The following is a 113521-nucleotide window of genomic DNA, read 5'->3' as shown; positions in this document are numbered from 1 at the left end:
GGGTGAGGAAAGAGCCGAGCAGGTACATCCCGGACTTCTTGTCGCCGAGGTTTTTGGCGGAGTCCTGCCAGGTCATGCCAAGGGCATTCGGGTTCTGGAAGGGCAGGAGCGCCTTCCAGGTATCGAAGACATCGCTGACCTTCTTTTGGTCCCAGGCTTCTTTGTGTGCCGTGAGATCCATGTGGAACTGGTAGCCGTTCAGGCGCATGTTCAGGTAGTCGAAGGTGCCCATCGCCGGCCAGCCGTCCTTGTCGGCGAACTCGATCGGGATGAGGCCGTCGGCCTGCATTTTTTTGGCCAGGGCGGTCAGCGCGTCAAAGGTGCTGGGGACCTCGTAGCCCTTCTCCGCCCAGAGGCTCTTCCGGTAGAAGAATCCCCAGGGATAGTTGTAGTTCGGGACGAAGTACATCTTGCCGTCCGCACCGGTGGACGCCTTCTTCATTGCCTCGGAATAATTGCCGCCGATTTTCTGCCAGACGTCGTCGATCGGCGCCAAGAGGCCTTTGCCGGCGTAGTACTGCATCCGGTAGCCGGCAAACCAGGTGAAGGTGTCGTCCGGGCTGCCCTGGAGGTAGGTGTTGATTTTGTTCTGGAAGTCGTTGTGCGGAACTACGTTGGTGTTGACCGTGATTCCGGACTTCTTCATGAAGGCATCCGTGACGGCCTTGTAGGCGGCCTTGGGTACTTCATCCGATGAGCCCGACCCGAAAGAAACCGTCTTGCTGCCGCCGCTGGCAGCGGGGCCGCTGCCCCCGGTGCACGCAGCCAGCAATGGAGCGCCGGCTATGGCGAGGGCGCCTGCACCAAACGTCTTCAGCAGCGTCCTCCTGTCCCACCCGCCCTGACTGGAAGCCCGGCGCAACGCGTCTTCGTGCATGGTCATGATTTCTCCTTTGAAACAGTGCGGGTGGTGTGAAGCATCTCACGGTGATAACTATCATAAACGCACAATAAAGAACGTCAAGAGGCAAAGACGAACATTGTGGAAAGGTGGCGCACGCCGTCGAGTCGTGGATGTTACACGGATGCAACCAGCGGGACATTCGGGGGAAACCGCCCGGCCGCACTATGAAAGGTGTGGCTGCATTCCCCGGCCGCGTTCTGCTCGAAGGGTCAAGAAAATGCCTACTCCGTTGAACCAGACCGTTGCGGATTCCGCCCTCCTAACGAAATCCCTGCCTCTGGGCCTGCTCCGCGCCTTCATGCAGACGAATGCCGCAGACGACGGCCTGACGCCACAGTTGCTGGCAGAACTCAAGGTGCTGGCCCAGGTCCCCGGGCTGCTCGTGGCTTGCAACTACGGCGGAACACTGTGCGACGCCGAAGGTATTTCCACCGAGACGTTACCGCTGGGCAGCGCCGCGATCGCCCTCCGCGCCTTGGCTGCGCTGCCCAACACTCACGCGGCCGTCATCTCGGGGCGCTCGCTGCGCGATCTGGCCGCGGTGTCCCGTCTGCCCGCGGAGGTACATCTGATCGGATCACACGGCGCCGAGGTCAACATGGGTTTCGCCCACGCCCAGCCGCTGGCAACCGAAGCCGCGCTCCAGCAAGTCAGCATGGCGCTGTCCGAGGCCGTGGGGTTCCAGAAAGGCGTCTGGATTGAGCGCAAGCCCGTCGCGGTGTCTGTGCATACCAGGCCAGCCACGGCTGACGTCGCGGCGGCCGTGACTGAAACGGCGCGGGAGATTGCCAGGGACCACGGCCTGTTCTTCCTCGTGGACGGTTCCGTGCTGGACCTCTCTATGGTGGAACCTTCCAAAGCGGACGCCTTGGAAGGTCTCCGGTCCCGCCTCGGGGCCAGCGCGGCTCTGTACGCCGGCGATGCTTACAGCGATGAACTGGCTATCGCCACCCTTCGCGGCCCGGACATGGGCCTGCACGTTGGGCCGGGGGATACGGGTGCCGCCCACCGGCTGCGGGACCCTGAATCGTTTGCCCGCGTCCTGGCCGTCCTCTTCGAATTCAGGCGCGCCTGGCTGTTCGGCGAAGACGCCGTGGGGCTCGAACGGCACACCATGATCGGCAACGGCTCCTCCACCGCCCTGATCACGCCGGATGCCAAGGTCTGCTGGATGAGCCACCCACTGCCGGATTCCGGCTCGCTGTTCGCGCACATCCTGGGTGGGGACGCCGCCGGACATTTCTCCGTGGAACCGGTCAAGCCGTCGCAGGTCCTCGGCCAGCGCTACGTGGACAGCACCATGATTGTGGAGACACGGTGGGCGGACGTGACCGTAACGGACTACCTGGAGCCGGCGCCGGAAGGTATCACCAGCCTGGTCCGGGTGCTCTCCGGCACCGGCGCCGCCAGAATCGTCTTTGCTCCCCGGCCGGACTACGCCAACGCCCCGTTCAGCATGGCGGCCCGCGGCGACGAACTGCACGTGGTGGGCACATCCGATCCCATCATCCTCTTCGCCCCGGGCGCCAGCTTTCACATCACGTCGGACGGCCGCCATGCGACGGCAACCGCCACTGTGAACCTGCAGGACGGGCCCATGGTCCTCAACCTTCGCTGCGGGGACACCGAACCGCAGGCGGCGGACCCGGAGGGCGAGGTGCACCGGCGTGCCGGCGTTGCCCTGGACTCGCGCCGCTGGGTGCAGGAACTGCGCCTGCCCTCCGTGAAGCCGTCGCTGGTCCGCCGCTCCGCGCTGGTGCTCCGCGCCCTGGTGCATGAGCCCACCGGGGCCGTACTGGCAGCGCCCACCACGTCCTTGCCCGAGGGAATCGGCGGGACGAGGAACTGGGACTACCGGTACTGCTGGCTGCGGGACGGGTCCATGACGGTGAACGCACTGGCGGACCTGGGCTCCACGGTGGAGGCTTTTGGCTTCCTGGCGTGGCTTGGCCGGATCCTGGAGCATGCACCGGGCCCGGAATGGCTGCATCCGCTGTACTCCGTGACAGGGTCGCCGCTCACTACGGAGGCGGTCATCGACAGCCTGCCCGGGTATGCGGGCTCCCGCCCGGTCCGGATCGGAAATGCCGCTGACCACCAGGTCCAGCTCGACGTGTTCGGGCCCATCGCCGAACTCATCCACACGCTCAGCGAACGGGGCGGCACACTGGCCGATGACCACTGGGAACTTATGGTGAAGATGGCATCCGCCGTGCTGGCCCGCTGGCACGAGCCGGACCACGGCATCTGGGAAGCCCGGCGCCCGGCCCGGCACCATGTGTACAGCAAGGTTATGTGCTGGGTGACGCTGGACCGGGCGCTCCGGACGGCCGCCCGGTATGGCAGGACGCCGGAGCCCGCCTGGGAACCAACGGCACACGCCATCCGCGAGGAGGTCCTGCGGGAGGGCTGGGACGACTCAGCGCGCTCCTACACAGTTGCGTACGACAGTCCCGACCTGGACGCCGCCGTCCTGCACATCGGGCTGTCCGGTCTCCTGGACGTCGCCGATCAGCGATTCCTGGACACCGTCACGGCCGTGGAACGTGAACTGCGGGTGGGACCCACGGTGTTCCGGTACAGGTACGACGACGGCCTGCCGGGTCTGGAGGGCGGCTTCCACATCTGCACCACCTGGCTGATTGAGGCGTACGTTGCGGTGGGCAGGATTGAGGAGGCGTGGGACCTGTTCGACCAGTTGGTGAACCTGTTCGGGCCCACCGGGCTGCTTCCTGAAGAATACGATCCCGGCACCGAAACCCACCTTGGGAACCATCCGCAGGCGTACTCCCACTTGGGCTTCATCCGCTGCGCCCGGCTCCTGGACCGACATCAGAGCAGAAGGTAGTCGGCATTCCGCTTGGTCCCTAGAGTGGAGGTAGACAAGGACCCTGCAAAAGGACTCCGCGACCAAGACGGGACCGAGCGATGACAACCCAAGCCCAAGGAGTGGGGTTCCGTTCTGAGCGGGGCCCCATTCTCATTGCCCTGATGCTGGCTACCGGACTTGTTGCCATTGATGCCACGATCGTGGCCACCGCGGTCCCCTCCATCGTGGCCGACGTTGGCGGGTTCTCGTCATTTCCTTGGCTCTTCTCCGCGTACCTGCTGGCCCAGGCCGTCTCGGTGCCCATTTACGGGAAGCTGTCCGACATGGTGGGCCGCAAACCGATCATCCTGGCCGGCATCAGCCTCTTCCTGCTCGGTTCCGTGCTCTGCGGAATCGCTTGGAGCATGCCCGCGCTGATCGCTTTCCGTGCTCTGCAGGGCCTGGGTGCAGGAGCAGTCCTCCCGGTTTCCATCACGATCGCCGGCGACATCTACTCCCTGGAGGAACGCGCGAAGGTTCAGGGTTACCTGGCAAGCGTCTGGGCGGTTTCCTCTGTGGTGGGGCCAACCCTGGGCGGGATGTTCTCGTCCCTGGGCCTCTGGCGGGGGATCTTCCTGGTCAATGTTCCGCTATGCGTCCTGGCGGGCTGGATGCTGCTCCGGACCCTGCACGAGAACGTGGAGCGGGCCCGGCATCGCGTGGATTACCCCGGTGCAGCCCTCCTGGCGGGTTCGCTGAGCCTGCTCATCCTCGGAGCCCTGGAGGGCGGCCAGGCGTGGGCCTGGAATTCGCCGCCCAGCATTGGCGCCTTCGGCGTCGGTGGAATGCTCCTTGTCGTCTTCCTCCTGGTTGAGCGGCGTGCCGCAGAGCCGGTCCTGCCGCCATGGGTAGTGTCCCGGCGCCTCCTTGCCACCACTGCACTGGTGTCTTTCGGCGTCGGAACGATCATGATCGGGCTGACTTCCTACGTGCCCACCTACCTGGATGGGGCGCTGTCCACATCACCCATGGTGGCCGGCCTGGCGCTCGCAGCGCTGACGGTAGGCTGGCCGATCAGTGCGTCACAGGCGGGCCGCTTCTACCTGCGGATCGGATTCAAAGCGACAGCCTTGATCGGCATCGCTGTCACCGTCGTGGGACTGGCTGTCCTGACGTTCACCTCCGCCACGCCCAACGTGGCGCTGATCGCCGTCAGTTGCTTCATGGTGGGACTTGGCCTTGGGCTGGTGGCCACACCCACCCTGATCGCTGCCCAATCAAGTGTTCTGTGGAACGAGCGTGGGGTGGTTACCAGCACCAACCTCTTTGCACGGTCCATCGGCAGCGCGCTTGGGGTGGCCTTGTTCGGCGCCGTGGCCAACGCCATCTATGCCGGCAGTGCAGACGGGCCCGGCAACGAGCACACCGTGGTGGTGGCGTCCGGGGCCGTCTTCCTCACGGTGCTGGCCGGTGCGGTGCTCACTGTCGCCGCCGTGATCGCGATGCCGGCCGCGTCAGCCACAGGAACTGCCGCCCCGCAAACCGGGGCACAAGGGAACGATGTTCCGGCCCGCGCCGAAGCGGATGGCTTCCAGCGCCGCTCGCCCTGACCGCTACCGTAACGCGGAGAAGATGCCGGGTGCGGGCCGGGTGCCGGTGCCAGGTCCGCGAGGATCCGCCCCACCCCAGGGGTGAACTTGAAGCCGTGCCCGGAGAAACCGGCGCCGATGACCACGGGACCCGCCCGGTCAAGGACGAAGTCGTTGTCCAGCGTGCTGGTATAGGTGCAGTTGAGGGTCTCCAACGGTGAGCCGGACGCCGTCGTCCAATACCTGCGGGTCCACCACTTTGGTGTGGCTCATCGGGTCTCGGTCAGTTCAGCAGCAGGGCCACGCCGATCATGTCGGGTACCGCCACCACCGTGGTGATCAGGACGGTGTCTTTGGCCACCGTGAGCCCCGTTTTATAGCGGCTGGCGGCAACAAAGACATTCTGCGCTGTGGGGAGGGAGGAAACCACCACCACCGCGAACAGCGTGTGGCCTTCCATTCCCAGCACGAACCGCGCGAAAAGATAGGCGATTGCCGGCTGGACCACCAGTTTGAACGAACTGGCCAGGATGGTGTCCGGGCGTCTTGCGCTGGCGGCCTGCAGCGGCCTGCTGCCATTGAGGCTCATGCCGAAGGCGATCAGCATGGCCGGGATCGCCGCGCCGCCGATCAGGTGGATCGGTTCCAGGACCAGGGCCGGTACCTGCCAGTCCAGCCCGGCCACCAGGAGGCCCAGCGCGGAACCGACAATCATCGGGTTCCGGAGGATCACGAGGATGAATCCCGCTGGCGTGGTGCGGTGGGTGCTTGTACTGGCGTCCAGGATCATCAGGAAAACCGGCGTAAAGAAGGCCAGCTGGAAAATGAGCAGCGGTGCCACGTAGCTGGCGTCGCCCAAAACGTAGACCGCGATGGGGATGCCCAGGTTCGCGGAGTTGGCCAGGGATGCGGCCATCGACGACATCAGCGCCTCGGGCAACGCGCGCTTGAGGGCGAATTTCACGATGCTGAAGAACATCAGGGCGCAGGCAATGGCTGCCACCGCGGTAACCAGCAAGGGCTCAGCGAAGACTTCCCGCAGCGCTGCCTTGCTCAGGGTCTCAAACAGGAGGGCCGGGCTGGCCACAAAGAACGTCAGGGCGCTGAGACCCTGGCGGGCGTTATCGCCCAGGATCCGCTGCCGGCCCACAAACCAGCCCACCAGGATGATGAACCACACGACAAAAAATCCCTGCAGCACTCCTACCAAGACAACATTCCGAGGGTGCGGCGGGTGGGTTTGCCTGGATTCACGCTCCGGCTACAGGCCGGCGTTATTAAGTGCGAACGGCGGGCGCATCAGACCCGGAGTGTGGCCCTCCGCGGGATCGTTGCCGATCTGGACGATCCGGTTGTCCTTATCTACGTGGACAACTTTGGGGTCGTAGGCGGCGGCCTCTTCCGTGGTCATCTGGGCATAGGTGATCAGGATGACGATGTCGTTCTCGTGCATCAGGTGCGCAGCGGCCCCATTGATGCCAATCACGCCAGAGCCGCGCTCGCCGGCGATGGTGTAGGTTTCCAGGCGCGCACCGTTGGTCACATCCACAATGGCCACAAGCTCGCCGGGAAGGATATCGGCAGCATCAAGGAGGTCCAGGTCAACAGTGACCGAACCTACGTAGTGGAGGTCAGCGTGCGTGACGGTGGCCCGGTGGATTTTGGACTTGAATATTGTGCGATTCATAACGTCGCTATTCTAGCCCTGACCCCCGGATCGCGCTGTGACGCACCAAACGCGCGGTGATAACTACACGCTACGGCGACGGCGACGGCGGCCGGCCGCCCGGACCGCCTCCGTCCCTCCCTGCCGCATCGGTCCGCGCTACCGAAGCGGCGGTGGCGGCGAGCGTCTCGCGCGCGGCCATGATGGCGGGCCGCTGTGCACTGGAGCGGCGGACCGACGTGAACACGGTGCGGTACGGATTGCCGGGCAGGTCCAGCAACTGGGCGGAGGTGCCGCGGCCGGTCCACACGAGGTCCGGCATCAGTGCCACGGCATTCCCGGACTCGATCAGCCGGATCTGAGCCTGGAGATCAGCTGTTTCGAAGCGCACATCGGGCTCGAAACCAGCCCCTCGGCAGGCCTGTTCCGCCCAGTGCCGGGAGGCCGCGCCGCGGGGCTCCATGACCCACGGCAGCGTCGCAGTGTCTTCCAGCGAACGGATGGCGGGCCCGCCGTCGGAGGCTGGCGGAACGGCAAGCCGGATGGCGTCGGTGGTCAGTTTGACGCGGTCCAGCTCGGCATAACGGGGCGCGGCATGGCCCGGATACTGCTCGGCGATCACCAGGTCGAAGTCGCGCGCCCAGGTTTCGTGCAGGGCGGTTTCCGGCTCACGCTGGGTCATCTCGATCCGCACCTCGGGGTAGGTGTTCGTCATGCGCGTGAGGGTTTCCGGCATCAATGCCAGCGCTGCGGACTGGAAGACGGCGATCCGCACGGTTCCGGTGACTGTGGTCAGCGACGTTGCCAGGTCCGCTTCAGCATGTTCAAGGGTTTCGAGCAGCTGGGCGGTATGTGCCACCAGGACTTCAGCCTGCGGTGTCAGCTGGACCCGGCGGCCGGTTTTGCGGAGCAGTTCCACCCCCACTTCTTTTTCGAGCAGGGCGAGTTGCTGCGATACCGACGACGGGCTGTACTGCAACGCCTCTGCCACCTCGGCCAGCGTCCCCCGGATCTTCAACTCGCGGAGCAGCCTCAGGCGCCGGACATCGAGCATGGCCACATTCCTTGCAGAATCTAAATGAGTGACGAATCTAATGAATATTGGTTAGCAGTATTCACTTTATCTAACGCAATCACGCTTGCATACTGTTGTTGCAGAGTTACCCCCGTCACAGCCCGCCGCCGCGCGGGGGCCGCACCCCACGCAGGAGATTGCTGATGAGTACTAGAGACATGACCCAGTCGATCATGCGGCGCAAGCCCATCGATGACATCGAAGAAGAAAACAAGCACAGCGGGCTGTTCAAGTCCCTCGGACTGTGGCAGCTGACGGCCATTGGCGTCGGCGGCATCATCGGCGTCGGCATCTTTTCCCTCGCCGGGCTGGTGGCCGCAGGCAGCGGGGACAACCCGGGAGTGGGGCCCGCGGTGCTGATTTCATTCCTTATTGCCGGGCTGGCCTCGGCCGCAGCCGCCCTCTCTTACGCGGAGTTTGCCGGCATGATCCCCCGGGCCGGTTCGGCCTACACCTATGGTTATGTCGCTCTCGGTGAGGTGATCGGCTGGTTCATTGGCTGGGATCTGCTGCTGGAATACATTGCGATAGTTGCCGTGGTGGCCATCGGTATCTCCGGTTACCTCGAGGCGTTCCTGTCCGGCATCGGCGTTCACATGCCTGTTTGGATGACCTCGACGCCGGATGAGGGCAAGGGCGGGCTGCTCAACATTCCGGCCATCCTGGTCTGCCTGCTGGTGACCTGGATTCTCTCGCGGGGAACCAAGGCCTTCGGCCGGTTTGAACTGGTGGCCGTGGCCATCAAGGTTCTCCTGATCCTGTTCATCATCGGCCTCGGCGTCTTCTATATCGACACGAACAATTACAACCCGTTCATGCCCAGCGGCTTCGGCCCAGTCCTGGCGGGCTCGGCCACAGTGTTCTTCGCCGTGTTTGGCTACGACGCCATGAGCACCGCCGCGGAAGAGGCAAAGGACGGGAAGAAACATATGCCCAAGGCCATCGTCCTGTCCCTGGTCGTGGCCATGCTGCTCTATGTTGCGGCAACTCTGGTCCTGACCGGCATGCAGAACTACAAGGACATCGATCCAAAGGCGGGCTTCGCGTCCGCGTTCACCGGCGTGGGCCTGCCTGTAATCGCCACCATCATCTCGGTCTTCGCCGTCCTGTCCATCCTCACCGTGATGCTCACCTTCCTCCTCGGCGTCACCCGCGTGTGGTTCTCCATGAGCCGCGACGGCCTGCTCCCTGGCTGGTTCGCCAAGACGGACCGCAATGGCACTCCGCAGCGAGTCACCTGGATCGCCGGCGTCGCCTCGGCTTTGCTGGCCGGCGTGTTCCCCATCAAGGCGGTCGCGGATCTGACCAACATCGGCATCCTGGCCGCGTTCGTCGTCGTCTGTTTCTCGGTGATTGTCTTCCGCTACAAGAGGCCGGATGCCCCCCGTACGTTCCGCCTGCCGCTGATGCCGGTCATCCCCGCCTTCGGTGTGCTGGCGTCGGGGTTCCTGATGCTGCAGCTGCACTGGGAGACATGGTTGCGGTTCGGTGTGTGGCTTGTGGTGGGGTTGGCAATCTACTTCTCCTACGGCCGCAAGCACTCGCTGATGAACCCCAACAGCCCGCGGCACGACGAAGCCGTGGAGATGCACCGGCCCCTCGCCTGACCCACACCACACCCCGCCCCAATAGGCTCTCTCACTCACTGCAATAAATAACCGGGGGATGTGCAGGGAGTGAGAGAGGGTCTGGGGGCCGGCCGCAATAGTTTGGTTTCCTAACCTGTATTGCTTAGAAAACATCGCTTTATCTTATGTGATTTTAAGCTCATACTGATGGATAAGCCCCCTCCATCCCTAGGAAAGAACGAGCAAATCATGACTCACACTGCAACGGAAACCTCCGGGCGAACTGATGTCCCGCAGGCCCGTGCCCTGGCGGCGGAAACCGTCACCCTGGTGCGTCGCTGGCTGACCGAGGCGTCGAAAGTTCCTGTTGATGCTTCAGCGGAGCAGCTTGCCGGTGTGCTGAAGGACCCGAACGGGCTGGAGTTCACCGTTGGATTTGTGGACGGCGTGGTCCGCCCCGAAGATCTGAACGTCGCCGCCCGCAACCTCGCCGCCCTCGCGCCAAAGGTCCCGGCGTTCCTGCCCTGGTACATGCGCAGCGCAGTCCAGCTCGGCGGCACCATGGCCCCCCTCCTGCCCCAGGTGGTTATCCCGATCGCCCGCCGCGTGCTCCGCGAGATGGTGGGCCACCTGATCGTGGACGCCACCGATGCCAAGCTGGGGCCCGCCATTGCGAAGATCCGCAAGGACGGCATCAAGCTCAACGTCAATCTTCTCGGCGAAGCGGTCCTGGGTGAGCACGAGGCCTCCCGACGGCTCGAAGGCACCCATATGCTCCTTGCCCGGCCGGACGTGGACTATGTCTCCATCAAGGTTTCCTCCACCGTTGCCCCCCACTCCGCGTGGGCCTTCGATGAAGCCGTTGAGCACGTCGTCGAAAAGCTCACCCCGCTGTTCGCCAGCGCCGCCTCCTTCGCCGGCGCCGGCCAGAAAGCCAAGTTCATCAACCTGGACATGGAGGAATACAAGGACCTGGACATGACCATCGAGGTCTTCACCAGGATCCTGGACAAGCCAGAGTTCAAGGACCTCGAAGCCGGCATTGTGCTCCAGGCCTACCTGCCGGACGCCCTCTCCGCCATGATCCGCCTCCATGGCTGGGCCGCGGAACGCCGCACCAACGGCGGTGCCGCCATCAAGGTCCGCGTAGTCAAGGGCGCCAACCTGCCGATGGAACAGGTGGAAGCCTCACTCCACGACTGGCCGCTGGCCACCTGGCACACCAAGCAGGACTCGGACACCAACTACAAGCGTGTCATCAACTACGCCCTGCACCCGGACCGGATCAAGAACGTCCGCATCGGTGTGGCCGGGCACAACCTGTTCGACATTGCCTTCGCCTGGCTCCTGGCCAAGCAGCGCGGTGTGGAGTCCGGCATCGAGTTCGAGATGCTGCTCGGTATGGCGCAGGGCCAGGCCGAGGCGGTCAAGAAGGACGTCGGCTCGCTCCTGCTCTACACGCCCGTGGTGCACCCGGCCGAGTTCGACGTCGCCATCGCCTACCTGATCCGCCGCCTCGAGGAGGGTGCCAGCCAGGACAACTTCATGTCCGCAGTGTTTGAGCTGAGTGAGAACGAATCCCTGTTTGAGCGCGAGAAGCGGCGCTTCCTCGCCTCCCTGGACAAGCTCGACGACGAGATCCCGCCGGCCAACCGGCAGCAGAACCGCAGCCTCCCGCCGCAGCCGACCGCCGATGAGGCAGAACGCGGCTTCGGCAACACCCCTGACACGGACCCGTCCCTGCCCGCCAACCGCATCTGGGGCCGCGCTATCCTGGACCGCGTCGTGGCGTCCACCCTGGGGACCGCCGCCGTCGACGCCGCCACCATCACCGACGAGGCCGCCCTCAACACCGTGATTGAGACGGCCGTCGAGAAGGGCAAAGCCTGGGGCGCCCTGACCGGCGACGAGCGCGCCGAGATCCTGCACCGCGCCGGCGACGTCCTCGAGGCCCGCCGCGCCGACCTCTTGGAGGTCATGGCCAGCGAAACCGGCAAAACCATCGACCAGGGCGACCCCGAAGTCAGCGAAGCCATCGACTTCGCCCACTACTACGCCGAGTCGGCGCGGAAGCTGGAAAAGGTCGACGGCGCAACGTTCGTTCCGGCCAAGCTCACCGTGGTGACCCCGCCATGGAACTTCCCGGTGGCCATCCCGGCCGGATCCACCCTCGCGGCACTCGCCGCGGGCTCCGCCGTCGTGATCAAGCCTGCCAAGCAGGCCCGACGCAGCGGCGCCGTGATGATCGAGGCATTCTGGGAAGCCGGTGTGCCGAAGGACGTGCTGACCATGGTGCAACTGGGCGAGCGGGAGCTGGGCCAGCAGCTGATCGCCCACCCTGCGGTGGACCGGGTGATCCTCACGGGCGGCTACGAGACCGCCGAGCTGTTCCGTTCCTTCCGCAAAGACCTGCCGCTCCTAGCAGAGACGAGCGGCAAAAACGCCCTCATCGTGACCCCGAGCGCGGATCTGGACCTGGCCGCGAAGGACGTGGCGTACTCGGCGTTCGGGCACGCAGGCCAGAAGTGCTCTGCCGCCTCGCTGGTGATCCTGGTGGGCTCCGTTGCCAAATCCAGGCGGTTCCACAACCAGTTGATCGATGCCGTCACGTCCCTGAAGGTGGGCTACCCGCAGGATCCCACCAGCCAGATGGGCCCCATCATCGAGCCCGCCGACGGCAAGCTCCTGCACGCCCTCACCACCCTGGGCGAAAGCGAAACCTGGGCGGTGGAACCTCAGAAACTGGATGAAACCGGCCGGCTCTGGAGCCCGGGCGTGCGCTACGGCGTCCGCCGCGGGTCCTACTTCCACCTCACTGAATTCTTTGGCCCGGTCCTCGGTGTGATGACGGCCGACACGCTTGAAGAGGCCATCGCCATCCAAAACCAGATCGAGTACGGGCTCACCGCTGGCCTGCACTCCCTGAATCCTGATGAGGTGGGTCTCTGGCTGGACACCATCGAGGCCGGCAACCTGTACGTCAACCGCGGCATCACCGGCGCCATTGTGCAGCGCCAGCCGTTCGGCGGCTGGAAGAAGTCGGCCGTGGGCGCCGGTACCAAAGCGGGCGGACCCAACTACCTCGCCGGCCTGGGCGACTGGGTCTCCTCCCCGAGCGCGGCCACCGCCGCCATCACCAACTCGGGCGTGCGGCGCATCCTGAACGCAACCGCCGGCATCCTCCAGTCGGCAGAAACCGAGTCGCTGCAGCGGTCCCTGGCCTCCGACGCCCAGGCCTGGGCCGACGAGTTCGGTACGGCCAAGGACGTGTCCGGCCTGAGCGCGGAGCGGAACATCTTCCGCTACCGGGCGCTGCCGGTCACCGTCCGGCTCTCCGAAGGCGCCCCGCTGGCGCACCTGGCCCGGACCGTGGCCGCGGGCGTGCAGGCCGGTTCGGCGCTCACGGTGTCCACCGCCGTCAAACTTCCCGCCCAGCTGCGTGCGGTGTTCACCGGCCTGGACATCAGTGTGACGGTGGAGTCCGACGCCGGCTGGCTGGCTTCAGTGGCACGCCTCGCCACCTCAGGCAAATTGTCCGGCGCACGGATCCGCCTGATCGGCGGCAACGCCACCGCCCTCGCGGGAGCCACCGACGGTCGCCCGGATGTAGCGGTCTACGCGCACCCGGTGACCGAAGCCGGCCGGGTGGAGATGTTGCCGTTCCTGCACGAGCAGGCCATCAGCATCACGGCCCACCGGTTCGGGACCCCGAACCACCTCTCAGATGCACTGATTTAATCCAGGGAGCCTCAGGGCAGGCGTCCCCAAACGAAAGTCCCGACGGCCACTTGGTGGCCGCCGGGACTTTCTGTTGTTAAGTGGGCCCACGCAATATGCGGCGGGCGGAGACCAATAAAATCACCCCAGATACCAGCCCGGGGGAGTCCACGACGTGGGAACGCTGTGGGCCGAGAAATCTTCGCAACGGGTGCAGGTGTAGGCGACTTCGCCCAGTGTCCTGACCGCCCCGTCACGCCGGTAAACCGGGGGAACATATGACTCAAGGTAGATAAATTCGTCCGTGCCGCACTTTTCGCAGGTTGGCTTACCTACGTATTCGGCGGCGTGGGTGATGCCGGAGCCAAAGCTGGCATGATGCGTAACCAGCGGGCGCACGGTGTTATGTCGGGGAGCAAATGCTGTGTGGTGATGGGTGTTCCCGGCTGTCGTCATTGGCTGCCTATCCCGAGCGCTGCCCTCCATGGGCTGCGGGGCGCACTCGTAGTGTTGAACCGGCCTCTGCTTGACCCCATGGAAAAACCAGCATAAAGGAGGCTGGGTTTTTCTTCAATGGTTTTGAGTAAATATGGTGTGGTCAGGTGGTTTTCTTGAGTGTCCGCCAGGTCCGTCAATGGCCCGGCGGCGTGAAAGCCTAGGCGGGCAGGTGCGGGTACTCCGGCTGCCTGTGCTGGAACTCCAGCACATCCTTGTTGAGGACCAGTCCGCCGCGGATCTCGATGGCCCGGGCGATGGTTTCGTTCGCGTCCCAGGCTTCCGGCCCGCCCGTGACCGTCTCGAGGAACGGCAGCAGGGCCTGGCTGATTTCCCACGTGGACGAATTCCAGAGATAGGACGGGCTGTGGTCCACCGCGTAGTAGTTAATATGGTCGCCAATGGCGAATATCGGCTCGGCGAACGTGGTGGAACGCGCCCAGCTGAAGCCCATGCCCTCATCGCACGAAACGTCGACGATCAGGCTCCCGGGGTTGAACGCTGCCAGGTCCTCGGCCCACAGGTACGTCAGCGGATTGTTCGGATCCTGCAGGGTGCAGTTGACCACAATGTCGCTTTCGGCCAGGAACGGCGCCAACGGAACCCGGCCCCGCTCGGTGATGACCTGGCTCAGGAAGGGGGCCTCGTCGTCGTGATCAAACTGCACGATGTTGACCGAATGGATCGGGGCGCCCACCGCGGCGACTCCGCGGTTGGTCAGCACCTGGACGTCATGGATGCCGTGCGCGTTCAGAGCCGTCACGGCGCCGCGGGCAGTAGCCCCGAAACCGATCACCACGGCGCTGAGGCGACGCCCGTAGTCACCGGTTGAACCTGTCAGCGAGAGGGCGTGCAGCACCGAACAGTACCCGGCCAGCTCATTGTTCTTGTGGAATACGTGCAAGCCAAAACCGCCGTCGCTGGCCCAGTGGTTCATGGCCTCGAAGGCAATAAGCGTGAGCTTTTTGTCGATGGCGAGCTGGGTGATGGCGCGGTCCTGGACGCAGTGCGGCCAGCCCCAGAGGACCTGGCCGTCGCGCAGTTCGGCAAGGTCTTCCGGCTGCGGTTTCGGCAGGAGCACGACGTCGGCCTCCGCCAGCAGCGCTTCCTTGGTTGCTATAGTGCCGACGAGGGTGGAGAGGTGCTCGTCCGAGACGCCGAAGCGCTCGCCGTAGCCCTGCTCAAGGATGATGCTCTGGCGCAGTTCAGGGGCGATGCGTTCGAAGTGCAGGGGGTGGATGGGGAGGCGGCGTTCGTCCGGCTTGCGGGTTGATGCCAGTACGCCCAGAGTCAGCTGGCTCTGTTGGCCACTCACTTCTTTTTAGCGGTTTTGGACGTGCTGTCCAGGGAGGAGGCGGGCGCTGCGGCTGCGCGCTTCTCGGCGCGCTTTTCCTTGATGGATTTGCCGGCTTTTTTGGATGCTGCTTGACGCGGGGACTTGTCAGCCATGATTGCTCCTGTAGCGGAACCGAAGAGGTTCCTGACTGCTGACGATACACGTGGGCACCTAACGGGCGAGGTGGGTGTATGGATGCGGAGGCACGCGCTGCTGTTCCCGGGCAGGACGGCGCGCAGGTGACTTTCAAAGATCAAGTACCGGACCGCGCCTGGACCGAAACACACGACAGCCGCACGGAAACCATCACCTGCACCTGCGTGGTGTACCCGTGGCGGACAGCACGCGGCTGAGTCTAAGCGCGCAGTACGTTCCCAAGGGGCTCGGCCGGACGTTTCTGCGGGCAGGGAGGGCGCCTACCGGAAGCAGGAAGCGGCCCGGCTGGCGGCGCTGAAGAAGGCCGTGGAGCGAGGGGTGAGGAAGGCCAAGAGCGGCTGGGAAACGCCGGGCGGCGGTTCAGGAAAGTGGAGCGGCTGACGGGAATCGAACCCGCGTATCAAGCTTGGGAAGCTAGCGCTCTACCATTGAGCTACAGCCGCGTGGCCCCCATCTGCGCGGGGCAAAACTTAGCTTAGCGCAGATGCGCGCCCGCGCTGGCAACAGTGCCCACGGTGCGGGCCGTGTCTGCTCAAATCCCGCCGCGCGGCGTCATCCAGTAACTCTTCAATAACGGCCCCGTCCGTGGCTAGGCGCGGGACAAAACCACTGGCTACGGTGAACGCGTTAGCTGCGGTGTCATGGGGGTGAGGCGGGCTACCACCGCTCGCCTGACGCTAACCGAAGGATTCCCCATGGCATTTGCAGAACACGAGGTACTCATTCCGAGTGATGCCATGGACGTGTACACCTTTTTAGCGGACGGCATGAACCTGCCGCAGTGGCGCCCGGGCATCCGCACCATCAGCCTGGCATCGGGCACCGCCGGGACCAAGGGCGCAGTGTACCGGCAGACGGTGGTGGGCCGGGCCGGCCTCACAGTCGCAGCCGACTTCGAAATCACCGAGGCCAGGCCCGGTGCAGAACTCGGGTTCCAGGTTATTGCCGGCCAGACACGGCCCTCCGGCGGGTATTACCTCAGCACGGAACCGGCGGGAACCCGCGTCCGGTTCGCCCTCGACTATCAGCCCAAGGGCCTTCTCGGACTCATGAATACCGGCGTCCAGCGCGGCATGAAGGCCGAAGTGGCCCAGCTGGAGCGACTTAAGGACGTGCTGGCCATTCGCTCGGCCGCGTAGGTTTTCCGGGTTCAATGCCCCGGCGCCGCTATTGCGCCAGCCGCTGGCCCGCCCAGCTTCCAGTGACGTTCGACGCCGCCGCAAGGGTTCCGCCGCTCAGGTCCCAGTACTGCACCACGTCATTGGCGCGGCGCAATGCCACTCCAGTCGAGTTAAGGGCCGTGACATCGCGCAGGGGGCTGATCCCGGTCACGTCCGTCCAGCCGATGGCTACGGTGGGCCGGGCTTCGGCGCGGGGCGCCAGGGTGCCTGCTCCCCGGTAAAGCAGCACGCCGCCGTCGGACTTTATGGCCAGGAGGTCCTGGAACCCGTCGGCGTCGTAGTCCACCATGCTCAGACGGCTGGCGGAAACACCGGTGGCCACGGTCTCGCGGGCCGCCAAATCCCCGGCGCCCTTGTTCGGGTAAAGGTAGAGGTTGCCGGCGGTGTCCAGGGCGACCAGCTGCGGGAGCCGGTTGTTGGCGCACCAGCCGCCGACGGCGAGTGTCATGCTGGCCCAGCCGGACTGGCCGAGAGTCACTGCGGTGCCAAAACCTCCACCAACCAGCCCCGGATGGAGCGTCAGGCGGCCGTCATTCCACTGGGTCAGAAGGTCATAGACGCCGTCGCGGTCCCAGTCCGGGGTAAAGACTTCCTTGGCCGATCCGAAGCCGGAACCGATGACCTTGGCTGCCCCAAAGGTTCTGTTCCCGGCGGAGGGGCGGTTGAGGAGTTGGCCTGAGGAATTGATGGTCACCAGGTCGGCAGCGCTGGTGATCGCGGCGCTGGCCAGGTTCTGTGTGGGCGGCATGTGTTTGACCGCGGGATCGCACACGGTGGGGGCTTTAGCTGGGAAGGCATTGCCGTTGGAGGCGCTGCCCCCGGGGGAATTCACGGTGCCGGCCGGGAGGGTGGTGTAGCCGAAGAAGTTTACGACTCCCCAAATGGTGTACAGACTGTTCGTATAGGAGATTCCGGCGCCCATGACGTTGAAGCGCGGGTCGAGCAACATGGCGTTGTGGCCGGGGGAGCTCTTCCACCACTCCACCAACAGCGCGGCGTTGCGGTCCGTGCGGATGGCGATGACCTCGCCTGCGCTGCTTGGGCTCATGGCTCGGGGGTCGGTCCAGAAACTGGCACGGTGCTCAATGACTTCGCGGGAGGCGATGTTGTCGGACCAATCCTGGGCCAGGCCCGCCACTGTGGGGTTGTACTTGACTGGCGCCAGGCCATTGGCCACCCGGTATTCGTTTATTTTGGTGAACACGGTCAGGATGGCGGCGGCGTTGTTGTCCGGGACCAGCGCTTCGGTGCGAAGTGATTCGGCGGCGAGGGATTCCGTTGCGAGTGTAGGCGGGGCGGAAACCGTGGATTTGTGCTGCGCCAGCTCGTCCTCGGGCGCCCACAGCGGCGGCACGGAAGGGACTTCGGGTGCGAGTGGTCCGGAGGAGACTGTGGCAGGTAGAGCCTCGGTTGCCGCCTGTGGCACTGCTGCTGTGGCTGGCGAATTTTGTCCCCCGGCGGGCGATGCCGGGGTAATCGCCGGTTCCACCGCCGGGGCGAGTGGAGACCTGGTGCCGGTGTCCGCTTTGCGTGCGCCGTCGGTGTCCGCGGTTCCTGCGGGGCCGAGGGTCACGTTTCGTGGGCCTGTGGCGCTCGCTGCCTCGACTGACGGCTCGTGCCCAGGCGGGCTGGAATACAGGCCGGCGGCCGGGGAGACAAGGGCGAGAGCGCACAACATTGCCACAACGGCAGGCGCCGCAAAGTTTTTCAAACCAACCCCAGATCAGTTCAGTTCAGTTGTACCAACCGGGAGACCTCCGGCGGCTGACATCCTGAGGCAACATTAGCCCCAGTAGGTGACAGCAACAACGCAAAATGTGCGCTATGGACAACGCATAGTAATTTGGGAGGCGTGCTGATCAGTGACCGCGATATTCGTGCCGAAATAGACTCCCAACGGATCGTCCTTGAACCCTACGATTCCGCGATGGTCCAACCGTCGTCGGTGGACGTGCGGATCGACCGGTTTTTCCGGCTTTTCGACAACCACAAGTACGCCCACATCGACCCCGCCGAAGAGCAGCCCGAGCTGACCCGCCTGGTGGAGGTGGAGCGCGGCGAGCCTTTCATCCTGCACCCCGGCGAGTTTGTACTCGGCTCCACCTACGAGAGCGTCACCCTGCCGGACGACATCGCTGCCCGTCTGGAGGGCAAGTCATCGCTGGGGCGGCTGGGCCTGCTGACGCACTCCACAGCCGGGTTCATCGATCCAGGCTTTTCCGGGCACGTCACGCTGGAACTCTCGAACATGGCCACCCTGCCCATCAAGCTCTGGCCGGGCATGAAGATTGGCCAGCTGTGCTTCTTCCGGCTGACCTCGGCCGCCGAACACCCCTACGGCTCGGGCGACTACGGCAACCGCTACCAGGGCCAGCGTGGCCCCACCGCCAGCCGCAGCCATCTGAACTTCCACCGCACGGAGATTTAGGCGAAGTTTCGGGGCGGGCTGTTCGAGCTCTCACCCTCGATGAGGTGTTCTAGGCGCGGGCCGGTTCCTGGGCGCGCGGCCGGAACGCTTTGAGCACGGGCTCCACGTACCGGGCGGCCAGCGGACCGATGATGGCCATGAGCAGGACGTAGGCGGTAGCCAGGGCAGCGAGTTCGTACGGGACCACGCCGGAGGCCACTGCCAGGCCAGCGATGACGATGGAGAACTCGCCGCGGGCAATAAGCGCCGCACCGGCACGGAAACGTCCAGGACGCGCGATCCCTGCCCGCTTGGCGGCCCAGATGCCAGTGACCATTTTGGTGGCGGCGGTGATGACCGCCAGCACCAGCGCCCAGCCGAGCACGGGCGGGATGGACGACGGGTCCATGTTGAGTCCGAAGGCCACAAAGAAGATGGCAGCAAACAGATCCCGCAGCGGCTCCAGGATCCGGGTGGCGTTGTGGGCTGTGGCGCCTGAGATGGCGATGCCAAGCATAAACGCGCCTACCGCCGCCGAAACCTGCATGGCCGACGCCACGCCGGCAACCAACAGGGCGGCACCGAGCAGGTTGAGTAGGAACACTTCGGAGTTTTCGCTGTGCACCGCCCTGGACACATGGTGGCCGTGCCGGAGCGCAACAATGAGGACCAGCGTGACCACCGCCAGGGATATGCCCACGGTGCTCAGCCCGCCCAGGAAGCTCACGCCGGCCAGGGTGGCTGTGAGGATCGGCAGGTACACGGCCATGGCCAGGTCCTCGAACACCAGAATGGACAGCACGGCGGGGGTCTCGCGGTTACCGATCCGGCCAAGGTCCCTGATGACCTTGGCGGCGATCCCCGAGGACGAAATATAGGTGACGCCGCCCATGACCATGGCGCCCACCCCACCCCAGCCAAGCAGGAGCGCCAGCCCGGCCCCTGGGATAAAGTTCAGCACCAGATCAAGAACACCGGCCTGCCAGGACCTGCGCAGACCGGTGAAAAGCTCGGCAGCCGTATATTCCAACCCGAGCATAAGCAGCAGCAGGATCACGCCGATCTCCCCGGAGAGATGTGCGAATTCCTGCATACCTTCGAGCTTGACCATACCGCCCGCACGGAAGGCGAGACCGCCCACGAGGTACAGCGGGATGGGTGACATTCCGATCCGTCCGGCCAGCCTGGCCAACAGGCCAAGGCAGAACACAACGGCCCCCAGTTCGATGAGGGTCAGGGCCAGCGGGTCCATGGCGCTCAGCCGTTGCGGAGGATATCGGCCGCCGAATCGAGGCCTTCTTGCGTTCCCACTGCAACGAGCAGGTCACCTGAATGAAGTACGACGTCGGGTCCCGGCGACGGGAGCACCTCGCCTTCCCGCATGATCGCCACAATCGAGACACCGCAGCGGGTGCGGATGCACGCCTTCCCCATGGGCTGGTTCTGGAACGGGGAATCCGGGGCAATGGAGAACTGCCGGGTCACGATGCCGGGCACATCCCGGTGCTCCTCCGTCAGTTTCATGGCCAGATGCCGCCCGCCGAGGAGGTTGCCCAAGGTTGCTGCTTCGTCCGCCGTCAGGGGAATGGAAGCCTGGCAGGTATCGGGATCGTCCCAAGTGGAAACGATAAGTTCCGTCTGGCCTTCCCGCAGCTCCACAACGCCAATGCGGCGGCCGGAAGCTGTCATGAAATCCTTCCGGCGGCCCAGGCCGGGGAGGTCCGTCTCGTCCACGTTCATACGTCCAGCCTAGTCTCCGCAGGCCGGTTTCGGGCTGCCGCACGCCGGTCGAGGACTCGGGCCGGATGCAGCGCGGACTCGTGCCGAATGCAGGCGACCGTGGGGGTGCCAGGACGCAGTGTTAGTGGCCGGTTGCCCGGTCACGTCTACGATGCGGGGACCAGGGCGATGGAGGTCTTGTTCGGCGGCTTCACCGGCAGCAGGACCAACAGCCCGGCCAGGAGGACCACCATGATGCCCAGAATTCCCCAGCGCTGGGCCTCGCCGGGTGCAACCAGGGGAGTGGCCAGCGTGATGCACAGCGTAAACAGGGCAGGGGCCAGGAAACTGACGGCGCGGCCGGTGGTGGCGTACAGTCCAAAGAGTTCGCCGGTCTCGCCGCTGGGTGCCAGCCGGGCCAGATAGGCCCGGGACGAGGACTGGGCCGGGCCCACGAAGAGGCAGAGGAACAGGCCGAACACCCAGAAGGTGGTGCTGCCGGCCCATGCTGTTCCGAAGAAGACGTAATTGCCGTTTCCGAGGACCAGGATCATGGTGCCGGCGATCAACAGCCCCACGAGGGAGCCCATGATGACCGCCTTGGGGCCCACCCGGTCATCCAGGAAGCCGCCGATGATGGCGCCCACGGCCGCCACCACGTTACCGAAGATGGCGAAGAAAATGACCTGGGACAGCTCGAAGCCGAACGTGCCGGCGGCGATGATCCCGCCGAACGTAAAGACTGCCGCGAGGCCGTCGCGGAAAACGGCACTGGCGACGAGGAAGTAGATGGTGTGCGGGCTGGTGGCGTAGATGGCCTTGATCCGGCGGAAAAGCAGGCCGTAGGAGGCCAGGAATCCCAGCGGCCTGGCCCGCGCCGGCCGCGGAAGTTCCGGAACCGCGAACAGGACGGGCAGGGCGAAGACGAAGAACCACAGCGCGGAGAACACCGCAACGAGCCGGATGTTGAGGCTGTCCTCGGTGGACGCCCCGAACCAGTCAAAGCTTGGCTGCACAAAGAGCTGCAACACAATCAGCAGGGCCACGATGCCGCCGAGGTAGCCCATGCCCCAGCCAAGTCCACTGACCTTGCCGATGTTTCCCGGCGTGGAGATCTGGGTGAGCATGGCGTTGTAGTTGACGCCCGCGAACTCGAAGAACACGTTCCCCAGCGCAATCAAGGAGACGCCCAGGAGCAGGAACTCAGGGCGGGGGAACACAAAGAAACACAGCCCGGTCAGGACGGCGACCGCGGCCGTGTTGACCCCCAGCCACAGCTTGCGGCGCCCGCCGTTGTCCGAGCGCTGACCCGTCACGGGAGCCAGCAGCGCGATGGCGAGACCGGCGATGGCCAGGGCACCGCCGAGGATGGCCGACGCCTGGTCTTCGCCGCCGAAGGCGTTGGAGGTGAGGTAGACGGTAAACACGAACGTGGTCATGACCGCGTTGAAGGCCGCAGATCCCCAATCCCAGGCGGCCCAGGCGAGCACGCGGCCCCTCCCGGTGGCCTGGTTTCCGGACGCGAGTTCCGATGACGGCTGCGTGGCCCCAGGAGGAGCGCTGGCGGTGTTCATAGCCTGAATGGTATCCGCCCGTGGCGAACAGGGCGGGCATAGTACGCCGGACACTCGGCAAAATCGAGCCGCCTGCGCTCCTGCGCGGGGAAAATGGCCGAAGCGACTTGATAAACTGGCCACCACCGAACCTAACCACTGACCGCCTGCCCTAACTTTTGACAATCGAATCCCTGACGTTGCGGAGATAACAGTGATCACAGTCCTTGCCGTGCACTTTACGGTGGCTGCTGTGGCGCCCTTCCTGTTCAGAGCCTGGGGCCGCAACGCGTTCTACGCACTGGCGGCGGTGCCGGCTGCGTCTTTTGTCTGGCTGCTGTTCCAGTACAGCGCTGTGTACTCAGATTCCGGGGCCGTTTCGGAAGTCGTCCCGTGGATTCCCGGGCTGGAACTGGAATTTGCGTTCCGGCTGGATCCCCTGGCTTGGGTGATGTCCTTACTGGTTCTCGGCGTGGGCGCGCTGGTGCTGGTCTACTGTGCGCGGTACTTCAGCAAGAACGATCAGGATCTTGGCGGCTTCGGGGCCCAGTTGTTGGCCTTCGCCGGGGCAATGTTCGGACTGGTGGTGGCGGATGACCTTCTTCTGCTGTTCATCTTCTGGGAACTCACCACCGTCCTGTCCTACCTGCTGATCGGCTTTGCCCGCACCAGGCTGGCGGCCAGGCGCTCCGCGCTGCAGGCCCTGATGGTCACTACCGCCGGCGGGCTGGCCATGCTGGTAGGCCTGATCATGCTGGGCCACAGCGCCGGAACGTACCGTATCTCGGCAATCCTGGCTCAGGCTCCCACCCTCATCACCGGATCCACCAGCGGGATTGTCGCCGCCGCCGTCGTACTGATCCTCGTGGGTGCCATCAGCAAGTCCGCGCTGGTTCCCTTCCACTTCTGGCTGCCGGGCGCCATGGCGGCGCCCACCCCGGTCAGCGCCTACCTGCACGCCGCGGCGATGGTGAAGGCCGGGATCTATCTGGTCGCCAGGCTTGCGCCGGGATTTTCCCACACCGCGTATTGGCAGTCCATTGTGCTGGGGCTGGGCCTTGCCACCATGCTGGTGGGCGGCTACCGGGCGCTCCGCCAGACGGACATCAAACTCATCCTGGCCTACGGAACGGTCAGCCAGTTGGGCTTCCTGACCATGGTGGTGGGGCTCGGAACGTCGGAGGCGGCCCTCGCCGGCCTGGCGATGCTCCTGGCCCACGGGCTGTTCAAGGCCACCCTCTTCCTGGTGGTGGGCATCATTGACCACCAGTCCGGAACCCGTGACGTCCGGCAGCTGTCCGGCGTCTTCCGCTCGTCGCGTGGGCTCGGCGTCGTGGCCGGCATCGGTGCCGCGTCGATGGCCGGTGTCCCGCTGCTGGCAGGTTTTGTGGCCAAGGAATCCGTCCTGGAGGCCTTTGTCCACCATGGCTCGGAAGGGGATTCCTGGAGCATGGTGGTGCTCGTAGGCATCGTTCTGGGCTCCATCCTGACCTTCGCCTACAGCGCTCGCTTTATGTGGGGGGCGTTCGCCGTCAAACCCGGCGTCGAGCCCACACCGTTCAAGGCAGTCAAGCCCTCCTTCCTGGCGGCACCGGCGCTGCTGAGCCTCCTCAGTATTGTTTACGGCCTGTGGCCGGCGCCCGTGGACACGTGGATCCAGCCCTACGCGGCGCTCTTTGCCTCTACCTCGGCCGACGCCGGCACACCGGCCGAGCAGGCTGGGCACCTCGCGCTGTGGCATGGATTCACCCCGGCCCTTGCGCTAACGGCCCTCACATTCGCGCTGGGGCTGGCCATGCACTTCGGCCGAACCCTCGTGGCGCGCGCGCAGTCCCGGGTTCCCGGCTGGATCGACGGCGACCGCATCTATCAGCTCAGCATCGGCGCCCTGGACGACGCCGCGGTCTGGATCACCGGCCGCACCCAGCGCGGCTCCCTGTACTTCTACCTCGCCGTCATCCTCAGCATGGCGTTCGCCCTGCCGCTGACCGCCATGCTGGTGGCGGGAAAGCCGCTCCCGACTGACCTGTACTTCACTGACCCCTTCTCACCGCTCCAGCCGGTAGTAGGCGCGGCAATTGTGATCGGGGCGCTTGCCGCGGTCAAGGCCAACAGGCGGTTCCTCGCCGTGCTGATGGTGTCCGTGACCGGCTACGGGATCGCCCTGATGTTCGCGCTCCAGGGCGCTCCGGACCTGGCTCTGACGCAGATGCTGGTGGAGACCATCATCCTGGTGGCCTTTGTCCTGGCCATGCGCAGCCTCCCGGCCGAACTCCGCGACCGGACCGGGGGCAGGTACCGCGTGATCATCGGAGCGGCTTTCGGCGTCACCATGGTTTTTGCCGCCATCTACTCCCTGGGGGCCAGGGTGGCCGTCCCGGTGTCCCTGGAGTTCCCGCGCCTCGCGTATGAAGGCGGCGGCGGACTCAACATCGTCAACGTGACCCTGGTGGACATCCGGGCATGGGATACCTTCGGGGAAATTTCCGTCCTCGCCCTCGCCGCCACCGGTGTGGCCAGCCTCATCTTCGTCCGCGGCCGCGGCGACCGGCTCAGGGTGTCATCCACCGTTGCCGAGGGCAGCGTAGGACGGCAGGCAGCAGTGGCTCCAGGGTCGCGGGAAGCCGCTGCGCTGACCATCAGCCGGAAGTTCGCTTCCTCGGCCCGGGACGCCTGGATCGTCGCAGGCCGGACCCTGGCCCCTGAGCGGCGTTCCATCATCTTTGAAGTGGTGACGCGGCTGATTTTCCACTCCCTGATCATCTTCTCCCTCTACCTCCTCCTGGCCGGGCACAACCTGCCCGGCGGCGGATTCGCCGGCGGCCTGACAGCAGGCCTTGCCCTTGCCATCCGGTACCTCGCGGGCGGCCGCTTTGAACTGCGGGAGGCCACTCCCGTGGGCGCCGGTACCCTGCTGGGCATCGGGCTCGCGACGGCGGCAGCGTCGGGTGTGGTGCCGCTGCTGCTGGGCGGGCAGGTGTTCCAGACCGCCATCATTGAAATCTGGCTGCCGGTCTTCGGCGACATCAAGTTCGTCACCTCGACCATCTTCGATATCGGCGTCTACATCGTGGTGGTGGGCCTGGTCCTGGACGTACTGCGCAGCCTGGGCTCCGAGATCGACGAACATTTTGAAGAACTGGCAGCGGCGCCGGCCGAAGAAGGCTCGGCCGACGAAGCCGCCCTTGCCCAAGGCGTTCTGACCGGCGCCGGTCCCGGCACCAGTCCCGGCGAGGGGCACGAGCCCGAGGTCATGTCCAGCGAAACCACAGCGAAGGGCCAAGGATGAGCGTCAACCTGACCCTGCTGATTGTGATGGGTGCCCTGTATGCGTGCGGCATCTACCTGATCCTCGAACGCAGCCTCACCCGCGTGCTGCTGGGGCTGATGCTCCTGGCGAACGCCACCAACCTGCTGATCCTGGCCACCGGCGGCTATGCCGGGCTGGCGCCGTTCTATGACAAGGACACCGGAGACAGCGAATACGCCGACCCCCTGCCGCAGGCCCTGATCCTGACCTCGATTGTGATCTCGTTTGCGGTGACCGCATTTATGCTCAGCATCATTTACCGCACCTGGGTCCTGGCCCGCCAGGACGAGATCCAGGACGACATCGAGGACCGCCGCGTCGCCGCGACGCCCAGGTTCGATGCCGAGGACGACGCCGCGATCCCGGCCGAGACGTCCGAGTTTCCCCTGACCATGCTTGGCGGCGACGGCAGCACCATCTCCGACCACGCCGAAACCGGGGACCACGTCATGGTTGGCTCCCGGACGATCCCGGCCGTGGATGCCGCCGCCGAAGAGCAACCCGGGTCGCGGAACGTGCCCCCTGGCCCCGAAGGAGGTGTGAAGTGAACATCGCAAGCTTTGCACCGCTCGCCGTCGTACTTCCCATCCTCGGCGCCGCCCTGGCGTTCCTGCTGATCCGGCATTCCCGCGCCCAGCGCGCGGTGAGCATCACTGTGCTGTCCCTGACGCTCCTGCTGGAGTGTTTCCTGCTGGCGTCGGTGTGGGACGGCGGAACCGCCGCTGTGGACATCGGCGGCTGGCTGCCGCCGTGGGGCATCGTGATGGTGGTGGACCAGTTCTCGTCGCTGATGCTCGTGGTGTCATCCGCCGTGAGCCTCGCGGTGCTGATTTACGCCACTGGGCAAGGCATGGCCGACGGTGACGAGGACGCCCCGGTGTCCATCTTCCACCCCACGTTCCTGATTCTCGTGGCCGGGGTGTCCAACGCGTTCCTTTCCGGGGATCTTTTCAACCTCTATGTCGGTTTTGAGATCCTCCTGACGGCAAGCTACGTCCTGATGACACTGGGCGGGACCGGCCCCCGCATCCGCGCCGGCGTCACCTACGTGGTGGTCTCCGTGGTGTCCTCGGTGCTGTTCCTGATTTCCATCGCCATGGTTTACGGCGCCACCGGAACAGTGAACATGGCCGACCTCGCCATCAAACTCGCGGACCTGGACGAGGGTACCCAGACCCTGCTGCACGTGATGCTCCTGGTGGCTTTTGGCATCAAGGCGGCCGTGTTCCCGTTGTCGTTCTGGCTGCCTGACTCCTATCCCACCGCGCCGGCGCCGGTCACGGCCGTGTTCGCCGGGCTGCTGACCAAGGTGGGTGTCTATGCGATGGTGCGTACCGAAACCCTGCTGTTCCCCGGCGACAGCCTCAACACTCCACTGATGGTGGCGGCGTTGCTGACCATGGTGGTGGGCATCCTTGGTGCCCTGGCCCAGAGCGACATCAAACGTCTGCTGTCCTTCACCCTGGTCAGCCACATCGGCTACATGGTGTTCGGCCTGGCGATGTCTTCGGTGGCCGGGCTGGGCGCCGCCGTGTTCTACGTGGCCCACCACATCACCGTCCAGACCAGCCTCTTCCTGGTCACCGGACTGATCGAACGCCGCGGCGGCAGTTCCTCGATGGACAGGGTGGCCGGCCTGGCCAAGTTGTCGCCGGTGCTGGCCCTGCTGTTCTTTGTGCCCGCCATGAACCTGGCCGGCATCCCGCCGTTCTCCGGGTTCCTGGGGAAGGTGGGGCTGATCCAGGCCGGCATCGAGCTGGGCACACCCCTGGCCTACGCCCTGGTGATCGGCGGGGTACTCACCAGCCTGCTGACGCTCCTGGCCGTCGCAAGGGTCTGGAACCGTGCTTTCTGGCGCAAGCCGTCCGACGCCGAACACCCTGACCCCGTCCTGCTGGCTTCGCCGGAAAATTCGGACACCGGCCAGCGGGCAGGGCGCACCAACGTCACGCTGCTGCCCCGGACGATGGTGGGCTCAACCCTCGGCCTGGTGGTCCTTGGCGTGGCCCTCACAGTCTTCGCCGGGCCGCTGTTCCGGGTCTCGGGCCAGGCAGCCCAGGAAATGCTGGAAAGGTCCTCCTACATCCAGGCCGTGCTGGGTGAGGACACCGAAGTTCCCCAGCTGGCGCTGAAGTCCGGAGGCGGCAAATGAGCCGCCGGCGGATTTCCCTGCGCCAGGAGCTCCCGCTGCTGGTCTGGCTGGTGCTCGTATGGGGAGCGCTGTGGCAGGACTTCAGCCCCGGTAACCTGCTCTTCGGCGCCCTGCTGTCCGTGCTGGTGGCCCGCATGTTCTACCTGCCGCCGGTGGAACTAAGCGGCCGCTTCAACATCCTGCACGCGGTACCGTTTGCCCTGCTGTTCCTGTGGCGGGTGGCGGCAGCGAGCATCGAGGTGATGTACCTGGCGGCCATTCGCGGCCCCCAGGTGATCAACGCCGTCGTCGCTGTCCCGCTGCGGAGCCACCAGGACCTGATGGTAACAATCGTGGGGCACGTGATATCGCTGATCCCGGGCTCCCTGGTGGTGGAGGTGGACCGTTCAACGTCCACCCTCTACCTGCACGCGCTGAACATCAGCGCCCCGGAGGACGTGGCGGACCTGCGGAGGGAAGTCCGCTCCATTGAAGCGCGCCTGATCAAAATCATGGGGACCACGGAAGAACTTGAAATCGTCCGGCAGGAGGCCGCAGCATGATGCAGACCGTCCTGGCCGTCACGGCAGTCATTCTTTCGCTGGCAGCGGCCGGCGCCATCATCCGGATTGCCCGCGGCCCTTCGCTGCTGGACCGGGTGCTGGCCTCAGACGTCCTGCTCGCCATCCTCGGCGCCGCGCTGTGCATCGACATGGCCGTCAACAAGCACCTGAACAACCTGATGCTGCTGGTGGCGCTTTCCGTTGTCGGCTTCATCGGCTCGGTGACTGTTGCCCGTTTCGTGGCCGACCGGCGGGAGCAAACCCATGAGTCCTGAAGCGAGCGTGGTGGATAACGTCATCGATGCCGTGACGGCGGTGTTCCTGGTGGTGGGCGCCCTGATGTCCCTCGCCGCCGCCATCGGCCTGCTGCGCTTCCCCGACCTGCTGAGCCGGATGCACGCGGCCACCAAGCCGCAGGTGCTCGGGCTCTTCCTGCTGCTGGCGGCCATCGGCCTGCAGATGCGGACGTGGTGGGTGTGGCCGGTGCTGCTGGTGGCGTGGATCTTCCAGCTGCTGACCGTGCCGGTGTCCGCGCACATGGTGGGCCGATCCGGCTACCGCACCAAACACCTGCACCGAGAACTGCTCAGCTCTGATGACCTCGACGCCGTGGTGCAGAAGGCGGCGCAGTCCTCCCGTGAGCAGTCAGCACGTGAAGAAGCGTCCGGCGGCGGCTGAGAGTTTTTGTCCAGATAATTTGGCTTCAGGACTGCCCAGGGGCCATTAGCTGGACAAAACTCGCTAGACGACGTCCTGGCTCTTAGCGAACCTGGTGATGGCCCGCTGCGTGCCGCGGTTGGCGAGCACCTGGATGATGGTGCTGACCGAGGCTGAAATAAGCGCGAACGTCAGCGCCGAGCGCAGGCTCGTGGGGGTGTCTTCGTCCTTGCCGGTGGGGACCTTGCGGCCGGTGGACTTTTCCCACACGGTGTTGACTAGCTTGGTACCGACAAACCCGGCGCCGAGGCTGATTGCGGTGCCGAGCAGCTTGATGAGCAGGTTCATTCGTTGAACTCCTTATGGGCTATCGGGGATTGTCATTAGCCTAACGTCATCGGACCGGGGGCCGGCACTTGAGCCGCCCGGCTCTTGCCCAGGCCCACCAGCATTGAGGGCATTTCAGCAGCAGCCCCAGGTGGAGGGATTCGTCCTTCGTGAAATGCGGGAACTGCAGCTCGCTGACCTCGGCGTCGGTCCTTGCTATCAGCGCTTCGAGCGAGCACTGCGGCTGGCTGTCGCTGGAGTCGGGATCGAATACGGTCACATGTGGGAAGTCGGCAGCCGTGGCCCACAATCTACCGCGCCTGCGGTGTAAACTGGATCACGCCCATCAGGGCAGATTTATTTACGACAGGGGAGCGCCGCCGTCGGGCACTGCAGCAATGCAACCGATGGATAGGCGCTGAGAGTGCGGACAGCCGCAGACCCTCGAACCTGATCCGGTTAGTACCGGCGCAAGGGAGTCGAGCTTCTCAGAGTGTCCGGATCCGGGCGGCGCAGTCCGTGCCGAAACCGCGAACTCTCCCCTCCTGTACCTCAGGAGGCAGAAATGACAACAGTAGGCATGAAGAAAGCCAGCTATAGCTGGCGGGTTGTGGACATCGTGGTGGCAGCTTTGATCGCCATCGCCGGCGGTGTCATTTTCTGGGCCTGGTCCCAGGGTGCGGCGCTGGTGTCCGCGCCGATGAACGCCACGTACCCGCCCCTCACCGGCCTGATCGCCGGCGGCTGGATGATTCCGGCCGTCCTGGGCATGCTCATCGTCCGCAAACCGGGCGCAGCGCTCTTCTGCGAGGCCGTTGCCGCCACCGGTGAGCTCATGATGGGTTCCCAGTACGGCACCACCGTGCTGATCTCCGGCATCCTCCAGGGCCTCGGCGCGGAGCTCGTTTTCGCCGCGTTCGGCTACAAGAAGTTCAACCTGCCGGCAGCCGTGCTCGCCGGTGCCGGTGCCGGCCTGTTCTGCGGCCTGAACGATTCCTTCCTCCCGTGGGGCTGGAACATCGCCTATGAAGCCGGCGACAAGGCCACCTACATTCTGTTCTGCGCGATCTCGGGTGCCGTCATTGCCGGCGCCGTGTCCTGGATTGCCACCCGCGGCCTGGCCAAAACCGGGGTGCTGGGCTCCTTCGCTTCCCGGAAGGCCGGTTCGGAGCCCGTTTTCCACTGATGGCCGTTTCCGACGCCGGTGCTTCCGGAGTGCGCCCGGCCGCGGTATCCGCCCGTGGCTGGGGCTGGCGGCACGCCGGCCGCATGGCGCCGGCCGTCCGCGGGCTCGATCTGGACATCGCGCCGGGCGAGCGGGTGCTGCTGCTGGGCCCTTCCGGTGCGGGCAAATCAACGCTGCTGCACGCCCTCGCCGGAGTGCTCGGGGATGAAGGGGACGATGCCGACGAGACCGGTTCGCTGCTAATCGACGGCGCGGTGCCGCGCAGCCAGCGCGGCCGCGCCGGGCTCATGCAGCAGGACCCGGAAACGCAGGTGGTCCTCTCGAGGCTGGGTGACGACGTCGCCTTTGGTGCCGAAAACCTGGCCGTTCCCCGGGACGAGATCTGGAAGAGGGTCCATGAGGCGCTCTATGACGTGGGGCTGCGCAGGGCCGGACGCCCGCAGGGCGGAGCTGGCGGTGCCGGCGGCTTCGGCGGCGGACTCCCGCTGGACCGCCCGACGTCGGCTCTGTCCGGCGGCCAGAAGCAGCGGCTGGCCCTGGCCGGCATCCTCGCGATGCGGCCGGGGCTGATCCTGCTGGACGAACCGACAGCCAACCTCGATCCCGCCGGTGTCCTGGAAGTCCGCGACGCCGTGGGCCGCTGCCTCGACAAAACCGGCGCCACCCTGGTGGTGGTGGAACACCGGGTGTCCGTCTGGAAGGACCTGGTGGGCCGGATTGTGGTGCTGCAGCCGGGCTCGGGCGTGCTGCTGGATGGCCCGCCGGACCGGGTGCTCGCCGAGGCGCGGGACATGCTGATCGGGGCCGGTGTCTGGGTGCCGGGCCATGTTCCGGCCACCCGCCCCCGTGCGCGTGCTTCGGCTGACGGCGGCCAGCTGCTGCTGGCGGCCGAGGACGTTGCCGTGTCGCGCGAGCGGCCCCGGCGCCGCGGCTTCCGCACCATTCCGCCGGTGCCGGTGCAAGCGGGGATCACCGCCCAGGTCCGCGCCGGCCAGGCACTCACCGTCACCGGCCCCAACGGCGCCGGCAAGTCCACGTTTGCGCTCACCCTCGCCGGACTCCTGGCGCCGGTGAGGGGGAAGATGTCTGCAGCCGTCGAGCTTTCCGATGGTGCCGGAATCGATCCCTTCACGTGGAGCGCCAAGCAATTGATTTCCCGCATCGGCACGGTCTTCCAGGAGCCCGAGCACCAGTTCGTCACGGGTCGTGTGCTGGATGAGCTGATGTTCGGTCCGCGCCACCTGGGTTTTGGCGAAGAGCGTGTGGAGGAACTCCTGGCACGGCTGCGGCTGACGCACCTGGTGGACGCCAACCCGTACACGCTGTCCGGCGGTGAAAAGCGGCGGCTGTCCGTGGCCACGGTCCTTGCGGCCCACCCGCGGGTGCTAGTGCTCGACGAACCCACGTTCGGCCAGGATGCCAACACATGGTCCGAACTCGCGTCCTTCCTGTCCGAGCTGCTCGACGCCGGAACGTCAGTGGTTTCGGTGACCCACGACGAAGAGTTCAGTGCCGTCCTGGGCGGCACCGAACTGCGCCTTGGCCCGGCGTCGCGGGGCGGCGCCCGCCAGGAAGCAGGTGCGGCATGAGGGATGCCCTCACACTCCGAGGCAACCACGCCCTGTTGACGCACGCCAACCCGCTGGCCAAGTTCGGAGCCGTCTTCCTCATCACCCTGGTGCTGGCGCTGTCCATCGACTGGGTGTCAGCCTCCGTAGCGCTCGCGGCCGAGTTGGCGGTCTTCCCGCTCGCCGGACTTACCCTGCGCCTGCTGTGGCAGCGCGGCTGGCCGCTCATCATCGCGGCTGCCGTGGGCGGCTGGAGCACGGCGATCGTCGCGGCGGACAGCGGCGCTGTACTGCTCGACGTCGGGATCTGGTCCATCAGCGAAGGTTCCCTCCAGCTGGGGCTCGGTTTTATGCTGCGCGGACTTGCGATTGCGTTGCCGGCCATCCTGCTGATGACGTGTACGGACCCCACCGACCTCGCCGACGCGCTGGCGCAGAAGGCCCGGCTGCCGCACCGGTTTGTGCTTGGCACCCTGGCCGCGATGCGGCTGGTGGGACTTCTGGCCGAGGAGTGGCAGACCATTGGGATGGCCCGGCGGGCGCGCGGTGTGGGTTCCCACGGCAGTCCGCTGCAACGGTTGCGGGCCACTCTCGGGCAAAGCTTCGGGTTGCTGGTCCAGGCGATCCGCCGTGCGTCCCGGCTGGCCGTCACCATGGAAGCGCGCGGATTTGGCACCGCCCGGCGCACCTGGGCCCGGGAATCCACCTATTCGCTGCTGGACGTTTGGGTGGTGCTCGGCGGTGTGCTGATTGCGGCTGCTGCTGTGGCTGCCGCTGCCGGGATGGGGACCTGGAACTTCGTCTGGCGGTAGGGATGGCGCACCGCCACCGCCGCGGTTCTGCCAAAAGCGGCGTGAGTAATATCGCATGAATCGGGTATTTGGGTCCATCCCCTCGCCTTTCGCGGGTTCGGTATGCCTCGAATAACTCATCTGTGATATTTTTTGTCTATGATTCAGGAAACTGCCGAGCACATTGCCGCTGCGCTCAAAGACGCCCGAATGGAAAAGAACTGGACCCAAGGCCAGCTCGCCAGCGCACTGGGAACCAGCCAGAGCGCCGTCGCCCGGATGGAACAGGGCAAGCAGAACCTCAGCCTCAAGATGATCCAGCGGCTCGAGGCGATCTTCGAGCGCAGCATCGTCAAGGTGGGCAAACCGCAGATGACGCACTTGCGGATCGAAGGCGGCCGCACGCTTTCCGGGACGGTGGATGTCAACAGCAGCAAAAACGCGGGTGTGGCCCTGCTCTGCGCCAGCCTGATCAACCGTGGCACCACAGTGCTGCGCCGTCTGGCCCGCATCGAAGAGGTCAACAGGATCGTTGAGGTCCTGACCAGCATCGGTGTGGAATGTACCTGGCTCAACGACACCGACCTCCAGCTCCGCCGCCCCGCCGTCCTGGACCTTGCCGCCATGGATGTGGACGCCGCGCGCCGCACCCGCAGTGTAATCATGCTGCTTGGCCCGCTTCTGGATGAGTCCTCCGAGTACCGCCTCCCGTATGCCGGTGGCTGCGACCTGGGCACCCGCACCGTTGAGCCGCACATGCAGGCCCTGCGCCAGTTCGGGCTCGCGGTGGAAGCCACTACCGGTTTCTACACGGTGCAGGCTCCGCCGCCGGATAACCAGCACCGCTCCTTTGTGTTGACCGAGCGCGGGGATACGGTCACCGAGAACGCGATCATGGCTGCGGCCCACCACCGCGGCACCACCGTGATCCGCAATGCCAGCCCCAACTATATGGTCCAGGACCTCTGCTTCTACCTGGAGATGCTCGGCGTGCAGATCGACGGCGTTGGCACCACCACACTGAAGATCACCGGGCAGCCGCTGGTCGACGTCGACATTGAGTATTTCCCGTCCGAGGATCCTATTGAGGCGATGAGCCTGATCACCGCGGGCATTGTCACCAATTCGGAGGTGACCATCCGGCGCGTCCCCATCGAGTTTATGGAGATCGAACTGGCCACGCTGGAGCAGATGGGCCAGCAGTTGGAGATCTCCGGGGAGTACATGGCGTGCAACGGCCGCACCCGCCTGGTGGATGTGACCACCAAGCCGTCCGAGCTGCGGGCTCCGGAGGACAAAATCCACCCCATGCCGTTCCCCGGGCTGAACATCGATAACCTGCCGTTCTTCGCAGTCATCGCGGCCAACGCCCACGGCCAGACCATGATCCACGACTGGGTCTATGAGAACCGCGCCATCTACCTCACGGAGCTCAACAGGCTCGGCGCCCAGGTGCAGCTGCTGGACCCGCACCGGATCTACGTCAACGGCCCCACCAAGTGGCGCGCGGCCGAGATAGGCTGCCCGCCGGCCCTCCGCCCGGCCGCCTGCCTGCTGCTGGCCATGCTCGCCGCACGGGGTGTGTCGGAGCTGCGCAATATCTACGTGATCGAGCGAGGCTACGAGGACCTGGCCGAGCGGCTGAACACCATCGGCGCCAGGGTGGAGTACTTCCAGGACTAAGGCTGGGGCCGGGCCGGCGGATTCTGCACCATCATTCGGGCCGGCCCGGGTTCGGACCGTGGCAGCCCCGTCACGCGGGTTGGTCTTGGCCGAATGACTGAGCGGAATCCGTCACCCGCAGAATCCGTCACCCGCGCGGCCGGCCACGTTGCAGCATGGCGAGGATCTGCTGCAAAACCCTGTCCGGACTGTTCCAAATCCGTTCAGGGGCGTAGCTCAGCACGGCGTACCCCGGGTCTGTGCGACATTGGCACGGGTCATCTCCTTCCGCCAGGTCGCGCGGGAACTGTGGAATTCGAAGCTGTTGACCAGGCACGTCAAACCGTGGATGACGGTGTCTTCAGGCTGGCTATCGGCAGGCTAGTGGGATGCGCTGGATGCCAGGTCACGAGCGAATCGCTGACGATGGCCTGGAGGAACTCGTGGTCCGCGTCGGGCAAGGCCCACACGCCCTTTCGAGGCTGGCTGGCCCCGCCGTTGCGAGTTTCCGGACGGCGCGTTCGGTGTAGCCTTCCCCGCGCAGCGTGCCAACCCGGGCTGCCACGGGCTTGCCGGGTTGGCGCACAATATAAGCATGCGAACTTTCGGCGTCGAGGAAGAGCTCCTGATCGTGGATCCGGACACAGGGCAGCCGCTGGCCTTGGCGGATGCCCTGCTTTCAGGGCACCGTCTGGCGGCCGACGACGCCCCGGCAAACCAGTACGCGCCGGAGACCCGGGACAAAACCGCGCACGACGCCGAGGAAATGGGCCTCAGCGCCGAGCTGAAACTTGAGCAGATCGAGACCCAGACCCGGCCGTGCCTTGAGTACGCAGAGCTGCTACCGCAGATCCGGGCCGGCCGTATGCTCGCGGACCGGGCGGCCCGCAAGAACGGGGCCCGGGTGGCGGCGCTGGCCACATCCCCGTTCGGTTCCGCGAGCCACACCACCCCTGACCCACGTTATGCGCGGATGCTGGAGCGATTTGGCCTGACCGCGCAGGAACAATTGACATGCGGCTTCCACGTCCACACGAAAATCGAATCCAAGGACGAGGGCGTGGCCGTGTTGGACAGGATCCGCGACAAGCTTGCTGTCCTGACTGCGATGAGCGCCAACTCACCGTTCTGGAACGGGATGCCCTCAGGATTCGAGAGTTACCGCACGCAGGCATGGAACCGCTGGCCTACGTCCGGTCCCAGCCCGATTTTCGGCACCTATTCCGCATACCGGCGGGTGGTGACGCGGCTGCTGGACAGCGGTGTGATGCTTGACGAAGGCATGATCTACTTCGACGCCCGCCTGTCCCGGAACCACCCCACCGTTGAGGTCCGCGTGGCCGATGTGTGCCTCCGTGCGGAGGATGCGGCCCTGATCGCAGTGCTGGTCCGGGCCCTCGTCGAGTCGGCGAGCAGGGAGTGGCAGCAGGGTGTAGAGCCGGCCCCGGTCCCCACCGTGCTGCTGCGGATGGCGGCCTGGCAGGCGAGCAGCAGCGGCCTCAGCGGCGAGTTGCTGGACTTCGGCACGTTCCGGCCTGCGCACGCCGTCGACGTCGTTCGTTCCCTCGTGGACTACCTCGCTCCGGTGCTCGCTGAACAGGACGAGCTGTCCCTGGCCCGGGAGGGTGTGGAAGACATCATTGCCCGTGGCACCGGCTCCATCGAACAGCGCCGGGTCCGGGACTCCGCGATGGAAAATGAAGAAGGGCCCGACGACGGCGGGCTGGGGGCCGTGGTGTCGCACGCCGTGGGTGTCACGATGCGCGGGACTTCGGGGCTGCCGGAGGTTGAATACGCCCCCGATTTGCTGCGGGTTCGACAGGCCTGACTTGATCAGACGGCCCTTTCCTGTGCCACGTCGGGCCCTCCTTTTGATCCTTCGGCTGGTTACTATTGGCCAACGGCGTCTTTGTGCGCACGGAACATCATTGTGCGCACAAAGATAAAGGGGACCCATGGAACACCTCACGCGGCGCAGCGCCATGCTGGGATTCGGACTTGCCGCCGTAGGCGCCGGACTCAGTGCGACGGCCGCCTCCGCCGCCCCCGCTCCTGCCGTCACCCTCCTGCCGGCTTCCGGTCCTGCGGGGACCAGTGTGGCTCTGAGCGGATCCGGGTTTCCCAAGTCATCGGCCGGAAGCGTCACCGGCGGCTCCATGACCGTGACCTTTCAAACCACGAAATCCGGGGCGTTCAGCGCACAGGCCACCATAGCCCCAACGGCGCAGGGGCCGGCACCACTGACAGTGACTGTAGGTGGGAGTTCGCTCACCGCGATTTTCACAGTCCTCGCCGTCGTCCCCAAAGTCAGCACGGCCTTCCTCCGCTTTGGCGTCGCCACCCCTGGTGGCGCGGGGGCAGGGGCGGAGCTTGATGCCGTCGCGGCCCTCGTTGGTGAAAGTCCTGGCATTGTCCTGTCCTACAAGGACTTTGGCCAGGCCCCGCCGGTTGGGGAACTGGATGCCGTGGTGAACCGCGGCGCGGTTCCGCTCGTGACGTGGGAGCCCTGGATCGCCGGCAACGGGGTGACCCAGCCGGCCTACGCGCTGGCCCGCGTCGCCGCGGGGGATTTCGACCCCTACATCAGCCAGTGGGGAGCAGCCCTGGCCGCCTGGGGCAAGCCCCTGATGCTCCGGTTCGCCCACGAAATGAACGGCAACTGGTACCCGTGGTGCGAAGCCGTCAACGGAAACCAGCCCGGCGACTACGCCCGGGCATGGCGTCATGTGCACGATCTGGTGAGTGCGGCCGGCGCCAACAACGTGAACTGGGTGTGGGCACCCAATGGCGGCGGATCCGTGGATCCGGCCCTGCTGTACCCGGGAGATCCCTACGTGGATACGCTGGGACTGGATGCGTACAACTGGGGCGCCACCCAGGCCTGGAGTTCCTGGCAGATGCCGGCTGCGCTGTTCGGGCCCCACTTGGCACAGCTCCGGACCATCGCCCCCGGCAAACAAATCGTCATGACCGAAACGGCCAGCACGGAGACCGGCGGGAGCAAGCCGGACTGGAACACGGCGTTGGTTTCCTACCTGCAGACTCAGCCGGACGTCAGCGGGTTCGTCTGGTTCAACTTCAACAAGGAGACTGACTGGCGGATCAACAGCAGCACCGCCTCAGCGTCCGCGCTCGAGGCCGCTCTGGCTGCGCGCCGGTAGCTCGGCTTCCTCATGCCGCATCAGCTGGGCTCCCACCGCGGCCTCCACCAGATAAAAAACAAACGGCGGGATGTCCTTGGTGCCCGCCAGGATGGCGCCGAAGACGGGAACACTGGCCGCCGCAATGATGCCGGTCCAGGGTTTCACCGGCGACAGCAGGAGCCCGGGCGCCAAAGCCGCGAGGGCGCCGATATGGAGACCGGCGTAAGTTAGGAACGGCCAGCTCGGCCCCCGGCGGTAGGCGAACTTTTCCAGATCCGAGGCACGCTCGGCAAGGGCAACAACGAACAGCGGTGCGCCTGCGAGCAGGGCGGCTGCGGCTCCGGAGGCGAGGTTCTTGGCGGGACCGGACCTGATCGCCTGGGCGAACCGGACGAAGCCGACGGGTACCGCAGCAGTGCCGGCCGCTGCCAGGAACTGCCCGGCCACCCAAAGTCCGCGGCTGCGCTGCAGCATCGCCAGCCGCAATGCCGGGTCCTTCGTGGCGTGCACCATGCCCACAAAAGAGATCCCCACCCCCCAGCAGCAACTCGCGGCAACGATGACCGTGCCGGCCCGCCTGTAGGGTTTGTTCGCTGTCTGGGCGTTGGATGAGTGCATGGCTTGCTCCCGGTCCGGCGGATGCGGTGGCCCAGCAACATCGCGGAGATGACCATGAAAATACCCCGCGGCACCGCCCCGGTCAACGGGCGAACAGGTTCGACCGTCCAACCCGCCTGGGTTCCACAGGCGCAGCGGCACCACCAGGCGCAACAGGCGCAGCGCCGCTCAGGCGCCCACGGCCAGCCGGATCCCCAGCGTGAGCAGCACGGCTGCCGCCCCGAAGCCGTCAACGCCCCCGGACGGACCGCGGGGCGCGCCGCCATCACGCCGTACTCCACCAGGAAGGCGGCCCCGGCAAAACGGACCACGTCCACGATCACGGGATTGGACTGCAACAGCGCCCCCACACACGCGATGCAGGCCGCAATGAGGACCGTATCGGAGACGCTGCAGACCAGCACGACGGCGCCACATGCTCGCCGCGGATGCCCTGCCGCAGCACGAACGCGTTCTGGCTGCCAATGGCCACGATGAGGGCAGCTGGAATGGGATGGCCTGCAGGAGCTCGGCGGCAGCGGGTCCACACCGGGCGCCCCATCCCGCTGGTGGTGAATGCCGACTCGCTGTCCATCTGGTTCCTGCCGGCGCCGTCAAGCCTTCCGGCGGACCTCGGCGCCTGCTTTGGAATCCACCGCGAGGATGAACAGCATTCCACCCGTTTGCTCCGGACAGGAGCGGTGATGGCCGCAGTGACCGCAACGCCCGGGCCGGTCCAGGGATGCAGCTCCTCCGGAGCAGCATTGCCTCGCAGCCCCGGTGCTCAACCAGCTGACCGAGTCGGTCCGCCAGACTGCGGCCCGGGAACTCCGCCAGCCCCAGGCCGCAGCCTGACCGCCGTCAGACCTGCTTCAGGGCCTGCTCGAGATCGCCGATGAGATCGTCCACGTCCTCCAGCCCCACGGACAGGCGCACCACGCCGTCGCTGAGCCCGATCGCGGCGCGGCCCTCCGGGCCCATGGCACGGTGGGTGGTGGTGGCCGGATGGGTGATCAGGGACTTCGCGTCGCCCAGGTTGTTGGAGATGTCGATGATCCGTAAGGCGTCCAGCAGCGCAAAGGCGGCGTCCTTGCCCGAGCGGCCACCCGCCGTCGCAAGTTCCAGGGTGAGGACGGTGCCGCCGGCCTTCATCTGCTTCGCCGACAAAGCGTACTGCGGGTGCGACTTCAGTAGCGGGTATTTGACCCAGCTGACGGCCGGCTGCTGCTCGAGCCATTCGGCGAGCCGCAGCGCGGACGCAGAGGAATGGTTCACGCGCAGGGCCATGGTCTCCAGGCCCTTGGTGAGCACCCAGGCGTTGAACGCGGAGAGGGACGGGCCGGTGTGCCGCATGAGCTGCTTGACCGGGCCGTCAATGAATTCCTTCGTCCCCAGGATCGCCCCGCCCAGCACCCGTCCCTGGCCGTCCATGTGCTTGGTGCCCGAATACACAATCACGTCCGCGCCGAACTGCCCGCAGCGCTGGAGCAGGGGAGTGGCAAAGACATTGTCGACGACGACGGTGGCCCCGGCGGCGTGCGCCAGTTCGCTGACCGCGGCGATATCCACGATCTCCTGCATCGGGTTTGACGGCGACTCGAAGAACACCGCAGTGGTGGGCTCGGACAGCGCGGCGCGCCACTGGTCCAGGTCCGGGCCATCCACAAACACCGTCTCCACGCCCCAGCGCGGCAGGATCTCGTTCAGGATCACAAAGCAGGAGCCGAACAGCGACCGCGCGGCCACCACCCGGTCGCCGGCAGCCAGCAGGGCACCCAGGGCGGTGAACACTGCTGACATGCCCGACGCCGTCGCGAAGCACGCTTCGGTGCCTTCGAGCAGGCGGAGGCGCTCCTGGAAGGTGGCCACGGACGGGTTGCCATAGCGGGAGTAGACGAACCGCTGATCCTCGCCGGTGAACGCGCGCTCGGCCGCGGCCGCCGACTCGTACACAAAGCCGGAGTTCAGGAAAATGGGCTCGGTGGTCTCCTGGAAGTGGGTGCGGTCCAGCCCGCCGCGGACAGCCTGCGTGTCTGCGCTCCAGCCCTCGGCGTCTTCGTTGAATGTCATTTAGCGGCTTCCCGGGTTGGTGGGCAGTCCGCTGTTTTTCCAGCCGTTGACGGTGCGGTCGCCGTAACGGTCCGGCTCGCCTTCGAAGCCCTCGAGGACGTTGTAGGAGGTGAACCCGGCCTGCGTCGCGGCGATCGCGGCGGCGACGGAGCGCTGGCCGGAACGGCAGATGAACACCAGTTCCGTGCCGTCGTCCGCCGGGGCCTGTTGCCTGAGGTCGGCGATAAAAGCAGCGTTGGGAATGCCGCCGGGGAACGTCCACTGGATGAACAGGGGATCGTTGTGCTTGTCGTTCGCGAACGCGGTGTCCGGGATGCCGATGTGGGCCCACTCGCCCTCTGTGCGCACGTCCACCAGGATGGCGCCCTGTTCCAGCTTGGCCCAGGCTTCCTGCGGGGTCAGGTCTCCGGCGTAGCTCACGCGTGGCCCTCGCCGTCGAACTCGAGGTCTTCCACTGCCGTGGCGACGGCGGCATCCGCACTGGCGATCGCGGCCGGGAGGATGAGCGCCTGGGCAACAATCACGGCGTTGCCGTTGAACGTGGCGGCGGGGCTGCCGTGCAGCACATACCCCTCGGCCAGGGCGGCGGATATCCGTTCACAAAAGGCCCGGTCATCCGGGCCTGTGATAAGCCGGTAGGACAGTTTTTCTTCAGGGGCAGGTGCGTCAGACACGACGGATCTCCTTCTCTCACGCTTGCAGCTCGAATGGGTCGATATGCCGAGTATTCACCTGAGGCACCCCGCCGCGAAAGGGAGGGTTGCCGACCGGCCAGTCAGGGCTTGGCACCGGTTCTCATTACTCACCAAAAACGTAACATCCGCCGTGCCCGTCTACACTGCCGCCATTGTCATGTTCCGTAACCATCGCGTGCTTCCGTGACCTGCGGGCTGGCGGCACAATCGAATCCTGGGGGGCTGTGTGCCGCACTCGCGACGGTGGGGCTGGGCAGTTGCCGTAACGTTTTCGGGCCGCCGCCGCCGTGCATGCCGCCTGCGATCACCGTGACGCCGGCGGAGGCAAAACCCGGTGACCGGGTAGCGGTCAGCGCCCCGGTCGCGGCCTGCGATGCGGGCTACGGCCCTTGTGCGCAGGTCTCCGTGGAACTGCTGGATGCCCATGGCACCACGGTGCTGGAGGAGTTCGCACCCATGACCGACGACGGCGGCTTCACTTTCGTGTTCACCGTCCCGGCAGGCATGGCCCGGGGGAAGCCGGGGTCACCGCGCAGCCGTTCAACCTGGACTGGTGCGACGACACCGGGGTGAATCCTGGGCGGCTGACCCGGAGGTCGCCGGGCCAGCCGGACGGCGCCGGGTTGAAACCGAATGGCCCCGGGTCGAAACCGACCGGCCAGCGAAGACCGATAGAGTTTGGCGGGGGCACCGGCCACCATCACTGAAGCAGCTGCACTGGGGGAGGGTCCACACCAGCATGCCAACAGCAACCGCACTAAGGCGCGTACCGCCGTCGGCCGTACCCAGACTGCGGAGCCCGCTACCGGCCGCACTTCTGGCGGCCCTGCTCGTCCTGTTCAGCCTGCTCACCGCGGGCTCCGTCCACGCGGCCGAGCCTGAGCCGGCGGAAGGCAAACCCCTGCTTGGAGCTGTCCTGGAGTGGGGCGACGATTCGGCGCAGGGTTTTGCCGAGCGGCTGGGATCTTCGCCGGCGCTGCTGTGCCACGAAATCTCGCTGCCCGTGCGCTCCGGCGAGGAGCAGGACATCCGGGAATTCCTCGGCCAAGCCGCTGGCCAAGGCGCCCAGGCCATGCTCACCGTGCGGCCCACGGCGGCGCTGGACCAGGTGGACGCCGCTGCCGCTGGAGCCTTTGCAGCCAAGGTTGAGGACCTGGCGTCAGCTTTCCGCGGTACGCTCCTGGTCCGGTTCGCCCCGGACATGAACTCAAGCTGGGTGGATTGGGGCCAGCAGCCGGTCGCCTACAAGTCGGCGTTCCGGAACGTTGCCGCAGAGTTCAAAACTGCGGACGACGCCGGCACGGTAATGGTGTGGCAACCGTACCTTGGGCGGGACTACCCTTTTGAACGGCACCGGAACGCCCCGGCCCCCGGGTCCGAAGGCTTCGCCCTGCTGGACACCAACGGCGACGGAAGCTGGAACAGTGCAGATGCCGCCTACGCTCCGTACTACCCGGGCGATGACGCCGTGGATTGGGTGGGGCTGACGGCTTACCACGATGACACCGGCGGCAACTCCGCCGTCAACACCGTTCCCGCGGACGGCGAGCTGTCCGCCATGCTGACGCAGTCCGGCAGCGAAGACTTCTACGCCACGTATGCCGCTGCCCGGAACAAACCGCTGGTCCTCCAGACCGCAGCCTTCTACAGCCCTGCCTCCGGCGGCGCCGCAGAGGCCGACATTAAAACGTCCTGGTGGGACCAAACCCTCAAATCGGCCACGTCCGCAGAATTCGCCAGGATCGCTGCCGTCGTCTGGGACGAGCGGACCAGCACCGGGGATACCGGGGTGGTCAGTATCGACTGGCGGCTCACCGGCAACTCCGGCATTGCCGGAGCTGCGGGGGAGAGCCTGGTTCGGTCCGGACTGACTACCGGCCCGGTGACGGCTATCAGCGGGGGCCAGCAGGCCACGCGGGCCAACTCCCTGTCCGGGGCCGCAGCCTGGAGTGTCGCCGCGGCCATGGTGATCCTGCTGGTTGCCTTGTGGCAGTTGCCGCGGCGCGTCGGCGCGGTTGGCGCCTGGGCTTATGGCGATCCGTCCAAACGCGATTCCCGCGTGGACTTCCTGCGGGGACTGGCCATTGTTTTTGTGGTGGTCAACCACCTGGGCATGACGTCGCTGTTCCAACTGCTGACCCAGGAAGCGGTGGGATTTGTTTCCGGGGCAGAGCTGTTCGTCCTGTTCTCCGGCCTGGTGGTGGGCATGGTTTACGGCCCGCGGGTGAAGAACGACTTCGGCAACGTGGTGGACCTGACGTCCCGGCGCGCGGGCAAGCTGTACGTGACGGCGCTCGCGGTCCTTGTTGGGGTCTTCCTGCTCTCGCTGCTGCCCTTCTTCCAAACCGACGCGCTGACCACCTACGCGGACCAGGGAACCGGGGGTGCGGGACACAACGCAGTGGGCCGGACCTACGACCTGTACGCAGGGATGGAAACGCTCCTGCAATTCCCGGTGCCCGCCCAGGTGCTGCCCGCCATCGTCCTCCTGCAGTTCGGTCCGTGGCAGTTCAACGTGATGGGCCTCTACGTGGTGCTGCTGCTGGCCAGCCCCCTGATCCTGGCCGCCCTCAACCGCGGCAAGGCGCTGTGGGTCCTCGCCGCGACGCTGGGCCTCTACGCAGTGGGTGCGGCCACCCGTTTCAGGCTGCTGCCCTCCCAGTTCGAGGATTCTTTCCCGCTGCTCGTATGGCAGGTGCTGTTTGTCATCGGCCTGGTGGCGGGTTTCCACCGAAACCGTATCGTCGCCTGGCTGTCGTCGCACCACTGGGTGGTAGTGGCATCCACGGTGTTGGCGTTCGCTTCCGCGTTCCTGTCCTGGTGCAACCCGTACCTGGCTAACGGGTTCGACCTGCGCCTGGCCATCATCCCGGACACCGCCTACCGGGCCATGTACGACGCCTTCTTTGCCCGCACTTACCTGGATCCGGGCAGGCTGCTCAACGTCCTGGTCCTGGTGGTGGCCGCCTACGCGTTCCTGACCGCCTACTGGAAGCCGGTACAGCGGGCCCTGGGCTGGTTCCTGATCCCGCTGGGGCAGGCCACGCTGTACGTCTTTATCCTGCACGTGGTGCTAATCGCCGTGATCGCCAACATCCCGGCCCTGCGGCAGGGCGACATCCTGATCAATACGGCCGCGTATGCGGCTATCCTGGGTCTCCTGTGGCTGATGGTGAAAAAGCGCGTCCTGTTCGGGATCATCCCAACTTAAGGATCAGGGCCTCGCCCTGGCCACCCCCACCGCACAAGGCCACCACGCCCGTGCCGCCGCCGCGGCGTTTCAAAGCCAGCGCCTGGTGCAGCACGAGCCGGGCCCCGGAGGCGCCCACCGGATGCCCTAAAGCGATGGCGCCGCCGTCGGCATTGATCCTTTCGGCATCGATCCCCAGGTCCCTGGCGGACTGCAGCACCACCGAAGCGAAGGCTTCGTTGACCTCAATGAGGTCCAGGTCAGCTACCGTCAGCCCCTCGAGTTTCAGGGCCCGTTCAATGGCGCGGGACGGCTGGGAGTGCAGGGAGCCGTCCGGTCCGGCGGTCTGGCCGTGGCTGCCGATCTCCGCAATCCAGCTGAGCCCGGCCGCCTCCGCCGCGGCTTTGCTGGCCACCACCACGGCGGCCGCGCCGTCGGACAGCGGCGAGGAGGACCCTGCGGTGATGGTGGCTGAGTCCGCCGTGGAAAAGGCGGGCTTCAGCGCGGCAAGGGCCTCCGGCGTCGTACTTGCCCGGATCCCCTCGTCAGCATCAATCACGACGGCGGGGCCGCGGCGTTGCGGGACTTCCACCGGAGCGATTTCCTCGGCCAGGATCCCGGCGGCCCGGGCAGCTTCCGCACGTTGATGGGAACGGGCGGCGACGGCGTCCTGGTCCGTCCGGCTGATGCCGAGGCGGGCGTTCCCGGCATCGGTGGCGGAACCCATCAGCTCGCCGGAGCGGGGGTCCTGCAGGCCGTCAAAGTTCAGCGAATCCAGTAACGGCGCATCGCCGATGGCAACGCCGCCGCGGAGCCGGGGCAACAGGTGCGGGGCGTTGGTCATGGACTCCTGGCCAGCCGCCACAATGAAATCTGCCTCGCCCGCCCGGATCATCCGGGCGGCATCAATCACGGCGGTCAGGCCGGAAAGACACAGTTTGTTGATGGTCACGGTGGGCACGGCCCAGCCGATCCCGGCGGCGAGGCTGGCCTGCCGGGCGGGTCCCTGACCGGCGCCCGCCTGGATAACCTGGCCCACGATCACGGCCTGGATCTGCTCCGGTGCCACTCCCGTGCGCTCCAGCGCATTTCGGATGGCATGGGCACCAAGTTCGCTGGATGAAAGCCCTGCCAGTCCGCCGCGGAACCTGCCGAAAGGGGTGCGGGCGCCGCCCAGGATGACGGGGGTGTGAGCGTCGTTGCCCATGGTGGGGTGCCTTTCGATTACTCGAACGACGTCCGACGGCGGTCCGAGAGCCTGGTATTCCAGACGTCCGGTTTGTTGACCTTGAACCGGCGGCCCGTCAGGGCGCTGGCAGTGAGGCGGATGTAGTGCTCCTTGGGGCCTGGCTGCCAGGGCTCCAGGCTCAGTTCATCAACGGCGTCCTTGTCAGCCTGGTCCTGGATCACCTCTGTGTCTCCGCGCACCACCACGCTCCACGCCTCCTCCGTGTGGGGATCATAGCCATCAATCTCGAGGGCCGCGGGCCGCCCCGTTGCCGCGTTCCAGAGTTTTGTGCCACCGGCTGTGCGGAAGGAAATGCTTCTGCGATTCAGGACGAAGTTGATGGGAAAGATCTCCGGATGGCCGTCCACCACGAGGGCCAGCCGCCCCACGGCCTCATCGGCGAGCAATTCCCAGCATTCGTCAAACGTCAAATTGGTAATGGGCTCACTGTGCGGGTTCATGAACCAAACCTTACGGCCCCGGCGTACGGATCAACAGGGCATTTCGGCCCGGGCGTTGAACCGCATCCTCAGGTTCCGTGGCGCTATTCAAGACGCCCGGCCAGGGCGTCAAGGATCGGGAGCTGGCCCTTGACCAGCTTGTTGCGGGCATCGGTCGCGGTGACCCACCGCGCGTCGTCGATTTCCGGAAAGTCCCGGATTGTGCCTGACCCCTTGGGCCACTCCAGCGCAAACGTGTTGCTCACGATCTCCCCTGGCTCGAAGCCGGACTCCTCCGCACTGAATACGGTGATGACCTTCCCGGATGGCTGCCGGAATGCGCCCAGCAGAAAGTAGTCGACGTCCGGTGGCGGCGTGCCGATCTCCTCGGTAAACTCGCGCCGGGCTGCCGCCAGGGGATCTTCATCGTCCTGGTATTCGCCTTTGGGAAGGGACCAGGAGTGGGCCTGTCTGCCGGCCCAGAAAGGTCCGCCCATATGCGCTATCCAGATTTCCAGCCCGCCCTCCACAGCGTGCCGGTAGAGCAGGATCCCAGCGCTGGGAACGGTCATTGGCTGCCTACTGGATCCCTGCGTACAGTGCGTTGAGTTCGGCGGTCAACTGCTTCTGCAAGGCCGGGGTGCCGATTTCCTTGCCGTCGATGTGGTTCACGGGCGCCAGCAGCCGGATGCTGGAAATCAGCCACACAGCGTCGGCGTCCAGCAGGTCCTGCGGCTCCAGCGGACCGTAGCCCAGTTCCCAGCCCGCCGCTTTGGCGGCACCAAAGAGCGCGCTCTGGGACGTGCCGGCGAGGATCCCGGTGTCCAGCTGGGGCGTGATGAGCCGGCGGACCGTGCGGGTGGCGCCTGCGCCGTCGTCGGATGTTTCCACGTGCGCCAGCAGTACCGTGGACGTGGGGCCCTCCAGGACCCGGCCGTCGGCGGAAAGGAAGATGACGTCGTCGGCGCCCTGCTTGTGTGCGTGCCGGAGGGCGGCCATGTTCACCGCGTAGGAGAGGGTTTTGGCGCCGAGGAGCAGCCACGGCGCGCGTTCCGCGACGTCGCTGTTGTAACCGCGGTCCAGCAGGATGATATCGATGCCGGCCTCGCGCTGGCGTCGGCCCAGGGCGCCGACCGGCGATACCTGGACCCAGCAGGTGGTGGAGTCCGCGCCTTCCGGGCCGCGCGTGGCCACAAGCTTGACCACCACCTCGTCCTCGGCGGCAGAATGCGCCGGGTGCTGGCGGCGGTATTGTTCCACGCCCGTTGCGATGGCCGCACGCCATGGTTCCTGAGCCGGGATGACCAGGTCCAGGGCCGCCGCCGAGCCGCCGAGCCGGTCCAGGTGGGCCTGCAGCTTCCTCACACCGCCGGCTACCGCGAGCATGGATTCGAATACCCCGTCACCGCGTGTGGCACCCTGGTCCGTAACCAGCAGCTGTGGCTGCGAGGCGTCCGCCAGCCGGCCGGCCGGGAACGCGGGGTCAAGGAAAACAAGCACCACGGGCGCACGAGAAGTCATGGCTCCAGCTTAGTCGGGCCGCGCGCGGCTAAGCTGTGGTCATTGCCCGGCCGGAACCCGTCCGCCGGTGCGCACACCCCGGGGGTTTCCAGTGTTGTGGCCGATTTCGCTTGTGGGTACCGCTCCGACGTGGATTGTGGTGGTTCTGAGCATTGCAGACCTGGTGATCCGGGTCCTGGCCTTGGGCATTATCCCTGGCAACAGGCGTCCCACCACGGCCATGGCCTGGCTGCTGGGGATCTTCTTCGTGCCGTTCCTGGGCCTGGCACTCTTCCTGCTCTTCGGCAACTTCAAGCTGTCCAGCCGCCGCCGGCAGCAACAGGAGATTGTCAACACCCGGGTTCGGGCCAACATCTCTGCGCTGGCCGATGTCCAAAGTGACTACCCCGGCCCCGAGTGGGTCAAATCCGCCGGCGAACTGAACCGCCGGCTGGGCTCCCTGCCGATGGTGGACGGCAACGCCGTTGACCTTATCCCCGGCTACCCGGACTCGATCCTCTGCATGACCGAGGCCGTGCGCGAGGCCAAGATATTCGTCAACGCCGAGTTCTACATCATGAGCACGGACCACGTCACGGACGACCTGCTGACAGCGCTGGAAGAAGCAGCCGAGCGGGGCGTGGAAGTGCGCGTGCTGTTCGACCACATCGGCACGCTGCGGGTCAAGGGGTACCGCAACCTCTTGACCCGGCTCAAGGCAAGCAAGATCCAGTGGAAACGCATGCTGCCGTTGCTGCCCATCCACGGTCAGTGGCGCCGTCCTGACCTCCGTAACCACCGCAAGATCATGGTGGTGGACGGCGAAGTCGCCTTCACGGGCTCACAGAACCTGATCGAGCCGTCCTACAACAGCCCCAAGCACCGCAAGGCCGGCCGCGAATGGGTGGAGCTGATGGCGCGCCTGCGCGGACCGATCGTCACCACCCTGAACGTGGTCTTCGCCACCGACTGGCTGAGCGAGACCGAAGAGAACCTCGAACACCAGCTGCAGCTCCCGGCCAACCCGGAGCCGGGCAACGTCACAGCCCAGGTGGTACCGAGCGGGCCCGGGTTCATTACGGAAAACAACCTGCGCCTCTTCAACACGCTGATCTACTCCGCCCAGCAGCGGATCTCCATCTGCAGCCCATACTTCGTCCCCGACGACTCGCTGCTCTACGCCATCACCACCGCGGCCCAGCGGGGCGTGGACGTGGAACTGTTCGTCTCCGAAAAGGGCGACCAGTTCCTCGTCCACCACGCCCAGCGCTCCTACTACGAGGCACTGCTGGAGGCCGGCGTCCGGATCTACCTCTACAAGGCGCCGTTTGTCCTGCACGCCAAGCACTTCACCATCGACGACGAAGTGGCCGTCCTGGGCTCCAGCAACATGGACATGCGGTCTTTCTCGTTGAACATGGAGGTTTCGGTCATGCTGATGGGCTCGGACATCGTGGACAAGATGCGCGCGGTGGAAAATACCTACCGCGGGATTTCCCATGAGCTCAAGCTTGAGGACTGGCTGCAGCGCCCCCTCGCAGCCCGCTACATCGATAACGTGGCACGGCTGACGGCGACCGTCCAGTAGCTCTCGGAGTTTTTGTCCAGATAATGCGGCTTTTGAGGCGTTTATCCCGCATTATCTGGACAAAAACTCTGGGGATGGGGCGGGTGGGGCAGCCGGGTTCAGGTGGTGGGGAACTCCGCGCCGAGTGCGGAAAGCACACCGTGCGCCTTCACACGGATCTCCTCGTACTCCTCGTCCGGCACCGAGTCGGCCGTGATGGCGCCGCCGACGCCGAGGGTGAGTTCCGCCGTCGCCGCCGCTTCGCTGTCGTCCCCGGACTTGCCTACCCCGCCAGAACCAGTTCCGGAGTCGGTGACCAGGGTGCGGATCGCCACGGCAAGATCCGTTGCTCCGTTTAGGGAAAAATAGCCGATCGCGCCGGAATACAGGCCGCGCGGACCCTCTTCCAGCCGGTCCAGAATGGCCATGGTGCTGATTTTCGGGGCGCCGGTCATGGAGCCGGGCGGGAAACAGGCGGCGACGGCCTCGGCCCGCGGCGAACCGGGCAGCAACTGTGCGTCGATGGTGCTCACCATCTGGTGCACGGTGGCGTAGCTTTCGATTTCGCACAGCCTGCTGACCGTGACGGATCCGGGTTCCGCGAAGTGGCTGAGGTCGTTCCGCAACAGGTCCACGATCATGATGTTCTCGGCGCGGTCCTTGAGAGATGCCGCCAACTCGTCCCGCAGTTCCCTGTCCTGCGTGGGATCGGCGCCCCGGCGGCGGGTGCCCTTGATCGGTTCGGCGCGCATGCCGCCGTCGGACGTGATCCGCAGGAACCGTTCCGGCGACGTGCTGGCCACCGTCAGCCCGCCAAACCGCAGGTAGCTTGCGAACGGCGCCGGGTTCTTCCACCGGAGGGCCAGGTAAGTAGGCCAGGGGGCCGTCGCGCCGGCCGGCAGCGTGGCCGTGAGCGTGGTGGTGAGGCACACTTCGTACGAGTTTCCCTCGTAAATTTCGTGCTGGGCGGCGGCGATTTTCTGCTTGTAGGACAACGCGTTGTCCCGGCTGCTGAACGCGGGCCCGCCGGGAAGTACGACGCCGTTGCTGCCGCTGCTCCCGGCGGCGGCCAGGCCGACGGCGGTTCGGGCAGCGGCCAGCCAGCTGTCGGCGTCGGGAGCCTCCAACGCAAGGAGCCAGGCCGTTCCTTCGATATGGTCCAGAACGACAGCCCGGCCCGCAAAGATCAGCGCCGCGTCGGGGGTCTGCGCAACAACGTCCGAACCGCCGGTTTCGCGCTTCAGCTCATAGCCCAGGCAGCCCAGCCACCCGAGCGTGAAGTCGCCGGGGTAACCGTCCGGGGTGCGGACATCCCGGCGCCCCCAGACAGTGTCCAGCCAGCGGAAGAACGGGCCCGGCACGCGTGCTGTTGCGAAACCGGTAGTAACTACGCTTTCGCCGGACTGGTGGGTGACGGACTGGCCGTAGGTCCCGCCGTCGTCCGTGAGGATGCTGAAGCGGCTGCGTTCGGCAGGTGCTGACTGCCCTGGCAGGGGACCGGTGGTTGCGGCGGGGCCGGCGTTGGAGGAGTCCAGCCAGACGGCGTTTGTCGAGCCGCCGTACAGCGTCGCGAAGAGGGTGGAGGCGTCCGGCCGGCAGTCCAGCCGCTCGGCCCGCAGCCTCAGGCCCCGGCGGGCGGCAAGTTCCGGAACCAGGACCGGTCCGAGTGCCGGCAGGTAGGAGAGTGCCTGCAGCACGTCAGCGGGGGCCGACCCGTCCGCGTGATTGAGCACGCGGATCTCGGCCTGGCCGGGGACGTCGTCGTCGGCGAGCCACTCATTTTCCTGCGCCGCCCACTGCTCCCAGAACGGCTCATAGGTACCGCCGTCGCGGTCCAGCGCCCGCTGCCGGCGCACATCGTCGGGTGAATCGGCCCAGATGACGGCGCTGAGCAGCGGCCGGGCGCCCCCGGCGGCCGCACCCACTCCCTCGATGATCACGATCTCAGCGGGCAGGGTGACCCGGAGGTCGCCGTCGTAATGGTTGGCCCAGTCCCAACTGGTCCAGGTGGCCGCTTCGCCGCGGCTCAAGGGGGTGAGCACAGTGGACACGTAGCGTTCAATCCCCGCGGTGAGGCCGTTCCAGCCCGGGTAAATGTCCTCGAGATGGAAGAGTGACACCTTGTGATGGTTCCGCAGCCGTGCGGCCAGTTCGATGGCCAGGGTGGTTTTTCCTGCGCCTGATCGCCCGTCGACGGCGATGATCACAGGTGTGGGGGTCATGAAATAGAGCGTACCTGCTGCTGGATCGGTTGCCGGGGCGGGGCTGCACGGCGGCCGCTCCCCATATGCCCGCCCAGGAAGCCACTCACAAGAAGGAAGAGCGCTCCCGCCCTGCCCAGCAGGACGCCTACGTCTTGCCGGCCCCTGACCCGGGCCGCCCAGGCCGTCGGCCCGAAACGCTGCGGCCAGCATCAACTCGGTCATCGGGGGACCGGCAGATGTTGCCTGTGCAGACGGTGATGACGCGGTATGGGCTCGACAATGAGTTCAGGATGCTAAGCATGCTTTATAGAGGCTTTCCTGGCCAACAACACCTCACGGATCTTTACGGATCTGTGAAGTAAGTTTCTGTTCCAGTCAATCAATCCGATTGGACGACCCGGGACTGGGGCCTCACCTGGCTAGTGGATCAGCGCAAGCAGAACACCCACGGCCACAAAAAGGACGCCGAAGATCCGGCTCAGGATCTTCTGGCCGTGGGCGTTGCGGGTGAAGCGCTGGAAGGACTTGGCGGCCAGCGCGAAAAAGAACCACATGACCAGGATGTCGATCATCACGACGGTGGCCGTGAGCATCAGGTACTGCGGCAGGAGCGGCTGTTCCGGACGGATGAACTGCGGCATGAAGGCGAGGAAAAAGACGATGGCCTTGGGGTTCAGGAGGTTGACCCAGAGTCCGCGGCGGAACATCGACCCGGCAGGTTCGTTCCGGAGTGCGGCAGCCTGTTCCTGATCGAGGCCCGGCTTGCTGAGGAACTGCCTGATGCCCAGATATACCAGGTAAGCGGCACCGGCGTAGCGGATCACGTTGAAGGCCACGGGCGAACTGGCCACCAGGACGCCCACCCCCAGCGCCACGATCACTACATGGATCACCAGGGCCGCCTGCTGGCCCAGGATGCCCCAGATGGAGCGGCGGAAACCTGATGTCAGGGAGTTGCTCATGGTGTTGATCGCGCCGGCCCCTGGTGTGAAGCTGATCAGGACGCCGGCGCCCGCGAGGGCGAGCCAGAGGGAGAATTGCACCTCCCAAGTTTAGGGGCGCTTCACCATAGGGTGGTCAGCGGCTCGAAAGCCTGAAGATCCTCATCGGCCGTCACCAGCGTCATCCCTCCACCATGGCCTGGGTGGCGAGAATCCGGCCAAAAGGATCCTTGTGCGTCCAGTCCAGCTGGCGCGCCGCCAGCGTGTGCGGGTCGGAGACCGGGAGTTCGGGCGCATAAAGGTGGGCTACCTGCCGCGCGAAGCTCGTCACGATTCCGGCGCCGGACGGCAGCTGTTCAGCATTTGGGAAACCGGGTTTTGCTTCCTCGACGTTGTATTTGCCCCATGGTGACCGCGTTTAGTTGGTCGACCTCGTCCGTGTCAGCGGGATGGCCACGAGTTCCGCATCGCTGAGGGCTCCACTTCCCAGGTGGAGCAGTCTTTCCCGAGGACGTTCGCTCTCAGGGAGATCTGTCATCCGGATTGGGTCAGCCACAGTTGCCGTATCTTGAATTCACCCAGTGGGACATAGTGGATGGGAGATCCTCGCTGAGTCCCGTATTGGTCGAAGTACGAGTGTGGCCCGTCAGACATGTAGCCGGTTTCGTCGAGGCCAAAATGCCCGATCATTCGGAGGCCGGGCTGAGCTGCAGCCTCTTTCAATGTTTTGGCCGCTCGCAGGATCGGAGACTCGGAGTAGTAGTCGTTGTCAGGCCAGATTTTGCATGGGCAATAGCAAAATATCTGGTCCAGTCTAGATCCATCCAGTCCAGACTCGCGTCGTAATGCGGTTCCAATGATCCTGCAAACTCGTCGCTGGCGACCTTGATGCCGTCCAGCTGCATGTCGGCATCGAGTGCAATCACCACAAGTTTGGGGAGGACCCTTCCCTCCTGAACAACGAGCGGGCGGACAAGAATCTGGAGGTCGAAGCCTGCTTGAATAATCATGGTTTGAGGCTATTTGCGGCTAGCAGCCGCCGGAACAGGTTTACGCCCGTGCGATGACCTCGCCGTTCGGGATCAGGAACCAGCCGTCCTCCGTGGACCCCCAACGGTGCCAGCCTGCGGAAATCCTTGCCAGGTCAGCGGCGTTCGCGAAACCGTACTCCAAGGCCTGGTCCGCAAAAGCTGAATGCAGCACCCGCTCGCCCCAGACGCGCGCCTGCCATCTTCGTTGCTGCCCGGTGGCGTAAAGCCAGTTGCTGCTGGAGGGTGCGACGTCGGTGAAACCTGCGGACTGGGCCCACGAGACCAGGCGGCGGCCGGCGTCGGGCTCGGCCCCGTTGCGACGGGCGATCCGCTGGTAGAGGTCCATCCATTCGTCCAGTTCAGGAAAGGACGGGTACCAGCTCATGCCATGGAAATCGGCGTCGCGCACGGCCACAATCCCCCCGGGTTTGGCCACCCTACGCATCTCCCGCAGCGCCTCCACCGGGTCGGTCAGGTGCTGCAGCACCTGGTGGGCGTGGACGACGTCGAACGTTCCGTCCTCGAAGTCGAGATCGTAGATGTTGCCGGCCACAAATTCCGCGTTGGCCACCCCGCGCTCAGCGGCGAGCGCCGTGGCCTGGGCGATGATGTCCGGCGACCGGTCCAGGCCGGTGACCGTTCCTGGTGCCACCAGCCCAGCGAAATCGCACGTGATGCTCCCCGGCCCACAGCCGACGTCGAGCACGGAGGTTCCCGGCGTCAGGTGCGGGATGACAAAGGCCGCGGAATTTTCCGCGGTCCTGGACGCGTGGGCGCGGACTACCGACTCGTGGTGGCCATGCGTGTACACATCATCGTCTTCTGGCTGCTGCGCACTCATAAGCAAACGCTACCCCTAAGTGGCCCGCATTTAGCGTGGTTATTGGCGGAGTTCGCGACGTTATCTGCCAGTCCGACGGCGGGCGTGGCGGGCGGCAGTGGATCAGGCGGGAGGAGCGGCGGGGGAGTTAGGGCCGCCGTCGGACGCTTCCTGGCGGGCCGCCATGGTGGCCTCCACCATGGCGGTCATGAACCGCGTTACCAAGTCCAGTTCCTCAGGGGAGAAGGCGGCCATGGCATTGCCCATGTGACGCGAGAGCGGCATGAACATGGCCCCGCCGTCCTGGAAAGCTTTGGGTGTCATGCGGAGCTGGACCTGCCGCCGGTCCGAAAGATGGCGTTCCCGCACCACATGGCCGGAGGTGTCCAGCCGGTCGATGAGGGCAGTGGTGGCCGGCGAGCTGAGGTGCAGTTCCTTCCGCAGGACGCCGGGCGTGACAACCAGGCCCTTGGCGGTGTGGCGCATGATGACGGCGAGCGCGTTCAGGTCGGTCCGGTGCATGTCGTTCCGGCCGCCTGCGGTATCCACAAAGCGGTTGGCCTCAAGAGTGAAGTCCTGCAGCAGGCGGACCAGTGATAGGGGTGCGGAGTCGGGCGGGGTCTGGAACGCTTCGTCCGTCATGTTTCTCCTCCTCCGCTCTGCTGTGGTGGTTCCGTCATCGGGCTGGTGCCCGGTGGTGACTTGACGGATATTACTTCACCGGAACCCCCGGGCGCGGCCCCGGATAAATTTAGTCTGGCACTTATCTCTACTATGGAGATACTCTATGATGGAATAAATTGTACTGCTCTTATCCCGAATCTGGCAGGAATCATGAAACCCAGTCCCCAACACAGCGCACGGGTCCCGTTCTGGCTGCGCTGGCTCATTCCTGCGCTTCTGGTGCTGACGTGGCTTGCGATCGCCGGTATCGGTGGACCCACCTTTGGCCGGCTGAAAGAGGTCTCGTCGAACGACCAGGCCTCCTTCCTTCCCGCCAGTGCCGAAGCCACAGCCGCGCAGGACTGGCAAGCGAAATTCCGTGATTCCAACGAAGTGCCGGCCGTCATTGTCATCGAAAACAGCTCCGCTTTTACCCCGGCCCAGCTGGGCGAGGCAGCCGCGCTGAAAGCAAACCTTGAAGCACTGAAGCTCGGCAGTGCCGTGGTCGGGCCCATTCCGTCCGAAGACGGCAAGGCCGTCCAGTTCATCACTCCGATCGATTCGTCGGGCGAGGTGAAGGAGGCGGTGAAAGAACTGCGCGAGGCCGTCGCTGAGGCCGCTCCGGAAGGCATGCAGACCTTCGTCACCGGGCCGGCCGGCCTGGCTGCGGACCTGGTCAGCGCCTTCGCGGGCATCGACGGCATTCTGCTGCTCGTGGCTATGACTGCGGTCTTTGTGATTCTCCTGATCGTGTACCGCTCCCTGCTCCTGCCGATCGCGGTGCTGCTCACGTCGGTGTTTGCGCTGTGTGCAGCCATCCTGCTCGTGTTCGGCATGGCCAAGCTCGGCTGGATCCAGCTGAACGGCCAAAGCCAGGGCATCCTGTCCATCCTGGTGATCGGCGCGGCCACGGACTATGCCCTGCTGTATGTGGCGCGCTTCCGGGAAGCCCTGACCCACACCCGCAACCGGACCGCCGCCGTGCTGACGGCCTGGAAGACGTCCGTCGAGCCGATCGTTGCCTCCGGTGCCACGGTGATTATCGCCTTGCTCTGCCTGCTTTTCTCGGATCTGAACTCCAACAAGGGCCTGGGCCCGGTGGCGGCCGCCGGCATCCTCTGCGCTCTTTTCGCCGCCCTCACCCTGCTGCCCGCCCTGATGGCGCTCCTGGGCCGCGCAGCCTTCTGGCCGTTCCGTCCCAAGCTGGTCCCGAAGGATCAGCGGGAACCCGAACTCGTCACCGGGCTGGAAGGGCAGAAGGGCATCTGGCGTGCTACCGCTTCGCTCGTTTCCCGCCGTCCGCGCACCGTCTGGATCGCTTCGGTCCTCTTGTTGCTGATGGCGTCGGCAGGCATCCTCCAGCTCAAGGCAAACGGCGTCCCGCAGACGGATGTCATCCTCACCGCATCCAACGCCGTTGACGGGCAGGACGCGCTGGCTCGGCATTTCGACGCCGGCAGCGGCAGCCCCGCCGTCGTGGTTGCGGACGAAAGCAAAGCTGCAGAAGTGCTCGCAAAGGTCAAAGCGGCCGACGGCGTGGGGGACGCGTATCTGTTGGCGGCGGGAAGTGTGCCCATCACCGGAGCCCCCGGCGCTCCCACCGACCCCGATGTCCGCGAGGGCAAGGTGCTGATCAATGCCACCCTCAACTACGCCGCTGATTCCATCGAGGCCGAGGGCATAGTCAAAGCTTTGCGTGAGGATGTGAAGGCTGTTGACGCCAGGGCGCTGGTGGGTGGCGTCACGGCAACGGCCCTGGATACCAACACCACGGCTCAGCGCGACCTGGTGATCATCATCCCGGTGGTGCTGGTGGTCATCCTCTTTATCCTGATGCTGCTGCTGCGTTCCGTGGTGGCGCCGGTCCTGCTGGTGCTCTCCGTGGTGCTGTCCTACGGCGCGGCGATGGGCGTCTCGGCGCTGGTCTTCAATAACATGCTGGGCTTCCCGGGCGCCGATGCCACCGTCCCGCTGTTCGGGTTTGTCTTCCTGGTTGCCCTGGGCGTGGACTACAACATCTTCCTGATGAGCCGGGTGCGGGAGGAGTCGATAAAGCACGGGACCAGGCCGGGCATCCTGCGGGGGCTGGGTGTCACCGGCGGAGTGATCACCTCCGCCGGGGTGGTGTTGGCCGCCACCTTCGCGGCCCTCAGCATCATCCCCATCATGTTCCTGGTGCAGCTGGCCTTCATTGTGGCCTTCGGCGTGCTGCTGGATACCATCCTGGTGCGCTCGCTGCTGGTCCCCGCATTGGCGTACGATATCGGCCCGCGCATCTGGTGGCCGAGCAAGCTGGGCCGGCCGGAGCTGGACGCGGCCGTGCCGGCGGGCACGCGTGATGCCGAGCTTGAAGCGGAGGGCGCCGGCCGCCGGTAACGGGGTGGGTTAGCCCTGCGCCTGCCACCAAGCCACCGTGGCTGCGGCTGCTTCCGGGAGGGGCGTGGGGCGGAGGCCCAGGGCGGACTGGCTGGCCGCGGAGTCCATTACGTACGGCTGCTCTAACTGGTACATCGTTTCCGCGAGTTCCCGGAGGTCCTTCGAAAAGACGCCCATGGTTCGGAATGCCCAGCCGGGCATGGTGCCCAGCTTCGGTTTGCCCGCCCCGCCGGCTTCCGTGAACGCCGTGGCCAGTTGCCGCTGCGTTACTGCCGGAGCGGTGGGCGTGTGCCACACCTTGTTCCAGAGCGACGGCGACTGCGCGGCGTGTATCATCGCCGCCGCCAGATCGGGGACGTAGGTGAACGAGTGGGGCTGGTCCGCGCTGCCGATGACCCACACCTTCTTTCCGGCCAGGACGGCGGGAACCATGCGCTCGCCGGCGTGTGAGTTCCGGACGCGCGGACCGAAGAAATCGCCGGCCACCACGCTGACGGTATTGGTGGGCGACGCGTCCCGGGCCCGGAGGAGCTCTGTTCGCACGCCACGCTTTCCGCCGCCGGCTGTCCGCGGCCCGGTCTCGGTCATCGGGCGGTCCGGCTCGCTGTAGGAATAGAGACTTTCGGGGAAGACGACGACGGCGCCTGCCTCGCCCGCCGCAGCCAGCACCGTTTGCTCGGCCCGGGGAAGTTCCGCCCGCCATGCGTCCGCCGTGTAGGAGGTGCCATGGATGCAGTGGAAAACGGCTGCGGCGCCTGCGAAAGCCGCCCGCACCTGAGGGGCGTCCTGGACGTCCACGGCCAGCCGTTCCACCAAAGGATGCACAGGTCCACTCCCGGAACGGGTGAGGATCCTGACGCGCTTGCCCTGCCCGGCCAACTGCTCCGCCACAGTCCAGCCGACGGGACCTGCGCCGGTGACAATGAATACTTCATTCATGATTTCCCCTTCAGGACTTTTCGTTTCCGAGAGCATCGCTCTCATCCAATAGTGCACCCTGCTGGATCCATGAAAATTGCTGCCACGGACGCGGAAACCACCCTGCGCACGCCCCGGGAGCGAGCCCGCGCCCAGACCATTGCGGACACTGTCCGGCCGGACCACCGCGCCCGGCACGGGTGATCTGCAGCCTGATCGCTATCCTCGATGCCGCCTACCGCGCAGGTGAACTCTCGACGCCAATGGGTGCGTCGCCGTCGTGCATCCCGCCTTGGCCCCCGACCTCGTGACGATCCGCGCCGGACTCGGTCTCGCGGTTCCTGACGAAATCCTGGCGAACGGCGCCCTGCCCGACGCCGCCAGGAAGATGCCCCCGGCCTTCGAGCACTACACGCCGGAACCCGTCCGGGGCGAGGGCACGGAACTGCGGGTCTTCCTTGGTTCCCTGGCCGGTTCGTCCTCGCCTGTGCCCACTTACACCCCGCCGCTGCTGGGCGCCGAGGCTGTCTTGAGAGCCGGTGCGCGGCTCGACCTGGAGCTGGACCCGGCCTTTGAGCACGGAATCCTGCTCGACACCGGCAACATCTCCCTGGGCGGCACCCCCCTCGCCGTTGACCACCTCCACTACCTGCGTCCGGGGCGGGGCAGGATCGTCCTGGAGGCCGGACAGACCCCTGCGCGGCTGGTGCTTCTCGGTGGCGAGCCGCTGGGCGAGCGGATCGTGATGTGGTGGCACCTACCCCGACGGCACCCCTACCCGCCCTTCGGACCGTTCCCGGACGGGTACCCGGCCCCGCTCCCGGCCCAACGCTTAGCTGCGCGCCCGCGGCGGAACCATCACCCGAATCCAGGAGGCCATTTTGAAGACTGAAACAACAATCACGGTGCGGACAGCCCGGACCTGCCGACGCTATGAAGTCCTCGACGGGGATGCGGTGATCGGAAAGCCCACTATCTGCCCCACGAGGGCAACAAGGGGCCCGAGCGGATTTTTGACCACACCATAGTCAGCGAGGACTATGCCGGGCAGGGTCTCGCCGCCCGGTTGGTACAGGATGCGCTGGACGACACCCTCGCTGCCGGCATCGGCGTCGTCCCCTTCTGCCCCTACGTGAAGGTGTGGCTGCGCAAGCACCCGGACTACCAGCCACGGATGACCGACGTTCATCCCGAGCACCTGGCCGCCGTCGAAAGCGCCGGCCGGTAGCAACAGCATCAACGGCGTGTGCTGCTCCCGCCGGCCTCTGTTTCCCCCGGCGCAGGCTCGGTAGACTCCAACTGCGCCCAGCTGGACGCGGAACCTCAAAGGAGAGATCAGTCATGACTGAGAACACCGCACGTGACGAAGAGCCCCGCAAAGCCAGCAGTGCGCCTGGCCTGGAGGGCGAGGGCGGCCAGTATGTGGACGGCGACTACGGCGATGCCGGGGTGGTGGGCGACGCCGACGATCAGCCCGAAGACGGGGACTATCCGGAAGGTGACTACGGCGATGCCGGCACCGTGGGAACGGCCCGCGAAGCTCAGGAGGACGAGGACAGGAAGCCGTAGGCGCTGTCCCTGACGCCTTCACGCAGCCGGTTGGCAACCCGTTCACGCACAGCGAACGGGCTGCCTGCTGGCGGGATTTTCTTCCTCATAGCCCCGCAAGTCCGGGAAATCTGCTGGGGCGTGCCTTAGCGCCATAGTCAAAGTTGAGCCTACCGCGCTCAACTTTGGATTGACATCTAAGCCGCCCTGGGTAAAGTTGAGTGCAGAACGCTCAATGAGGGCGCCAGAGAGTTTCCACGGAAAGAAGGACGCAACACATGTCACGTGCAGTAGGTATCGACCTCGGAACCACCAACTCCGTCGTCTCCGTTCTCGAAGGTGGCGAGCCCACCGTTATTGCCAACGCCGAGGGTGGCCGCACCACGCCGTCCGTCGTTGCATTCTCTAAGACCGGCGAAGTTCTGGTGGGCGAGATCGCCAAGCGCCAGGCAGTCAACAACATCGACCGCACCATTGCCTCGGTCAAGCGCCACATGGGCACCGACTGGTCTGTCCCGATTGATGACAAGAAGTACACCGCGCAGGAAATCTCCGCCCGTGTGCTGATGAAGCTGAAGAACGACGCCGAGTCCTACCTCGGTGAAAAGGTCACCGACGCCGTGATCACCGTTCCGGCCTACTTCAACGACGCCGAGCGCCAGGCTACCAAGGAAGCCGGCGAAATCGCGGGCCTGAACGTCCTGCGCATTGTCAACGAGCCCACCGCCGCAGCACTGGCCTACGGCCTGGACAAGGGCAAGGAGGACGAACTCATCCTGGTCTTCGACCTCGGCGGCGGCACGTTCGACGTCTCCCTGCTTGAGGTGGGCAAGGACGAAGACAACTTCTCCACCATCCAGGTCCGCTCCACCGCCGGTGACAACCGCCTCGGCGGCGACGACTGGGACCAGCGCGTAGTCGACTATCTGCTGAACCAGCTCAAGGTCAAGGGCATCGACCTCTCCAAGGACAAGATCGCCCTCCAGCGCCTCCGCGAAGCTGCCGAGCAGGCGAAGAAGGAACTGTCCTCCTCCACCAGCACCAACGTGTCCCTCCAGTACCTCTCCGTCACCCCGGACGGCCCGGTCCACCTGGACGAGCAGCTGACCCGCGCCAAGTTCCAGGACCTCACCAAGGACCTCCTCGAGCGCACCAAGAAGCCGTTCCACGACGTCATCAAGGAAGCCGGCATCAAGCTCTCCGAGATCGACCACATCGTCCTCGTCGGCGGCTCCACCCGTATGCCCGCCGTCTACGACCTGGTCAAGGAACTTGCCGGCGGCAAAGAGCCCAACAAGGGCGTCAACCCGGATGAGGTCGTCGCAGTGGGCGCCGCACTCCAGGCCGGTGTCCTGAAGGGCGAGCGCAAGGACGTCCTGCTGATCGACGTCACCCCGCTGTCCCTCGGCATCGAAACCAAGGGCGGTGTCATGACGCACCTGATCGAGCGCAACACCGCCATCCCCACCAAGCGTTCCGAGACCTTCACCACGGCTGACGACAACCAGCCGTCCGTGGCCATCCAGGTGTTCCAGGGCGAGCGCGAGTTCACCCGCGACAACAAGCCGCTGGGCACGTTCGAGCTGACCGGCATCGCGCCGGCCCCGCGCGGCGTCCCGCAGGTTGAGGTCACCTTCGACATCGACGCCAACGGCATCGTCCACGTCTCCGCGAAGGACAAGGGCACCGGCAAGGAACAGTCCATGACCATCACCGGCGGCACCGCGCTCTCCAAGGAAGACATTGACCGCATGGTCAAGGACGCCGAAGAGCACGCATCCGAGGACAAGGCCCGCCGCGAGGCCACCGACACCCGCAACACCGCCGAACAGCTCGCCTACTCCGTGGACAAACTGATCGCCGACAACGCCGACAAGCTGCCCGAAGAGGTCAAGACCGAGGTCCAGGCTGACGTCGACGAACTCAAGAAGGCCCTCGAAGGCACGGATGACGCCGCTGTGAAGACTGCTTTCGAGAAGCTGCAGGCTTCCCAGGGCAAGCTCGGCGAGGCCATCTACGCCCAGGCCGGTTCCCCGGACGGCGCCACCGGCGCTGCAGGTGCTGAGGGTGCCGCTGGTGCCGCAGGCGGGGACAAGACGGGCTCAGCTTCCAGCGCTGAAGACATCGTTGACGCCGAGATCATCGACGAAGACGAAGCGAAGAAGTAGCCATGCCGCACCACGGTAACGAGGACGAGCACGACTCATCCGCTAGCCAGGAAAACCAGGAGCGGCAGGCCGGCGGCCGCCAGGAGCCGGTCATCCGGGACAACCGCAAGGTTGACCCGGTGACCGGGCAGGCCCGCCACCCCGAGGGTGAGCAACACGCTGCGGATGCGTCCCCGGGCGCCGGATCCGAAGAGTCCGACGGCGACGCCCTGGCCCAGGCCGAGGAAATCCTCAACGGCATCGAGGTGCCGGCCGAGGAATCCGTGGTCCAGGGGGTTGCGACGGACTCAACCACCACGGCTGAGGCCGCCGAACTGAAGAACGACCTTCTCCGGCTCCAGGCTGAGTACGTCAACTACCGCAAGCGCGTTGAACGCGACCGTGCCGTGGCAGGGGAGATGGCCGTCATCGGCGTCCTGAACTCCCTGCTTCCGGTGCTGGACGATGTCGACGCCGCCCGCCAGCACGGTGACCTGACCGATGGACCGTTCGCGGCCATCGCCACCAAGCTGGAGAATGCGCTGAAGACGTATGGACTGGTCCGCATCGCCGACACCGGCGTGGAGTTCGATCCCACGATCCACGAGGCCCTCATCCAGCAGCCGGGCGAGGACATTGAGGTTGACACCGTCAGCCAGGTGCTCCGCTCCGGCTACCGGTCAGGTGAGCGCGTCCTCCGCGCAGCACAGGTGATTGTCGCCGTCCCGGCCTAGCATTTCTCCGGTGGTTGAGCTTGCCGAAACCCGGGTTTCGACAAGCTCAACCACCGACCCATAACTTTTGAAAGGAAACGCCATTGGCTAGCCAGGATTGGGTGGACAAGGACTTTTACGCGATCCTTGGTATCGCCAAGGACGCTTCCGACGCCGACATCAAAAAGGCGTACCGGAAACTTGCCCGCCAGCACCACCCGGACACCAATTCGGGAAACGCTGCGTCGGAGAAGAAGTTCAAGGACATCTCCGAGGCCTATTCCGTACTTTCTGATCCGGACGAGCGTCAGCAGTACGACGCCATCCGGGCCATGGGCGGCGGGGCAAGGTTCGCACCGGGCGGCGCCGGCGGCGGCAACGGCGGGTTCGAGGACATGTTCGGCGGGCTGTTCACCGGAAACGCCGGCCGCCACGCCGGCGGCTTCAGCACCTCGGGCGGCATTCCGCCCGAGTTCGCCGACCTGTTCGGCGGCGGCTTCGGCGGCCAGCCCGGCTTCCAGCGGGCCCCCCAGAAGGGCGCCGACCGCACCGCGACCACCAGCATTTCCTTCGCCGGCTCCATCCGCGGCACCACCATTGGCCTGCGTGAACCCAGTGGCGACGTCATCGACGTCCGGGTTCCGGCCGGCATCAAGGACGGCCAGAAAGTGCGCGTCCGCGGCAAGGGCCAGCCATCGCCGGCAGGCAACGGCGACCTGATGGTGGCCGTGTCGGTCAAGACCCACGATTTCTACACGCGCGACGGCGACAACCTCCGCATCCACGTTCCGGTGACCTTCCCGGAAGCTGCTTTGGGCGCGGACATCGAGGTTCCCACCATCGACGGCGAAAGGGTCAAAGTACGCGTTCCGGCCGGCACGCCGTCCGGCCGCACACTCCGGGTCAAGGGCCATGGCGTGAAGACCTCCAAGGTAACCGGCGATCTGCTGGTGACCATCGACGTCGCGGTTCCCAAGAACCTGAACAAGGAGGCCGAGGCAGCTGTGAAGGCTTTCGCCGAAGCGACTTCCGACGCCGATGTCCGCGAGGGCCTGGCCGCCAAGGCCCGGCTGTAGGCAGCGGAGCAGACCGTGAATATCAATGCTGACCAGCCGATCTTTGTGATCTCGGTGGCGGCTGAACTGGCGGATATGCATCCGCAGACGCTCCGGCAGTATGACCGGCTGGGCATTGTTTCGCCCAGCCGGGCGCCCGGGAAGTCCCGCCGATACTCACAGCGCGACGTCAACATGCTGCGCCAGGTCCAGCGGCTCTCCCAGGAAGGTGTCTCGCTCGAGGGCATCAAACGGATCCTTGAGCTCGAGAACCAGGTTGCCGCGCTCCAGCGCAGGGTGGGCGAGCTGACCGAGGAGCTGGGCCGCCGTCGTGATCCCCTGGACTCCAGAATCTTCGCCGCCGGTGCTGCCGGCGACGTAGTGAGCCTGGCACGCGGACAGCGCCCCCGCGCCCGCTCCCAGGCCGTGGTGGTCTGGCGGCCCCGGGCGCTGGGAACCTAAGCACCGGAAAAATAGAGTACTCACTACTCGTGACCGGTCCGCCCTCACTGTCTTGAATGGAACTATTGATGGTCTCACAGCACGGTTCAAGACTCTGGGGGTTTTCGCGTGTTTGGTTCTTCAGTCGTTATGTTTGCGGGGTCCAGCGCTGGGCTGATCCTGCTCGCCATCGGGCAGGCCATGGTGGTGGTGTGCGCGTGCTTTGACATGGTGCGGGCGCTGTCCGTGCCGAGATCACACCGGCGCTACGTGGCCAGCACAGTGTTCCGGACCCTCGCCATCCCGTCCATCATCGCCACCGGCATGAGCGTCCTGATCGACGCGCTGCAGTGGTCCTGGATGGACGTCTGCATGTCCATGTTCGTGATGGTGGCCATCATCTTCCGGCTGCACCACGACAAGGACGAAGACAGCTGGTGGAAGGGTAAAGGCAAGAGACTCGCCCGCTGGGCCCGCCGCCAGTTCAGTTCCGGGACGAGGACGGCGCCGGCGGTGGGATAGCCCGGGCGGTGGTCGAGCCTGCCGATATCCGATATCGGCAGGCTCGACCAGCGGTGTCCCGGGATCAGACCTTCGCGTTGACGTCCGCGCTGACGGCGGTCCTGTGGTCGAAGACCGTGGCGCCCACTTCCTGCTCGGCCTGGTTGTTAATGCCCAGGTCGATTCCCTTCCGGTCCCTAATGACCAGCACCGCGCCTGTTGATACGAGAGCCATGATCAGCAGGTACACCGAGACGGACGAGGTTGTTCCGGTGGCCTGGACCAGGGCCGTGGCAATCATGGGCGCGAACGCACCGCCGATGATGGCACCAAGCGCGTAGGAGATCGCGACGCCGGAGAACCGGATGGACGCCGGAAACAGTTCGCTGTAGACGGCGGCCTGCGGACCGTACGTCAAGCCGAGTCCCACCGTGAACAGTGCCAGGCCCAGGAACAGCACCCAGATATTTCCGGTGTTCACCAGCCAGAACAGCGGAAATACCGTGAGTATCAGGCACCCATAGCCGATGAGGTAGGTCTTCTTTCGTCCGATGCTGTCAGCGAGGATGCCGGCAATCAGTGTGAAAATGAACCAGAGGGCTGCGGATGCGGTGACGGCCAGGAGCACCTCGGTGCGGTCCATGGCCAGCCCCTTGGGATTGGTGGCGTAGCTGACGATATAGCCGCCGGTGGTCATGTAGCCGGCGGCGTTGTTGCCCGCAAAGATCAGGGCGGCGATGACGACCAGTAGCCAGTGCTTCTTGAACAGTTCAACAATGGGAACACGGGTCTGCTGCTTCTTTTGAGCGATCTCTTCAAAGACCGGGCTTTCCTCCACGCTGCGCCGGACGATGAAGCCCACCACAATCAGAAGGAAGCTGAGCAGGAACGGAACCCGCCAGCCCCACTCGATGAACGCTGCGCCCGGGGAGACGACGCCTGACATCAGGGCCAGGATCCCGGAGGCCAGGAGCATGCCCAGCGGGACGCCGAGCTGGGGGAAGGAGCCGAACAGTCCGCGCTTGGACCGTGGTGCGTGCTCGACGGCCATCAGGACGGCCCCGCCCCATTCCCCGCCGGCTGAAATTCCCTGCAGAATACGCAGGAGCAGCAACAGGATGGGCGCGACGATGCCCGCCGTTTCGAACGTAGGCAGCACACCGATGAGTGTGGTGGCCACGCCCATCAGGATCAGCGTGAGGACCAGCATTGCACGGCGTCCCAGTCGGTCGCCGAAGTGCCCGGCCAGGAAGGCTCCCAGCGGACGGAACAGGAAGCTCAGGCCCACCGAAGCGAACGAAATCAGGATACCGATGTCATTGCCGGCTGGTTCGAAGAAGAGCTTCGCGAAAACCAGGCCTGCGGCGTTGGCGTAGATGAAGAAGTCATACCACTCAACGGTTGTGCCGATGATCGTGGCGAACGCCACGCGGCGGCGGTCTTTGGCCGAGCTGCGCTGCTCATGCGGAATAGCACTCATATTTATTCCTTATTGTGGGGACACATCGGTGTGTCAGTTGGCGTACGGATCGGCGATGCCGATGTATTGGGTGGTGGTGTATTCGGCGATGCCTTCGGAGCCGCCTTCGCGGCCGAGCCCGGACTGCTTGACGCCGCCGAAGGGTGCGGCGGCGTTGGAGATGACGCCGGCGTTGAAGCCCACCATGCCGAATTCGATCTGCTCGGCCACGCGCAACAGCCGGTTGAAGTCGCGGCTGTAGACGTAGGAGGCCAGGCCGTATTCGCTGGCGTTGGCCAGCCGGATGGCGTCGTCCTCGGTCGCGAAGGTGGTCACCGGGGCGACGGGGCCGAAGATTTCCTGGCCGAGGATCGCGGCGTCGTTGGGCACGTTGGCCAGGACGGTGGGCGGGTAGAAGTGCCCGGGACCGGCAACGGGTGACCCGCCGGTGAGTACTGTTGCTCCGGCGTCGACGGCGGCTGCCACCAGGGCGTGGATGTCGTCGCGGGCTCGTGCGTCGATCAGCGGGCCCACCTGGGTGGCGGGGTCGGTGCCGCGGCCGGTGGCCAGGGCAGCCATGGCGGCGGCGAACTTCCTTGTGAATTCCTGGGCGACGGATTCCTGGACCAGGAACCGGTTCGCAGCGGTGCAGGCTTCGCCCATGTTCCGCATTTTGGCGGCCATGGCCCCTTCGACGGCTTTGTCCAGGTCGGCGTCCTCGAACACGATGAACGGGGCGTTACCGCCGAGTTCCAGGGAGGTGCGAAGGACGTTCTGGGCGGCGTCGGCCATGAGGCGTTTGCCGACGGGGGTGGAGCCGGTGAAGGAGACCTTCCGCAGGCGCGGGTCGGCCAGCAGCGGACCCGAGATCCCGGAGGCAGAGGAGGATGAGACGACGTTGAGGACGCCGGCGGGCAGGCCGGCGTCGAGCATGGTCTGGGCGAACAGCTGGGCCGTGAGGGGGGTGAGCTTCGCTGGCTTGAGGACCATGGTGCAGCCGGCGGCGACGGCGGGGGCTACCTTGCGGGTGGCCATGGCCAGCGGGAAGTTCCAGGGCGTGATGAGCAGGCACGGGCCGACGGGCTTGTGCTGGACCAGGATCTTGTTCTTGCCCTCCGGGGAGGTGAGGTAGCGGCCGTAGTCACGGACCGTCTCTTCGGCGAACCAGCGCAGGAACTCGGCCCCGTAGGTCACTTCGCCGCGGGCTTCGGCCAGCGGCTTGCCCATTTCCAGGGTCATCAGCAGCGCGAAGTCCTCGGCGCGTTCGGTGACCAGGTCAAAAGCCCGGCGCAGGATCTCGGCCCGCACCCGTGGCGCGGTCCGTGCCCACGAGGACTGCACGGCGTCGGCCGCGTCTAGCGCGGACACCGCGTCCTCGCTGGTAGCCGAGGCGAGGGTGGCGAGTACCTCCCCAGTGGAGGGATCGTGGACGTCGAACGTGCCGCCGTCGGACGCCTCCCGCCACTGCCCGCCGATGAGCAGACCAGTGGGTACGGACGCAAGGAGCGCAGCCTCGCGCTCCGGCGAGATGACTTGCGGGAGGGCAGGGGGCATCGGAGTAGTAACTGTCATGGGAAAGTCCTTAGGAAGGAAAGGTCAGTAGCTGGCGGGGGTTTCGGCAGGCTCAACCGCCGGGAGGGCACGGTCAACCGACGGGGGCTTGGGGATGAACTGCGCAGCGAGGGCTTCGGAACCGCGCGCCAGGAGGGCGACGTCGGCCCCCACCAGGATGAAACCGGCGCCGATGGCAAGGTAGTGCTCCGCCGTGGCGGGGTTGAAAGCGTTCACCCCCGCAGGCTTGCCGGCCGCCCTCGCGGCAGACAGGCAATGCTCGACGGCGGCACGCACCTCGGGGTGCTCCTGCTGGCCCAGGAGTCCCATCGACGCGGCGAGGTCGGACGGCCCCAGGAAGATGGCATCCACCCCCTTAACCGCCAGGATGTCCGCTACGGCCTCCACTGCGGAAGTGGATTCGATTTGCACGGTGACGCTGATGGTCTCCCCGGCCCGTACCAGGTAGTCCGGGACCCGGTTCCAGCGTGCGGCGCGGGCCAGGGCCGAACCCACCCCTCGGACGCCCTGCGGCGGATACCGGGTGGCGGCCACGGCAGCTTCCGCATCCGCTGCCGAGTTGACCATGGGGATAAGTAGATTCTGGACCCCCAGGTCCAGGAACTGCTTAATCACCACGGTATCGTTCACTGGTGGCCGGACCAGGGCGTGGACCGGGTAACCGTGAATGGCCTGGAGCTGGGCAAGGATGGATTCGAGGCCGTTGGGGCTGTGTTCGGCGTCCACCAGCAACCAGTCCAGGCCCGATCCTGCGCAGAGTTCTGCCACCAGCGGGCTGCCGGAGCACACCCACATGCCGGCCAGCGGGCGGTTCGCCGCCGCGAGGGCGTCCCGGAACGTGTCTTCTATTCGAAGCGGCATGTGACAACTCCCAAGGGTCCGTAGTCGGCGTGGACGGTATCGCCCTTGTAGACCCAGAGCGGACGGGTGAACGATCCGGCGAGGATGATGTCGCCAGCCCTCAGCGAATCGCCGTGGGCGGCGATTTTGTTGGCCAGCCAGTGGACGCCGTTGGCCGGGTGGTCCAGGACCCCGGCGGCCACGCCGGTTTCCTCCACTGTCTGGTTCTTATACAGGATGGCGGAGACCCAGCGGAGGTCCACGGCGTCGGGCTTGACCGGGTTTCCGCCGATGACCATGGCGCCCATTGCGGCGTTATCGGCGATGGTGTCCACGATGGTCCGGCCCTCCATCTCAATCCTGGAGTCCAGGATTTCGAGGGCCGGGACCACGTAGTCGGAGGCCTTCAGGACATCGAAGATGGTGCAACCGGGTCCTTTGAGCGCGTCCTTGAGGACGAACGCGAGCTCCACCTCCACCCGCGGGTGGGTGTACTTGTCCCACTCCACCGAGCAGCCGGTCTCCAAGACCATGTCATCGAAGATGGCGCCGTAATCCGGTTCGGTGATGCCCGTGGCGGCCTGCATTGCCTTGGACGTGAGGCCAATCTTGCGCCCCACCAGGGTCCGCCCGGCTTCCTCGTTGCGGCGGCGCCACAACTGCTGGACAGCGTAGGAATCCTCCACGGTCATGTCCGGATAACGGGCAGTCAGGCGCGGAACAGGGGTGCGGGTGCGGCCAGCTTCCACCAGCTCGTCCGCGATGGCCTCAATCGTCTTGGCGTCCAGCATGGCTACAGCTGCGCTCCCAGCTTGAAGCCCTCAGCCGCAGCTCCGGCGTCGGTGGGCCGGGTGTAGGAGAAGCCGTCGGCGCCGACGGTGACTGCCATCTCGGACTTTTCCTCGCGGATGATGACGGGCTGGGGGTTGCCGTCCAGGTCCAGGACCAGGGAGGCTTCGGTGTACCAGGACGGGACCACGGGGTTGCCCCACCAGTCGCGGCGCTGGTTATCGTGGACGTCCCAGGTGATGGTGGGGTTGTCTGGGTCACCGGTGTAGTAGTCCTGGGTGTAGATCTCGATGCGGTGGCCGTCCGGGTCCAGGATGTAGAGGTAGAACGCGTTGGAGACGCCGTGCCGGCCGGGGCCGCGTTCGATCCGGTCGCTGATGCGCAGGGCGCCCATCTTGTCGCAGATCTGGATGATGTTGTGCTTCTCGTGGGTGGCGAAGGCGACGTGGTGCATGCGCGGGCCGTTGCCGCCGGTCAGGGCCGTGTCGTGGACCGTCTGCTTGCGGTGCATCCACGCGGCGTACGTGACGCCGTCGGAGTCCTTGATGTCCTCGGATACGCGGAAGCCGAGGTCCTCCAGGTAGGCGCGGCCGCGGGGGACGTCCGGGGTGACCTGGTTGAAGTGGTCGAGGCGGACCAGTTCACCGGCGGAGTAGAGGTCGTAGCGCTGGGTGAGGCGTTCCACGTGCTCCACGTCGTAGAAAAACTCGTAGGGGAACCCCAGCGGGTCCTCGACGCGGACGGAGTCACCGATGCCCTTGGTGAAGCCTTCCTTGCGGCGTTCGGTGCGGCAGCCCATTTCCTTGTAGTAGGCCTCGGCTGCGTCCACCTCGGCGGGGGACTTCACCCGGTAGGCAAAGGCTGCGACGGCGGCGATGGGTCCCTTGCGGAGCACAAGGTTGTGGTGGATGAACTCTTCAAGGGAGCGCAGGTAGATGTTGTTTTCGTCTTCCTCGGTGACGTGCAGGCCGAGGAGGTCAACGTAGAACTCGCGGGACTTGGCGAGGTCGGTGACCACGATTTCCATGTAGGCGCAGCGGACGATGTCCGGGGCGGGCACGGTGGGGGTGGGGACAAAGTTGGTCATGGTGCTCTCTCTTCTTTGAGTGGCGGGGCGCTGGCTGGGCAGCTCAGGCGCCGAATTTGGGGGTGTGGACGGTGCCGAGCGTGATGTGGACGGCCTGCTGGTCGGTGTAGAAATCGATGGATCGGTAGCCGCCCTCGTGGCCCAGGCCCGAGGCTTTGACGCCGCCGAAAGGAGTGCGGAGGTCGCGGACGTTGTGGCTGTTGAGCCACACCATGCCGGCTTCCACGTTCTGGGCGAAGTTGTGTGCCCGGGTCAGGTTCTGGGTCCAGATGTAGGCGGCCAGGCCGTACTTGGTGTTGTTCGCCAAAGCCAGCGCCTCGTCGTCGTTCTCGAACGGGGTGATGGCGACGACCGGACCGAAGATCTCCTCCTGGAAGATCCGGGCGTCAGGGGCGACGTCGGCGAAGACAGTGGGAGCGATGTAGTTCCCTTCCGAGAGGCCTTCCGGCCGTCCGCCGCCAGCCAGGAGCCGGCCCTCGGACTTGCCGATCTCCACATAGGAGGCCACCTTCGCGAAGTGCTCGGGGTGGACCAAGGCGCCCACCTCGGTCCTGGGGTCGTGGGGATCCCCGACGACGATGTTCTTGGCCCGGGCGGCGTACTTGTCGCAGAATTCCTCGTACACGGCACGTTCCACCAGGATGCGGGACCCGGCGGTGCAGCGTTCGCCGTTGAGCGAGAAGACCCCGAACAGGGCGGAGTCGATCGCGGCGTCGAGGTCCGCGTCGGCGAACACGACGCACGGTGACTTGCCGCCGAGCTCCATGGAGAGACCCTTGAGGTTGGCCGCGGCGTTGCGGAAAATGGTCTGGCCCGTGGTGGTCTCGCCGGTGAAGGAGATCAGCGGAACGTCCGGGTGCTTCACCAGGGCGTCGCCGGCTTCCTCGCCCAGCCCGTTGACCAGGTTGAACACCCCGTTCGGCAGTCCGGCGTCCTTGAAGATGGTGGCCCACAGGGATGCGGACAGCGGGGTGAACTCGGCGGGCTTGAGGACCACGGTGTTGCCGGTGGCCAGTGCAGGGGCGAGCTTCCAGGACTCCAGCATGAACGGGGTGTTCCACGGCGTGATCAGGCCGGCGACGCCGATCGGCTTGCGGTTCACGTAGTTGATCTGCGCGCCGGGGACCTTCATGGCGTCGTCGAACTGGGCCACGATCAGGTCCGCGAAGAAGCGGAAGTTCTCCGCTGCCCGCAGGGCCTGGCCCTTGGCCTGGGTGATGGGCAGGCCGGTGTCGAAGGTTTCGAGTTCGGCGAGTCGGGCTTCCTGGGCTTCGACGGCGTCGGCGATTTTGTTCAGGACGCGGGCGCGTTCGCGGGGCTTCATCCTGGGCCAGGGGCCGTTGACGAACGCTTCACGGGCGGCGGCCACGGCGAGGTCGATGTCCTCTTTCTGGCCGGCCGCGGCGGTGGCGTAATTTTGGTTGGAGACCGGGTCCAGGACATCAAACGTCTTGCCGCCCACGGAATCAACGAACTCGCCGTTGATGTAGTGCTGGATGTGGGTGGGCAGGTCCTGGGGTACGTAATGCGTGGCGGTCTGTTCTGCAGTGAACGTCATTGTTGTTTCCTTACTGCTGGGGTGGGTCTGGGGGAGTGTGTCAGAGGTTTTTTGCCTGGCTCAGGTAGGCGTCCAGGGTGGCGGAGCGGTGGAGGCGTGCGGCTTTCTCGATGATGTCGGCCTCGGCCGCTGACTCGATGAGCTGCAACAGCGCTTCGTGCTCGTCCACGGATTCGTGGGCCCGGCCGGGGACAAACCGGAACGTGGAGGACCGCAGCGAGGCCAGGCGGTTCCATCCCCGGTGTACCAGGTCCAGGATGTGCGGGTTGGGGCAGTGTTCGAACAGGACGCTGTGGAAGTCCTGGTTGAGGCGCGTGAACCGGACGGGATCAAAGTGCTGCAGGCATTCGCGCATCTCCTCGTTCACCGCGCGGGCCCGGGCTATCGCCAGTGAGTCGATGAGCGGAGCGGACATCGCAGTTGCTGCGCCCTCCACGATGCTCAGGGTCTGCATGGTGTAGAGGTACTCGGTGGGATCAATCCCGGCCACCGTGGCGCCGACGTTGCGTTCGAACTTCACCAGGCCCTCGGCCTCGAGCCGGCGGATAGCCTCACGGACCGGCACCACGCTGACGCGGAGGTCCTTGGCGATGGCCGCCAGGACCAGGCGGTACCCGGGGGAGTAGGTGCCTTCCACGATCCGCGCCTTGACGGCATGGTAGGCCTGTTCGGACTTGCTGCCTGCAACCAGAACTGTTTCAGTCATCAGAGTCGCCTGCTTCTGGATTCAAATTTCCGGCTTCCCATTCCTTATACCGGGCCTGCCACTGTGCGTTCATGGGGTAGAGGCCGTCGACGCCGTTGCCCTGCTTGACCATCTCGAAGATGAAGACTTCTTCCTTTTCCTGCTGGATGCAGTCATCCACCAGGTCCTCGGCGATGGCCGGCGGGATCACCAGGATGCCGTCGGAGTCCGCCACGATGATGTCGCCGGGCTGCACGGTGGCGCCGCCGCACGCGATGGTGATGTCCGTGTCCCACGGGATGTGGCGCCGGCCCAGCACGGCGGGGTGCGGGTTGGCGAAGTAGGTGGGCATCTCGAGACCGGCTACGGCCGTGTAGTCGCGGACGCCGCCGTCGGTGATGATGGCCGCGGCGCCGCGGACCTGGGCCCGCAGCGCAAGGATGTCGCCGACGGTGCCGGTGCCCTTCTCACCGCGGGCCTCCATGACAAGGATTTCGCCCTCATTCACGGAGTCGATGGCGCGTTTCTGGGCATTGAACCCGCCGCCATGTGTGTTGAAAAGGTCCTCCCGGTTGGGCACATAGCGCAAGGTCCGGGCCAGTCCCACCACGCGGCGATCCGGGCGGGTAGCCTGCAGGCCGTCAATGCTCACGTTGTTCAGCCCGCGCTTGCGCAACTGGGAGGACAGGGTGGCCGTGGCAACGCTTTCGAGCTTGGCCTTCAGCTCCGGGGACAGGGAAGGCCCGACGGTGGGAAGCCCGGCGGCCTCGCGGGAACCGTATGCCTCTTCGCGCTGGAGGTCATCAGCCTTGGGGCCGGCACCAAAGTCAGCGAACGGCGTGGTGCCCTCCTCCACGGTGGTGCTGAGGCGCCCAGTGGTGAGTCCGACGCCGGCCCCGCCCGTCGTCGTCGTGCTTACTTCAACCTCCAGGACGTCGCCGGGCTTGGCCACCGAAGCGCCGGCCGGCGTGCCGGTCAGGATGATGTCGCCCTCCTCGAGGGTGAGCAACTGCGAGAGGTCCGCGACGAGCCGGGCGAACGGGAAGAGGAGGCTTTCGGTGGTGTCGTCCTGGACCAGTCCGCCGTTGTGCCAGGTGCGGATCCGCAGGCATGCAGGGTCGACGGCGTCAGCTGCGATTAGTCCCGGGCCGATCGGTGTGAAGCCGTCGCCTCCCTTGGAGCGGAGGTTGGAGCCCTTGTCCGCGTAGCGCAGGTCGTAGACGCCGAGGTCGTTGCTGGCCGTGACCCATTCGACGTGGCTCCAGGCGTCCTCGACGCCTACGCGGCGTGCGGGCTTGCCGATGATCAGGGCGATCTCACCCTCGTAGCCGAGCAGCTCGCAGCCGGCCGGGCGTTCAACTGGATTGCCGGTCAGTGCCAGCGAGCTCGAGGGCTTGAGGAAGTAGGACGGCTGCGCGGGTGTCCGGCCGCGCTGGGCTGCGCGGCTCGGATAATTGATGTGCACCGCGATCACCTTGCGTGCTGCCGCCAGGGTGTCCTCGTTGACGTGCTCCAAAGCTGTCTCCTCATCAAGTACGAAATCGTATACGATGACTATGCATGCTCTCAGGGGATCCGTCAAGGATTTTTTTCGTGCGTTATGCAAGCTAGTTGAGTTGCTCGCTGATCCGCTGCCCGGCTTCCATGAGTGAGGTTGCGACCTGGTCGGGGGAAAGCTGGGCGCTGGGGTAAACCACTGCGATGGCGGCGGGCTGCAGTCCCTGGCGCAGCTTCAGGGGGACGGCCACGCCGGTTACGCCTGGCAGGACTTCATGGTGGCTGACAGCGAATCCCAGTTCGCGTACTGAGGCCACTTCCGGCCGCCGTGGGCGTTCCGGGGAGATCGACTCCCATTGGGAATCTTCCAAAATGGCTTGGATGGCAAGTCCCGGCGCCCCGGCGTGGAGGGGATGCCTGGTGCCTGGCCGTTGCACGACGGCAGCCCGGCTATGGCGCGGTTCCACGCTGGTGAGTGTGGTGCAGTCCCCGCGGTCCATGACCACCAGGAACGCGGTGGCGCCGAGTTCATTGGCGAGGGATGTCAGCTCTGGCAGCGCAGCCGTCTGCAGGTCGCGGGCAACGCCGCGGGCCAGGGTGGCCAAGCCGGTTCCGAGAACCAGGCCTCCTTTACTGTCCCTGGCGACGAGGCCGTGGTCTTCAAGTGTGCGGAGGATCCTGTAGGCGACTGAGCGGTGTACTCCCAGAAGGTCGGAGACTTCCCCAATACTGAGCGCTGCTGTTTGCTCGCTCAGGATTTCCAGCATCCTGATTCCGCGCGAGAGCGTCTGGGAGTGGGCTCCTGCTGTCTTCCCGCCCAAAGGTGCTGCGCTTGCCATGATGATTTTTCCGCTCCGTCGTTCCATCGTGCCTGAATGAGCCTATCTGTGGGTGGGGTCACAAAAAACTTGCGTTTAGACGGCCCTGGCATCTATAGTCGGTGCAGCAATTCTATATTAGAACGAGCAGTTCTATTATAGAACACCACGCAACGGCACTCAGCCCTACAACGAAGTGAGGAAAGCCCGTGCAGTTCCACCACCACGGTTACGTATCGGGGGACCCGAGGGTCCAGCCAGCAGCTGGCGTCGGCCTTGACCGCCCCGAGGCACTCCCTGACGAAGTCGATGTGCTCATCGTGGGCACTGGCCCGGCGGGCATGCTCACCGCGGCCCAGCTCTCCCAGTTTCCCGGCATCACCACCCGCATCGTCGAGCGCCGGCCCGGCCGGCTGGCCATCGGCCAGGCGGACGGCATCCAGGCCCGCAGCGTCGAGACGTTCCAGGCCTTTGGCTTCGCCGAGCGAATCATTGCCGAGGCGTACAAGATCACCGAGATGGCGTTCTGGCGGCCCGACCCCGAGGATCCCACGCGCATCGTCCGAGGCGGTCGCGCTCTCGACGACGAGGCCGGAATCAGCGAATTTCCCCACCTGATCGTCAACCAGGCCCGCGTTCTGGACTACTTCGGTGAGGTCATGGCGAACGCGCCCACCCGCATGTCACCCGATTACGGTTTTGAGTTCCAAAGTCTTGAGGTGACCGGCGAGGGTGAATACCCGGTGACCGTGTCGCTCCTTCACACGGCTGGCCCCCGCGAGGGCCAGGAGCGCGTCGTCAAGGCCAAGTATGTCGTCGGTGCGGACGGCGCGCGCAGCAAAGTACGGCGCGCGATCGGCTGCAGCATGGCCGGCGACCAGGCCAACCACGCGTGGGGCGTCATGGACGTGCTCGCGTCCACCGATTTCCCGGACATTCGCCTCAAGTGCGCCATCCAGTCCCACGACGGCGGCAGCATCCTGCTGATCCCGCGCGAGGGTGGCCATCTCTTCCGCATGTACGTTGACCTCGGCGAGGTCGCTGCGGACGACGACGGCGCCGTGCGCAAGACCACCATTGAGCAGATCATTGCCAAGGCCAACGCCATCATCCACCCCTACACGCTGGATGTCCGCAACGTGGCCTGGCACAGCGTCTACGAAGTGGGCTACCGCCTCACAGACCGGTTCGATGACGTCCTCCCGGAAGACATCGGCACCCGCACTCCGCGCGTGTTCATTACCGGTGACGCCTGCCACACGCACAGTGCCAAGGCAGGCCAGGGCATGAACGTCTCCATGCAGGACGGCTTCAACATCGGCTGGAAGCTCGGCCACGTCCTCGAGGGCCGCAGCCCCGAGAGCCTGCTCGCCACCTATTCGGCCGAACGCCAAGTCATCGCGAAGAACCTGATCGACTTCGACAAGGAGTGGTCCACGCTGATGGCGAAGAAGCCCGACGAATTTGAGAACCCCTCCGAACTCGAGGATTTCTACGTCCGCACCGCCGAATTCCCGGCCGGCTTTATGACCCAATACGCCCCTTCGATGCTCATCAGCGAACCGGAAAACCAGGAACTGGCCTCCGGCTTCACCATCGGCAAACGCTTCAAATCCGCACCCGTCGTGCGGGTATGCGACACAAACCCCCTGCACCTTGGCCACCAAGCCAAGGCGGACGGCCGCTGGCGCATCTACGTCTTCGCCGACCCGGCACTGGCCGGCGCGCCGTCGCCTGCCACCGACCTGGCCGAGTGGCTCACCAACTCTCCGGAATCGCCGCTTGCGGCAACGCCGGACGGCGCAGACGCCGATGCGTGGTTTGACGTGAAAGTGATCTACCAGCAGGACCACACTGGCATCGACATCGGCGCAGTCCCGGCCACCTTCAAGCCGGAGGTGGGGCCGTTCAAGCTCACGTACCTGGAGAACGTGTACGGCACTGATCCGACGGCGGACATCTTCGAACTCCGCGGCGTTGACCGCGGCGGGGTTGTGGTCGTCGTTCGCCCCGACCAGTACGTAGCCAACATCCTGCCGCTGACGGCTACGGCAGAGCTGGGCGAGTTCTTCGCACCGCTCCTGCCGGCGCGTCGGCCTCTCGTTAGCAACGGGGGCTAGAATAGCGGTCCGACGGATCTGGTCCTGACCGGGCGGGATCCTTGGGGCAACGGCAGCCTCGAGCCAGCCGGCAGGATGGCCCGGAGCTCGGGCCGGCTGTCCGCGCTGAGCAGGAAGACGCGTTCATCCCCTCGCCGCACCCAGAGCTGTGCAGTTTCACCTGTGCGGTCCCGCAGGTCGTGGAAGACTGGGATACTACGGTCTCCAGCGCCGAACGGACAAAGCGGTTCCCGAACCGGAAAGTCCCGTTAGCGGTCCGTCGAAAAGCCGTCATCCGCTAGCTGCAGGGCAAGGCGGTGCGCCGTCGACAATGAGAGGCCGGTCTGCCGCATCCAGAATGGCGGCGGCACGTTCGAGGGTGCGGTTGGCGTCGCCTCCACGACGGGTGGTGACACGCCGGGAACGTGCTGGCCGTCGTCGGACTCGAACTCACCGCGGCGCTGCTCGCCGCAACGCTCGTGGCACGGCTGCGGACCGTGAACCGGAAGAAACCTACCGGAGGCTGCGCGTAATCCGGCAGGGCTGGCGGCCCTGTACAGTTCTGCGTCAACGCTCGATGCTGAGAGCTAATGGATTGTTTTCACCCCAGTAAGTCCACACAGCGAAGTGAGGAGTGTCCGTGCAGTTCCACCACCACGGTTACGTATCCGGTGACCCGCGGGTCCAGCCAGCAGCCGGCGTCGGCCTTGACCGCCCCGAGGCACTCCCTGACGAAGTCGATGTGCTGATCGTGGGCACCGGCCCGGCGGGCATGCTCGCCGCAGCCCAGCTTTCACAGTTTCCCGGCGTCACCACCCGGATCGTCGAGCGCCGGCCCGGCCGGCTCGTCATCGGCCAGGCTGACGGCATCCAGGCCCGCAGCGTCGAGACCTTCCAGGCCTTTGGCTTCGCCGAGCGGATCGCCGCCGAGGCGTACCGCATCACCGAGATGGCGTTCTGGAAGCCTGACCCCGCGGACCATTCCCGTATTATCCGTGCAGCCCGCACCTTGGACGACCCCACGGGCATCAGCGAGTTCCCGCACCTGATCGTCAACCAGGCGCGCGTGCTGGACTACTTCGCCGAGTACATGGCGAACGCGCCGACGCGCATGTCGCCCGACTACGGCTATGAGTTCCGCAGCCTCGAGATCGGCGAAGGGGACTACCCGGTGACTGTGACGCTGGCCCACAGCGCCGGCCCAAACGAGCGCCAGGAGCGGGCGGTCCGGGCAAAGTACGTCGTCGGCGCGGACGGCGCGCGCAGTAAGGTGCGCGAATCAATCAGGTGCACCATGGCCGGGGACCAGGCCCACCATGCGTGGGGCGTCATGGACGTCCTCGCGGTCACCGACTTCCCCGACATCCGGACAAAATGCGCAATCCAGTCCGGGGGCGGCGGCAGCATCCTGCTGATCCCGCGCGAAGGCGGACATCTCTTCCGCATGTACGTGGACCTCGGCGAGGTGGACCCCAACGACAAGGGCGCGGTGCGCAGCACCACCATCGAGCAGATCATCGGCCACGCGAATGCCATCCTGAATCCCTACTCGCTTGACGTCCGGAACGTGGCCTGGCACAGCGTGTACGAGGTTGCCCACCGCCTCACGGACCGGTTCGACGACGTCCTGCCGGACCAGCGCGGGACGCGCACGCCGCGCGTGTTCATCACGGGCGACGCCTGCCACACGCACAGTGCCAAGGCCGGCCAGGGCATGAACGTCTCGCTGCAGGACGGGTTCAACCTGGGCTGGAAACTCGGCCACGTGCTCGAGGGCCGCAGCCCGGCAAACCTGCTGGCCACGTACTCGGCCGAGCGCCAGGTGGTGGCCAAGGACCTTATCGACTTCGACAAAGTCTGGTCCACGATGATGGCCAAGAAGCCGGAGGAATTTGAGAACCCTTCCGAGCTTGAGGAATTCTACGTGCGCACCGCCGAGTTCCCCGCGGGCTTCATGACCCAATACGCGCCGTCCATGCTCACCGCCGAGGCCAAACACCAGCCGCTGGCTGCCGGGTTCCCCATCGGGAAACGCTTCAAGTCAGCGCTCGTGCGGAGGGTCTGTGACACCAACCCCATGCACCTCGGCCACCACGCCACAGCGGACGGCCGGTGGCGGATCTACGTCTTCGCGGATCCGGCCGCGGCCGGCTCCCCATCGCCCACGAGCCACCTGGCCGAGTGGCTCGCGACCTCGCCGGAATCGCCGCTCCACGCAACGCCGTCGGGCGCTGACCTGGATGCCTGGTTCGACGTCAAGGTCATCTACCAGCAGGACTATCAGCAAGTGGATATCGGCGCCGTTCCGGCGGTGTTCAAGCCGCACGTAGGGCCCTTCCAGCTGACGGACTACGAGAAGGTCTACGCCACCGATCCGGCGGCTGACATGTTCGAGCTCAGGGGCATTGACCGCGGCGGTGTTGTGGTGGTGGTGCGGCCGGACCAGTACGTGGCAAACGTAGTGCCGCTGACGGCGACCGCGGAGCTCGCCGCGTTCTTTGCACCCCTCCTGCCAGCCCGCAGCACGCCCTGAAGAGAGTGCTTAGGACGCCTCGGTGAGGAAGCCATGCTCCTTCATCCACTCGAACGCGACGTCCGCGGGCTCCTGCCCCTCGACGTCGACCAACAGGTTCAGGCCGCGCATTGTCTGGTCCGTCAACAGGGGGGAAATCTGCGCGAATATCCCTTCGAGCTCCGGGTACGCGGCCAGGGTCTTGGAATAGAACACGGGAGCCACGTTGTAGGCGGGGAAGAACTTCTTGTCATCGGTGAGCACTGTAAGGCCCAGCGCGTCGATCCTGCCGTCCGTGGCGAATACCTCACCGAGGGTGCATACACCGTTGTCTGTGGCACTGTAGACGGCGCCGACGTCGTAGAGCCCGATGTTGCGCTCCGGCACACCGGAATCGGAGCCCCGGTCCAGGCCGTAGTGCTTAAGCATCGGCCCGAATCCGTCCGGCCTGGAATTGAACTCCGGCTCGACGCAGAACGTCCGCTGGGACACCGGGAGCTTGGCGATGTCAGACAACGTGCTCAGCCCGTATTTCGCGGCGTTCTCATCGGTAACGGCGAGTGCATAGGTGTTGTTCAGCGGGGCCTTGGCACCCCAGGTCAGGCCGTTGCCCAGGTCCTCGTCATGGACCGCCTGCCATTGCGCGTCCTGCTCGGGAATGCCGGAGGGGTGCCCCATGAAGGACAGCCATGCCGTGCCGGTGTACTCCCAGATGATGTCCGCCTTCCCGGCAAGCATCAGGGACCGGGTGGGCTGGCTGCCAGGGACGTTCGTCAGGTCCGAGACTTCGAAGCCTGCGGCCTTGGCGGCGAGCACCGCCATCTTGCCCAGGATCAGCCCCTCGGTGTTGTTCCGCCCGGTCACGGTCGCGTGCCCCCCGGCCGCGCCGTCGATCGGTCTGATGCTGCCCGGCTGGGCGTCGGGAACGTAAGACGCCGCCGGGGCCAGGCCGCAGCCGCTCAACAACAATCCTCCCGCGGTTGCGACCGCCACGGCCGCGGCGCGGGCGCGTGGCCGCCTGACTTTGCGCCTGAGCGTGCGCCAGGCGCCAGCTAAGCCGTCCTGCTTTGAGTTCAACATCTACAGTCCTTTCGGCCGGGCCAGGTGCTCAACGACCCGCCCTGCCCAGTCAATAAACAGCGCCAGCACTGCCACCAGCAGGGAACCGACCACCAGGACCGCCGGCAGATTGAGTTGGACGCCCGTGGTGATCAGAATTCCCAGCCCGCCTCCGTTAATAAAGGTTGCCAGTGCGGCGGTACCCACCAGCAGCACCAGCGCCGTGCGGATCCCGGCGAGCATGATCGGGACAGCCATCGGCAATTCCACCTTGAACAGGACCGCGGCAGCGCTCATGCCCATTCCGCGGCCAGCTTCCACAAGCCGCTGGTCCACGTGCTGGATCCCCACCATCGTGTTCCGGAGGACCGGCAGGACCCCGTACAGGATGAGCGCAACGACCGCGGCCCGGAATCCGAATCCCAGCCAGAAGGCCAGGAGCACTACGAGTCCGATGGAGGGCGCGGCCTGGCCGATGTTCGCGAGTACCAGCACGGGCCCGCTCAGGAAGCGCAGTCGTTTGCGGGTCAGGGCAATTCCGAGCGGAACGGCGATCACCAGCACGATCGCAGCCGCCAGCAGGGTCAATTGGAGGTGCTCAAGTGTGTGGCCCCACAGCGCTGCCGGGGCCAGGGTGGTCAGCTCGGCGGGCGACAGGTCGGCGACGAGCAGCCATCCGGCCAGGGCGACGAGGACGGCGATGATGCCCAGAAGCTGATAGCCCAGCGCCCACCAGCTGCGCCCGGCAGTGCCGGCGACAATGACGGCATCCGCCCCCACAGCTGTTTCGGCGTCGAGCGTTTCAGTATTTAGGGACTCTGTGTCGGTCGTCCCGGCTCCACCCGCCGCGGCACCGGTCCCGCCAGTTGCGTGGGAGCGCTGTACAGGACCGCTCATTGTTCGGTCCGTTCCTCGCGAAGGTCCGCGGGGGCGGCGGGCCCCGCAGGGGCGGGGATGGCGCCGGTGTTAGTGCCCACCGGTGTGTCATGAGAGTCCAGCGCGGCTGCCTCGTGCGCCGTCGTGATCGCCGTCATGATCGTCTTAACATCAATGACGCCTTGGAAGACGTCCCGCCGACCGGTCACCAGGGCCGCCCCGGCGCTGGAGACCAGCATGGTGTCCAGCGCGTCGTTGAGGGTGGCCCGGCTGCCCACCACCGGCAATTTCGGGTCCGGCACGGCACTGATGGTCTCCATCCGGCTGAGTTGGCGGCGGGACAGCCACTGAAGGGGGCGCTGGCGGGCGTCCACGATGACCGCGTGGCCGTGCCCGGCTGTGGTGATGCGGGCCAGGACCTCCGCCGCGGCCTCCCCGGGCCGCCCTGTGATCGCTTCGGCCAGAGGTGCATCGCTGACGCGGGTAAGGGTCAGTTGCTTGAGCCCCGCGCCGGATCCGATGAAGTTCTCCACGAATTCGTTGGCCGGGTCCGCGAGGATGCGTTCGGGGGTGTCGTACTGGACCAGCCGGGCACCGGCGTCAAAAATGGCGATCCAGTCGCCGAGCTTCACCGCTTCATCAAAGTCGTGGGTAACGCAGACAATTGTTTTCTGCAGCTCGGACTGGATCTGAAGAAGTTCGTCCTGCAGGCGCTGCCGGGTGATCGGATCCACTGCGCCGAACGGCTCGTCCATCAGGAGCACCGGCGGGTCCGCGGCGAGGGCACGGGCCACACCTACGCGTTGCTGCTGGCCGCCCGAAAGTTCTTTGGGAAAACGGTTCCGGTAGACACCGGGCTCCAGCGAGACCAGTTCCAGCAACTCGTCGACGCGGGCGGCGGTGCGTACCTTGTCCCAGCCGAGCATCCTGGGCACGATCGCGATGTTGGCCGCCACGGTCATGTGCGGGAACAGTCCGCCGGCCTGGATGACGTAGCCGATCTTGCGCCTGAGCTGATCGCCGTCTTTCTTGGTGACGTCCTCACCGTTGAGGACGATCCGGCCTTCGGTGGGCTCGATCAGCCGGTTGATCATTTTCAGTGTGGTGGTCTTCCCGCAGCCCGACGGGCCCACGAACATCACCATTTTGCCCGCTGGAATTTCCAGTGTAAGGCCGTCCACGGCAGGCCTGGCCTGGCCGGGGTAGCGCTTGGTGACCTGATCCAGCAGAATGCTGGCCCCGGTGATGCCATCAGCGGGCAGTGACTTGTCTGTAACGGATGCGGGAGTGGATGTGGGGGCGGTTTCAGACACGGATACCTCGCGAAGTTGTCAGCCGGCCGAGAAGGACGAGAAGGAGATCAAGGATGAGGGCAAGAATGACGACGCCGACGACGCCGGTCACCACCGACTCGAACGAGTTAGCGCCACCCAGACGGGAGAGACCGGAAAAGATGAAGCCGCCCAAGCCAGGCCCCAGGGCATAGGCGGTGATGGCCGCCACTCCAATCACCATCTGGGCGGACACGCGTACTCCGGCGAGGATGATCGGCCAGGCCATCGGGAGTTCCACCCGCAGCAAGGTGTGGAAGCGGCTCATGCCGATCCCCCGGGCGGCCTCGACGGTGGCCGGGCTGATACCGGACAGGCCAACGACGGCGTTGCGGAGAATGGGAAGCGTGGCATAGAACGCGACCACGATCACGGCCGGCACCACGCCGAATCCGAAGGGCGGGACCAGAAGCCCGATGAGTGCGAAGGACGGGATGGTCAGTCCGACCGCGGAGACGGAATTCGCGACGGCAACCAGCTTCTTATTCCGGTAGACGAGAACGGCAGCTAGTAATGCCAGGACGGTAGCCAGGATCAGGCACTGGACCACCAGGCTGAAATGCTGCCAGCCAGCGAAGAGGATCTGGTTGAGCCTGCCGGAAATGAAATCCACCACAATAAGCTCTCTTTCCACGCTGTGCGCCGGCTGTATGAGGGCGCTGTGGCCGCCTGCTGCCAGCCCTCCTCGCAGATATCGTTACAAATATCGCGGAGAACCGTGCGGACGGGGCAATGTCTCGGAGTGACATCGGAGGAGCCCCCGCGAGACTGCCGCGGACGAGGGCCAACGACATTCTACCTCTTATGGGTGGCGGAGGGCCCCAGAGCATGCCCCGGCTGGCGGCCTTCGAGCCGCCTCCGGGCGCAGAAACAGGGTGGAATTGCGCAGCGAACCGTGCTCCGTCCCGAAGCTGGGTTCTTGAGTACAGCGGCGCGGACTGGCCGGCCAAGGAGTAGGCGCTGAGGGCCGAGCGCAAGCAGGCCGCGGTCAGCTGTTGGCTGCCTGCGCTATCCGGTGATCGGCGGCGGGATAGACGCCCAGGATGCGGACTTCGGTGGTGAAGAAATCCAGCTCCTCCAGTGCCAGCCGCAGCGGCAGGTCCTCGGGGTGGCCCTCCACATCCACCATGAACATGGTGGCGGTGAACTCGTCGCCCACCATATAGCTCTCCAGCCGCGTCATGTTCACGCCGTTCGTGGCAAACCCACCCAGCGCCTTGTAGAGCGCGGAGGGGACGTTCCGGACGCGGAACACAAAGCTGGTCACCGCCTGCCCGGTCAACTCGTCCCGGGTGGGCAGCTTCTTTTCGCGGGCCAACACCACAAAACGGGTGGTGTTGGAGGGGTCGTCCTCGACGCGCGATGCCAGCACCTCAAGGCCGTAGATCTGGGCCGCGAGCGGGGGCGCGAGGGACAGTTTGGTGGGGTCGTTCCATTCCCGGACTTCGCGGGCGGACCCGGCGGTGTCGCCGGCAATGACGGGCCGGAGGCCGGCGGTCCGGATGAGGCGGCGGCACTGGCCCAGGGCATGGATGTGGCTGTGGACCTCGGTGGCACCCTCGATGGTGCTCCCGGGGATGCCCAGCAGGTCGAAGTGGATGGGGAGAAAGAACTCGCCCACGATCTGCAGGTGCGACAGCGGGAGCAGGACATGGATGTCCGCCACCCGGCCCGCAATCGAGTTCTCGATCGGGATCATGGCCAGCTCGGCCTCACCGCTCGATACCAGCTCGAAAGCGTCCTCGAAGCTGGCACACGGCATGCTTTCGAGTTCGGGGAACATCTGCATGCACGCGATATTGGAGTTGGCGCCGGGTTCACCCTGGTACGCAATCTTCTGGGACATGGTCCGTATGGTTTCACGTCCGGTGCCCACCCACCCAACTGGTGCGCATTAAACGTCGCCATCGGGCGTTCCGGTGGTGTCTGGCAGCGAGGATCCACGGGTGCCCGGTGAATGGCGAATCTTAGGACGGATGACACAGAAAGTTCAGCAGGATCAATCGTTGTTATCATTCATGTTGAACATTGAACGAATTTGAGGAGACAGTGTGGACGCGCGGCTTGAAGCCATCCGGAATACGGTACTGGCGCGAAACCCTGGTGAGGTTGAATTCCACCAGGCTGTGACCGAGGTTTTCGAGAGTCTCGGCCCCGTCCACGACAGGCACCCGGAGCTTCTCGAAGCCGCCATTCTGGAGCGGCTGTGCGAGCCCGAGCGCCAGATCATCTTCCGCGTGCCGTGGACCGACGACACCGGCCGCGTTCAGATCAACAGGGGCTTCCGGGTTGAATTTAACTCCGCCCTCGGCCCGTACAAGGGCGGCCTGCGCTTCCACCCTTCGGTCTACCTCGGCATAGTGAAGTTCCTGGGTTTCGAGCAGATCTTCAAGAACGCCCTGACCGGCATGCCCATCGGCGGCGGCAAAGGCGGCTCGGACTTCGACCCCCGCGGCCGCAGCGATGCGGAAATCATGCGGTTCTGCCAGTCCTTTATGACCGAGCTGTACCGGCACATCGGCGAGTACACTGACGTGCCGGCGGGCGACATCGGTGTTGGTGGCCGTGAAATCGGCTACCTCTTTGGCCAGTACAAGCGCATCACCAACCGCTACGAGTCCGGCGTCCTGACCGGCAAGGGCATTACCTGGGGCGGCTCGCTGGTGCGTCCGGAAGCCACAGGTTACGGCACGGTCATCTTCACCCGGGAGATGCTGAAAACCCGCGGGATGTCGTTCGACGGCCAGCGTGTTGTGGTGTCGGGTTCCGGCAATGTGGCCATCAACGCCATCGCCAAGGCACAGACGCTCGGTGCCAGCGTGGTGGCCTGCTCCGATTCCTCCGGCTACATCGTGGATGAGGCCGGAATCGACGTCGGACTTCTGCGCGAGATCAAGGAAATAGAGCGCGGCCGCCTCAAGGATTACGCCCTCCGCCGCCCCGGCGTTTCCTACGTGGAATCCGGGTCCGTGTGGGACGTCGACGCCACGGTGGCCCTTCCGTGTGCCACGCAGAACGAGCTCGACGGCGATGCTGCCGCACGCTTGGTCCGCAACGGTCTCTTAGCGGTCGGCGAAGGCGCCAACATGCCCTCCACCCGTGACGCGGTGGCTGTCTTCCAGGATGCCGGTATCCTGTTCGGGCCGGGCAAAGCGGCCAATGCAGGCGGCGTTGCGACATCGGCGCTTGAGATGCAGCAGAACGCCAGCCGCGACTCCTGGACGTTCGAGCACACAGAACAGCGTCTTACTGAAATCATGGTGGGGATCCACGACCGCTGCGCTTCCACCGCGGACGAATACGGTCAGCCCGGCAACTATGTGCTGGGCGCCAACGTCGGCGGGTTCGTCAAGGTTGCCGACGCCATGCTGGCGCAGGGCCTCATCTAGCATCCGGCACCGCCCCACGCGTTTTCTCAGTGGCCACCGACCCAGCAAGGGTCGGTGGCCACTTCGTTTTGTGGCGTGCACACCCCAGGCCCGGGCAGACGCGCTTGCATCCACTCCGGTCACGCTGACGGCGCCTCCGCCGTTCTCGTCCGGCCGTGATTACCGGGAACGAATGTGCGTTCGATGGACTGTGTAACTGGCCCTGCCCGCGACTGCAACGTCGATTTAACCAGCCGGAAACCCACCGCGGAACTGCCGCCCTACTGTTGGAACCAGACGGCAATAGCTGCCCTCCGATGTGCTTTGCTCCAACTCCGCGCCGTCCTCCGGAGCGGCTCTGACGGGCAATTCCGTTCTCTCTTCGCATCACGAAAGGGGTTTCCCATGGATTCGGGAAATGTCGCTTGGATTCTGGCCAGCTCGGCGCTGGTCTGCATGATGATCCCCGCCCTGGCCCTGTTTTACGGGGGAATGGTGGGGTCTCGTCGCATTCTCAACATGATGATGATGTGCTTCGGTGGCGCGAGCCTGGTGGCGGTGCTCTGGGCGCTTTTCGGCTACTCAATGGCTTTCGGCGACTCCGTGGGCGGCTGGGGACTGATCGGTGACGTCACCGAATTCCCTGGCATGGGACAGCTGCTGGCCAAAGATGACTCTGTATCCATCCCGGTGATCCTCTTCGCGGCGTTCCAGCTGTTCTTCGCCTGCGTCACCACCGCCCTGGTTGCGGGAGCGGCGGCCGGGCGCATGAAGTTCGGTGCTTGGATGCTGTTCGCGGGCATCTGGGCCACCATCGTCTACTTCCCCATCGCGCACTGGGTGTTTGCCTTCTCGTCTGCCGACGGCAGCGTCACCGGCGGCTGGATCGCCAACGGCATCAAGGCCATCGACTTTGCCGGCGGCACCGCTGTCCACATGAACGCCGGCGCCGCCGCGCTGGCACTGGCCTTAGTGCTTGGAAAGAGCTCGGGTTGGCCCAAGATGGACCACACCAAGCCGCACAGCCGGCCGCTGGTGCTCGTCGGCGCCGGACTGCTGTGGGTGGGCTGGTTCGGCTTCAACGCCGGCTCTGCGCTCTCGGCGGGCCAGTCCGCGTCAGTGGTATTCCTGAACACGGCCGTGGCTGCGTCTGCCGGGCTCCTTGCCTGGGCCCTCGTTGAGCGGCTCCGCCACGGTGCGGCCACCAGCATGGGTGCGGCGTCCGGCCTGATCTCTGCCCTCGTTGCCATCACACCGGCTTGTGGTGCCGTCAGTCCGCTTGGCGCACTGGCCATCGGCGCCATCGCCGGCGCTGTCTGCTCCCTGGCGATCGAACTGAAGTTCCGGCTGGGCTACGACGATTCCCTGGATGTTGTGGGCGTCCACTTGGTGGGCGGCATCATCGGCACGCTGCTGATCGGGCTCTTCGCGACCGACAAGGCGCCGAACGGAGTAAGCGGTCTCTTCTACGGCGGCGGCCTCGGGCAACTTGGCATCCAGGCGCTCGCCACCGTCTCCGTCCTGGCCTATTCGTTCGGGGTGACCTGGATCCTGGCCAAGATACTGGACCGGATTATGGGACTACGCATCAAGCCCGAGGACGAAATGCGCGGCATCGACATCGCAGCACACTCGGAGTTTGCCTACCTGACGGACGAAGACCCCGTGGAACTCGGTTCCCCGCAGCGCGCCTGATAGACAGCAACAGCTGATGGTCAGAATCAGCTGGTGGTTAGCAACAGCTCATGAACAACTAAAAAAGTCCGGGTCGGCGTTGGGGCGCTGACCCGGGTCACGAGTCCGGCAGCAGACCGAACCGCGGACCGGTGCCAGCAGCAGTTGGCTTATAGTTCCGTGGTTCGGCCCAATGTCGTGAGTCCGTTTCGTCAACAACGGTCCGGGCGTGCTGCCACGAAATCGACCCTGCTTCCAGGGCGGCCAGCGTCAGCGGCAGCGCGGTGGTTAATTCATGTGCTTCGGCCAGCGGCGCGTTCGCCGTGCGTTCGCTCACGGTCAGGGCGCAGGCGACTTCGGCCAGGATGCCCATGTCCTGGGCGGGCTGCTCTCCCGGGGACGCCACAGGGCCTGAAACCGCCTGCGCGGCATGGTCATAACCGTTGGCGGCAGGACCTTCACGGCAGCCATCATGGCCTCCATCCCGGCAGTTCCGGACAGGACGGTCAGGCACGCTTCTGCCTGCTGGCGCAGCAGGTCCCCGTCCCCACGGACGGCTGGGCCGCCGAGACAACGGCAGTCCCGCGGAGCACACCGGCCAACCCGGCGGCGGAGGCCGCGATGGCCTCCAGAACCTCTGCAGCTGCCGTGTTGTCCATGGTCACATCATGACAAAGGGGTACGACATCTAAGGGGGGGGCAGAGTGGCGTCCCAGCATGACGGACTGCGTGACAGACTTCACCTCCAGGCATCACGGGTCAGGACGGCCGGCGCTAGTAACCTGTTCACCTCCGCCGCACTCTTGAAGGACTTTACTATCAACCATTCCGCCGCCATCAAAGCACTGACCCTGCTCACCAGTCTGCTTCTTGCAGGTGCCCTCGCCGGTTGTGACGCCGCAGCGGAGGCCGCAACCATGTTGACCGACTCAGTCAGGGCCGCTCCGTCGGGCATCTCCGCCGAATCTGTAAGCCCAGCCGAACTGGCTACGGCCCGCGCCGAATTGGAAACCATCCCGGTTAAGGGACGCGCCCCCAAGACCGGCTACGCCCGCGACGAATTTGGTCCGGCCTGGGCCGACGTCGACCGAAACGGCTGCGATACGCGAAACGACATCCTCGCCAGGGATCTCCAAGGCGAGACGTTCAAGCCCGGCACACAGAACTGCGTCGTTGCCACGGGAATGCTGGCCGATAAGTACACAGCTACAACCATCAACTTTGTCCGAGGCAACACCACCAGCTCCGCCGTCCAGATTGATCACCTCGTCGCTCTCAGCGACGCGTGGCAGAAAGGCGCACAGCAGCTCAGCCCCGAACAGCGCAAGCAACTGGCGAACGACCCCCTGAACCTCATGGCCGCAGACGGGCCCACTAACGGCGCCAAGGGCGACAAGGATGCTGCCACCTGGCTCCCGCCAAATAGGGCGTTCCGGTGCGAATACGTGGTCCGCCAGACCGCCGTCAAGGCCAAGTACCACCTGTGGGCCACCCAGGCCGAGCATGATGCGATCGCCGGTATCCTGACTGCCTGCAGTTAAGCGGTGACCTGTTAGGCGGTGACCCGTACCGGCCAAGGAAAACAGCCTCCGACGACGGTCAGTCCTTGAACAGCCCCGCGAGGTCCTCGGCCGTTATGGCGCCGCCAGAGAGGGCGTCGCCTTCCATCACGTCCGCAAACAGCTGCGACTTGCGCGCTTTCAGGGCCATGACCTTTTCCTCGATGGTGTCCTTGGCCACCAGCCGGTACACCATCACATTCCTCGCCTGCCCAATCCTGTGGGTCCGGTCCACAGCCTGTGCCTCTGATGCGGGGTTCCACCACGGATCCAGCAGGAACACGTAGTCGGCCTCGGTCAGGTTCAGCCCAAAGCCGCCGGCCTTCAATGAGATGAGGAATACCGGCGCGCTGCCGTTCTTGAACTCATTGACGACGTCGGTACGGTTCCGGGTGCTGCCGTCGAGGTAGCAGAACTCGATCTTCTCCTCCACAAGACGTTCGCGGACCTTACCAAGGAAACCGGTGAACTGGCTGAAGATCAGTGCGCGGTGGCCCTCTGCCACCAAGTCCTCCAGCTGCTCGAACAGGACATCCAGTTTGCTGGACCGGACGCCGGTCAGCGACGGATCCACCAGCGAAGCGTCCAGGCTGAGCTGCCGCAGCAGGGTGAGCGACTGGAAAATGGTGAACCGGTTCTTATTAACGTCCTCGATCAGGCCCAGGATCTTTTGCCGCTCACGCTGCAGATGCGTCTGGTAGACCTTCTGGTGACGCGGATTCAGGACCACCTCCAGGATCTGCTCCTGCTTGGGTGGCAGGTCCTGGATGACTTGGTCCTTGGTACGCCGCATCATCAGTGGACGGACCCGACGGCGGAGCTTGTCCAACTGCCCCTTGTCGCCGTTCTTCTCCACGGGCTTCTGGTAGTACTCGGCGAAGCGCTTGGGGCTGGAGAACAGGCCAGGCGCCACGATGGACGTCAGCGCCCAGAACTCCATGAGGTTGTTTTCCAGCGGCGTGCCTGTGATGGCCAGCTTGAAGGCGGCGGGCAGCTTCCGGGCACACTGGTACGCCTTGGACTGGTGGTTCTTCACAAACTGGGCTTCGTCCAGCACCAGCCCGGCCCAGGTCCTGGAGGCGTAGGAATCGTAGTCGATCCTGAACAGGGCGTACGAGGTGATCACAATGTCCGCGCCGCCCAGCTCAACGGCCGCATCCTGGCTGTTCTTGGCAAAGGTTTCGCTCACGATGCGAACCGTGAGGCCGGGAGCGAAGCGCGCGGCTTCCGCCGCCCAGTTGCCCACGACGCTGGTGGGGGCAACCACCAAAAAGGGAGTGCCGCCGTCGGGCGCTGAAGTGGCGGGTGAAGTGGCGGGATCAGTGGCCGCCTGCTCCTTCGCAGCGCACATCAGCGCGAGCGCCTGCACGGTTTTGCCCAGCCCCATGTCGTCGGCGAGGACCCCGCCCAGGCTGTGCCGGTAGAGGAAGCTGAGCCAGTTGAAACCCTCCAGCTGATAGGGCCGCAGTTCGGCGTTCAACGAGGCAGGCAGCGGAAGGCCGTCGATCCCGCCCTCCAGCAGCCCGCCCACGGCCTCACGCCACGCGGCAGCCTGCTCGTCCACGATGCCCAGCTGGGCCAGCTCGTCCCACAGCCCGGCCTGGAAGCGGCTGATCTGCAACGGGGCGTCCTGGTTGTCCTGGAGCGAGCGGGCTTCCTCGATCAGGGCCCGCAGGTGGTGCAGTTCAGGCAAGTCCAACGAGAAGTAGGCCCCGCTGGGCAGGAGCATCTTGGTCTGGCCGGCGGCCAAGGCGGAAAACACGGCCGCGAAGGAAACCGGTTGGCCCTCCAACGAAATCTGGATGCCGAGGTCGAACCAGTCGCGCTGTTCGGTGGCCTTGGTGGAGATGGAAACCACGGGCGCTTCCTCGGCCTCGCGGTAGTCCGCGATGTCCCCGGCAGTGTCCACCGCGACCTCCGGGGCGTTCCGGAGCATGGGCAGGACATCCTCGGTGAAAGCCAGCGTGTCCAGGCCGCTGAGTTCAACGGATGCAGCCAGCCGCGGAGTGCCCCAGCCGCCGGTGGCGGATTCGCCCAACGCCGGGACAACGTTCCACGGCTGGCCGATTCCCTCCAGGATGCGTGCCTCGGCGGTGTCGTCGCGGTAGCCATGGTCGCCGGGGTGCCGCCAGAGCGGCTGGGCGTTGACCATGTTCCCGGACTTGTAATGCCATTCCCAGTGCAGCCGCACGCGGTGGTCAGCGCCGTAGTTGGCCAGCAGCGAGAGCGTGGGGACGGCAAGTGTGGGCAGCGCCACCGACTCATCCTTCGCGGTGACCCGTGCGGTCTGCCTGAGCTTCGGGTAGAAGCCGGTCAGGAAACGCGTTTCGTCCTGCGCTGGAATGTGCAGCGTGCTGCCGGCGGTCACGAAGGTCAGCAGTTCCTCACTCAGGCCAGCTTCCAGCGGCGCCAGGGTAATCACACTGTCCGCGGAAACCCCGGGAAGCGCTTCGCCGCCGGTAGTCAGGAAGATGCCGTGCGCCGGGCGGCCAATGGTCCCCACCGATGCGGGATCAACCTCTTCCCCCTCCACAGTGATGGTGGGCGCAAGCTCCAGCCCGCCGTCGTCGGCTGTTCTCGCAGTACTGCCCGCGGCGGGTTCACCCACAGGCGCGCCAAAGCGGCTCAGGTTAAGCCCGACGGCGGCGGGAGACTCCGCCAGGCGCACCGGCTCGGTGCCGCGGCTGTGGACCAGGGCGAGGCCGATCTTTTTGGCGTCGGCGAGCAGCCCCCACAGGTTCTTGCCGGCGAAGGTGTTTAGGCCCAGCCAGAGCGCGGAGGAGTTGTGGACCCGGTTGGCGGCGGCGGTGTGTGCGGCGAGGAACGTCTGCATCCACTCGATGTGAGCCTCGTTGCATTCGCGCCGGAAGTTCAGGTAACTCAGGGTGTTCCAGGAGACGTCGCCGCGGACCCACTTGCCCTTGGCGCCCATGATCACGGGCCGGGCCTTGAGCTGGCGGACGCTGCGGAGCGGGTCGCGGCGCCCTGTGTAGGAGAAGTGCGGGGCCGGTTCCTCGATCTCGAACTGGAGGGCCAGGGGGATGCCGTTGCTGGATTGGGTGATGCCGGGCTGCGAGATAAGCGGGCTCAGGGCCTGCTCCCAGTCGGCCAGATCGAGGCTGGCGGGTTGGCGGGACAGCCGGGAAACCTCGGCCGGGGCCAGGAGTTGAACGCGGATGGCGGGGTTGTCCTCGGCGGCGAAAAGCAGCGCGGCCACATGCTTGCAGTCCTTGCGGACGGGGCAGCTGCAGACGCCTACAGTGCAGCTCCAGCCGCCCGTTTTCCGGACCAGCTTGGCCGTGGTGGAGTAGGGCACGTCCGCGCCTCCCCGGACCTTGCCCAGCATGAGCCCGGTGGCGGCGTCGAACGACACTCCGGAAACCCGGCTGCCCATGGCATACGCCAGCCCGGCCGCGAGGGAGCGGTCGTTGATGGCGGGGGTCTGTATCGCCAGTGCCGCACTCTCGTCCGGTTGGGATGGCATGGTGCGCGCTACTTTCAGCTGGCCACGGCGGGGCCGTGTCCGATCGATGATTATCTGATTCATCTTAGTTCGCCCGGCGGGGGCCTGAAACTTCGCCTGACGTTCACTTCATCCTCAGCCGACCGCTGTCCCCGCCCACGTAGCGTGAAAGTGTCCCGAGCATCATCAAAGCTTTCAGCAGTGAGGAATTTCATGACCACGAGCCAGAACCCTGTCGTCCTGACCAAAGCCAGCATCGAAGCTGGTACTGAGGAGGTTGTCGATGCCAACGTTCACGTGGTGAACGCCATGTACGGGAGCCTGCTCGACGCCGGCGAGATCGCTCCTGCGGCGCTCCGCAGCTACTACGTGGACTTCTACGTCACGCAGTCCCTGGAGGGCGGATTCGCCCAGTACGTGTTCACCGCTGACCGCGACGAAGTGGATCCGCTGATCCGCGAGGGCCTCGAGAGCATGGGCGCAACGGCGCACCTGGAGCTCTTCAACCGGACCGTTGAGGTTTTTGATGCCTTGTCCGAGGAAGACGAGGAACGCTACCTCGACGGCGACCTGGACGCCGAGGAAGAGTCCAACGACGCCGTCCGCGTCATGGAGGAACTCGACGGCGAGTTCGAGGAACTGTTCGAGACCGAGAACATCACCGCTTTGAACGCCGCCTGGCTACTGGGCCAGGAAGGCCTGCTGGTGCTGGATGATGAGGCGCTCAGCGCCTACATCGAACACCAGGTGGCGCTCCTCCCCGACCTCGACGAGCGCCAGGCCCGGGCCGACGAGGAAGCGCTGGACAACGCCCCGGATTTTGAAATCATCATCCGGGAACTGTGCAACGTTGCCGGCTATGCCCTCGAAAAGATCACCATGGGCGACCCCAACTATCTGCACAACGGCGAGAAGAAGACTCTGGCCTGGCACTTCAGCACGGACCACGGCGACTTCCTCATGGTGGAGGAAGAGGACGAGGCGTTCATGATCAACCCGGAGACGCAGGAGATTGTGGCCGCGGTTGAGTTCGAAGAAGCGGACGACGACGATCTGATCGACGCGTAGGGAGCCGCACCTGACGCGCGCGGCAAGTAAGCGCGGGCCGGGTTCGCCCACTTCGCCGGAAGAGTGCAGGGTCGCCGGGAAGTTCCGGCGACCCTGCTGCGTTCCGGCGATTTCGACTGCGGCCGTTGCGGCAGACTGCCCGTCGAGCAGAAAAAAATTTCAGCGGGGCCGTAACTTTCCCGTTCCGGCCAGCGATGTAGGTGGTGATGGGTTCCCCACTGCCGGGCGGAACTCGCGGAACTGGAAAGCCTGCCGGCCCTGCTGGACGCACTTCCCGTGCCGGACGCGGTGGGGCTGACCGGGAGCACCCGCCCCGCCGCGTTAACCCAGCCGGCCACCTCCGTTCCCCGTGCGGTCCTCGACGAACTGGCCGCCCGGCGTCGTAAATTACGACGGCGGTGGGCAGCACCGGTGGGCGCGGTCGCCGCAGAGTGCCTCGCGTTGGGCGTGGCGGCGGGGCCGCTGCTGAACCGGCCGCCGCAGCCCGACGCCAGCTACTCCGTCCAGGCGGACAGTGGCCTGCGCTTCAGCGTGGACCTGGCCCGGAAGAACTGGGGCACCGAACTGGCGGTCAACGGCAGCAGCATGCCGCTGAACGGGACGTACTCGCTGTGGGTGCGGGACCGGGACGGCGGGGAGGACCGTGCCTGCGCGTGGACAGCCACGCCCAGCGGCCGGATCAAAGTTACCGGAGCCACGCCGGTCCAGCTGGCCAGCATCGCGAGCGTCGAGCTGCGGGACTACGACGCTCGCACCGTCGCAGTGATCACGGTTCCGTAGCTCCGCGTCCCGCCTCCCACGGGCGGCGCGCCGGTGGGTGGGCTGTTAAGTCATCTTCGCCAGGCGTGCGCGGACCACCATGTACAAGCCATAACAGATCAGGCCCGCACCCACGGCGGCGAGGAGGTACACGCCGAACGGTTGGTCGCGGAGGGCCTTGAGCCCGCCGTCGAGGCCGGTTGATTCGTCCGGATGGGCGCGCAGCGTGGCGATGGCGATCAGCAGCCCGGTCAGCAGCAGGACAGCACCCTTGGCCACGTAGCCGGTCACACCCAGGGCGGTGACTGCCGTCCGGCCGGTGGGGGACGCGGGCATCGTCACGTGTTTCGCGAAGGATTTCCTGATTCCCCGGATGGCATAGACGGCGCCGGCGACGGCGATGCCTGCCCCCATCACAACCAGCAGGGCCACGCCGCCGGGGGCCTGCATCACGGCAAGCGTGAGGTCGCTCGCGGATTGCCTGTTGTCATCCCCGGAGCCTGTGCCCATGGCGAAGGCCGCAAGCGTCAGGGCCAGCCCGGCAAACACCAGGGCCTGGGCTGCCGCCTTTGCTTTCTGGCCGGCTTTCTTCTTGGCGGGCAGCCCGCTGTAATCGAAGATGGCATCGCTGGCCTGCCACACCGCCAGTGCGGCGCAGGCTGCGAAGCTCGCCCATAGGAGGAACGGTCCGGCGGGCTGGCTGGCGAGCTCGGCCACGGCTCCGCTGAAGTCAGCATTCCCCGAGCCGCCCATCGCCAGCCGGATGGCGATAGCCCCCACCAGGAAGTGCAGGACACCGCTCGCCGCAAAACCCGCCCGTGCCAGCAACTCCAAAGGGCGTGAGTTGGTGACGTCCTCCGCCGCGTCCGCGGCCTGTCTGAATTCTCTTTTAATGCTGGTTCCTTTGGCCGGCGCCGGGAGGCGCAGATTGCGTGCCCCCCGCACAGATCCATCGTGCCACGCAGAGCCAGCCTCGAAAAGTCCGGCATTCCGGGGCGGGGACCAGTCCCGCGCCCGCCGGGGACGGTGCGCTGGCGTGCAGTCCGACGTCGCCAATGGGGAGTGTTCCCCATCGCGGGGCACTGCCTGCCGTGCGACCATATGTTCAGCGATAAACCCACTCGTATCACTCTCCGGGGGAGACACCATGACTTTTTACGGCGCGGACGTCAGCCAGCTGCGTGAGCTGGCGAAAGCCGCTGACAAGGCGGCCACGCTGCTCAGCAGCCGGGCAAGCTCCCTGCAGGGCCAGATTCAGTCCGCCCCGTGGAAGGGCCCTGACGGCGCGCAATTCAGGCAGGACTGGACCGGCAACCATCGTCCGGCACTCGAGCGGGTGGCCTCCAGCCTCCGCCACAACTCCAAGCTGCTCCTCCAGCACGCCGACGAGCAGGAAAAGGCCTCCGACAAGTCGAGCGGTGGCGGCGGAAGCTTCCTGGACAGACTCAAGGATTCGGGCGGCCGGGCAAAGTCATGGTTTGAGGAGCAGGCGCAGAAGGCGGCCGAGGCGCAGGCGCACCGCCAGGAGCTGGAAAAGGGCCTGGCTGACATGCTCAAGGCCAGCCCGGAAGAACAAGGCAAGTGGTGGGCGGGCCTGTCCGAATCAGACCGGCAGTACCTGATCGAAGGCGAGGGTGAGAACGGCCCCTTCGCCGAAGACCTGATGAGGATGGACGGCGGCATCCCCCTCTCTGCCCAAGAGCAGGCCAAAGCGCAGCTCCAAGGAATCGGCCGGTCAGATGTTCCTGTCTACACCGAGACCGGCAAGGCCTCCATCGACGGCCGGGTTGCCTGGTTCCATGCCGGCGCGGAAGTGGGCACCGTGGTGGTTGAGAATGCTGATGGTTCGGCCACCTTGAAGGTTTACGGAAACGCGGGCGCGGGCCTGAACGATCCCACCGGAACGGCAGGCGTCACGCTCAACGGGGAAGGCTCCAGCGAGTTCAGGTTCGGCAGCCTTGACGAGGCCATGGCGGCCCGAAACCAGATGTACGGGGAGCTCCCGCCGGACGACCTTGGTGATGTTAAGGACATGGCCAGCAATGCGCCGATCTACATCGCGTCCACCGTCCTGGACGCCGCCAACGACAACGGCACAACCGGCGTCGAAAACAAGGTCAAGGGAACGCTGTCCTTCGAAGCCAAGGGTGAGGCCGGTCCGGGCTCGGGCTCTGCGAAGCTGGACCTCGCCTACGAGCGGAACCTGACAGACGGCACGGCCACCGCCAGCGGCGAAGTGTCCGCGCAGGGCAAGCTGGACCTTGATGGCCAGATGTTCCAGGCCTCAGGCAAGGGCGGCCTGGAAGTAAACCTGGACAAGGACAGCAACATCGAGTCGATCGCGGTGTCCATGGACGGCACCGTGGCACAGGGCGCCAGCGCCGGACCAGACCTGCAGGGCGCCAAGCTGGAGTCGAACGTGACCGTCGGCACGCAGGGCACTGTCAAGATCGACGTCGAATATTCCCCGGAGAACAAGGCCGTGATCGACAGCTACATGCGCAACGTGGCGCTTGGGAACGACTTCGCGGCAGCCGCGGACGCCGCGAAGCTGTACGAGGCCGGCTCTGCCACCGTCCAGGTGAACAACGTGGTGACGGTGTCCAACGAGGCCGGTGTGGACTTCAGGGCGGGCGAAGTGGCAGTCAAGATCGAGAACAAGGTGTCCACCAACGTGTCCACGTACTATAAGGTCGCGAACGATTCGAAGCTTGAGCGGCTCTGACGTCCCCGTGCCTGAACCCAAGACTTACCGCTAAGGAGCAACCATGTCAGTGCACATCGAATCCCCCCTGGGGTTTACGGCAGACTTCCCCGAGTACACGCAGGTCCTGGAGGAATCCGCCGCGGGGCCGAACACCGAGCAATACGGACTGCTGGGAGGCGTTCTGGTCACTGTGATCAAGGACGACACCTCCGTCACGGACGCGCCGCAGGCTAACGGCTGGGCCCACCTGATGTCAGAGTTTTACCTTGAAGAACGCGCAGGGACCCGCATCACCGAAGGCGAACTGAACCTGCCCGGCAAAGCCGCGTACGCGGTCCTCGTGGGCTACACGGATCCTGCCGGTGCGCCGAGGGTGGCAGCTACCGTCGGCGTATGGGAGAACAGCAAATTTATCGGCGTTGTGGTGATCTGGCCTTACGTGAACCCGGAGATCGAACCACGCGTGGATATGCTGAAGGAGATCGTTTCCGGCATCAGCGTGGGCTGACAGCTGCCCGGCCGCCGGGGCTGATTCAGCGCCGGAGGTAGCAGAGGTCGAAGATCAGCCGGCCGGCCTCGTGGGCTTTGGCCTCAAAGCTGGTGCGGATCCTGCCTTCGAAACGCGGGGCCCAGCCGCCGGTTTCGTCCACGCCCTCGTTGGGACCGGTGTGCTCGGTGCTGACCGGCGCCCTGCCCTCGCGGACGGGTGCGCCGCCCACCAGGGACTCGACGCCGGACTGCCACACCTGCGTGAGCGGGCTCTCCGGACCGTGGCGCTCGCCGGTGTGCAGGTTCTCGAAGTCCGGCGAGTCCGCCAGGACGTCGCGGACGTGGACGGCGTAGTTGGACCAGTCGGTGGCGATCCGCCACAGGCCGCCCGGCCTGAGCGCCCGGGCCGCGAGTTCGGCGAACTCCGGCTGGATGAGCCGCCGTTTGTGGTGCCGTGACTTGTGCCAGGGATCGGGGAAAAACACCCACAGCTCGCTGACCGACCCTGCCGGCAGCATGGTGGCCAGGACCTCAGGCGCGTTGGCCTCCACCACCCGCACATTGCTCAGCCCACGGCTGTTGATCTTGATGATGGTGTTGGCCAGCCCCGGCGTGTAGACCTCCACCGCCAGGAAATTCGTGTCCGGGTTCTGCTCGGCGGCGTGGCAGATGGCATCGCCCAGCCCGGACCCGATTTCCACGACCAGCGGTGCCTTGCGGCCAAACTCCGCCTCGGCGTCGAACGTGTATTCCGGGTGGACCGACGTGTTCGCAATGTGCCTCGGCACGTCCACGGCCCACCGGTCCGCGTGCTCTTCCCACGCCGTCTGGCGGCGCCCCTGCAGCCGGGTTCCGCGGCGCACGAAGCTGACCGGCCTGCCGCCGTAGGTGCCGAACGACGCCTGGGTTCCGGGCGTCACCGGCCGCGGGACATGCGGAGTCTGGGGGGATTCTGGGGATTCACTCATCCACTCCAGAATAGTTGAGTTTTTGTCCAGATAATCTGCCTTTGCGGTGCTCATACCCGCGATAAGTGGACAAAAACTCGGCGGCGAGGGGCGGGCCGGCGTTCGTGGGCAGCGGCGGCCCGCTGCCGCCTGACAGAATGGGTGCCGTGACCCGTGCTGACAACGTGTACGTACCCGGACTGCTCGTCGACGCCGAAATCGACGATGTTCCCGCCGCGTCCCCCACCACGCTCCCGGACGGGCCCCGCGGCCGCCGCGCCCTGGCTTACCTGGGCCTCTGCCTGGTGCTCATCGGCCTGAACCTCCGTACGGTCTTCTCAAGTTTCGCGGCGCTGCTTCCGGAGATCACGTCCGACGCCGGGCTGCCGGGCTGGGCGGTGGTTTTACTCACCACAGCGCCCGTGACTCTCCTGGGTGCCTTCGCCCCGCTGGCCCCTGGGCTTGCCCGCCGGTTTGGCCCGGAGCGGGTGCTGCTGGGTGCCATGGCAGTACTCACGGCCGGGCTGCTGCTCCGGCCCGCAGCCGCCGGCGGGCTCGTGCCGGGCGCCGGCCATCTCCCTGCCCTGGTGGTTGGGACGGCGGCCTGCGGTGCCGCCATCGCCCTCTGCAACGTGCTGCTCCCGGGACTGGTGAAGCGCGACTTCCCGCACCGGCTGGGTCTCATGGGTGGGCTTTACACCACGGCGATCTGCGCATCGGCCGCCCTCGGCGCCGGCTTTACCTACCCCATCTTCACGGCGACGGGAGAGTGGACGGCGGGGCTGTGGTTCTGGGCGGTGCCCGCCGCCGTCGTCCTTTTACTCTTCCTCCCGGTAGCGCTCCGGCAGCACCCCGCCCGGCACCAGGCCGCGTCCGACGGCGTCAACGTGTGGCGCTCCGCGGTGGCCTGGCAGGTGACCATCTTTATGGTCCTGCAGGCCATGATGTCCTTCAGTGTGTTCGCCTGGCTGGCACCGATCCTGCGCGATCGGGGCGTGGACGGCGGCACCGCGGGGCTGATGGTATCCGTTTCCATCGTGCTCCAGATGCTGGGCTCTCTGTTCGCCCCCGCCTTGGCCTCGCGGTTCCGAGACCAGCGGGCCATCAACGTGATGGTGGCGCTGATGACCGGAAGTGGCTTCGCGCTGAGCATCTTCGGGCCGCTCGAGCTCATCTGGGTGTGGACCGGGCTTCTTGGCCTGGGGCAGGGAAGCCTCACTGCGGTGGCGCTGACTATGATCATGCTGCGTACCCGCGACGGCCACACCGCGGCGCACCTGTCCGGGATGATGCAGGGCGTGGGCTACGGACTGGGTTCCACCGGCACGCTGCTGGTGGGCCAGCTCCACCAGGCTACCGGATCCTTCGCGCCCGCCGGACTGCTGTTCCTGGGCGTTGGCTTGCTGGCCGCGGTTTTTGGCTACCGTGCGGGCCGGAACCGGTACGTCGGCGGCTGACCGCCAGGGAGTTTTTGTCCAGGTAATCCCGCTTTTGCCGGCCTAGAGCCCATTATCTGGACAAAAACTCCTAGTCCGCGGGGAATTACCGTTGCCGGAACGTCGCACGACCGGGCTAACCGATGTGGTGCTGGCGGTGCTGCCCCAGTTCCATGTGGGCGGGTGGAACATCCAGCCGCTGCTGGCCTGGTGGGCCGGCGCGCTCAGCGGCGAGGTCCGCGAGATGGATCCCACCGTGGCGGCCTGGGCCCTGATGGGGATCGGCGAGCTCATCGGCATGCGCCGGGTGCTCTGGGACGAGGAAGGTGCCCACCCCATCCCGGGCACGCGGCCCGATGTGCCGGAAGAAGTCTTCGAGGAACCCCTGGAAGGGAATGCCCCATGACGCGAGCAGCAAGCAGCACCGGCTAGCGGACCACCGACGTCCGGGTCCGGGGAGGCGCCCTGCACACCCGCTCTGTGGGCTCCGGAGGATCCGGGGGCCCCCACCATCCTGGCCGTCCACGGCGTGACGGCCTCCCACAAGGCATGGCCGTACCTGGCCGAAGCCCTGCCCGGCGTCCGGATCATCGCCCCGGACCTCAGGGGACGCGGGAGATCCAACACACTGCCCGGACCGTACGGGATGCCTACACACGCCGAGGACCTGGCCGCGGTGCTGGGTGCGCTCACGACGGGACCCGTCGTCGTCGTCGGACATTCCATGGGCGCCTTTGCCGCCGTGGTCCTGGCGAACCTGTTCCCGGAGCGCGTGCGTTCGCTGGTGCTGGTGGACGGCGGGCTGCCGCTGCAGGTTCCGGCCGGGTTTTCGGACGAGGATGTGGTGGCGGCGGTACTGGGCCCGGCCGCCGAGCGGTTGAATTCCACATTCCCCAGCCGTGAGGTCTACCGCTCCTTCTGGCGGCAGCACCCCGCGTTTAGCGGCGACTGGAACCCGCTCGTGGAGGACTACGTGGACTATGACCTGACGGGCGAGGAGCCGGAACTGAAGCCGGCTACCCGTTATGAGGCCATGGCCGAGGACACCGCGGAGCTGCACCGGGGCGCGTCGCTGCTCAAAGCGCTGGATGAACTGGCCGTTGATGCCCAGGTGCTGCGGGCGCCGCGGGGCCTGCTCAATGAGCCGGCCGCCCTGTACGCCCCCGGCTATTTGGCGGCCTGGGCGCAGAAACTGCCCTCGCTCCGGATCGGGGAGGTGCCCGACGTCAACCACTACACAGTCGTGATGGGCCAGGCCGGAGCCGGAGCGGTGGCGGAGAGCGTGCAGGAAGCCCTGGCCGTCCGGTCGCCGTCCCACCCCTGAGTTTTTGTCCAGATAATGCCGCTTCACGGGCTTGAAAGCCGTGTTATCTGGACAAAAACTCAGGGCCGGAACTGATACGGTTGCGTCCAACAACTGATCAGGCTGGTGCCGTGCGAGATTCCACCCTCCCCTCAACAGGGACCACCGCCGGGATCCTGCAGCGGCCGTACCTGTGGGTGACCATCGGCGCGTGTTCCCTGGTGTTCCTCGCCGCGTTCGAATCGCTCGCCGTCACCACCATCATGCCCGTGGTCAGCCGGGAACTTGGCGGGGCAAGCCTTTATGCGCTGGCCTTCGCCGGGCCGCTGGCCACCGGTGTGATCGGCATGGTAGTGGCCGGAAACTGGTCCGACCGCCGGGGGCCAACCCTTCCGCTCTATGCCTCTGTGGCCCTGTTCGTCGTGGGGCTGCTCATCGCCGGCACGGCAGTGTCCATGCCCTTGCTGGTCGCCGGCCGCTTGGTGCAGGGCCTCGGCGGCGGGGCGCTGACGGTGGCACTCTACGTGGTGGTGGCCCGCGTCTACCCTGCCGTCCTTCACCCGGGAATTTTCGCCGCGTTCTCCGCCGCGTGGGTGATCCCGTCCCTGGTGGGCCCGTTCGCGGCCGGCATCGTGGCGGAGGTCCTGAGCTGGCATTGGGTGTTCCTGGGCGTGGTGGGGCTGGTGATTCCCGCGTTGGTGATGATCGTTCCGGTCCTCCGCGGCGTCAACCCGGAACCGGAACAGGCGACGCCGCCGCCGTGGCCGGTGGGCCGGATTGGCTGGGCTGCGCTCGCCGCCCTCGCGGTGCTGGGACTGAACCTCTCCGCGGGAGTCACTATCGCGGGCGTCCCCGCGGCGCCGGCACTTTTGGCCTCGGCCGCCGTCGTGATTGCTCTGATTGCCGTGCGCCCGCTGCTGCCGCGGGGAACACTGCTCGCGCGCCGCGGGCTGCCCAGCGTGATCCTGACCCGCGGCCTCGCCGGTGCCGCATTTTTCGGGGCCGAGGTGTACCTGCCGTACCTGCTGATTGAGCAGTACGCGTTCCCGCCGACGTTCGCGGGCCTCGCGCTGACGGCCGGCGCGGTGGCGTGGGCCGGGGCCGCCGCGATCCAGGGCCGCCTGGGCACCCGGCTGCGGCACCGCACCGCGGTACGGATCGGGTCTGCGCTCGTGCTGCTGGCCATCGCCCTGACCTTGGCGACGGCTGCCCTGCACTGGCCCGCCGCCGTCGCGATCGCCGGCTGGATCTTCGCCGGCGGCGGCATGGGGCTGATCTATCCGCGGCTGAGTGTGATGACACTCGCCCTGTCCACCAAGGAAAACGAGGGCTTCAACAGTTCCGCGATGTCCATTGCGGATTCGCTGGGCGGCGCGCTCGCTCTCGCCACCACGGGCATTGTGTTCGCGGCATCTACGACGACGGCGGCATCGTTCGCCGGAGTCTTCGCCCTGACTGCGGTGGTGGCCGTCGCCGCGGTTGCGGTGGCGCCGCGGGTCACCTCAAATCACCCGAACTGATGCGTACCCCGCCTGACCTTGGAGTTTTTGTCCACATATTCGGCATTTCCGGCCGCTAAAGCCGTGTTATCTGGACAAAAACTCAGGAAAGCCGGGTGGCCCTGAACACGGTGTCGCCGACGACGGCATCCTGCCCGTCCGGCCCGGTAGCCGGCCGCTCCCGGGTGGTGTTGACCTCCACCTGCCAGTCAGGCGATTCGATGCCCAGTTCCTGGATGAGCTGGGCCGGCGTGTAAAACATGTCCGGATTGGTGTGGTTTCCCCACGGGGGCAACCGGTGGGGGTGGTGGCCCACGATCAGCAGCGTGCCGCCCGGTTTGACTGCGGCGGCCGCCGTCCGGAGCGGCCCCTGCCAGACCAACTGCGGGCCGTGCAGGAACTGGGAAGACACCAGATCGTAGGTTTCGTCGGGTTGCCACTTGTCCAGGTCGCACTGTTTCCAGTGGATGCGGCTGGGGATGACGCCCGCGCCCTCGGTGTGCACGCGTTCGCGGTCCAGGGCGGCTTTTTCGTGCGCGGCCGCGCGTTCGAGTGCGACGGCGGAAACGTCGACGGCGGTGACCGTCCAGCCTTGTTGGGCGAGCCAGATGGCGTCGGCACCTTCGCCGCAGCCCAGGTCGAGTGCCCGTCCCGGCCGCAGCCCGCCGCCTTCGCGGAGCAGCTGGGGGTTGGGTTTGCCGCTCCAGATCTGCGGCTTGCTGCCGTATTTTTCGTCCCATGCCTCGGCTGCACTTTGCTGCCGCTGCTCTCCTTGGCGCGTGTCGCCGTCGTGCGCTGCGTGGTGGTGGTCTTCGCCCTGTTGCGTCATGCCTCAAGCCTGCCCCGGCCCAGCGTTGAAGGCAACGGTACCGCCGCTGTCCGGACAAGCGAGGTGCAGGAATCGGGGCTGGAGGCGACGGGATGATATGCTTGAGGAACTTGATGTGCAGTGATGCCCGCTTGCTCCTTAAATCGGAGTCCCTTCATTCGGGAAGCGGGTTTTTTCATGTGAGAGGCACATCCTGCGTCGATGAACGCGTTCCATTTGGTCCCTGCCGCCGCCCTGATATGGGGCAGCAGCCCGGTTGATCACCTGACTTTTCTTCGGCGAACCCTTGAGCCAACCGGCATCGGGGGCCGATATCCGCACGGATACCGCCTGAAAGACCTTTGACTACATGACTACTTTTGCTGCCCTCGGCACGCCCAAAGAACTTGCTGAGACCCTCACCGCACAGGGAATTGTTGAGCCGTTCCCCATCCAGGTCAAGACCCTCCCGGACACCCTGGCCGGACGCGACGTCCTGGGCCGCGGCCGCACCGGCTCCGGCAAGACCATCGCTTTCGCCATCCCGCTTGTAGCACGACTCGCTGAGCGGGAAGCCAAGCACTTCCGCAAGCCCGGCCGCCCGATGGGCCTGGTCCTCGCGCCGACCCGTGAGCTGGCCACCCAGATCAACGCCACCATCGAGCCGATGGCTAAGGCCATGGGCCTGACCACCACGGTCATCTACGGCGGCATCTCCCAGGCCCGCCAGGAAAAGGCACTGCGTGCCGGCGTTGACATCGTCATCGCCTGCCCGGGCCGCCTGGAGGACCTGATCCGCCAGCGCATCCTGACCCTCGAAGGTGTCGAGATCACCGTCCTGGACGAGGCCGACCACATGGCCGACCTTGGCTTCCTCCCGGTTGTCAAGAAGCTCATGGACATGACCCCCAGCCAGGGCCAGCGCCTGCTGTTCTCCGCCACCCTGGACAACGGCGTGGACAAGATCGTCCAGCGTTACCTGTCCAACCCGCTGACCCACGCCGTGGATGAATCACAGGCCGCGGTGACCACCATGGAACACCACGTGCTGGTGGTCAACGACCAGACCGTCAAGAAGCAGCTGATCGTCGAGCTCGCCTCGGGTGCCGGCCGCCGCGTACTCTTCATGCGGACCAAGCACCACGCCCGCAAGCTCGCGAAGACCCTGACCGACGCCGGGATCCCCGCCGTCGACCTGCACGGCAACCTCTCGCAGAACGCCCGTGACCGCAACCTGGCCGAGTTTTCCTCCGGTGACGTCCGCGTCCTGGTGGCCACTGACGTCGCAGCCCGCGGCGTCCACGTGGACGACGTCGAACTGGTGATCCATGTGGATCCGCCCACCGAGCACAAGGCGTACCTCCACCGCTCAGGCCGTACGGCCCGCGCAGGTTCGGACGGCACCGTTGTCACCCTGACCCTCCCGGAGCAGCAGAGCGACGTCAAGAAGCTGATGAAGGCTGCCGGCGTCGACGTCAACTTCGAGCGCGTCACCGCCAACTCCCCGCTGGTTGCTGAACTGGTGGGCGAAATGGCCGACAAGATTGATCCGCGCACCCGCGCCGCGCTGCTGGCCACCAAGGCCAAGCAGCAGGGCGGCGGAACCTCCACCGGTGCCAACGCCGAGCGCAAGCACGCCCGCCGGAGCGGCCAGGCTGCCCCGGCCGCCGGCGGCCGCGGCGGCCGTGGCGGCCGTGGACGTGTCTCCGCAGAGCCGACGCGCACCGACCTGCCCCGTGCAGAGCGCCGGGCCGTGGCTTACGAAGGCCGCACTGAAGCCCGCGCAGCATTTGACCGTGTTGCTGAGCAGAACGAGGACCGCGCCATCGCAGCAGCAGCTGCACGCCGCAACGCCCGCGGCACCACTGGTTCGACGCACCGCAACGACGTCCCCGCGGCAGGTGGCCGTGCAGCGGCCGGCCGCGGTTCAGACGGACGCAGCTCCGACGGGCGCACAGATTCTCGGATCACTCGCAGTGATGCTCCCCGCGGCGGGACCGGACGTCCGGCTTCCTCCGGCCGCCCGGCGTCGTCCGGCGGACAGCGTAACGGCCGTCCGGCAGCCGGCCAGCGCGCAGCCGGCGCACGCACTGCCGGTGCCGGCGCCCGTACGGGTGGGTCCGGCCAGCGCGCCGGTGCTGCCAGTGCAGGCAATTCTGGCGCAGGCAACTCCGGCAACAAAGCTGTATGGTCCTCCAACACCGGTGGCACCTCGGGTGGATCCTACGCAGGCAACGGCGGCGGCAACGGCCGTCCGGCCCGCAGCGGCCCCCGCCGCGCGTCGGCTCCCGCGTCGAACGAACGCCGCGGCCGCTAAACAGCAGTGATTGGCGGTTGAGCTTGTCGAAACCAGGGTTTCGACAAGCTCAACCGCCGTTAAGCCCCTACCAGCCGCGGGCGCGCCACTCCTCAAGGTGCGGGCGTTCCGCGCCGAGGGTGGTGGGCTTGCCGTGGCCCGGGTGCACCACGGTGTCATCCGGATAGGTATCGAACAGCCGCTCGCTGACGTCGCTGATCAACTGGTTGAACCGCTCAGGATCCTTCTGGGTGTTGCCCACGCCGCCGGGGAAGAGCGAATCCCCGGAGAAGATGTGGGCAGGCCCGGCCGGATCCCGGTAGACAAACGCAACCGAGCCCGGCGTGTGGCCGCGCAGGTGCACTGTGGTCACGTCGAAGCCGTCGAAGTTGCCGACGTCGCCGTGGTCCAGCAGCAGGTCCACCTTCACCGGAAGCTCCGGGGCGTCATCCGTTCCGGCCGCCGTCCTGGCGCCAGTGGCTTCCACCAACGCGGGCAGTGCGCGGACATGGTCCCAGTGCTGGTGCGTGGTGGCGATGAGCGCCAGCGTGGCCGTTGCAGCGGTGTCCGCGGCGGCGTCCTGCAGCAGCCCCTGGATGGCAGGCAGGTTGTCCGCGGCGTCGATCAGCAGTTGCGCGCCGGACTCCTTGGCGGTTAGCAGATACACGTTGTTATCCATCTCGCTGACCGAAATCCGGCGGATGGTGATGTCCCGTAAATCATGAATGAGCGTGTCCATGGGCTTCAGTCTATTCACAGCGGTAGCCATTCACGGCCTGGTTATTCACGGTCCTGGGACACCCAGTTGGGCTGCGCCGAACGGGAACCGACGACGGCGTCCGCAGCCTTGTCCAGTGACTCCAGTTGCGCCGTGGTCAGGACCAGGGACAGGGCGCCGAGGTTCTCGTCGATCCGGTGCGTTTTGCGCGTGCCGGGGATGGGCACCACGGGAATGCCCAGCCGCTTGCCCTGGGCCAGCAGCCAGGCGAGGGCGACTTGGGCAGATGTCGCGGCCAGTTCGGTAGCTACGGCCTGAACCGCTGCCACTACGGACTGGTTGGCTTCGGCGGCGTCCTCGGCGAAACGCGGGATCCGGCGTCGGAAGTCGTTGGCTCCCAGGCTCGACGCGTCCACGGTGCCGGTCAGGAATCCCCGGCCCAACGGCGAATATGGCACGAAGCCCACGCCCAGGCCTGCCGCGGCCGGAACAACGTTGCGTTCCACATCGCGGCTCCAGATGGACCACTCGCTCTGGACCGCGGCGATCGGATGTACTGCGTGGGCTACAGCCAGCTCCTGCGCGGTCACCTCAGACAGGCCAAGGTGTTTGACCTTGCCCTGCTGCACCAGCCCCGCCATGGCCTCCACGGTTTCCACAATCGGAACGCGGAGGTCACGGCGGTGCATGTAGTAGAGGTCGATCACGTCCGTGCCGAGCCGCTGCAGGCTGGCGTCCACGGCCTGCCGGACGTAGGCGGCGTCCCCGCGGACGTCCGTGTAGCCGGTCCCCGGAGTGCCCACCAGCGAAAACTTGGTGGCCAGCTGGACCTCGTCCCGGCGCTCCTTCAGCAGTTTCCCGATGAGTACCTCGTTGCTGCCCCCGCCGTAGATGTCGGCCGTGTCAATGAAGCTGACGCCGGCATCCACGGCATGGTGCAGGGTCTTGAGGGCCTCGTCCGGGTCAACTTCGCCGTAGACCGGGGTGAGGGCCATCCCGCCGAATCCAAGGGGACTGACCGTAAGTCCGTCGCCGAGGTGAACCGATGGTGCAGATGCAGTCATGAGCGCGCTCCGTTCGTTGTGCAAGGCTGGTCCAGCCAAGAACCACGCTCCCGGCTGCGGTATTCCTCGCAGTTTCCTATACCCAGGGGATGATCCGGTCCGCTCCCTGGCGTGTGGCCTCGATCTGCACAGCGTTGGCTTCATCCGGGCCGAGGGCCCAGGCTTCCGCCACGGTCCGTTCCATGCCGAACTGCACATGCCGGTCCACCAGCCGGGCCAGCCGCAGCGCAGGGGGAGTGTCCACAAACCAGACCTGATCCAGCTGCGCGCGGACCTCCTTCCACGGCGGTGCCTCCGCCAGCAGGTAGTTCCCCTCGGTGATCACCAGCGGCACGGATGCCGGAACGGCGATGGACGCGGCCACCGGCTCGTCCAAGGTGCGCCGGAATTCCGGCGCGTAGACAACAGCCTCATCCCGCCGCACCAGCCGCTGCAACAGCGACAGGTACCCGCCGACGTCGAACGTGTCCATTGCCCCTTTGCGCTGCCGCAGCGGTGTGCCGTCGATGATCGCGTTGCCGAGGTGGAAGCCGTCCAGCGGCACGACAACGGCAAGGTCAGGGCCGAGTTCCTGCTGCAGCCTGGCCGCGAACGTGGACTTGCCGGAGCCCGGCGCGCCGGTGATGCCCAGCAGGGTCCGGCGGCCGCCGGCCTCGAGCCCGCGCCTCAGTGCCTGTATCGCCTGCGTTACCTCGGGGGAGTCCATGGCAAAAGCCTAAACCGGCCGGTCCTGCCGGGCCTTGGCATCCGCCGGCAGCGACTTCAGCCCGGCCGCGCAGCCCACGATCCCGCCGATGAACAGCACTTTCAAAACACTGAAGGGTTCGACGCCGGTGGCCATGGCCCAGCCGACGGTCAGGGCAGCGCCGATCCCCACCCAGACGGCGTAGGCGGTACCCAGGGGAACGCTGCGGATGGCAAGCCCCAGCCCAATCATGCTCAGCGTGGCCGTCACGGCGAAGACCAGCGTGGGGAGGGGATGGGTGAAGCCGTCGGACAGGCCCAGGGCGGTGGCCCACACCGCTTCCAGAACGGCGGATCCCAGGAGCAACAGCCAGGCAGCCGAACGGGACTTCATCACGCCACCACCTTCAGGCCAACCACGCACGCGGCGATGCCGGTCAGCAACAGCAGGCGCGCCGTCGTCGGACGTTCAGCCTTGGTGATGATGGCGTAAGCGGAGGTCAGCACCACCCCCACGCCCACCCAGACGGCGTAAGCGGTCCCGGTGGGGATGGCCTGCATGGCGATGGCGAGGCCGGCCATGCTGGCGAGGACGGAGACCAGAAACAGGGCGGCGGGGGCGATGCGGCGGCGGCCTGTAGCTTGGAAGGTCCGGTGCAGCGCGGCGGCCCAGACGGCCTCCAGCGCCCCGGAAAGAATGAGGATTAACCACGACATGACAGATCCTTTGGCCAGTCTTGTCGCGTGCCGGGTACTGAACCGTCGTCCGGAGGTCCGTTGCGGAGCCTTGCTATCAGAGTAGCAACGCCCGACGGCGGGTGGCCGGGTTGGTGGCCAACCTCGCCGCCGGGCGAGAGTCCTAAAGTGCGCCGTCGGCGGCCTCGGGGGCGGAGGAGTCGCGGCCGAGGCCGCCGATGGTTTCGCGGGCGATGAAGTTCTCAATGTCGAACAGGTTGTCTGCGCGCTCGGCGATATTCAGAAGGGTGGTCATGGAGGCAACCTCTTCCACCTGCTCCTTGAGGAACCAGAGCATAAACTGCTCGCGGTCCAGCATGTACTGGACCATCATCATCGCGTGGTTCCGTTCCTCCACCGACTGCCGGTAGAAGTAGCGTGCCAGCTGCGGGAGGTCTTGGTTGACCCCGAGTCTAGGAGCGGGGTCATCGGCCGACCAGTGTGGAAAGGCTCAGATAACGAAGGCGAGGCTGGCCCTTCAGCCGCGTCAGCCCGCCACGCGGTCGATCGAAACCACGGCCAGGAAGCCGCGCCCAAGGATCTCGGGGGAACGGGTATCGGAACCGACGACGGCGTCGTACCGGTGGAGTGCCTCGGGTTCGGCCGGGGCGGCGGCAGCGTCGCCGTCGGCATCTTCATCAGCGCTGCTGGCATCAGCGTTGAGGGCGTTCGCAGCGTCGGCGGCGCCCGCGCTCACGGTGGCCTGGCCCTGCAGCAGCACCGCGAGTTGACCCTCAAAAACCGGGTGCGCGCGCTTTTTGGAGAGCTCGATGATGGACGTGAAGCCCTTGAAGGAGCCGGTCCGGGTGATCACGTTGAGGTCCCGGATATCGCCGGTGGGCAGGGCCCCGTGGGTGGCCGCTTCGCCGGAGAACCGGAAGGGACGGTATTTTTCCAGCGGATGCTCGGCGCCGTCGACCGTCAGCAACAGCAGCTCGCCGTCGATCACGGTCAGCACACGCTCCATGCCCGGGAATGCCGAGAAATCCCCGGCTTTGCTGACATCGGCGATGCTGACGCGCCAGTCCCAGGCACCGTCCTGCGCGGACGCCGCCTTGGGATGGCTGGCCAGTTCGCGGGTCACCCCGCCGCCGTTGCGCCACGGTTCGGACCTGAGTTCTGCGAAGCGGATGATCTCCATCCGTCCAGCCTAGTTTGTTGCCGGCCCCCATCGGCGCAGGCTCCAATCCCTGCTAATGTCCTCCCGGGAGACATAGCGAAAACAGCCTCAAGGAGCCGGGAATGTTCGTCAAAATTTGTGGTCTCAGTACGCCGGAATCGGTCCGGGTTGCTGTCGAGGCCGGGGCTGACGCCGTCGGTTTTGTCCTGACGGCGAGCCCGCGGGCGGTCACGCCGTCCCAGGTTTCCGGGCTCCTGGCCGACGTGCCAGCCGGGGTGGCCGCCGTCGGCGTGTTCCGGCATGAACCTGTGGCCGACGCCCTTGCAATCGCCCGCTCCGCCGGAGTCAAATGGATCCAACTCCACGGGGACCTCACGCCGGAAGACGTCACAACAGTGCACGCTGCCGGCATGAAGCTGATCAGGGCGGTCACCATGGCAGCCACCGCGGACGCGTTCGCCGACTGGGGCGAGGAAATCCTATTGATTGATGCCGCCGTCCCAGGCTCCGGAGAGACCTGGGACTACGGCTCCATGGTGGAGGTGACAGCGATTGAGGACCGCAACTGGCTGTTGGCCGGCGGGTTGGATCCCCACAACGTGAACCAGGCGGCCGCCTCCGCCGGCGCGTGGGGCGTGGATGTCTCCTCCGGCGTCGAAGCTTCGCGTGGGGTGAAGGACCTGGACAGGATCCGCGCGTTCGTGAAAGCCGCCAAGGGCTAAGCCAAGGGTGAAGGCAGGGGCTAAACCCTTGGCCTCGATCCTCAGCGAGGATTCAGGCTCCAATCAGGGCAGACCCCGACGTTTTTGTCGGACCTGCAAGGCACAATGGACAGATGAAGACACTGCTCAACATCATCTGGCTGGTTTTCGGCGGACTCTGGCTTGCCCTGGGCTACTTCCTGGCCGGCATCATCTGCTGCCTGCTCATCGTGACCATCCCATGGGGCATCGCGTCGTTCCGGATTGCGGCCTACACACTGTGGCCGTTCGGGCGCATGGTGGTGGACAAGCCGGGCGGAACCGGGGTGTTCTCACTCGTGGGGAACGTTATCTGGCTGGTGGTTGCGGGCATCTGGATTGCGATCGGCCACGTGGTCACAGCCTTCGCCATGGCGGTCACCATCATCGGCATCCCGCTGGCCATCGCCAACCTGAAGCTCATCCCGGTGAGCCTGATGCCGCTGGGCAAGCAGATCGTTCCCACCAACACGCAGTTCATCACCGGCTACCGCTGACCCTGAGCTGACGGCTTGGATGCGCAGGTTCGTCGGGGCAGTCCTGCACCGGCGGGCGCGGCCGTAAACATCAGCGTGGGCTGAAGGCCCCGTTCACCAGGATGGCCACGGCGGCGCTGTCGTCCAGCTCGCCGGCGATATCGACGTCTTCCGGGTACCCGGAACCAGTCAGCTCGCGGCCGGTGGAGCAGTTGTGCAGCATCTCCCGCAAGCGCGGCTCCGCGGCCTCGAAGACAGCCACCGCCGCCACGGCCTCCGGCGAATACCCGTGCCGGCCGTCGTCTGCCTCATAGCCTCCCTTTCCGGCGGCCACCAGCCCTGCAATAAAAGCACCGGCGCCGATCTGGTCCTCCACAGCGGGACGGAAAGTGCCGTCAGGCCAGCGTTCACCGGCGCAAATCACCGCGATCACGGCGTCTTCGGGGAGGCTGGCCGCCACCCAGTCCGCTGTAGCTGCGGCGTTGCGAAGGCACACGGCCGCTATCAGCGGGACCTCTTCGGCAAGCTCATGGCAGAGTGCCGAGCCGTTTGGGGACGGCAGGACCACCCGTTCGAGGGTATCTGCAGCGCGGAGGCTCGCGGGTGACAGGCTGAGCCCGCCGCCGTCACGGGGTCCGGCCAATTGGGCCCGGTGGTGGGCGGCGAAGTCCTCCGCGCTGGTGTCCTTCCACGGGTAGGGAAAAACGTCGGCCCCACGGTCCAGCGCGACGCTGACGCACGTGGTGAAGGACAGGACGTCCACCACCACCGCAAGGTCCGCGCCGGACGTGACTGCCCGGGCGCCGTCGGAACCCCATTCCAGGCGGACGGAAAAAGGCATTTGCCGGAGCGTTGCGCTGGCGGAGTGATGCGTGGCCCTCGAACCGGGAGCGTTCACGTTAGTTCACCCTTCAGATTTCGGTGCGCGGCATCCTGCCACAGCTCCTTGGCCCGCCCGGTATGGAAGAGCGGGTCCAATTCAAGCAGTTGACGCACGACGGCGGCGCGTCCGGCAGCGAAATCGGCGTCGCCGATGTGCGCGTAGTCTTCCCGGACGGCGGCCACATACCGGGCGTACGGCTCAGGTTCGCCGGCGAGAACGGACAGGTCCGCGTCGCAGAGGAGGGCGCCGTCGTCGTCCCCCGGCTCCGGGCGGTGGTCCGACGTCAGCCTGACCAGCCGCGCAACTTCCTCGATCTCGGCCGGCGGAAGCCCCGCGTCCGCCAGGCGGTCCTCGGCGAGCCGGGCCGATTCCTCCTCGTCCTGGCCTGCCACCCCGCGGTACACGGCGTCGTGGAACCAGGCGGCCAACAGCACGGTCCGCGGCGGATCGGCGGGGTCGGTGAGCAGGTCCAGCGCCTCGAGCACAGCCAACAGGTGGGTGCGGGCGTGGTACTTGCGGTGCTCTTCGCCCCAACGGTCCAGCAGGTCAAGGAAGAGGGCATCGTGGCCGGGCATGATGCTTTCCCAGCGGTTCAGGAGCGGCACTTTCAAGGACTTGCTGCGCTGCCGGGCCGGGATGCGCAGCCCGCTGGCGATGAGCTTGCGGACCAGGATCCTCGCCTCCACCGGTATGGCACCGGCGGCCACCAGGTCCTCGAATCGGCGCTCCGGGACGTCGTAGTGGTCGCCGTCGAACGCCCGGTCCGGGATGCCGGCCGCCGCGGCGAAAGCATGCAGCTCGTCCAGCGAGGTGTCCGAGACAAGGTGCGAAAAGTGTGTGCCGTGGGCGGGCCACAGGGGCGGGTCCAGGTAAATCGCCATAGGGGAAGTCTAGTGCGGGCCGTGCACATCAACCCGCCAAGCGGGAGTACTCAGGAGCCGGCCGGCAGGATGTTCTGGTTGCCCTGGAACACGTTCTTCGGGTCGAAGTCACGCTTAACCATGGGCAGCCGCGGACCCGCCACCACAAACCTCCCGCCCGGACCCGAACACCTGCCGGAATGCCATAACTAGCTCTCCAAAACCGCAAATGCGGACTATTATGGGCAAATGCCCACTATTCGCGTCTCCGAAGCAGCCAGGTTCCTGGGCGTCAGCGACGACACCATCAGGCGCTGGACAGACAACGGCACCCTCACCGCCATCAAGGACGACGCCGGCCGGCTGGCAGTGGACGGCCTGGAACTTGCCCGGCACGCCCAGAATCTCGCCCAGCTTCCTGACGATCCGCACCGCAGCGGCAGTTCAGCGCGCAACCGGTTCGTCGGCCTGGTCACCGGCATCACCGCCGACACAGTGATGGCGCAGGTGGAGCTCCAGTGCGGC

General features: G+C 65.9%; 103 protein-coding genes, 1 tRNA gene, 4 pseudogenes and 3 riboswitches (2 of these 111 running past the window's edge). Of the genes and pseudogenes, 47 read left to right on the top strand and 61 right to left on the bottom strand.

From position 1 onward, the window contains the following. Positions 1-883 carry the 5' portion of an ABC transporter substrate-binding protein gene (locus ABIB45_RS10290; protein WP_354215752.1) on the bottom strand. It extends 437 nt beyond the left edge of the window, so 883 of the gene's 1320 nt are visible here — the first part of the coding sequence; it begins with the start codon at positions 881-883; its stop codon lies beyond the left edge, outside the window. A 238-nt stretch (positions 884-1121) separates the two neighbouring features. On the opposite strand from ABIB45_RS10290, the gene ABIB45_RS10285 reads away from it, so the two are divergent. Together ABIB45_RS10285 and ABIB45_RS10280 are read left to right on the top strand one after the other, a co-directional pair. Next, positions 1122-3752 carry a trehalase-like domain-containing protein gene (locus tag ABIB45_RS10285; RefSeq protein WP_354215751.1) on the top strand — a complete coding sequence of 877 codons (2631 nt, stop codon included), beginning with the start codon at positions 1122-1124 and terminating at the stop codon, positions 3750-3752. A gap of 80 nt (positions 3753-3832) precedes the next feature. Then, positions 3833-5323, top strand: a complete 1491-nt coding sequence (locus tag ABIB45_RS10280) for an MDR family MFS transporter (RefSeq protein WP_354215750.1) — start codon at positions 3833-3835, stop codon at positions 5321-5323. Between the two features lie 3 nt (positions 5324-5326). On the opposite strand, the pseudogene ABIB45_RS22570 reads toward ABIB45_RS10280, so the two are convergent. The 4 genes and pseudogenes from ABIB45_RS22570 to ABIB45_RS10265 all read right to left on the bottom strand — a co-directional run. Next, a pseudogene (locus ABIB45_RS22570) lies at positions 5327-5508 on the bottom strand (FAD-dependent oxidoreductase); the annotation flags it as partial. A 77-nt stretch (positions 5509-5585) separates the two neighbouring features. Beyond that, complete coding sequence (locus tag ABIB45_RS10275; RefSeq protein WP_354215749.1) at positions 5586-6512, bottom strand: AEC family transporter; 927 nt, start codon at positions 6510-6512, stop codon at positions 5586-5588. Positions 6513-6563: 51 nt separating this feature from the next. Then, a complete protein-coding gene (gene panD / locus ABIB45_RS10270) occupies positions 6564-6989 on the bottom strand; it encodes an aspartate 1-decarboxylase (protein WP_354215748.1) in 426 nt (141 codons plus the stop codon). Between the two features lie 70 nt (positions 6990-7059). Then, positions 7060-8022 carry a LysR family transcriptional regulator gene (locus ABIB45_RS10265; RefSeq protein ID WP_354215747.1) on the bottom strand — a complete coding sequence of 321 codons (963 nt, stop codon included), beginning with the start codon at positions 8020-8022 and terminating at the stop codon, positions 7060-7062. 164 nt (positions 8023-8186) lie between these two features. Between ABIB45_RS10265 and ABIB45_RS10260 the strand changes: the two genes are divergently transcribed. Then, positions 8187-9650 (top strand): amino acid permease, encoded by a 1464-nt coding sequence (locus ABIB45_RS10260; RefSeq protein WP_354215746.1) that lies wholly within the window; start codon positions 8187-8189, stop codon positions 9648-9650. Positions 9651-9860: 210 nt separating this feature from the next. Continuing rightward, positions 9861-13349, top strand: coding sequence for a bifunctional proline dehydrogenase/L-glutamate gamma-semialdehyde dehydrogenase (locus ABIB45_RS10255; protein WP_354215745.1), 3489 nt, complete (start codon positions 9861-9863; stop codon positions 13347-13349). 120 nt (positions 13350-13469) lie between these two features. Here ABIB45_RS10255 and ABIB45_RS10250 read toward each other — a convergent pair whose 3' ends face one another. The 4 genes from ABIB45_RS10250 to ABIB45_RS10235 form a co-directional block, all read right to left on the bottom strand. Continuing rightward, positions 13470-13784, bottom strand: coding sequence for a hypothetical protein (locus ABIB45_RS10250; RefSeq protein ID WP_354215744.1), 315 nt, complete (start codon positions 13782-13784; stop codon positions 13470-13472). A gap of 199 nt (positions 13785-13983) precedes the next feature. Continuing rightward, on the bottom strand, positions 13984-15138 hold the full coding sequence (locus ABIB45_RS10245; protein WP_354215743.1) for a N(5)-(carboxyethyl)ornithine synthase: 1155 nt from the start codon (positions 15136-15138) through the stop codon (positions 13984-13986). Next, the gene (locus tag ABIB45_RS10240) at positions 15135-15272 is read right to left on the bottom strand and encodes a hypothetical protein (RefSeq protein ID WP_354215742.1); all 138 of its coding nucleotides are present in this window, start codon (positions 15270-15272) and stop codon (positions 15135-15137) included. The genes ABIB45_RS10245 and ABIB45_RS10240 overlap by 4 nt, the downstream gene beginning before the upstream one ends. A 412-nt stretch (positions 15273-15684) precedes the next feature. Beyond that, a tRNA-Gly gene (locus ABIB45_RS10235) sits at positions 15685-15758 on the bottom strand. Between the two features lie 252 nt (positions 15759-16010). Here ABIB45_RS10235 and ABIB45_RS10230 point away from each other — a divergent pair. Continuing rightward, positions 16011-16454: an SRPBCC family protein gene (locus tag ABIB45_RS10230; protein WP_354215741.1), complete on the top strand. Its 444-nt coding sequence runs from the start codon at positions 16011-16013 to the stop codon at positions 16452-16454. 28 nt (positions 16455-16482) lie between these two features. Here ABIB45_RS10230 and ABIB45_RS10225 read toward each other — a convergent pair whose 3' ends face one another. After that, positions 16483-18069 carry a CAP domain-containing protein gene (locus ABIB45_RS10225; protein WP_354215740.1) on the bottom strand — a complete coding sequence of 529 codons (1587 nt, stop codon included), beginning with the start codon at positions 18067-18069 and terminating at the stop codon, positions 16483-16485. Positions 18070-18348: 279 nt separating this feature from the next. Between ABIB45_RS10225 and dcd the strand changes: the two genes are divergently transcribed. Continuing rightward, complete coding sequence (gene dcd / locus ABIB45_RS10220) at positions 18349-18924, top strand: dCTP deaminase (RefSeq protein ID WP_354215739.1); 576 nt, start codon at positions 18349-18351, stop codon at positions 18922-18924. 49 nt (positions 18925-18973) lie between these two features. On the opposite strand, the gene ABIB45_RS10215 is transcribed toward dcd, so the two are convergent. The 3 genes from ABIB45_RS10215 to ABIB45_RS10205 all read right to left on the bottom strand — a co-directional run bounded on the left by ABIB45_RS10215 (position 18974) and on the right by ABIB45_RS10205 (position 22196). Beyond that, complete coding sequence (locus ABIB45_RS10215) at positions 18974-20155, bottom strand: cation:proton antiporter (RefSeq protein WP_354215738.1); 1182 nt, start codon at positions 20153-20155, stop codon at positions 18974-18976. A gap of 5 nt (positions 20156-20160) precedes the next feature. Continuing rightward, on the bottom strand, positions 20161-20643 hold the full coding sequence (locus ABIB45_RS10210) for a cation:proton antiporter regulatory subunit (protein ID WP_354215737.1): 483 nt from the start codon (positions 20641-20643) through the stop codon (positions 20161-20163). Positions 20644-20789: 146 nt separating this feature from the next. Continuing rightward, positions 20790-22196: an MFS transporter gene (locus tag ABIB45_RS10205; RefSeq protein ID WP_354215736.1), complete on the bottom strand. Its 1407-nt coding sequence runs from the start codon at positions 22194-22196 to the stop codon at positions 20790-20792. A 193-nt stretch (positions 22197-22389) separates the two neighbouring features. On the opposite strand from ABIB45_RS10205, the gene ABIB45_RS10200 reads away from it, so the two are divergent. Genes ABIB45_RS10200 through mnhG form a run of 6 tightly spaced genes read left to right on the top strand, consistent with a single transcriptional unit; the run spans position 22390 to position 28857 of the window. After that, a complete protein-coding gene (locus ABIB45_RS10200) occupies positions 22390-25464 on the top strand; it encodes a Na+/H+ antiporter subunit A (protein WP_354215735.1) in 3075 nt (1024 codons plus the stop codon). Further along, positions 25461-26033 carry a Na(+)/H(+) antiporter subunit C gene (locus ABIB45_RS10195; protein WP_354215734.1) on the top strand — a complete coding sequence of 191 codons (573 nt, stop codon included), beginning with the start codon at positions 25461-25463 and terminating at the stop codon, positions 26031-26033. The genes ABIB45_RS10200 and ABIB45_RS10195 overlap by 4 nt, the downstream gene beginning before the upstream one ends. Beyond that, the gene (locus tag ABIB45_RS10190; protein ID WP_354215733.1) at positions 26030-27637 is read left to right on the top strand and encodes a Na+/H+ antiporter subunit D; all 1608 of its coding nucleotides are present in this window, start codon (positions 26030-26032) and stop codon (positions 27635-27637) included. The genes ABIB45_RS10195 and ABIB45_RS10190 overlap by 4 nt, the downstream gene beginning before the upstream one ends. Continuing rightward, positions 27634-28179, top strand: coding sequence for a Na+/H+ antiporter subunit E (locus tag ABIB45_RS10185; RefSeq protein ID WP_354215732.1), 546 nt, complete (start codon positions 27634-27636; stop codon positions 28177-28179). The genes ABIB45_RS10190 and ABIB45_RS10185 overlap by 4 nt, the downstream gene beginning before the upstream one ends. Continuing rightward, positions 28176-28454 carry an MrpF/PhaF family protein gene (locus tag ABIB45_RS10180; RefSeq protein WP_354215730.1) on the top strand — a complete coding sequence of 93 codons (279 nt, stop codon included), beginning with the start codon at positions 28176-28178 and terminating at the stop codon, positions 28452-28454. The genes ABIB45_RS10185 and ABIB45_RS10180 overlap by 4 nt, the downstream gene beginning before the upstream one ends. Then, on the top strand, positions 28444-28857 hold the full coding sequence (gene mnhG / locus ABIB45_RS10175) for a monovalent cation/H(+) antiporter subunit G (RefSeq protein WP_354215729.1): 414 nt from the start codon (positions 28444-28446) through the stop codon (positions 28855-28857). The genes ABIB45_RS10180 and mnhG overlap by 11 nt, the downstream gene beginning before the upstream one ends. Positions 28858-28920: 63 nt before the next feature. Here mnhG and ABIB45_RS10170 read toward each other — a convergent pair whose 3' ends face one another. Further along, positions 28921-29184 carry a DUF4235 domain-containing protein gene (locus tag ABIB45_RS10170; protein WP_354215728.1) on the bottom strand — a complete coding sequence of 88 codons (264 nt, stop codon included), beginning with the start codon at positions 29182-29184 and terminating at the stop codon, positions 28921-28923. A 337-nt stretch (positions 29185-29521) separates the two neighbouring features. Next, positions 29522-29658: riboswitch (TPP riboswitch) on the top strand. 70 nt (positions 29659-29728) lie between these two features. Here ABIB45_RS10170 and ABIB45_RS10165 point away from each other — a divergent pair. From ABIB45_RS10165 to ABIB45_RS10140, 6 genes are all read left to right on the top strand, one after another. Beyond that, complete coding sequence (locus tag ABIB45_RS10165; RefSeq protein WP_354215727.1) at positions 29729-30349, top strand: ECF transporter S component; 621 nt, start codon at positions 29729-29731, stop codon at positions 30347-30349. Then, positions 30349-31938: an ABC transporter ATP-binding protein gene (locus ABIB45_RS10160; RefSeq protein WP_354215726.1), complete on the top strand. Its 1590-nt coding sequence runs from the start codon at positions 30349-30351 to the stop codon at positions 31936-31938. Before ABIB45_RS10165 ends, ABIB45_RS10160 begins: the two co-directional genes overlap by 1 nt. Next, positions 31935-32729, top strand: coding sequence for an energy-coupling factor transporter transmembrane component T family protein (locus tag ABIB45_RS10155; RefSeq protein WP_354215725.1), 795 nt, complete (start codon positions 31935-31937; stop codon positions 32727-32729). The genes ABIB45_RS10160 and ABIB45_RS10155 overlap by 4 nt, the downstream gene beginning before the upstream one ends. Positions 32730-32867: 138 nt before the next feature. After that, the gene (locus tag ABIB45_RS10150; RefSeq protein ID WP_354215724.1) at positions 32868-34391 is read left to right on the top strand and encodes a UDP-N-acetylglucosamine 1-carboxyvinyltransferase; all 1524 of its coding nucleotides are present in this window, start codon (positions 32868-32870) and stop codon (positions 34389-34391) included. A gap of 574 nt (positions 34392-34965) precedes the next feature. Further along, positions 34966-36198 (top strand): glutamate--cysteine ligase 2, encoded by a 1233-nt coding sequence (locus tag ABIB45_RS10145; protein ID WP_354215723.1) that lies wholly within the window; start codon positions 34966-34968, stop codon positions 36196-36198. 127 nt (positions 36199-36325) lie between these two features. Then, the gene (locus ABIB45_RS10140; protein WP_354215722.1) at positions 36326-37531 is read left to right on the top strand and encodes a glycoside hydrolase family 26 protein; all 1206 of its coding nucleotides are present in this window, start codon (positions 36326-36328) and stop codon (positions 37529-37531) included. On the opposite strand, the gene ABIB45_RS10135 is transcribed toward ABIB45_RS10140, so the two are convergent. The 5 genes and pseudogenes from ABIB45_RS10135 to ABIB45_RS10115 all read right to left on the bottom strand — a co-directional run bounded on the left by ABIB45_RS10135 (position 37490) and on the right by ABIB45_RS10115 (position 40854). After that, positions 37490-38131 (bottom strand): hypothetical protein, encoded by a 642-nt coding sequence (locus ABIB45_RS10135; protein ID WP_354215721.1) that lies wholly within the window; start codon positions 38129-38131, stop codon positions 37490-37492. The genes ABIB45_RS10140 and ABIB45_RS10135 overlap by 42 nt on opposite strands. A 272-nt stretch (positions 38132-38403) precedes the next feature. Beyond that, positions 38404-38535 (bottom strand): annotated as a pseudogene (locus ABIB45_RS10130) (amino acid transporter); the annotation flags it as partial. 436 nt (positions 38536-38971) lie between these two features. Beyond that, on the bottom strand, positions 38972-40180 hold the full coding sequence (locus tag ABIB45_RS10125) for an O-succinylhomoserine sulfhydrylase (protein WP_354215720.1): 1209 nt from the start codon (positions 40178-40180) through the stop codon (positions 38972-38974). Further along, the gene (locus ABIB45_RS10120; protein WP_354215719.1) at positions 40181-40600 is read right to left on the bottom strand and encodes a rhodanese-like domain-containing protein; all 420 of its coding nucleotides are present in this window, start codon (positions 40598-40600) and stop codon (positions 40181-40183) included. Further along, on the bottom strand, positions 40597-40854 hold the full coding sequence (locus tag ABIB45_RS10115; protein ID WP_354215718.1) for a DUF1737 domain-containing protein: 258 nt from the start codon (positions 40852-40854) through the stop codon (positions 40597-40599). Before ABIB45_RS10115 ends, ABIB45_RS10120 begins: the two co-directional genes overlap by 4 nt. 13 nt (positions 40855-40867) lie before the next feature. Then, a riboswitch (SAM riboswitch) is annotated at positions 40868-40983 on the bottom strand. Between the two features lie 183 nt (positions 40984-41166). Between ABIB45_RS10115 and ABIB45_RS10110 the strand changes: the two genes are divergently transcribed. Next, positions 41167-41448, top strand: a complete 282-nt coding sequence (locus ABIB45_RS10110; protein WP_354215717.1) for a hypothetical protein — start codon at positions 41167-41169, stop codon at positions 41446-41448. 166 nt (positions 41449-41614) lie between these two features. Further along, positions 41615-44086, top strand: coding sequence for an OpgC domain-containing protein (opgC, locus tag ABIB45_RS10105; RefSeq protein ID WP_354215716.1), 2472 nt, complete (start codon positions 41615-41617; stop codon positions 44084-44086). On the opposite strand, the gene ABIB45_RS10100 is transcribed toward opgC, so the two are convergent. From ABIB45_RS10100 to ABIB45_RS10085, 4 genes are all read right to left on the bottom strand, one after another. After that, positions 44073-45272, bottom strand: a complete 1200-nt coding sequence (locus ABIB45_RS10100; RefSeq protein WP_354215715.1) for an acetyl-CoA C-acyltransferase — start codon at positions 45270-45272, stop codon at positions 44073-44075. The genes opgC and ABIB45_RS10100 overlap by 14 nt on opposite strands. A 17-nt stretch (positions 45273-45289) precedes the next feature. Then, the gene (locus ABIB45_RS10095) at positions 45290-45754 is read right to left on the bottom strand and encodes a pyridoxamine 5'-phosphate oxidase family protein (RefSeq protein WP_354215714.1); all 465 of its coding nucleotides are present in this window, start codon (positions 45752-45754) and stop codon (positions 45290-45292) included. An 83-nt stretch (positions 45755-45837) separates the two neighbouring features. Next, on the bottom strand, positions 45838-46305 hold the full coding sequence (locus ABIB45_RS10090; RefSeq protein ID WP_354215713.1) for an NUDIX hydrolase: 468 nt from the start codon (positions 46303-46305) through the stop codon (positions 45838-45840). Positions 46306-46312: 7 nt separating this feature from the next. Continuing rightward, positions 46313-47254 carry an aminodeoxychorismate lyase gene (locus tag ABIB45_RS10085; RefSeq protein WP_354215712.1) on the bottom strand — a complete coding sequence of 314 codons (942 nt, stop codon included), beginning with the start codon at positions 47252-47254 and terminating at the stop codon, positions 46313-46315. A gap of 94 nt (positions 47255-47348) precedes the next feature. Between ABIB45_RS10085 and cls the strand changes: the two genes are divergently transcribed. Further along, positions 47349-48821, top strand: a complete 1473-nt coding sequence (gene cls / locus ABIB45_RS10080) for a cardiolipin synthase (RefSeq protein WP_354215780.1) — start codon at positions 47349-47351, stop codon at positions 48819-48821. Between the two features lie 98 nt (positions 48822-48919). On the opposite strand, the gene ABIB45_RS10075 is transcribed toward cls, so the two are convergent. The 7 genes from ABIB45_RS10075 to ABIB45_RS10045 form a co-directional block, all read right to left on the bottom strand. Then, positions 48920-51022 carry a chorismate-binding protein gene (locus tag ABIB45_RS10075; protein WP_354215711.1) on the bottom strand — a complete coding sequence of 701 codons (2103 nt, stop codon included), beginning with the start codon at positions 51020-51022 and terminating at the stop codon, positions 48920-48922. 401 nt (positions 51023-51423) lie between these two features. Continuing rightward, positions 51424-52047 (bottom strand): LysE family transporter, encoded by a 624-nt coding sequence (locus tag ABIB45_RS10070; protein WP_354215710.1) that lies wholly within the window; start codon positions 52045-52047, stop codon positions 51424-51426. A gap of 79 nt (positions 52048-52126) precedes the next feature. Beyond that, on the bottom strand, positions 52127-52276 hold the full coding sequence (locus ABIB45_RS10065) for a hypothetical protein (RefSeq protein ID WP_354215709.1): 150 nt from the start codon (positions 52274-52276) through the stop codon (positions 52127-52129). A gap of 87 nt (positions 52277-52363) precedes the next feature. Further along, positions 52364-52483, bottom strand: a complete 120-nt coding sequence (locus ABIB45_RS10060) for a UPF0758 domain-containing protein (RefSeq protein WP_354215779.1) — start codon at positions 52481-52483, stop codon at positions 52364-52366. 181 nt (positions 52484-52664) lie between these two features. After that, positions 52665-52955, bottom strand: coding sequence for a hypothetical protein (locus tag ABIB45_RS10055; protein ID WP_354215708.1), 291 nt, complete (start codon positions 52953-52955; stop codon positions 52665-52667). 40 nt (positions 52956-52995) lie between these two features. Continuing rightward, a complete protein-coding gene (locus ABIB45_RS10050; protein WP_354215707.1) occupies positions 52996-53817 on the bottom strand; it encodes a methyltransferase domain-containing protein in 822 nt (273 codons plus the stop codon). A gap of 102 nt (positions 53818-53919) precedes the next feature. Next, positions 53920-54438, bottom strand: coding sequence for a MarR family winged helix-turn-helix transcriptional regulator (locus ABIB45_RS10045; RefSeq protein ID WP_354215706.1), 519 nt, complete (start codon positions 54436-54438; stop codon positions 53920-53922). A 192-nt stretch (positions 54439-54630) separates the two neighbouring features. Between ABIB45_RS10045 and ABIB45_RS10040 the strand changes: the two genes are divergently transcribed. Next, the gene (locus ABIB45_RS10040) at positions 54631-56835 is read left to right on the top strand and encodes an MMPL family transporter (RefSeq protein WP_354215705.1); all 2205 of its coding nucleotides are present in this window, start codon (positions 54631-54633) and stop codon (positions 56833-56835) included. A 9-nt stretch (positions 56836-56844) separates the two neighbouring features. Here ABIB45_RS10040 and ABIB45_RS10035 read toward each other — a convergent pair whose 3' ends face one another. Continuing rightward, entirely contained in the window at positions 56845-57774 is a 930-nt protein-coding gene (locus tag ABIB45_RS10035; RefSeq protein ID WP_354215703.1) for an NAD-dependent epimerase/dehydratase family protein, read from the bottom strand. A 271-nt stretch (positions 57775-58045) separates the two neighbouring features. On the opposite strand from ABIB45_RS10035, the gene ABIB45_RS10030 reads away from it, so the two are divergent. From ABIB45_RS10030 to ABIB45_RS09995, 8 genes are all read left to right on the top strand, one after another. Further along, complete coding sequence (locus ABIB45_RS10030) at positions 58046-58645, top strand: pirin-like C-terminal cupin domain-containing protein (RefSeq protein WP_354215702.1); 600 nt, start codon at positions 58046-58048, stop codon at positions 58643-58645. Positions 58646-58729: 84 nt separating this feature from the next. Next, on the top strand, positions 58730-58981 hold the full coding sequence (locus ABIB45_RS10025; protein WP_354215778.1) for a GNAT family N-acetyltransferase: 252 nt from the start codon (positions 58730-58732) through the stop codon (positions 58979-58981). Between the two features lie 113 nt (positions 58982-59094). Further along, the gene (locus ABIB45_RS10020) at positions 59095-59322 is read left to right on the top strand and encodes a hypothetical protein (RefSeq protein WP_354215701.1); all 228 of its coding nucleotides are present in this window, start codon (positions 59095-59097) and stop codon (positions 59320-59322) included. Positions 59323-59579: 257 nt separating this feature from the next. Beyond that, positions 59580-61469 (top strand): molecular chaperone DnaK, encoded by a 1890-nt coding sequence (gene dnaK / locus ABIB45_RS10015; RefSeq protein WP_354215700.1) that lies wholly within the window; start codon positions 59580-59582, stop codon positions 61467-61469. Positions 61470-61471: 2 nt separating this feature from the next. Then, positions 61472-62182: a nucleotide exchange factor GrpE gene (locus tag ABIB45_RS10010; RefSeq protein ID WP_354215699.1), complete on the top strand. Its 711-nt coding sequence runs from the start codon at positions 61472-61474 to the stop codon at positions 62180-62182. Between the two features lie 83 nt (positions 62183-62265). Continuing rightward, a complete protein-coding gene (locus ABIB45_RS10005; protein ID WP_354215698.1) occupies positions 62266-63237 on the top strand; it encodes a DnaJ C-terminal domain-containing protein in 972 nt (323 codons plus the stop codon). A gap of 15 nt (positions 63238-63252) precedes the next feature. After that, on the top strand, positions 63253-63678 hold the full coding sequence (locus ABIB45_RS10000) for a heat shock protein transcriptional repressor HspR (RefSeq protein WP_354215697.1): 426 nt from the start codon (positions 63253-63255) through the stop codon (positions 63676-63678). Positions 63679-63807: 129 nt separating this feature from the next. Then, positions 63808-64179 carry a hypothetical protein gene (locus ABIB45_RS09995; protein ID WP_354215777.1) on the top strand — a complete coding sequence of 124 codons (372 nt, stop codon included), beginning with the start codon at positions 63808-63810 and terminating at the stop codon, positions 64177-64179. A gap of 64 nt (positions 64180-64243) precedes the next feature. Here ABIB45_RS09995 and ABIB45_RS09990 read toward each other — a convergent pair whose 3' ends face one another. The 9 genes from ABIB45_RS09990 to ABIB45_RS09950 all read right to left on the bottom strand — a co-directional run bounded on the left by ABIB45_RS09990 (position 64244) and on the right by ABIB45_RS09950 (position 74484). Next, complete coding sequence (locus ABIB45_RS09990; protein WP_354215696.1) at positions 64244-65638, bottom strand: MFS transporter; 1395 nt, start codon at positions 65636-65638, stop codon at positions 64244-64246. A gap of 33 nt (positions 65639-65671) precedes the next feature. Beyond that, on the bottom strand, positions 65672-67189 hold the full coding sequence (locus ABIB45_RS09985; protein ID WP_354215695.1) for an NAD-dependent succinate-semialdehyde dehydrogenase: 1518 nt from the start codon (positions 67187-67189) through the stop codon (positions 65672-65674). A 24-nt stretch (positions 67190-67213) separates the two neighbouring features. Continuing rightward, positions 67214-68050 carry an HpcH/HpaI aldolase family protein gene (locus tag ABIB45_RS09980; protein WP_354215694.1) on the bottom strand — a complete coding sequence of 279 codons (837 nt, stop codon included), beginning with the start codon at positions 68048-68050 and terminating at the stop codon, positions 67214-67216. Then, positions 68035-68820 carry a 2-oxo-hept-4-ene-1,7-dioate hydratase gene (gene hpaH / locus ABIB45_RS09975; protein ID WP_354215693.1) on the bottom strand — a complete coding sequence of 262 codons (786 nt, stop codon included), beginning with the start codon at positions 68818-68820 and terminating at the stop codon, positions 68035-68037. The genes ABIB45_RS09980 and hpaH overlap by 16 nt, the downstream gene beginning before the upstream one ends. A gap of 2 nt (positions 68821-68822) precedes the next feature. Then, complete coding sequence (hpaD, locus tag ABIB45_RS09970) at positions 68823-69905, bottom strand: 3,4-dihydroxyphenylacetate 2,3-dioxygenase (protein WP_354215692.1); 1083 nt, start codon at positions 69903-69905, stop codon at positions 68823-68825. Between the two features lie 43 nt (positions 69906-69948). Further along, positions 69949-71463 (bottom strand): 5-carboxymethyl-2-hydroxymuconate semialdehyde dehydrogenase, encoded by a 1515-nt coding sequence (gene hpaE, locus ABIB45_RS09965; RefSeq protein WP_354215691.1) that lies wholly within the window; start codon positions 71461-71463, stop codon positions 69949-69951. Positions 71464-71503: 40 nt separating this feature from the next. Next, complete coding sequence (locus ABIB45_RS09960) at positions 71504-72169, bottom strand: GntR family transcriptional regulator (protein WP_354215690.1); 666 nt, start codon at positions 72167-72169, stop codon at positions 71504-71506. Next, the gene (locus ABIB45_RS09955) at positions 72162-73664 is read right to left on the bottom strand and encodes a fumarylacetoacetate hydrolase family protein (RefSeq protein ID WP_354215689.1); all 1503 of its coding nucleotides are present in this window, start codon (positions 73662-73664) and stop codon (positions 72162-72164) included. The genes ABIB45_RS09960 and ABIB45_RS09955 overlap by 8 nt, the downstream gene beginning before the upstream one ends. Positions 73665-73755: 91 nt before the next feature. Continuing rightward, positions 73756-74484: an IclR family transcriptional regulator gene (locus ABIB45_RS09950; RefSeq protein WP_354215688.1), complete on the bottom strand. Its 729-nt coding sequence runs from the start codon at positions 74482-74484 to the stop codon at positions 73756-73758. A gap of 188 nt (positions 74485-74672) precedes the next feature. Here ABIB45_RS09950 and ABIB45_RS09945 point away from each other — a divergent pair, with 188 nt between their 5' ends. After that, positions 74673-76583: an FAD-binding monooxygenase gene (locus ABIB45_RS09945; protein WP_354215687.1), complete on the top strand. Its 1911-nt coding sequence runs from the start codon at positions 74673-74675 to the stop codon at positions 76581-76583. Positions 76584-77202: 619 nt separating this feature from the next. Continuing rightward, positions 77203-79095 (top strand): FAD-binding monooxygenase, encoded by a 1893-nt coding sequence (locus tag ABIB45_RS09940; protein WP_354215686.1) that lies wholly within the window; start codon positions 77203-77205, stop codon positions 79093-79095. Positions 79096-79104: 9 nt separating this feature from the next. On the opposite strand, the gene ABIB45_RS09935 is transcribed toward ABIB45_RS09940, so the two are convergent. The 5 genes from ABIB45_RS09935 to ABIB45_RS09915 form a co-directional block, all read right to left on the bottom strand. Beyond that, on the bottom strand, positions 79105-80154 hold the full coding sequence (locus ABIB45_RS09935; RefSeq protein WP_354215685.1) for a glycine betaine ABC transporter substrate-binding protein: 1050 nt from the start codon (positions 80152-80154) through the stop codon (positions 79105-79107). Continuing rightward, complete coding sequence (locus ABIB45_RS09930; protein ID WP_354215684.1) at positions 80155-81030, bottom strand: ABC transporter permease; 876 nt, start codon at positions 81028-81030, stop codon at positions 80155-80157. Beyond that, positions 81027-82271 (bottom strand): ATP-binding cassette domain-containing protein, encoded by a 1245-nt coding sequence (locus tag ABIB45_RS09925; protein ID WP_354215776.1) that lies wholly within the window; start codon positions 82269-82271, stop codon positions 81027-81029. Before ABIB45_RS09925 ends, ABIB45_RS09930 begins: the two co-directional genes overlap by 4 nt. Before the next feature lie 43 nt (positions 82272-82314). Further along, on the bottom strand, positions 82315-82956 hold the full coding sequence (locus ABIB45_RS09920) for an ABC transporter permease (protein ID WP_354215775.1): 642 nt from the start codon (positions 82954-82956) through the stop codon (positions 82315-82317). Between the two features lie 372 nt (positions 82957-83328). Further along, complete coding sequence (locus ABIB45_RS09915) at positions 83329-84186, bottom strand: prephenate dehydratase (protein WP_354215683.1); 858 nt, start codon at positions 84184-84186, stop codon at positions 83329-83331. 205 nt (positions 84187-84391) lie between these two features. On the opposite strand from ABIB45_RS09915, the gene gdhA reads away from it, so the two are divergent. Next, the gene (gdhA, locus tag ABIB45_RS09910) at positions 84392-85729 is read left to right on the top strand and encodes an NADP-specific glutamate dehydrogenase (protein ID WP_354215682.1); all 1338 of its coding nucleotides are present in this window, start codon (positions 84392-84394) and stop codon (positions 85727-85729) included. Positions 85730-86113: 384 nt separating this feature from the next. After that, entirely contained in the window at positions 86114-87403 is a 1290-nt protein-coding gene (locus tag ABIB45_RS09905) for an ammonium transporter (RefSeq protein WP_354215681.1), read from the top strand. 97 nt (positions 87404-87500) lie between these two features. On the opposite strand, the gene ABIB45_RS09900 is transcribed toward ABIB45_RS09905, so the two are convergent. After that, positions 87501-87896 carry a DUF222 domain-containing protein gene (locus ABIB45_RS09900; RefSeq protein ID WP_354215680.1) on the bottom strand — a complete coding sequence of 132 codons (396 nt, stop codon included), beginning with the start codon at positions 87894-87896 and terminating at the stop codon, positions 87501-87503. After that, complete coding sequence (locus ABIB45_RS09895; protein ID WP_354215679.1) at positions 87889-88041, bottom strand: hypothetical protein; 153 nt, start codon at positions 88039-88041, stop codon at positions 87889-87891. The genes ABIB45_RS09900 and ABIB45_RS09895 overlap by 8 nt, the downstream gene beginning before the upstream one ends. A 144-nt stretch (positions 88042-88185) precedes the next feature. Here ABIB45_RS09895 and ABIB45_RS09890 point away from each other — a divergent pair, with 144 nt between their 5' ends. After that, on the top strand, positions 88186-88923 hold the full coding sequence (locus tag ABIB45_RS09890) for an HNH endonuclease family protein (protein ID WP_354215773.1): 738 nt from the start codon (positions 88186-88188) through the stop codon (positions 88921-88923). A 58-nt stretch (positions 88924-88981) separates the two neighbouring features. Here ABIB45_RS09890 and ABIB45_RS09885 read toward each other — a convergent pair whose 3' ends face one another. Then, positions 88982-92425: a DEAD/DEAH box helicase gene (locus ABIB45_RS09885; protein WP_354215678.1), complete on the bottom strand. Its 3444-nt coding sequence runs from the start codon at positions 92423-92425 to the stop codon at positions 88982-88984. A 192-nt stretch (positions 92426-92617) separates the two neighbouring features. Here ABIB45_RS09885 and ABIB45_RS09880 point away from each other — a divergent pair, with 192 nt between their 5' ends. After that, positions 92618-93472, top strand: coding sequence for a DMP19 family protein (locus tag ABIB45_RS09880; protein ID WP_354215677.1), 855 nt, complete (start codon positions 92618-92620; stop codon positions 93470-93472). Positions 93473-93691: 219 nt separating this feature from the next. After that, a pseudogene (locus ABIB45_RS09875) lies at positions 93692-94252 on the top strand (anti-sigma factor); the annotation flags it as partial. Positions 94253-94297: 45 nt separating this feature from the next. On the opposite strand, the gene ABIB45_RS09870 reads toward ABIB45_RS09875, so the two are convergent. Then, complete coding sequence (locus tag ABIB45_RS09870; RefSeq protein WP_354215772.1) at positions 94298-95158, bottom strand: DUF1206 domain-containing protein; 861 nt, start codon at positions 95156-95158, stop codon at positions 94298-94300. Between the two features lie 220 nt (positions 95159-95378). On the opposite strand from ABIB45_RS09870, the gene ABIB45_RS09865 reads away from it, so the two are divergent. Together ABIB45_RS09865 and ABIB45_RS09860 are read left to right on the top strand one after the other, a co-directional pair. After that, positions 95379-96956, top strand: coding sequence for a WXG100 family type VII secretion target (locus tag ABIB45_RS09865; protein WP_354215676.1), 1578 nt, complete (start codon positions 95379-95381; stop codon positions 96954-96956). Between the two features lie 43 nt (positions 96957-96999). Then, positions 97000-97446: a hypothetical protein gene (locus tag ABIB45_RS09860; protein ID WP_354215675.1), complete on the top strand. Its 447-nt coding sequence runs from the start codon at positions 97000-97002 to the stop codon at positions 97444-97446. Between the two features lie 25 nt (positions 97447-97471). Here ABIB45_RS09860 and trmB read toward each other — a convergent pair whose 3' ends face one another. Beyond that, positions 97472-98395 (bottom strand): tRNA (guanosine(46)-N7)-methyltransferase TrmB, encoded by a 924-nt coding sequence (gene trmB, locus ABIB45_RS09855; RefSeq protein WP_354215674.1) that lies wholly within the window; start codon positions 98393-98395, stop codon positions 97472-97474. 137 nt (positions 98396-98532) lie between these two features. On the opposite strand from trmB, the gene ABIB45_RS09850 reads away from it, so the two are divergent. The 4 genes from ABIB45_RS09850 to ABIB45_RS09835 all read left to right on the top strand — a co-directional run bounded on the left by ABIB45_RS09850 (position 98533) and on the right by ABIB45_RS09835 (position 102633). Next, a complete protein-coding gene (locus ABIB45_RS09850; RefSeq protein WP_502914527.1) occupies positions 98533-99831 on the top strand; it encodes an MFS transporter in 1299 nt (432 codons plus the stop codon). Positions 99832-99922: 91 nt separating this feature from the next. Continuing rightward, positions 99923-100216, top strand: coding sequence for a hypothetical protein (locus ABIB45_RS09845; protein ID WP_354215672.1), 294 nt, complete (start codon positions 99923-99925; stop codon positions 100214-100216). Between the two features lie 123 nt (positions 100217-100339). Continuing rightward, entirely contained in the window at positions 100340-101134 is a 795-nt protein-coding gene (locus ABIB45_RS09840; protein ID WP_354215671.1) for an alpha/beta fold hydrolase, read from the top strand. A gap of 110 nt (positions 101135-101244) precedes the next feature. After that, entirely contained in the window at positions 101245-102633 is a 1389-nt protein-coding gene (locus ABIB45_RS09835; protein WP_354215670.1) for an MFS transporter, read from the top strand. Between the two features lie 82 nt (positions 102634-102715). On the opposite strand, the gene ABIB45_RS09830 is transcribed toward ABIB45_RS09835, so the two are convergent. Further along, positions 102716-103441, bottom strand: coding sequence for an SAM-dependent methyltransferase (locus ABIB45_RS09830; protein WP_354215669.1), 726 nt, complete (start codon positions 103439-103441; stop codon positions 102716-102718). A 349-nt stretch (positions 103442-103790) separates the two neighbouring features. Between ABIB45_RS09830 and ABIB45_RS09825 the strand changes: the two genes are divergently transcribed. Beyond that, positions 103791-105737 carry a DEAD/DEAH box helicase gene (locus ABIB45_RS09825; RefSeq protein ID WP_354215668.1) on the top strand — a complete coding sequence of 649 codons (1947 nt, stop codon included), beginning with the start codon at positions 103791-103793 and terminating at the stop codon, positions 105735-105737. A 67-nt stretch (positions 105738-105804) separates the two neighbouring features. On the opposite strand, the gene ABIB45_RS09820 is transcribed toward ABIB45_RS09825, so the two are convergent. The 7 genes and pseudogenes from ABIB45_RS09820 to ABIB45_RS09790 all read right to left on the bottom strand — a co-directional run bounded on the left by ABIB45_RS09820 (position 105805) and on the right by ABIB45_RS09790 (position 110058). Beyond that, positions 105805-106455: an MBL fold metallo-hydrolase gene (locus ABIB45_RS09820; RefSeq protein WP_354215667.1), complete on the bottom strand. Its 651-nt coding sequence runs from the start codon at positions 106453-106455 to the stop codon at positions 105805-105807. Positions 106456-106496: 41 nt separating this feature from the next. After that, positions 106497-107498 (bottom strand): aldo/keto reductase, encoded by a 1002-nt coding sequence (locus ABIB45_RS09815; protein ID WP_354215666.1) that lies wholly within the window; start codon positions 107496-107498, stop codon positions 106497-106499. Between the two features lie 76 nt (positions 107499-107574). Then, a complete protein-coding gene (locus ABIB45_RS09810) occupies positions 107575-108204 on the bottom strand; it encodes a nucleoside/nucleotide kinase family protein (protein ID WP_354215665.1) in 630 nt (209 codons plus the stop codon). A gap of 9 nt (positions 108205-108213) precedes the next feature. Further along, entirely contained in the window at positions 108214-108576 is a 363-nt protein-coding gene (locus ABIB45_RS09805; RefSeq protein ID WP_354215771.1) for a DMT family transporter, read from the bottom strand. Next, the gene (locus ABIB45_RS09800; RefSeq protein ID WP_354215664.1) at positions 108576-108899 is read right to left on the bottom strand and encodes a DMT family transporter; all 324 of its coding nucleotides are present in this window, start codon (positions 108897-108899) and stop codon (positions 108576-108578) included. The genes ABIB45_RS09805 and ABIB45_RS09800 overlap by 1 nt, the downstream gene beginning before the upstream one ends. A gap of 9 nt (positions 108900-108908) precedes the next feature. Continuing rightward, a riboswitch (guanidine-III (ykkC-III) riboswitch) is annotated at positions 108909-108973 on the bottom strand. A gap of 68 nt (positions 108974-109041) precedes the next feature. Continuing rightward, positions 109042-109320: pseudogene (locus ABIB45_RS09795) on the bottom strand (ferritin-like domain-containing protein); the annotation flags it as partial. A gap of 84 nt (positions 109321-109404) precedes the next feature. Continuing rightward, a complete protein-coding gene (locus ABIB45_RS09790) occupies positions 109405-110058 on the bottom strand; it encodes a HutD/Ves family protein (protein ID WP_354215663.1) in 654 nt (217 codons plus the stop codon). A 101-nt stretch (positions 110059-110159) separates the two neighbouring features. Here ABIB45_RS09790 and ABIB45_RS09785 point away from each other — a divergent pair, with 101 nt between their 5' ends. Both ABIB45_RS09785 and ABIB45_RS09780 read left to right on the top strand, forming a co-directional pair. Then, entirely contained in the window at positions 110160-110759 is a 600-nt protein-coding gene (locus ABIB45_RS09785; protein WP_354215662.1) for a phosphoribosylanthranilate isomerase, read from the top strand. Between the two features lie 113 nt (positions 110760-110872). Next, on the top strand, positions 110873-111274 hold the full coding sequence (locus tag ABIB45_RS09780; protein ID WP_354215661.1) for a YccF domain-containing protein: 402 nt from the start codon (positions 110873-110875) through the stop codon (positions 111272-111274). A 70-nt stretch (positions 111275-111344) separates the two neighbouring features. Here the strand turns inward: ABIB45_RS09780 and ABIB45_RS09775 are convergent, their stop codons facing one another. From ABIB45_RS09775 to ABIB45_RS09765, 3 genes are read right to left on the bottom strand one after another with little or no spacing between them, the layout of a single operon-like run. Then, positions 111345-112151 (bottom strand): 2-phosphosulfolactate phosphatase, encoded by an 807-nt coding sequence (locus tag ABIB45_RS09775; protein WP_354215660.1) that lies wholly within the window; start codon positions 112149-112151, stop codon positions 111345-111347. After that, positions 112148-113017: a DUF4031 domain-containing protein gene (locus ABIB45_RS09770; RefSeq protein WP_354215659.1), complete on the bottom strand. Its 870-nt coding sequence runs from the start codon at positions 113015-113017 to the stop codon at positions 112148-112150. Before ABIB45_RS09770 ends, ABIB45_RS09775 begins: the two co-directional genes overlap by 4 nt. Positions 113018-113067: 50 nt before the next feature. Further along, entirely contained in the window at positions 113068-113160 is a 93-nt protein-coding gene (locus ABIB45_RS09765; RefSeq protein ID WP_354215658.1) for a BBE domain-containing protein, read from the bottom strand. A gap of 85 nt (positions 113161-113245) precedes the next feature. Between ABIB45_RS09765 and ABIB45_RS09760 the strand changes: the two genes are divergently transcribed. Next, positions 113246-113521, top strand: partial view of a TOBE domain-containing protein gene (locus tag ABIB45_RS09760; protein WP_354215657.1) — the 5' portion only. 135 nt of this gene lie beyond the right edge of the window; only the first 276 of its 411 coding nucleotides appear in the window; the start codon lies at positions 113246-113248; its stop codon lies beyond the right edge, outside the window.

It is taken from the genome of Arthrobacter sp. UYCo732 (assembly GCF_040547265.1).
GTDB lineage: Bacteria > Actinomycetota > Actinomycetes > Actinomycetales > Micrococcaceae > Arthrobacter.
The sequence above is the reverse complement of the archived record's forward strand: the minus strand, read 5'-3'. Positions and strand labels throughout refer to the sequence as shown.

Bases quoted from the DNA above. Each gene is read 5' to 3' on its own strand.
- ABIB45_RS10185 (WP_354215732.1), top strand. From the start codon at position 27,634: ATGAGCCGCCGGCGGATTTCCCTGCGCCAGGAGCTCCCGCTGCTGGTC.
- ABIB45_RS10060 (WP_354215779.1), bottom strand. From the start codon at position 52,483: ATGACAGATCTCCCTGAGAGCGAACGTCCTCGGGAAAGACTGCTCCAC.
- ABIB45_RS09860 (WP_354215675.1), top strand. From the start codon at position 97,000: ATGTCAGTGCACATCGAATCCCCCCTGGGGTTTACGGCAGACTTCCCC.
- ABIB45_RS09915 (WP_354215683.1), bottom strand. From the start codon at position 84,186: ATGTCCCAGAAGATTGCGTACCAGGGTGAACCCGGCGCCAACTCCAAT.
- panD (WP_354215748.1), bottom strand. From the start codon at position 6,989: ATGAATCGCACAATATTCAAGTCCAAAATCCACCGGGCCACCGTCACG.
- opgC (WP_354215716.1), top strand. From the start codon at position 41,615: ATGCCAACAGCAACCGCACTAAGGCGCGTACCGCCGTCGGCCGTACCC.
- ABIB45_RS09985 (WP_354215695.1), bottom strand. From the start codon at position 67,189: ATGACAGTTACTACTCCGATGCCCCCTGCCCTCCCGCAAGTCATCTCG.
- ABIB45_RS10285 (WP_354215751.1), top strand. From the start codon at position 1,122: ATGCCTACTCCGTTGAACCAGACCGTTGCGGATTCCGCCCTCCTAACG.
- ABIB45_RS10010 (WP_354215699.1), top strand. From the start codon at position 61,472: ATGCCGCACCACGGTAACGAGGACGAGCACGACTCATCCGCTAGCCAG.
- ABIB45_RS10035 (WP_354215703.1), bottom strand. From the start codon at position 57,774: ATGAATGAAGTATTCATTGTCACCGGCGCAGGTCCCGTCGGCTGGACT.
- ABIB45_RS09960 (WP_354215690.1), bottom strand. From the start codon at position 72,169: ATGACTGAAACAGTTCTGGTTGCAGGCAGCAAGTCCGAACAGGCCTAC.
- ABIB45_RS10160 (WP_354215726.1), top strand. From the start codon at position 30,349: ATGGCCGTTTCCGACGCCGGTGCTTCCGGAGTGCGCCCGGCCGCGGTA.
- ABIB45_RS10090 (WP_354215713.1), bottom strand. From the start codon at position 46,305: ATGACCGTTCCCAGCGCTGGGATCCTGCTCTACCGGCACGCTGTGGAG.
- ABIB45_RS10145 (WP_354215723.1), top strand. From the start codon at position 34,966: ATGCGAACTTTCGGCGTCGAGGAAGAGCTCCTGATCGTGGATCCGGAC.
- ABIB45_RS10055 (WP_354215708.1), bottom strand. From the start codon at position 52,955: ATGATTATTCAAGCAGGCTTCGACCTCCAGATTCTTGTCCGCCCGCTC.
- ABIB45_RS10165 (WP_354215727.1), top strand. From the start codon at position 29,729: ATGACAACAGTAGGCATGAAGAAAGCCAGCTATAGCTGGCGGGTTGTG.
- ABIB45_RS10125 (WP_354215720.1), bottom strand. From the start codon at position 40,180: ATGACATTCAACGAAGACGCCGAGGGCTGGAGCGCAGACACGCAGGCT.
- ABIB45_RS09805 (WP_354215771.1), bottom strand. From the start codon at position 108,576: ATGAAGTCCCGTTCGGCTGCCTGGCTGTTGCTCCTGGGATCCGCCGTT.
- ABIB45_RS10230 (WP_354215741.1), top strand. From the start codon at position 16,011: ATGGCATTTGCAGAACACGAGGTACTCATTCCGAGTGATGCCATGGAC.
- ABIB45_RS10215 (WP_354215738.1), bottom strand. From the start codon at position 20,155: ATGGACCCGCTGGCCCTGACCCTCATCGAACTGGGGGCCGTTGTGTTC.
- ABIB45_RS10075 (WP_354215711.1), bottom strand. From the start codon at position 51,022: ATGACCCCCACACCTGTGATCATCGCCGTCGACGGGCGATCAGGCGCA.
- ABIB45_RS09825 (WP_354215668.1), top strand. From the start codon at position 103,791: ATGACTACTTTTGCTGCCCTCGGCACGCCCAAAGAACTTGCTGAGACC.
- ABIB45_RS09770 (WP_354215659.1), bottom strand. From the start codon at position 113,017: ATGGCGATTTACCTGGACCCGCCCCTGTGGCCCGCCCACGGCACACAC.
- ABIB45_RS10155 (WP_354215725.1), top strand. From the start codon at position 31,935: ATGAGGGATGCCCTCACACTCCGAGGCAACCACGCCCTGTTGACGCAC.
- ABIB45_RS09885 (WP_354215678.1), bottom strand. From the start codon at position 92,425: ATGCCATCCCAACCGGACGAGAGTGCGGCACTGGCGATACAGACCCCC.
- ABIB45_RS10170 (WP_354215728.1), bottom strand. From the start codon at position 29,184: ATGAACCTGCTCATCAAGCTGCTCGGCACCGCAATCAGCCTCGGCGCC.
- ABIB45_RS09880 (WP_354215677.1), top strand. From the start codon at position 92,618: ATGACCACGAGCCAGAACCCTGTCGTCCTGACCAAAGCCAGCATCGAA.
- ABIB45_RS09895 (WP_354215679.1), bottom strand. From the start codon at position 88,041: ATGGACAACACGGCAGCTGCAGAGGTTCTGGAGGCCATCGCGGCCTCC.
- ABIB45_RS10250 (WP_354215744.1), bottom strand. From the start codon at position 13,784: ATGACGACAGCCGGGAACACCCATCACCACACAGCATTTGCTCCCCGA.
- ABIB45_RS09850 (WP_502914527.1), top strand. From the start codon at position 98,533: ATGGGTGCCGTGACCCGTGCTGACAACGTGTACGTACCCGGACTGCTC.
- ABIB45_RS10210 (WP_354215737.1), bottom strand. From the start codon at position 20,643: ATGAACGTGGACGAGACGGACCTCCCCGGCCTGGGCCGCCGGAAGGAT.
- ABIB45_RS09820 (WP_354215667.1), bottom strand. From the start codon at position 106,455: ATGGACACGCTCATTCATGATTTACGGGACATCACCATCCGCCGGATT.
- ABIB45_RS10135 (WP_354215721.1), bottom strand. From the start codon at position 38,131: ATGCACTCATCCAACGCCCAGACAGCGAACAAACCCTACAGGCGGGCC.
- ABIB45_RS09995 (WP_354215777.1), top strand. From the start codon at position 63,808: ATGTTTGCGGGGTCCAGCGCTGGGCTGATCCTGCTCGCCATCGGGCAG.
- ABIB45_RS10100 (WP_354215715.1), bottom strand. From the start codon at position 45,272: ATGGGCAACGACGCTCACACCCCCGTCATCCTGGGCGGCGCCCGCACC.
- ABIB45_RS09810 (WP_354215665.1), bottom strand. From the start codon at position 108,204: ATGGACTCCCCCGAGGTAACGCAGGCGATACAGGCACTGAGGCGCGGG.
- ABIB45_RS10040 (WP_354215705.1), top strand. From the start codon at position 54,631: ATGAAACCCAGTCCCCAACACAGCGCACGGGTCCCGTTCTGGCTGCGC.
- ABIB45_RS09950 (WP_354215688.1), bottom strand. From the start codon at position 74,484: ATGGCAAGCGCAGCACCTTTGGGCGGGAAGACAGCAGGAGCCCACTCC.
- ABIB45_RS10205 (WP_354215736.1), bottom strand. From the start codon at position 22,196: ATGAACACCGCCAGCGCTCCTCCTGGGGCCACGCAGCCGTCATCGGAA.
- ABIB45_RS09905 (WP_354215681.1), top strand. From the start codon at position 86,114: ATGGATTCGGGAAATGTCGCTTGGATTCTGGCCAGCTCGGCGCTGGTC.
- ABIB45_RS10045 (WP_354215706.1), bottom strand. From the start codon at position 54,438: ATGACGGACGAAGCGTTCCAGACCCCGCCCGACTCCGCACCCCTATCA.
- dnaK (WP_354215700.1), top strand. From the start codon at position 59,580: ATGTCACGTGCAGTAGGTATCGACCTCGGAACCACCAACTCCGTCGTC.
- ABIB45_RS10180 (WP_354215730.1), top strand. From the start codon at position 28,176: ATGATGCAGACCGTCCTGGCCGTCACGGCAGTCATTCTTTCGCTGGCA.
- ABIB45_RS09830 (WP_354215669.1), bottom strand. From the start codon at position 103,441: ATGACGCAACAGGGCGAAGACCACCACCACGCAGCGCACGACGGCGAC.
- ABIB45_RS10265 (WP_354215747.1), bottom strand. From the start codon at position 8,022: ATGCTCGATGTCCGGCGCCTGAGGCTGCTCCGCGAGTTGAAGATCCGG.
- ABIB45_RS10255 (WP_354215745.1), top strand. From the start codon at position 9,861: ATGACTCACACTGCAACGGAAACCTCCGGGCGAACTGATGTCCCGCAG.
- ABIB45_RS09990 (WP_354215696.1), bottom strand. From the start codon at position 65,638: ATGAGTGCTATTCCGCATGAGCAGCGCAGCTCGGCCAAAGACCGCCGC.
- ABIB45_RS09800 (WP_354215664.1), bottom strand. From the start codon at position 108,899: ATGTCGTGGTTAATCCTCATTCTTTCCGGGGCGCTGGAGGCCGTCTGG.
- ABIB45_RS10140 (WP_354215722.1), top strand. From the start codon at position 36,326: ATGGAACACCTCACGCGGCGCAGCGCCATGCTGGGATTCGGACTTGCC.
- hpaD (WP_354215692.1), bottom strand. From the start codon at position 69,905: ATGACCAACTTTGTCCCCACCCCCACCGTGCCCGCCCCGGACATCGTC.
- ABIB45_RS10020 (WP_354215701.1), top strand. From the start codon at position 59,095: ATGACTGAGAACACCGCACGTGACGAAGAGCCCCGCAAAGCCAGCAGT.
- ABIB45_RS10195 (WP_354215734.1), top strand. From the start codon at position 25,461: ATGAGCGTCAACCTGACCCTGCTGATTGTGATGGGTGCCCTGTATGCG.
- ABIB45_RS10280 (WP_354215750.1), top strand. From the start codon at position 3,833: ATGACAACCCAAGCCCAAGGAGTGGGGTTCCGTTCTGAGCGGGGCCCC.
- ABIB45_RS09815 (WP_354215666.1), bottom strand. From the start codon at position 107,498: ATGACTGCATCTGCACCATCGGTTCACCTCGGCGACGGACTTACGGTC.
- ABIB45_RS09980 (WP_354215694.1), bottom strand. From the start codon at position 68,050: ATGCCGCTTCGAATAGAAGACACGTTCCGGGACGCCCTCGCGGCGGCG.
- mnhG (WP_354215729.1), top strand. From the start codon at position 28,444: ATGAGTCCTGAAGCGAGCGTGGTGGATAACGTCATCGATGCCGTGACG.
- ABIB45_RS09865 (WP_354215676.1), top strand. From the start codon at position 95,379: ATGACTTTTTACGGCGCGGACGTCAGCCAGCTGCGTGAGCTGGCGAAA.
- ABIB45_RS10240 (WP_354215742.1), bottom strand. From the start codon at position 15,272: ATGGCTGACAAGTCCCCGCGTCAAGCAGCATCCAAAAAAGCCGGCAAA.
- ABIB45_RS10095 (WP_354215714.1), bottom strand. From the start codon at position 45,754: ATGAACCCGCACAGTGAGCCCATTACCAATTTGACGTTTGACGAATGC.
- hpaH (WP_354215693.1), bottom strand. From the start codon at position 68,820: ATGCTGGACGCCAAGACGATTGAGGCCATCGCGGACGAGCTGGTGGAA.
- ABIB45_RS10150 (WP_354215724.1), top strand. From the start codon at position 32,868: ATGATTCAGGAAACTGCCGAGCACATTGCCGCTGCGCTCAAAGACGCC.
- ABIB45_RS10260 (WP_354215746.1), top strand. From the start codon at position 8,187: ATGAGTACTAGAGACATGACCCAGTCGATCATGCGGCGCAAGCCCATC.
- ABIB45_RS10085 (WP_354215712.1), bottom strand. From the start codon at position 47,254: ATGACTTCTCGTGCGCCCGTGGTGCTTGTTTTCCTTGACCCCGCGTTC.
- ABIB45_RS10050 (WP_354215707.1), bottom strand. From the start codon at position 53,817: ATGAGTGCGCAGCAGCCAGAAGACGATGATGTGTACACGCATGGCCAC.
- ABIB45_RS09790 (WP_354215663.1), bottom strand. From the start codon at position 110,058: ATGGAGATCATCCGCTTCGCAGAACTCAGGTCCGAACCGTGGCGCAAC.
- ABIB45_RS09935 (WP_354215685.1), bottom strand. From the start codon at position 80,154: ATGTTGAACTCAAAGCAGGACGGCTTAGCTGGCGCCTGGCGCACGCTC.
- ABIB45_RS09930 (WP_354215684.1), bottom strand. From the start codon at position 81,030: ATGAGCGGTCCTGTACAGCGCTCCCACGCAACTGGCGGGACCGGTGCC.
- ABIB45_RS09780 (WP_354215661.1), top strand. From the start codon at position 110,873: ATGAAGACACTGCTCAACATCATCTGGCTGGTTTTCGGCGGACTCTGG.
- ABIB45_RS09785 (WP_354215662.1), top strand. From the start codon at position 110,160: ATGTTCGTCAAAATTTGTGGTCTCAGTACGCCGGAATCGGTCCGGGTT.
- hpaE (WP_354215691.1), bottom strand. From the start codon at position 71,463: ATGACGTTCACTGCAGAACAGACCGCCACGCATTACGTACCCCAGGAC.
- ABIB45_RS10110 (WP_354215717.1), top strand. From the start codon at position 41,167: ATGCCGCCTGCGATCACCGTGACGCCGGCGGAGGCAAAACCCGGTGAC.
- trmB (WP_354215674.1), bottom strand. From the start codon at position 98,395: ATGAGTGAATCCCCAGAATCCCCCCAGACTCCGCATGTCCCGCGGCCG.